At 56.7% G+C, this 114,796-nt stretch carries 109 protein-coding genes, 1 pseudogene and 1 riboswitch (2 of these 111 only partly in view); of the genes and pseudogenes, 61 read left to right on the top strand and 49 right to left on the bottom strand.

The genetic code is table 11. The features are described 5' to 3' along the window. Positions 1-942: the 5' portion of a hypothetical protein gene (locus tag A3K90_RS06555; RefSeq protein ID WP_303681758.1), read on the bottom strand. The gene continues 306 nt to the left of window position 1, outside the view; only the first 942 of its 1,248 coding nucleotides appear in the window; the start codon lies at positions 940-942; its stop codon lies off the left edge, out of view. Between the two features lie 62 nt (positions 943-1,004). After that, complete coding sequence (locus A3K90_RS06560) at positions 1,005-1,355, bottom strand: cytochrome c5 family protein (RefSeq protein ID WP_303681759.1); 351 nt, start codon at positions 1,353-1,355, stop codon at positions 1,005-1,007. A 516-nt stretch (positions 1,356-1,871) separates the two neighbouring features. On the opposite strand from A3K90_RS06560, the gene A3K90_RS06565 reads away from it, so the two are divergent. Continuing rightward, on the top strand, positions 1,872-2,222 hold the full coding sequence (locus tag A3K90_RS06565; RefSeq protein WP_303681760.1) for a DUF4282 domain-containing protein: 351 nt from the start codon (positions 1,872-1,874) through the stop codon (positions 2,220-2,222). 12 nt (positions 2,223-2,234) lie between these two features. Here the strand turns inward: A3K90_RS06565 and A3K90_RS06570 are convergent, their stop codons facing one another. Continuing rightward, entirely contained in the window at positions 2,235-3,878 is a 1,644-nt protein-coding gene (locus A3K90_RS06570; protein ID WP_303681761.1) for a carbon starvation protein A, read from the bottom strand. A gap of 157 nt (positions 3,879-4,035) precedes the next feature. On the opposite strand from A3K90_RS06570, the gene A3K90_RS06575 reads away from it, so the two are divergent. Then, positions 4,036-4,248 carry a hypothetical protein gene (locus A3K90_RS06575; RefSeq protein ID WP_303681762.1) on the top strand — a complete coding sequence of 71 codons (213 nt, stop codon included), beginning with the start codon at positions 4,036-4,038 and terminating at the stop codon, positions 4,246-4,248. A 19-nt stretch (positions 4,249-4,267) separates the two neighbouring features. Here the strand turns inward: A3K90_RS06575 and A3K90_RS06580 are convergent, their stop codons facing one another. The 3 genes from A3K90_RS06580 to A3K90_RS06590 form a co-directional block, all read right to left on the bottom strand. Then, on the bottom strand, positions 4,268-5,206 hold the full coding sequence (locus tag A3K90_RS06580) for a radical SAM protein (RefSeq protein ID WP_303681763.1): 939 nt from the start codon (positions 5,204-5,206) through the stop codon (positions 4,268-4,270). A 35-nt stretch (positions 5,207-5,241) separates the two neighbouring features. Beyond that, positions 5,242-6,591: a BCD family MFS transporter gene (locus tag A3K90_RS06585; RefSeq protein WP_303681764.1), complete on the bottom strand. Its 1,350-nt coding sequence runs from the start codon at positions 6,589-6,591 to the stop codon at positions 5,242-5,244. 81 nt (positions 6,592-6,672) lie between these two features. Continuing rightward, the gene (locus A3K90_RS06590) at positions 6,673-8,892 is read right to left on the bottom strand and encodes an ATP-dependent RecD-like DNA helicase (protein WP_303681765.1); all 2,220 of its coding nucleotides are present in this window, start codon (positions 8,890-8,892) and stop codon (positions 6,673-6,675) included. 128 nt (positions 8,893-9,020) lie between these two features. Next, positions 9,021-9,117: riboswitch (TPP riboswitch) on the top strand. Positions 9,118-9,190: 73 nt separating this feature from the next. Between A3K90_RS06590 and thiC the strand changes: the two genes are divergently transcribed. After that, on the top strand, positions 9,191-10,888 hold the full coding sequence (thiC, locus tag A3K90_RS06595; RefSeq protein WP_303681766.1) for a phosphomethylpyrimidine synthase ThiC: 1,698 nt from the start codon (positions 9,191-9,193) through the stop codon (positions 10,886-10,888). 97 nt (positions 10,889-10,985) lie between these two features. Here thiC and tpiA read toward each other — a convergent pair whose 3' ends face one another. The 5 genes from tpiA to trpE form a co-directional block, all read right to left on the bottom strand. After that, positions 10,986-11,738 carry a triose-phosphate isomerase gene (tpiA, locus tag A3K90_RS06600; protein ID WP_303681767.1) on the bottom strand — a complete coding sequence of 251 codons (753 nt, stop codon included), beginning with the start codon at positions 11,736-11,738 and terminating at the stop codon, positions 10,986-10,988. Positions 11,739-11,750: 12 nt separating this feature from the next. Next, on the bottom strand, positions 11,751-11,975 hold the full coding sequence (locus tag A3K90_RS06605) for a hypothetical protein (RefSeq protein WP_303681768.1): 225 nt from the start codon (positions 11,973-11,975) through the stop codon (positions 11,751-11,753). A gap of 88 nt (positions 11,976-12,063) precedes the next feature. Beyond that, on the bottom strand, positions 12,064-12,543 hold the full coding sequence (greA, locus tag A3K90_RS06610; RefSeq protein ID WP_303681769.1) for a transcription elongation factor GreA: 480 nt from the start codon (positions 12,541-12,543) through the stop codon (positions 12,064-12,066). Positions 12,544-12,683: 140 nt separating this feature from the next. Continuing rightward, the gene (locus A3K90_RS06615; protein WP_303681770.1) at positions 12,684-14,183 is read right to left on the bottom strand and encodes a DegQ family serine endoprotease; all 1,500 of its coding nucleotides are present in this window, start codon (positions 14,181-14,183) and stop codon (positions 12,684-12,686) included. A gap of 64 nt (positions 14,184-14,247) precedes the next feature. Next, entirely contained in the window at positions 14,248-15,738 is a 1,491-nt protein-coding gene (gene trpE, locus A3K90_RS06620; protein ID WP_303681771.1) for an anthranilate synthase component I, read from the bottom strand. A 165-nt stretch (positions 15,739-15,903) separates the two neighbouring features. Between trpE and A3K90_RS06625 the strand changes: the two genes are divergently transcribed. Continuing rightward, positions 15,904-16,341: a hypothetical protein gene (locus A3K90_RS06625; RefSeq protein WP_303681772.1), complete on the top strand. Its 438-nt coding sequence runs from the start codon at positions 15,904-15,906 to the stop codon at positions 16,339-16,341. Here the strand turns inward: A3K90_RS06625 and lepB are convergent. The 4 genes from lepB to def form a co-directional block, all read right to left on the bottom strand. After that, the gene (lepB, locus tag A3K90_RS06630; RefSeq protein ID WP_303681773.1) at positions 16,335-17,141 is read right to left on the bottom strand and encodes a signal peptidase I; all 807 of its coding nucleotides are present in this window, start codon (positions 17,139-17,141) and stop codon (positions 16,335-16,337) included. The genes A3K90_RS06625 and lepB overlap by 7 nt on opposite strands. A gap of 146 nt (positions 17,142-17,287) precedes the next feature. Continuing rightward, positions 17,288-19,105, bottom strand: coding sequence for a translation elongation factor 4 (gene lepA, locus A3K90_RS06635; RefSeq protein WP_303681774.1), 1,818 nt, complete (start codon positions 19,103-19,105; stop codon positions 17,288-17,290). An 82-nt stretch (positions 19,106-19,187) separates the two neighbouring features. Continuing rightward, positions 19,188-20,132, bottom strand: coding sequence for a methionyl-tRNA formyltransferase (gene fmt / locus A3K90_RS06640; RefSeq protein ID WP_303681775.1), 945 nt, complete (start codon positions 20,130-20,132; stop codon positions 19,188-19,190). Positions 20,133-20,192: 60 nt separating this feature from the next. Further along, entirely contained in the window at positions 20,193-20,765 is a 573-nt protein-coding gene (gene def, locus A3K90_RS06645; RefSeq protein ID WP_303681776.1) for a peptide deformylase, read from the bottom strand. Between the two features lie 231 nt (positions 20,766-20,996). Between def and A3K90_RS06650 the strand changes: the two genes are divergently transcribed. Beyond that, entirely contained in the window at positions 20,997-21,503 is a 507-nt protein-coding gene (locus A3K90_RS06650; RefSeq protein ID WP_303681777.1) for a Fur family transcriptional regulator, read from the top strand. Between the two features lie 24 nt (positions 21,504-21,527). Here A3K90_RS06650 and A3K90_RS06655 read toward each other — a convergent pair whose 3' ends face one another. Then, positions 21,528-23,687, bottom strand: a complete 2,160-nt coding sequence (locus tag A3K90_RS06655) for a cation:proton antiporter (RefSeq protein WP_369690415.1) — start codon at positions 23,685-23,687, stop codon at positions 21,528-21,530. A 235-nt stretch (positions 23,688-23,922) separates the two neighbouring features. On the opposite strand from A3K90_RS06655, the gene A3K90_RS06660 reads away from it, so the two are divergent. From A3K90_RS06660 to A3K90_RS06685, 6 genes are read left to right on the top strand one after another with little or no spacing between them, the layout of a single operon-like run. Then, entirely contained in the window at positions 23,923-24,249 is a 327-nt protein-coding gene (locus tag A3K90_RS06660) for a multidrug efflux SMR transporter (protein WP_303681778.1), read from the top strand. A 7-nt stretch (positions 24,250-24,256) separates the two neighbouring features. Then, positions 24,257-25,345 (top strand): glutamate 5-kinase, encoded by a 1,089-nt coding sequence (proB, locus tag A3K90_RS06665; protein ID WP_303681779.1) that lies wholly within the window; start codon positions 24,257-24,259, stop codon positions 25,343-25,345. A 37-nt stretch (positions 25,346-25,382) separates the two neighbouring features. Beyond that, entirely contained in the window at positions 25,383-25,721 is a 339-nt protein-coding gene (locus A3K90_RS06670; protein WP_303681780.1) for a zinc ribbon domain-containing protein YjdM, read from the top strand. 49 nt (positions 25,722-25,770) lie between these two features. Continuing rightward, entirely contained in the window at positions 25,771-27,060 is a 1,290-nt protein-coding gene (locus A3K90_RS06675; RefSeq protein ID WP_303681781.1) for a glutamate-5-semialdehyde dehydrogenase, read from the top strand. Then, the gene (locus A3K90_RS06680; RefSeq protein WP_303681782.1) at positions 27,057-27,761 is read left to right on the top strand and encodes an ABC transporter ATP-binding protein; all 705 of its coding nucleotides are present in this window, start codon (positions 27,057-27,059) and stop codon (positions 27,759-27,761) included. The genes A3K90_RS06675 and A3K90_RS06680 overlap by 4 nt, the downstream gene beginning before the upstream one ends. Positions 27,762-27,776: 15 nt before the next feature. Continuing rightward, on the top strand, positions 27,777-29,102 hold the full coding sequence (locus tag A3K90_RS06685) for an MFS transporter (protein WP_303681783.1): 1,326 nt from the start codon (positions 27,777-27,779) through the stop codon (positions 29,100-29,102). A gap of 25 nt (positions 29,103-29,127) precedes the next feature. Here the strand turns inward: A3K90_RS06685 and A3K90_RS06690 are convergent, their stop codons facing one another. Together A3K90_RS06690 and A3K90_RS06695 are read right to left on the bottom strand one after the other, a co-directional pair. After that, on the bottom strand, positions 29,128-30,240 hold the full coding sequence (locus tag A3K90_RS06690) for a DegT/DnrJ/EryC1/StrS aminotransferase family protein (protein WP_303681784.1): 1,113 nt from the start codon (positions 30,238-30,240) through the stop codon (positions 29,128-29,130). A 103-nt stretch (positions 30,241-30,343) separates the two neighbouring features. Then, complete coding sequence (locus A3K90_RS06695) at positions 30,344-30,742, bottom strand: pentapeptide repeat-containing protein (protein WP_303681785.1); 399 nt, start codon at positions 30,740-30,742, stop codon at positions 30,344-30,346. Between A3K90_RS06695 and A3K90_RS06700 the strand changes: the two genes are divergently transcribed. The 4 genes from A3K90_RS06700 to A3K90_RS06715 all read left to right on the top strand — a co-directional run bounded on the left by A3K90_RS06700 (position 30,741) and on the right by A3K90_RS06715 (position 34,676). Further along, positions 30,741-31,007 carry a hypothetical protein gene (locus A3K90_RS06700; protein ID WP_303681786.1) on the top strand — a complete coding sequence of 89 codons (267 nt, stop codon included), beginning with the start codon at positions 30,741-30,743 and terminating at the stop codon, positions 31,005-31,007. The genes A3K90_RS06695 and A3K90_RS06700 overlap by 2 nt on opposite strands. Before the next feature lie 281 nt (positions 31,008-31,288). Continuing rightward, the gene (gene murC, locus A3K90_RS06705; RefSeq protein ID WP_303681787.1) at positions 31,289-32,716 is read left to right on the top strand and encodes a UDP-N-acetylmuramate--L-alanine ligase; all 1,428 of its coding nucleotides are present in this window, start codon (positions 31,289-31,291) and stop codon (positions 32,714-32,716) included. 127 nt (positions 32,717-32,843) lie between these two features. Continuing rightward, positions 32,844-33,848 carry a type I glyceraldehyde-3-phosphate dehydrogenase gene (gap, locus tag A3K90_RS06710; RefSeq protein WP_303681788.1) on the top strand — a complete coding sequence of 335 codons (1,005 nt, stop codon included), beginning with the start codon at positions 32,844-32,846 and terminating at the stop codon, positions 33,846-33,848. 177 nt (positions 33,849-34,025) lie between these two features. Next, complete coding sequence (locus A3K90_RS06715) at positions 34,026-34,676, top strand: flavodoxin domain-containing protein (protein WP_303681789.1); 651 nt, start codon at positions 34,026-34,028, stop codon at positions 34,674-34,676. A 91-nt stretch (positions 34,677-34,767) separates the two neighbouring features. On the opposite strand, the gene dnaJ is transcribed toward A3K90_RS06715, so the two are convergent. From dnaJ to prmC, 4 genes are all read right to left on the bottom strand, one after another. Beyond that, positions 34,768-35,961 (bottom strand): molecular chaperone DnaJ, encoded by a 1,194-nt coding sequence (gene dnaJ / locus A3K90_RS06720; protein WP_303681790.1) that lies wholly within the window; start codon positions 35,959-35,961, stop codon positions 34,768-34,770. Between the two features lie 56 nt (positions 35,962-36,017). Beyond that, positions 36,018-36,614 carry a nucleotide exchange factor GrpE gene (locus A3K90_RS06725; RefSeq protein WP_303681791.1) on the bottom strand — a complete coding sequence of 199 codons (597 nt, stop codon included), beginning with the start codon at positions 36,612-36,614 and terminating at the stop codon, positions 36,018-36,020. Between the two features lie 17 nt (positions 36,615-36,631). Continuing rightward, the gene (gene hrcA, locus A3K90_RS06730; protein WP_303681792.1) at positions 36,632-37,705 is read right to left on the bottom strand and encodes a heat-inducible transcriptional repressor HrcA; all 1,074 of its coding nucleotides are present in this window, start codon (positions 37,703-37,705) and stop codon (positions 36,632-36,634) included. A 160-nt stretch (positions 37,706-37,865) separates the two neighbouring features. Continuing rightward, positions 37,866-38,756, bottom strand: coding sequence for a peptide chain release factor N(5)-glutamine methyltransferase (prmC, locus tag A3K90_RS06735; RefSeq protein WP_303681793.1), 891 nt, complete (start codon positions 38,754-38,756; stop codon positions 37,866-37,868). A 174-nt stretch (positions 38,757-38,930) separates the two neighbouring features. Between prmC and A3K90_RS06740 the strand changes: the two genes are divergently transcribed. Beyond that, a complete protein-coding gene (locus A3K90_RS06740; protein ID WP_303681795.1) occupies positions 38,931-39,671 on the top strand; it encodes a DUF4412 domain-containing protein in 741 nt (246 codons plus the stop codon). Positions 39,672-39,725: 54 nt separating this feature from the next. Continuing rightward, positions 39,726-41,171 (top strand): proline--tRNA ligase, encoded by a 1,446-nt coding sequence (proS, locus tag A3K90_RS06745; protein WP_303681797.1) that lies wholly within the window; start codon positions 39,726-39,728, stop codon positions 41,169-41,171. 119 nt (positions 41,172-41,290) lie between these two features. Here proS and A3K90_RS06750 read toward each other — a convergent pair whose 3' ends face one another. Then, positions 41,291-41,881, bottom strand: coding sequence for a peroxiredoxin (locus A3K90_RS06750; protein ID WP_303681799.1), 591 nt, complete (start codon positions 41,879-41,881; stop codon positions 41,291-41,293). Between the two features lie 169 nt (positions 41,882-42,050). On the opposite strand from A3K90_RS06750, the gene A3K90_RS06755 reads away from it, so the two are divergent. Together A3K90_RS06755 and A3K90_RS06760 are read left to right on the top strand one after the other, a co-directional pair. After that, positions 42,051-43,358 (top strand): NCS2 family permease, encoded by a 1,308-nt coding sequence (locus tag A3K90_RS06755; RefSeq protein ID WP_303681801.1) that lies wholly within the window; start codon positions 42,051-42,053, stop codon positions 43,356-43,358. A gap of 14 nt (positions 43,359-43,372) precedes the next feature. After that, positions 43,373-44,230 (top strand): nitrilase-related carbon-nitrogen hydrolase, encoded by an 858-nt coding sequence (locus A3K90_RS06760; RefSeq protein ID WP_303681804.1) that lies wholly within the window; start codon positions 43,373-43,375, stop codon positions 44,228-44,230. 25 nt (positions 44,231-44,255) lie between these two features. On the opposite strand, the gene ispE is transcribed toward A3K90_RS06760, so the two are convergent. After that, positions 44,256-45,119, bottom strand: a complete 864-nt coding sequence (gene ispE / locus A3K90_RS06765; protein ID WP_303681806.1) for a 4-(cytidine 5'-diphospho)-2-C-methyl-D-erythritol kinase — start codon at positions 45,117-45,119, stop codon at positions 44,256-44,258. A 136-nt stretch (positions 45,120-45,255) separates the two neighbouring features. Here ispE and A3K90_RS06770 point away from each other — a divergent pair, with 136 nt between their 5' ends. Both A3K90_RS06770 and A3K90_RS06775 read left to right on the top strand, forming a co-directional pair. Further along, positions 45,256-46,017 carry an SPOR domain-containing protein gene (locus A3K90_RS06770; RefSeq protein WP_303681808.1) on the top strand — a complete coding sequence of 254 codons (762 nt, stop codon included), beginning with the start codon at positions 45,256-45,258 and terminating at the stop codon, positions 46,015-46,017. A gap of 33 nt (positions 46,018-46,050) precedes the next feature. Beyond that, a complete protein-coding gene (locus tag A3K90_RS06775; protein ID WP_303681810.1) occupies positions 46,051-47,178 on the top strand; it encodes a sigma-54-dependent Fis family transcriptional regulator in 1,128 nt (375 codons plus the stop codon). Here the strand turns inward: A3K90_RS06775 and lnt are convergent. Continuing rightward, positions 47,159-48,787 (bottom strand): apolipoprotein N-acyltransferase, encoded by a 1,629-nt coding sequence (lnt, locus tag A3K90_RS06780; RefSeq protein WP_303681812.1) that lies wholly within the window; start codon positions 48,785-48,787, stop codon positions 47,159-47,161. The genes A3K90_RS06775 and lnt overlap by 20 nt on opposite strands. A gap of 230 nt (positions 48,788-49,017) precedes the next feature. On the opposite strand from lnt, the gene A3K90_RS06785 reads away from it, so the two are divergent. Further along, positions 49,018-50,118 carry a bacteriochlorophyll a protein gene (locus A3K90_RS06785; RefSeq protein WP_011358231.1) on the top strand — a complete coding sequence of 367 codons (1,101 nt, stop codon included), beginning with the start codon at positions 49,018-49,020 and terminating at the stop codon, positions 50,116-50,118. Between the two features lie 116 nt (positions 50,119-50,234). Here A3K90_RS06785 and A3K90_RS06790 read toward each other — a convergent pair whose 3' ends face one another. Next, positions 50,235-50,636 (bottom strand): MerR family transcriptional regulator, encoded by a 402-nt coding sequence (locus A3K90_RS06790; protein WP_303681816.1) that lies wholly within the window; start codon positions 50,634-50,636, stop codon positions 50,235-50,237. A 91-nt stretch (positions 50,637-50,727) separates the two neighbouring features. Here A3K90_RS06790 and A3K90_RS06795 point away from each other — a divergent pair, with 91 nt between their 5' ends. Further along, positions 50,728-52,491 carry an ABC transporter ATP-binding protein gene (locus tag A3K90_RS06795; protein ID WP_303681818.1) on the top strand — a complete coding sequence of 588 codons (1,764 nt, stop codon included), beginning with the start codon at positions 50,728-50,730 and terminating at the stop codon, positions 52,489-52,491. An 8-nt stretch (positions 52,492-52,499) separates the two neighbouring features. Here the strand turns inward: A3K90_RS06795 and A3K90_RS06800 are convergent, their stop codons facing one another. The 3 genes from A3K90_RS06800 to A3K90_RS06810 all read right to left on the bottom strand — a co-directional run bounded on the left by A3K90_RS06800 (position 52,500) and on the right by A3K90_RS06810 (position 57,754). Beyond that, positions 52,500-53,936, bottom strand: coding sequence for a radical SAM protein (locus A3K90_RS06800; protein ID WP_303681821.1), 1,437 nt, complete (start codon positions 53,934-53,936; stop codon positions 52,500-52,502). Then, positions 53,923-56,541, bottom strand: a complete 2,619-nt coding sequence (gene mutS / locus A3K90_RS06805; RefSeq protein WP_303681823.1) for a DNA mismatch repair protein MutS — start codon at positions 56,539-56,541, stop codon at positions 53,923-53,925. The genes A3K90_RS06800 and mutS overlap by 14 nt, the downstream gene beginning before the upstream one ends. A gap of 139 nt (positions 56,542-56,680) precedes the next feature. Next, on the bottom strand, positions 56,681-57,754 hold the full coding sequence (locus A3K90_RS06810; protein WP_303681825.1) for an HD domain-containing phosphohydrolase: 1,074 nt from the start codon (positions 57,752-57,754) through the stop codon (positions 56,681-56,683). Between the two features lie 396 nt (positions 57,755-58,150). Between A3K90_RS06810 and rplU the strand changes: the two genes are divergently transcribed. The 3 genes from rplU to mdh all read left to right on the top strand — a co-directional run bounded on the left by rplU (position 58,151) and on the right by mdh (position 60,005). Continuing rightward, positions 58,151-58,441 (top strand): 50S ribosomal protein L21, encoded by a 291-nt coding sequence (gene rplU, locus A3K90_RS06815; protein ID WP_303681826.1) that lies wholly within the window; start codon positions 58,151-58,153, stop codon positions 58,439-58,441. Between the two features lie 39 nt (positions 58,442-58,480). Continuing rightward, positions 58,481-58,735: a 50S ribosomal protein L27 gene (gene rpmA, locus A3K90_RS06820; protein WP_011358238.1), complete on the top strand. Its 255-nt coding sequence runs from the start codon at positions 58,481-58,483 to the stop codon at positions 58,733-58,735. Between the two features lie 334 nt (positions 58,736-59,069). Further along, positions 59,070-60,005, top strand: a complete 936-nt coding sequence (gene mdh, locus A3K90_RS06825; RefSeq protein WP_303681828.1) for a malate dehydrogenase — start codon at positions 59,070-59,072, stop codon at positions 60,003-60,005. Between the two features lie 592 nt (positions 60,006-60,597). Here the strand turns inward: mdh and A3K90_RS06830 are convergent. The 6 genes from A3K90_RS06830 to A3K90_RS06855 form a co-directional block, all read right to left on the bottom strand. Further along, the gene (locus A3K90_RS06830) at positions 60,598-61,650 is read right to left on the bottom strand and encodes an agmatine/peptidylarginine deiminase (RefSeq protein WP_303681830.1); all 1,053 of its coding nucleotides are present in this window, start codon (positions 61,648-61,650) and stop codon (positions 60,598-60,600) included. Positions 61,651-61,682: 32 nt separating this feature from the next. After that, a complete protein-coding gene (locus A3K90_RS06835) occupies positions 61,683-62,933 on the bottom strand; it encodes a M48 family metallopeptidase (RefSeq protein ID WP_303681968.1) in 1,251 nt (416 codons plus the stop codon). A gap of 91 nt (positions 62,934-63,024) precedes the next feature. Continuing rightward, positions 63,025-63,912, bottom strand: coding sequence for a carbon-nitrogen hydrolase (locus A3K90_RS06840; RefSeq protein ID WP_303681831.1), 888 nt, complete (start codon positions 63,910-63,912; stop codon positions 63,025-63,027). Between the two features lie 16 nt (positions 63,913-63,928). Beyond that, positions 63,929-64,798 (bottom strand): 1,4-dihydroxy-2-naphthoate polyprenyltransferase, encoded by an 870-nt coding sequence (locus A3K90_RS06845; RefSeq protein ID WP_303681832.1) that lies wholly within the window; start codon positions 64,796-64,798, stop codon positions 63,929-63,931. Next, a complete protein-coding gene (locus tag A3K90_RS06850; RefSeq protein ID WP_303681834.1) occupies positions 64,791-65,843 on the bottom strand; it encodes an NAD(P)/FAD-dependent oxidoreductase in 1,053 nt (350 codons plus the stop codon). Before A3K90_RS06850 ends, A3K90_RS06845 begins: the two co-directional genes overlap by 8 nt. Positions 65,844-65,859: 16 nt before the next feature. After that, positions 65,860-66,213, bottom strand: coding sequence for a hypothetical protein (locus A3K90_RS06855; RefSeq protein ID WP_303681835.1), 354 nt, complete (start codon positions 66,211-66,213; stop codon positions 65,860-65,862). 145 nt (positions 66,214-66,358) lie between these two features. Between A3K90_RS06855 and hisF the strand changes: the two genes are divergently transcribed. Next, positions 66,359-67,114: an imidazole glycerol phosphate synthase subunit HisF gene (gene hisF, locus A3K90_RS06860; protein WP_303681836.1), complete on the top strand. Its 756-nt coding sequence runs from the start codon at positions 66,359-66,361 to the stop codon at positions 67,112-67,114. On the opposite strand, the gene A3K90_RS06865 is transcribed toward hisF, so the two are convergent. Further along, on the bottom strand, positions 67,104-67,628 hold the full coding sequence (locus A3K90_RS06865) for a CIA30 family protein (RefSeq protein WP_303681837.1): 525 nt from the start codon (positions 67,626-67,628) through the stop codon (positions 67,104-67,106). The two genes, hisF and A3K90_RS06865, sit on opposite strands and share 11 nt — an antisense overlap. 151 nt (positions 67,629-67,779) lie before the next feature. Between A3K90_RS06865 and A3K90_RS06870 the strand changes: the two genes are divergently transcribed. Beyond that, complete coding sequence (locus A3K90_RS06870; protein ID WP_303681838.1) at positions 67,780-68,259, top strand: YqhA family protein; 480 nt, start codon at positions 67,780-67,782, stop codon at positions 68,257-68,259. Positions 68,260-68,275: 16 nt separating this feature from the next. Here A3K90_RS06870 and corA read toward each other — a convergent pair whose 3' ends face one another. From corA to A3K90_RS06885, 3 genes are read right to left on the bottom strand one after another with little or no spacing between them, the layout of a single operon-like run. Next, positions 68,276-69,343 (bottom strand): magnesium/cobalt transporter CorA, encoded by a 1,068-nt coding sequence (gene corA / locus A3K90_RS06875; protein WP_303681839.1) that lies wholly within the window; start codon positions 69,341-69,343, stop codon positions 68,276-68,278. A gap of 56 nt (positions 69,344-69,399) precedes the next feature. Then, complete coding sequence (locus tag A3K90_RS06880; RefSeq protein WP_303681840.1) at positions 69,400-71,829, bottom strand: phosphoketolase; 2,430 nt, start codon at positions 71,827-71,829, stop codon at positions 69,400-69,402. Positions 71,830-71,855: 26 nt separating this feature from the next. Beyond that, positions 71,856-73,046: an acetate/propionate family kinase gene (locus A3K90_RS06885; protein ID WP_303681842.1), complete on the bottom strand. Its 1,191-nt coding sequence runs from the start codon at positions 73,044-73,046 to the stop codon at positions 71,856-71,858. A gap of 186 nt (positions 73,047-73,232) precedes the next feature. Between A3K90_RS06885 and A3K90_RS06890 the strand changes: the two genes are divergently transcribed. The 17 genes and pseudogenes from A3K90_RS06890 to moaA all read left to right on the top strand — a co-directional run bounded on the left by A3K90_RS06890 (position 73,233) and on the right by moaA (position 92,570). After that, the gene (locus A3K90_RS06890; protein ID WP_303681843.1) at positions 73,233-74,258 is read left to right on the top strand and encodes an adenosine deaminase; all 1,026 of its coding nucleotides are present in this window, start codon (positions 73,233-73,235) and stop codon (positions 74,256-74,258) included. A gap of 11 nt (positions 74,259-74,269) precedes the next feature. Further along, a complete protein-coding gene (gene hpt, locus A3K90_RS06895) occupies positions 74,270-74,812 on the top strand; it encodes a hypoxanthine phosphoribosyltransferase (RefSeq protein WP_303681845.1) in 543 nt (180 codons plus the stop codon). A 210-nt stretch (positions 74,813-75,022) separates the two neighbouring features. After that, positions 75,023-76,180: a homocitrate synthase gene (locus A3K90_RS06900; protein ID WP_303681846.1), complete on the top strand. Its 1,158-nt coding sequence runs from the start codon at positions 75,023-75,025 to the stop codon at positions 76,178-76,180. An 18-nt stretch (positions 76,181-76,198) separates the two neighbouring features. Next, positions 76,199-77,808, top strand: a pseudogene (locus A3K90_RS06905) (sigma 54-interacting transcriptional regulator). Between the two features lie 517 nt (positions 77,809-78,325). Next, positions 78,326-79,150 carry a nitrogenase iron protein gene (gene nifH, locus A3K90_RS06910; protein ID WP_011358257.1) on the top strand — a complete coding sequence of 275 codons (825 nt, stop codon included), beginning with the start codon at positions 78,326-78,328 and terminating at the stop codon, positions 79,148-79,150. Positions 79,151-79,206: 56 nt separating this feature from the next. Next, complete coding sequence (locus tag A3K90_RS06915; RefSeq protein ID WP_303681847.1) at positions 79,207-79,563, top strand: P-II family nitrogen regulator; 357 nt, start codon at positions 79,207-79,209, stop codon at positions 79,561-79,563. Position 79,564: 1 nt separating this feature from the next. Continuing rightward, complete coding sequence (locus tag A3K90_RS06920; RefSeq protein WP_303681849.1) at positions 79,565-79,942, top strand: P-II family nitrogen regulator; 378 nt, start codon at positions 79,565-79,567, stop codon at positions 79,940-79,942. Positions 79,943-79,980: 38 nt separating this feature from the next. Then, complete coding sequence (nifD, locus tag A3K90_RS06925) at positions 79,981-81,621, top strand: nitrogenase molybdenum-iron protein alpha chain (protein ID WP_303681850.1); 1,641 nt, start codon at positions 79,981-79,983, stop codon at positions 81,619-81,621. Positions 81,622-81,666: 45 nt separating this feature from the next. Then, positions 81,667-83,046, top strand: coding sequence for a nitrogenase molybdenum-iron protein subunit beta (gene nifK, locus A3K90_RS06930; RefSeq protein ID WP_303681851.1), 1,380 nt, complete (start codon positions 81,667-81,669; stop codon positions 83,044-83,046). An 86-nt stretch (positions 83,047-83,132) separates the two neighbouring features. Beyond that, positions 83,133-84,494: a nitrogenase iron-molybdenum cofactor biosynthesis protein NifE gene (nifE, locus tag A3K90_RS06935; RefSeq protein WP_303681852.1), complete on the top strand. Its 1,362-nt coding sequence runs from the start codon at positions 83,133-83,135 to the stop codon at positions 84,492-84,494. Next, positions 84,491-85,843: a nitrogenase component 1 gene (locus A3K90_RS06940; protein WP_303681853.1), complete on the top strand. Its 1,353-nt coding sequence runs from the start codon at positions 84,491-84,493 to the stop codon at positions 85,841-85,843. Before nifE ends, A3K90_RS06940 begins: the two co-directional genes overlap by 4 nt. A 16-nt stretch (positions 85,844-85,859) precedes the next feature. Next, complete coding sequence (locus A3K90_RS06945) at positions 85,860-87,122, top strand: radical SAM protein (RefSeq protein ID WP_303681854.1); 1,263 nt, start codon at positions 85,860-85,862, stop codon at positions 87,120-87,122. An 83-nt stretch (positions 87,123-87,205) separates the two neighbouring features. Further along, positions 87,206-87,514 (top strand): ferredoxin, encoded by a 309-nt coding sequence (locus A3K90_RS06950; protein ID WP_303681855.1) that lies wholly within the window; start codon positions 87,206-87,208, stop codon positions 87,512-87,514. A 160-nt stretch (positions 87,515-87,674) separates the two neighbouring features. Then, positions 87,675-88,073 (top strand): c-type cytochrome, encoded by a 399-nt coding sequence (locus A3K90_RS06955; protein ID WP_303681856.1) that lies wholly within the window; start codon positions 87,675-87,677, stop codon positions 88,071-88,073. A gap of 70 nt (positions 88,074-88,143) precedes the next feature. Further along, positions 88,144-90,375 carry a TonB-dependent receptor gene (locus tag A3K90_RS06960; RefSeq protein WP_303681857.1) on the top strand — a complete coding sequence of 744 codons (2,232 nt, stop codon included), beginning with the start codon at positions 88,144-88,146 and terminating at the stop codon, positions 90,373-90,375. A gap of 225 nt (positions 90,376-90,600) precedes the next feature. Continuing rightward, a complete protein-coding gene (locus A3K90_RS06965; protein ID WP_303681858.1) occupies positions 90,601-91,413 on the top strand; it encodes a TOBE domain-containing protein in 813 nt (270 codons plus the stop codon). A 137-nt stretch (positions 91,414-91,550) separates the two neighbouring features. Continuing rightward, positions 91,551-92,570, top strand: coding sequence for a GTP 3',8-cyclase MoaA (gene moaA / locus A3K90_RS06970; protein WP_303681859.1), 1,020 nt, complete (start codon positions 91,551-91,553; stop codon positions 92,568-92,570). A gap of 7 nt (positions 92,571-92,577) precedes the next feature. Here the strand turns inward: moaA and A3K90_RS06975 are convergent, their stop codons facing one another. Beyond that, on the bottom strand, positions 92,578-93,021 hold the full coding sequence (locus A3K90_RS06975; RefSeq protein WP_303681860.1) for an MOSC domain-containing protein: 444 nt from the start codon (positions 93,019-93,021) through the stop codon (positions 92,578-92,580). A 144-nt stretch (positions 93,022-93,165) separates the two neighbouring features. Between A3K90_RS06975 and A3K90_RS06980 the strand changes: the two genes are divergently transcribed. The 9 genes from A3K90_RS06980 to A3K90_RS07020 all read left to right on the top strand — a co-directional run bounded on the left by A3K90_RS06980 (position 93,166) and on the right by A3K90_RS07020 (position 101,186). Next, positions 93,166-93,621 (top strand): DUF4395 family protein, encoded by a 456-nt coding sequence (locus tag A3K90_RS06980; protein ID WP_303681861.1) that lies wholly within the window; start codon positions 93,166-93,168, stop codon positions 93,619-93,621. A gap of 3 nt (positions 93,622-93,624) precedes the next feature. Next, positions 93,625-94,914, top strand: coding sequence for an O-acetylhomoserine aminocarboxypropyltransferase/cysteine synthase family protein (locus A3K90_RS06985; protein WP_303681862.1), 1,290 nt, complete (start codon positions 93,625-93,627; stop codon positions 94,912-94,914). Between the two features lie 72 nt (positions 94,915-94,986). Further along, positions 94,987-96,132 carry a PLP-dependent aspartate aminotransferase family protein gene (locus tag A3K90_RS06990; protein WP_303681863.1) on the top strand — a complete coding sequence of 382 codons (1,146 nt, stop codon included), beginning with the start codon at positions 94,987-94,989 and terminating at the stop codon, positions 96,130-96,132. 51 nt (positions 96,133-96,183) lie between these two features. Then, the gene (thiS, locus tag A3K90_RS06995; RefSeq protein ID WP_303681864.1) at positions 96,184-96,387 is read left to right on the top strand and encodes a sulfur carrier protein ThiS; all 204 of its coding nucleotides are present in this window, start codon (positions 96,184-96,186) and stop codon (positions 96,385-96,387) included. 44 nt (positions 96,388-96,431) lie between these two features. Continuing rightward, positions 96,432-97,211 (top strand): thiazole synthase, encoded by a 780-nt coding sequence (locus tag A3K90_RS07000; protein ID WP_303681969.1) that lies wholly within the window; start codon positions 96,432-96,434, stop codon positions 97,209-97,211. Then, a complete protein-coding gene (gene thiH / locus A3K90_RS07005) occupies positions 97,208-98,305 on the top strand; it encodes a 2-iminoacetate synthase ThiH (protein WP_303681865.1) in 1,098 nt (365 codons plus the stop codon). The genes A3K90_RS07000 and thiH overlap by 4 nt, the downstream gene beginning before the upstream one ends. Beyond that, complete coding sequence (locus A3K90_RS07010; RefSeq protein WP_303681866.1) at positions 98,296-99,060, top strand: HesA/MoeB/ThiF family protein; 765 nt, start codon at positions 98,296-98,298, stop codon at positions 99,058-99,060. The genes thiH and A3K90_RS07010 overlap by 10 nt, the downstream gene beginning before the upstream one ends. A gap of 93 nt (positions 99,061-99,153) precedes the next feature. Next, positions 99,154-100,392 carry a cytochrome c biogenesis protein ResB gene (locus A3K90_RS07015; RefSeq protein WP_303681867.1) on the top strand — a complete coding sequence of 413 codons (1,239 nt, stop codon included), beginning with the start codon at positions 99,154-99,156 and terminating at the stop codon, positions 100,390-100,392. Further along, a complete protein-coding gene (locus A3K90_RS07020; protein WP_303681868.1) occupies positions 100,389-101,186 on the top strand; it encodes a cytochrome c biogenesis protein in 798 nt (265 codons plus the stop codon). Before A3K90_RS07015 ends, A3K90_RS07020 begins: the two co-directional genes overlap by 4 nt. Positions 101,187-101,201: 15 nt before the next feature. On the opposite strand, the gene ablB is transcribed toward A3K90_RS07020, so the two are convergent. The 5 genes from ablB to hemN all read right to left on the bottom strand — a co-directional run bounded on the left by ablB (position 101,202) and on the right by hemN (position 106,813). Further along, complete coding sequence (gene ablB, locus A3K90_RS07025; RefSeq protein WP_303681869.1) at positions 101,202-102,035, bottom strand: putative beta-lysine N-acetyltransferase; 834 nt, start codon at positions 102,033-102,035, stop codon at positions 101,202-101,204. A gap of 236 nt (positions 102,036-102,271) precedes the next feature. Continuing rightward, complete coding sequence (gene ablA / locus A3K90_RS07030) at positions 102,272-103,588, bottom strand: lysine 2,3-aminomutase (protein ID WP_303681870.1); 1,317 nt, start codon at positions 103,586-103,588, stop codon at positions 102,272-102,274. After that, positions 103,539-104,051, bottom strand: coding sequence for a MarR family winged helix-turn-helix transcriptional regulator (locus A3K90_RS07035; RefSeq protein WP_303681871.1), 513 nt, complete (start codon positions 104,049-104,051; stop codon positions 103,539-103,541). The genes ablA and A3K90_RS07035 overlap by 50 nt, the downstream gene beginning before the upstream one ends. A gap of 144 nt (positions 104,052-104,195) precedes the next feature. After that, positions 104,196-105,329, bottom strand: a complete 1,134-nt coding sequence (locus A3K90_RS07040) for a Gfo/Idh/MocA family protein (protein ID WP_303681872.1) — start codon at positions 105,327-105,329, stop codon at positions 104,196-104,198. A gap of 59 nt (positions 105,330-105,388) precedes the next feature. Then, positions 105,389-106,813 carry an oxygen-independent coproporphyrinogen III oxidase gene (gene hemN / locus A3K90_RS07045; protein WP_303681873.1) on the bottom strand — a complete coding sequence of 475 codons (1,425 nt, stop codon included), beginning with the start codon at positions 106,811-106,813 and terminating at the stop codon, positions 105,389-105,391. 146 nt (positions 106,814-106,959) lie between these two features. Between hemN and purE the strand changes: the two genes are divergently transcribed. The 6 genes from purE (at position 106,960) to A3K90_RS07075 (ending at position 111,095) form a co-directional block, all read left to right on the top strand. Next, a complete protein-coding gene (purE, locus tag A3K90_RS07050; protein ID WP_303681874.1) occupies positions 106,960-107,487 on the top strand; it encodes a 5-(carboxyamino)imidazole ribonucleotide mutase in 528 nt (175 codons plus the stop codon). Beyond that, a complete protein-coding gene (locus tag A3K90_RS07055) occupies positions 107,474-107,968 on the top strand; it encodes a cupin domain-containing protein (protein ID WP_303681875.1) in 495 nt (164 codons plus the stop codon). The genes purE and A3K90_RS07055 overlap by 14 nt, the downstream gene beginning before the upstream one ends. A gap of 128 nt (positions 107,969-108,096) precedes the next feature. Next, positions 108,097-109,386: an NAD(P)/FAD-dependent oxidoreductase gene (locus A3K90_RS07060; RefSeq protein WP_303681877.1), complete on the top strand. Its 1,290-nt coding sequence runs from the start codon at positions 108,097-108,099 to the stop codon at positions 109,384-109,386. Then, positions 109,383-109,595 (top strand): hypothetical protein, encoded by a 213-nt coding sequence (locus A3K90_RS07065; RefSeq protein ID WP_303681878.1) that lies wholly within the window; start codon positions 109,383-109,385, stop codon positions 109,593-109,595. The genes A3K90_RS07060 and A3K90_RS07065 overlap by 4 nt, the downstream gene beginning before the upstream one ends. Positions 109,596-109,663: 68 nt before the next feature. Then, positions 109,664-110,869, top strand: coding sequence for an aspartate aminotransferase family protein (locus A3K90_RS07070; protein ID WP_303681879.1), 1,206 nt, complete (start codon positions 109,664-109,666; stop codon positions 110,867-110,869). Positions 110,870-110,906: 37 nt separating this feature from the next. Beyond that, positions 110,907-111,095 carry a hypothetical protein gene (locus A3K90_RS07075; protein ID WP_303681880.1) on the top strand — a complete coding sequence of 63 codons (189 nt, stop codon included), beginning with the start codon at positions 110,907-110,909 and terminating at the stop codon, positions 111,093-111,095. Between the two features lie 126 nt (positions 111,096-111,221). Here A3K90_RS07075 and A3K90_RS07080 read toward each other — a convergent pair whose 3' ends face one another. The 4 genes from A3K90_RS07080 to A3K90_RS07095 are packed head-to-tail and all read right to left on the bottom strand — an operon-like array spanning position 111,222 to position 113,857. After that, complete coding sequence (locus A3K90_RS07080) at positions 111,222-112,013, bottom strand: energy transducer TonB (protein ID WP_303681881.1); 792 nt, start codon at positions 112,011-112,013, stop codon at positions 111,222-111,224. A 31-nt stretch (positions 112,014-112,044) separates the two neighbouring features. Beyond that, positions 112,045-112,569, bottom strand: a complete 525-nt coding sequence (locus A3K90_RS07085; RefSeq protein WP_303681882.1) for a biopolymer transporter ExbD — start codon at positions 112,567-112,569, stop codon at positions 112,045-112,047. Between the two features lies 1 nt (position 112,570). After that, positions 112,571-113,104 carry a biopolymer transporter ExbD gene (locus A3K90_RS07090; protein WP_303681884.1) on the bottom strand — a complete coding sequence of 178 codons (534 nt, stop codon included), beginning with the start codon at positions 113,102-113,104 and terminating at the stop codon, positions 112,571-112,573. Between the two features lie 6 nt (positions 113,105-113,110). Then, on the bottom strand, positions 113,111-113,857 hold the full coding sequence (locus A3K90_RS07095) for a MotA/TolQ/ExbB proton channel family protein (RefSeq protein ID WP_303681885.1): 747 nt from the start codon (positions 113,855-113,857) through the stop codon (positions 113,111-113,113). Positions 113,858-114,017: 160 nt separating this feature from the next. Between A3K90_RS07095 and dnaG the strand changes: the two genes are divergently transcribed. Further along, positions 114,018-114,796, top strand: partial view of a DNA primase gene (gene dnaG / locus A3K90_RS07100; protein WP_303681886.1) — the start only. 1,120 nt of this gene lie beyond the right edge of the window; 779 of the gene's 1,899 nt are visible here — the first part of the coding sequence; it begins with the start codon at positions 114,018-114,020; its stop codon lies beyond the right edge, outside the window.

A 114,796-nucleotide genomic window follows, 5' to 3' on the forward strand; every position in this document is an offset into this window, starting at 1 on the left:
CAGATAGACGCCAAGCGGCAGTTCACCCACATTACCCTGAGCCTGCGCGTCGACTGCCCATGCATTGGCGCTTTGGCTCACATCAATATCAGGGGTGGCGGTTTCTGTATATCTGGCGTCACCGTTCCACACCTGGAAACCGGCAGCAAGATCCCAACCGCCGAGGGTCGGCGTGAGCGCACCACGGAGATAACTGAACATCTGTCCGGTTGAGACTTCAGGAGCAGCATTCGATGCGCGCATGACGTACGGAGTGTAGTTCAGGTAACCGTACTTATGGTATGCAACCAGCGCGGCACCGGTGGATGCGGTAGCCGTTCCGATATACTGCTGAGCTGAGGTTTCGTTCCGGTGCTCAAAGGAGCGGCTGAAACGGAGCGCGCCGGTATTGAGGAGCTCAAATCCGTAGGCCGGGCCCTGAGAATCCGTGGTGAAGGGAATGACGCTCGCAATGACATCCTTTCCTGCATCGAACACGAAAGGCATCTTGAAGCCTGCGAACACACCATCCTCTGCCACATTTTTCAGATTGAGTTCGGCCTGAAAACCAATATTCTCAGCCACCCTGCCCCCGATGGCCAGAAATCCTTCGTCGGGAATCTGGAACTCACCATCGTTGAGCATACCTGCAGTACCAGTCGTCTGGGTGCCGTTCTTCTTCTGGTAACGCAGCTTGGTCACCAGTCCGGCGTTGAGGCTAGAGGGAATGGACAGATCCTTGTCCTCGATGGTCTGCTGGGCCCCCTTCATGACATAACCCCTCGCCTTGAAATCACGACCGAATGCGTTGAGCATGGGATAGCGCTGGAAATGGCATGCGGTGCAGGACATGCCGGTCTGGCGTGCAAAAACCGGCGTGGCCTCAGCATCCTGAGGGAGTGCAAGCAGCAGGGCGGAAACCGCCCCGCCAGCAAGCACCCCAAGTGCATTTTTAAACTTCATACGGTACTCCTTGTTGTGGTTGGTTGGTTGGAAAAAACGGGACGAATCCCGTCAATGCAGCATCAGAGGCTTTTGGCCACCATGAAGGCAACGGCATCGGCAATCTGGGCGTCTGTCAGCGACAGCTGGCCTCCACGGGCAGGCATTCCTTTGAACCCCTTGATGGAATTCGCCACCACGGGAGCAAAACCACCCGCAACCCTGGCACTCCATGCCACCTTGTCGCCGGGTTTTGGTGCGCCCATGATGCCGGTGTTGTGGCAGACCGCACAGGTGGAATTATAAATCGAACCACCTCTGACGAGGTCATGCTGCGTCCTTAAGGCAGCAGGATCGGGAGGGGCTGCCTGAAGGGACTGCTGGCACAGAAAGAGGGAACAGGCGACTACAGCTGAATAGAGGCTTCTTCTCATGGGGGTGATCTCCGGATGGGTTAACAAATGCCTTGCGTACATAGGGTTACGAAAGGTGAAGGGCGTGCAGGTCAACGGGACCGGGCAAACAACTTCACATCAAAAAAAACATCGACCGTACTAGGATGTTCATTGAACGGCGGATGGCGAAGAGAAGGCTCATTATTAACGATTGTTAATAATGAGGGCAAAAAAAAGAGGGGAATCAATCCCATCGAACCACCTGCAACATAGCAAATATAACAATTGTTTACTTATATCAAAAAAACCCAACCTCCGGCTGTCATGCCCCTGGCAGTTGCAGGCAATAGTCACGTATCGATGGGAGTCATGGATATCTTGCCACCATCACCTAGCACTGTCCGGATGAGTAAACAACAGGAAAATGATCCGGAGCGTCCCGCTATGGGACATATCCCTTGCTCCATCCGTGCATCCAGAACAATCACCCCGAAAGTCACCCTTGATGGCACAGGACTTGCAGATAAGACTTACAAATAAGACTTGCAACTAATTATGATGTTCCAGACAATCAACCAAAACAACAAAGGAGCTGCCATGCAGAACGAATCGCTACTCGGCAAATTGTTCGACTTTTCATTCAAGGAATTCATCACCCTGCATATCGTCAAATACCTTTACATTCTGGGGATTGTCTTTGCGGCCATCACTGCCTTCAGTACAATTGGCGCAGGTATTGTAACGATGCAGTACAGCTTCTGGAGCGGTCTTGGCGGGATCCTGATGGCGCCGGTCGTTTTTTTTCTTCTCCTCTTTCTCGTCCGACTACTTCTTGAAGCGATAGTAGCAACGTTCCGCATCGCCGAAAACACAACAACCCTTGTCGAGCGGAACGCGAAGCTTTAAGACTGCCTGCATTCAAGCGGAGGCTTTCTGCCGAACCACCTTGATGCTCTGAAGAAGAATAAAGAGCGCCAGGGCAATGAGAATAATGGAAATGGTCGCAAGCAGGTACTTGCGGGGCTCTGCTGTCAGAAACTCCTCTGTTTTCACCACAAGGGCACTGAGGGTGGTGATAAGCATCAGGACTGCCGGCACGGCTGTCAGTTTCCAGTTGCCGCCCCTCCTGAAGAGCCACACGCTCGTGACGATGAACACGACGCTTGCAACCAACTGGTTTGCTGAGCCGAATATGGGCCAGATGGCCTGCCAGTTGCCGAGGGCAAGCATGGAGGCAAGAAAGCCGATCAAGAGCGTAATGCCATATTTGTTTTTCATGCCGGGGATGGCGAATGTTTCACCGAGCAGCTCCGATCCAACATAGCGCGTGATGCGGGTGGCCGAATCCAGCGTCGTCATTACGAAAGTCTTCAGCATGGTGATGCCGACAAGGGCGCCGAGGGTGCCGAGAACAGGCTTTGTCAGCTCACCGTAGCCAAGCCCGAAGGTTTTAATCCACCCCCCTTTCTGAAACACTTCCTGATATACGAACCCGTGCTGGCCGACGGGCAGCTCTTTCCAGTAGAGACCTGCCGTGACGGCAACGACTGCAAGCACGGCCAGGGCCGATTCGGTGACCATGGCCCCGTAACCGACAGCCCGGATATCCTTCATGGTTGGCAGCTGCTTGGAGGTGGTGCCACTGGCCACAAGGCTGTGGAAGCCTGATACCGCTCCGCACCCGATCGTAATGAAGAGCATCGGAAACATCCAGCCCTGATCGCTTGAAAAAGCAACCACCGGAGGGGCATGGAGTTCGGGACGGGAGAGCAGCAGGCCGAGAAAACCGAAAAACATCCCGGCAAAAAGGACCAGAGCGGCAAGATGGTCACGGGGCTGCAGGAGGAGGGTGACCGGCGTCACCGAGGCAGTCATACCATAGAAGATGAGAATCACGGTCCACCACTGCGCTGGATTAGGAACAGGAAGGTTCACAGGGTAAAGGTATCCGAGAACGATGAGCCCGAAAAGCATGCTGACACCAAGCAGCGAGGATAGCGGGATGGAAAACCCCCGGTGGTACATCATCCAGCCGATGAGCGAAGCCACGGGAATGAGTCCGATGGTCGGCAGGACAACTTCAGGTGTATTGGCAAGCGTTTGGCCGGCGATGGCGGCAAACACGGCAACGATAAGGATGAGGGTAAGAAACACAAAGAGGCTGAATACGATCTTGGCGTTCCGGTCGAGAATGTTCTCGGTAAGATCGGCAATCGAGCGACCTTCATTTTTTGCTGAAATCGCCAGCGATGCCAGGTCGTGAACAGCACCCATAAAGATGCTGCCGAAGACGATCCAGGCAAGGGCGGGAAGCCATCCCCAATAGAGACACGCTATGACCGGACCGATGATGGGAGCTGCACCGGCAATTGAAGCAAAATGATGACCGAAAAGAATCAGCCAATGCTTTGCCGGCACAAAATCGACGCCGTCATGCTGCTTGACGGCAGGGGTCTCTTCGGATTCGTCGATACCCAGCTGACGGGCGAGAACCGGGCTGTAATAGCGGTAACCAAGATAAAGCAGCAGCAGCGAAACCGCTGCAAGAACCATTGTGTTCATTGAAGGATGGGGGAGGAGTTACGTTGTATGAAACAGAAAAGTAAACAATTCCGCCGATATCTTCCATATACCACCGCAGGAAGCCACCCCGCCCGGACGTCAAACAAAGAAGCGCCGGACCCTCACCCACGTTCAACCATCAGAGACTGGAGAAGATATGACAAGAAGAGTGCTTGCAGTGTGCCTGCTGCTGCTTACGACCGGGTGCGCCGTCCACCTCCGCAACAACCACGACCGGACTGACGAGCGTGACCGGAGAGAAGATCGGCGGATGGAAGAGCGAAGGGATCGGAATGACAGGAACGAACGGGACGAGAGAAGGGATGTGCGCGATGAAGACACACCAAGAGATCGCGACATCTACCGCTGAACAGGGACTTAGCGGCGCATCATGCCTCTCTTTTCGTCCAGTAGGCCTCTCCTCCCTGCTCGATGAGGCTGAACCTCCCGGTGGCGAACATTGCACTGAGGGTTTCGGCTGCTTTGTCCGGCATGTCGGGAAAACAGGCTTCAAGGGCCGAGAGAAGTTCACGCTGCTGGACGGGATGGCGAAGGGTGATGGCCGTCACAGCTTCCAGAAGATCAGCGGATCGGGTGAGGTCCATCGAGCCTTTCACCGGATGGACCAGCGGTGCGACCTCAGCAAGTATGGCGGCTGCACGCTCTATACGCTCTTCGTCCGGCAGAAGAACGTCCTTCTCGGTCGATGGCCGGGTAGGAATGACGAGATGCACCATATCGGGATTGATGCTCCTGAGCGCAGAGGCGATATCCTGCAGGGCCTCATCGGAATCGTTCACCCCGCCGAGCAGCATGACCTCCACCCAGAGACGGCCGCTGTACTCCCTGCGGAACTGGCGAAGCCCTTCGAGATGAAGCGAAAAAGTAAACCCCGGAGCCGGCCGGCTGATTCTTTGGTGCAGTTCCTCCGACCCGGCATTGAGCGAGGGCAGGACAGCATCGGCATGCAGCAGTTCGCTGCGGACTTCGGGTAAAGAGAACAGCGAGCCGTTGGTGATCACCGCCACGGGAATATCCGTCATCTTTTTTACTTCGTCAATAAGGCGACCGATGCCCTGGTAGAGCATGGTCTCCCCTGAACCGACGAAGGTGATCCAATCGATCCGCGCTCCGAAGTGAAGCGCCTCCTGTATTTCAAGCAGGATGTCTTCAGGCGGGTAGAACTCCTTCCTCTCCAGCATGTACGCCCTTGTCCGACCGAGCTGGCAGTAGATACAGTTCCAGGTACAGCTCTTAGGAGGCAGAAGGTCGACGCCAAGCGACTGGCCGAGGCGCTTTGAGGATACCGGTCCGAACACATGCTTCATGGGCGCTGCGCTGCTGGTTGAAGGGTTGAGGATAGCTAGTCGATGCCGCTGTTTTTGAGCACCTCAGAAAACTTTACCCGGCTCTCCTCTTCGAACTCATCTTTCGATATCCTCGGCAACAGCAGGCTTGCCAGACCGAAAGCAAGGATTTCAAGACCGAAAATCGCACTGTAGGCCATCATGTAGCTTCCACTGAAGGCGTGCACCACATCACGGATGACGCCCGCGCCGAAATGACCGAGGAACATTGCAAGGCTCTGTGCCGTCCCCCAGAGACCGATGTAGACACCGCTGCGTCCCGCCGTCATGGTCATCATCATGGTGATGTTCGACACGCTTGACGCCCCGAGGCCGATACCGGTGACCACCAGGCCGATGCGGAGCAGTGACTCATCACGGGCAAAGCCGGAGAAGATGATGATGGAAAAACCCGCCATACAGAACAAGTTGCCGAGGAGGGCCCCGTTCTTATTGCCGATGCGGTTCAGGAGGAAGCCCGTGATGAGCATGAATACCAGCTGCATGCCGCCCATGGTGGGACGGAACAGTTTGGTTGTCACTCCGACCGGCATACCGAAAACATCGGCGCCAAAAGGCTCCATGACGATCTCGTTGGAAAAGAGAGCAAAGATGGAAAGGAAGATATAGAACGCGAAAAACATCGTTTTCGGCGACTGCGAGAGAAGGCGGATCGACTGCACAAAGCCGAGCGATTCCTCCGCATGGCCTTTCTTCCCGACGGCGTTTCGCTCCTCTACACCCACAAAGGCAATAAGCCCGAGGACCAGTGCGACAAGGCCGCCGGCAATGCCCACGTTGATAAGCCGTTCGGGCGTATAGACATCAAGATAGGTGCCGACGACACGGGCAGAAATGATCGTGGTGAGCACCATGAGGGTCCAGCTCGAAGAGGTGACCTTGCCGATGTGCTTTTCACCTACATAATCAGCGATGAGTGCATAATAGGCGGTGGTTGCAACCTGAAGGCCGAAACCGAAGAGAAGGAACACCACCATAAGCTGCCAGAGACCGATGTCAAACAGGACAGCCGGAAAGAGGGTGGCAAAATCCGTTCCGCGGACCTGCACGTGATATGCTGCAACGGGTGCATACATAAAGGCCACGACACAGCTCACAAGACCGATGAGAATGTATGGCGAACGACGGTATCCCAAGATCGATGAGCGGTCGAACAGACTTCCGGCCCATACCTTGACGCCAAACACGGCAAGCAGCTCCTTGAGGCTGATGAGCCCGAACACGATGGTGGAGGCGATGCCGAGCTCCTTGACCATCACACGGTTGAGGGTATCGTGCAGAAAGCCCAGCATGATGCCGAAACCCATCTGGAAAAGTGCGAGACGGACCAGATTGAAGATGCGCATTGCAGCAGAAAAAAAATGTTAGGGAAAAAGATGGACTGCGGGCCGGTGCACGGCGGGAAATATAACAAAAAGGCGTGTCAATCAGTGCACATGGTCCTTAAGGGCGTCGACAAGACCGGTGAGTCGCCCTTTCGAACTGCACTTCCCTACCGCAAGACGGAGGGCCTTTTCCTCACCGATGACCATGACCAGCTTCCGGCCTCTGGTAAGCGCCGTATAGACGAGGTTGCGCTCAAGCATCGGATAGTGCAGCATTGAGAGCGGGATGACCACTGCCGGGTATTCCGATCCCTGGCTTTTATGGATGGTAATGGCCCAGGCTGGCGCCATTTCATCAAGTTCTCCCGTCTGGTAACGCACTTCCCGGCCGTCGAACAGCACCTGAAGCTCACCCTCTTCGTGGTCGATGGCCGAAATAATGCCGATATCACCGTTGAATACCTCTTTTTCGTAATTGTTCACGGTCTGGATCACCTTGTCCCCCCTGCCGAAGGCGACCCCGAACCGTTCGATCCGTTTCCCCCCTCCGCCGTTCAGCCGCTCCTGCAGAAGGACGTTCAGTGACTCGGCACCAAGAGGCCCCTGGTTCATAGGGGTCAGCACCTGAATGTCCTGCAGCGGATCAAGCTGAAAGCGTTCAGGAATCCGCTCCGCGACAACCTGCACCAGTTTTCTTTTGACGTCGTCGGCGCTCGAGGCCTCCACGAAATAAAAATCAGCGAGACCCGGCCCCTCATGACAGAGCAGACCCTCCCCCCGATTGACGCGGTGGGCGTTCTGGATGATGAGCGACGTTGCCGCCTGGCGAAAGATCTCGGTGAGACGCACCACCCTTACCTCTCCGGAACTGATGAGATCACTGAGCACGGCACCCGGTCCGACAGGCGGAAGCTGGTCCACGTCTCCTAAAAGGATGAGGGCAGCGTTCTTCGGTATCGCCGGAAGCAGCCGGTTCATCAGTACCACGTCGATCATGGATGCTTCGTCGACAATCACAAGATCCGCCTCAAGCGGGTTGGTGGCAGAGCGCTTGAAGTCAAAAGTGGCAGGATCGAATTCCAGAAGACGGTGGATGGTGCGCCCCTCACGGCCGGTCGCCTCGGAAAGCCGCTTGGCAGCCCTGCCTGTAGGTGCTGTAAGCAGCACCTTCCGGCCGAACACCTCCGGGATGGAGAGCAGGGTACGGATGATGGTGGTCTTGCCGACACCGGGACCGCCGGTAATGATGAGCAGCTTGTTTGAAAGCGCCAGACGCACGGCTTCCCGCTGCGACACAGAGAGCTTTAGGCGTGAACGCTCTTCAGCCTCGCTGACCGAACGCTCAACGTCCAGCCGGCCCCAGGGAAGCTTCCCTCCGGCAATACGCCGGATGCCTGCTGCCACACCCTGTTCGGCCTTCCAGAGGTACTCCAGATAACAGTACCGATCCGCTCCATCCAGAACAGCAACAATGCGCCCTGCAGCACACTCTACCCTGAGAGCCTCTCCGAGGACGCCCTCCGGAATCTGCAGCAGCTGACGCGCAGCATCAAGAAGCATCGGCTCAGGAACCCTGCAATGACCCTTGGAAGAAAGTTCCTGCAGCACCCAACCCACGCCGGCTCGTGCACGCAACGGTGAATCCTCTGCAATGCCGATACTCCGGGCAATGGCATCAGCCGTCCTGAACCCGATGCCAGCGATATCGCGGCTGAGCCGGTAGGGATCACGGTTGATGGCGCCGATGGAGTCAGCGCCGTAGACCTTGTAGATTTTCAGCGCCCTCGTCGTGCCGACGCCGTGCGACTGAAGAAACATCATGATCTCGCGCACCGCCTGATGCTCTCGCCACGACTCTACGATGAGCGCCTGTTTTTTCGGCCCGATGCCCGGAATGTCGCGAAGCCGTTCCGGATCGGTTTCGATGATCTGGAATACGTCTGTCCCCCATGCGCTCATCATAAGGGAGGCCAAATGCGGACCTACCCCTTTCAGCATGCCGGAGGCGAGGTATCGCTCCATCCCCTCACGGCTTTCAGGAGCAATCACCGACAGGCTTTCAGCCTTGAACTGCCGACCCCAGTTCCTGTCGTCCTGCCACCGGCCAAGCGCTTCAACGTGCTGGCCCGGAGAAACGGACGCAATGCAGCCGACCACGGTTACCAACGAATCCTCTTCATCGTTGGAGATGCGAAGCACCGAGAAGCCTGATTCGGGGTTGAAGAACCGGACTGTTTCGACAACTCCGCTGAGCCGCTCCGATGCAGCGCCATCTTCGGGCTGTCGGTCTTCAGGCTGTCCGTTCATGGCCTGTCCGTTCATGGGCTGTCCTTGACATGTGCTCAGGCGGGGACGCTCTCTCTCTCTCTCTCTCTCTCTCTCTCTCTCTCTCTGCCCACACTCTGGCGGATTTGCAATTCAGGGTGAATTTAAGTATTGTGAGGCGAAGATACTCATCTTGGGGGTGCTGCTTTCAGGGCAGCTGAGATCAAACCCTTGTAACTTGATGCAGGTAATGCTGACGCAAGGAAAGATGAAGCAGGATTCCAGAGCCATTCCGCCTTCCGCCCGCTCCCGCTTCACCGCAATAGCGCACCACCTGCAGCCATAACGTTCAACCATGGCCCATTCCAATCAGGATCCGCACTGCCCCGAACACCGACTGTACGGGAAATCGTCCAGAAAAATACATGTCGACGGCACCCTCTGGCCTCTCCGGGTCGGAATGCGCGAAATCACCCTTTCAAGGCCATACCTTTCTGGTGGACATGAGTTCACCAGTTTCCCCGTCTATGACACCAGCGGTCCCTATTCTGATCCATCGATGAAGATTGATCCTGAAAAAGGAATCCCCCCGGTGAGGGACGGTTGGGGATTCATTTCGAGTGAAACCGACAGAGCAGCCACAACCGCTCCTGAAGGCTCCATGACGACCCGCATACCGAGAAAAGCCAAAGAGGGCTCGGGCGTCACACAGATGCACTTTGCAAAAAAAGGGGTCATCACGCCTGAAATGGAGTATGTGGCCATACGGGAAAACCAGCGGCTCGAAGAGTGGACACGATCCCACGGTCGTGGCTCCATCCACGCCAATCCCGTCACACCGGAATTCGTCCGGAGTGAAATAGCCCGGGGAAGGGCCATCATACCCGCAAACGTCAACCATCCCGAACTTGAGCCGATGATCATCGGCCGGAACTTCAGGGTGAAGATAAATGCCAACATCGGCAACTCCGCCCTCAGTTCATCCATTGCCGAAGAAGTCGAAAAGTCGGTATGGGCATGCCGCTGGGGTGCCGATACCGTGATGGACCTCAGCACCGGCAAAAACATCCACACCACAAGAGAGTGGATTCTTCGAAACTCCCCCGTCCCCATCGGCACCGTACCGATCTATCAGGCACTTGAAAAAGTAGGCGGAATCGCCGAAGCCCTCACCTGGGAGCTCTATCGCGACACCCTCATCGAGCAGGCGCTCCAGGGGGTTGATTACTTCACCATCCACGCGGGAATCCTCCGCGAACATCTCCCGTTTGCCGAAAAGCGCCTGACGGGCATTGTGTCCCGAGGCGGCTCCATCATGGCAAAGTGGTGCAAAGCCAACGGCAAAGAGAACTTCCTGTACGAACATTTCCAGGACATCTGCGAGATCCTGAAAACCTACGATATCGCCGTCTCACTCGGCGACGCCCTTCGTCCCGGCAGCATAGCTGATGCCAATGACGAAGCGCAGTTCGGAGAACTCAGAGTCCTCGGAGAGCTGACAACCGCCGCATGGCGGGACGATGTACAGGTGATGATCGAAGGACCCGGCCATGTGCCGTTCCATAAGATAGAGGAGAACATGCAGAAACAGCTCGAGTACTGCCATGAAGCTCCGTTCTATACCCTAGGCCCTCTTGTCACCGACATCGCTGCAGGCTATGACCATGTCAACTCATCGATAGGCGGCACCCTCATCGCCGTCTACGGCTGCTCCATGCTCTGTTACGTCACTCCTAAGGAACACCTCGGCCTTCCGGACCGCAATGATGTGCGAGAAGGCGTGGTAGTACACCGGATTGCCGCCCACGCAGCCGACCTGGCCAAAGGAAGCCCTGCGGCATGGCTGCATGATGAACTCATGAGTCAGGCACGGTACGCTTTTGCATGGGAAGACCAGTTCAATCTTTCACTTGATCCTGAAAAGGCTCGAAAGCTCCACACTGAAAGCTTGAAAGCAGCCGGCCATACTGGTGCGGACCCCGACTTCTGCACCATGTGCGGTCCCGACTTCTGCTCGATGAAAAAGTCGAAGGAAGCAAAAACCCTGCATTGAGCGGGAAAAGGAAGAAAAAAAAGCTTCTAAATCCCAATAAAAAAAGGCGCATCACATGCGCCTTTTTTATTGGTTTCAACTTATCCGTTACTGCTCTTCAGCAGCCAGCCTTGACGATGGCTGCGAAATCAGCAGCATTGAGGCTTGCACCTCCGATAAGTCCGCCGTCGATGTCCGGCATGGCGAAGAGTTCCTCGGCGTTTGAAGCCTTGACGCTTCCGCCGTACTGGATGCGCACGGCCTCCGACACTTCTGTGCCATACATTCCCTTCACCGTATCGCGAATGAGACGATGCACTTCCTGAGCCTGGTCGGAAGATGCGGTTTTGCCGGTTCCGATAGCCCATACCGGCTCATAGGCGATCACGAGATCAGTAATATCTGCAACGCCTTTCAGCCCCCCGGTCACCTGGCGTGAAACCACAGTGCCGGTTACCCCTTCTTCACGCTCAGCAAGCGTTTCGCCGACGCAGAGGATAACCTTCATGCCGGAAGCGAGCACTTTCTTGATGCGGAGATTGACGGTCTCGTCCGTCTCCCCGAAATACTGGCGTCGCTCGGAGTGGCCGATGATGACGTAGGTGCAGCCGACTGCCTTCAACATGCCGGTTGAGACCTCTCCGGTGTATGCCCCGTCGTCTTCATAGTGACAGTTCTGGGCAACAAGCGCGATGCCGCTGCCATCCAGAGCACGCCCGACGGCGTCAAGTGCGGGGTAGGTCGGGGCAATGCCGGCCTCGCAGCCAGAACACCCGTCACCAAGCGCAGCGATGACCGCCGTGGCAAGTTCAGTCGACTCTGCGACCGTTTTGTTCATTTTCCAGTTGCCGACAACGATTTTTCTGCGCATAGCTGTATGTGGTTAGTACTCTGTTTTGATATCGGAATAAATTTTCTCGATCTCGGTGATGCTGAACCGGTGGCGCCCCGAACGGGCATCCTTCAGTTCGACCTCCGAAGCGCCGACCACGGTCAGGATGCCGTGCCAGACCCTGGCTTCACGGGTGACCAGGTTGACCTCACGGTTCACCAGTTCCTGATTGTTGGCAATCCGGTCCGGACGATAGATGATTTGACGCTTGCCCATGTGAGAAGTGGTTGAAATTGATTGTTGCAGTTAACAAAAATCCGTAGCGAATTCCTATTGCTATCGTGTTACAAATGCCTGAGGGCAGTTACTTCACGAAGATTTTCAGGATTTCATAGTGCAGTTCTCCCTTCGGAACGACAATGGCAACCTTGTCGCCGACTGTTTTACCGATAAGCGCTCTGCCGACTGGAGAGCGGACGGATATCTTTCCAAGGTCGCTATCGGCCTCTTCCGAGGACACGAGAGTGTACTCGATGATTTCCTTCGGGTCGTCGAGATTGCGGAGCTCTACGGAAGTGAGTATGTAGACCTTATCGGTCTTGATCTGCTTCGGATCAAGGATGGTGGCTGATGCCAGCTTGTTTTCAAGGTCGGCGATGCGGGACTCGGTCTGGGACTGCTCCTCCCTTGCGGCATCATATTCTGCATTTTCGCTTAAATCCCCGTGTGAACGGGCCTCGGCGATCTTTTCGAGGACCTCTTTCCTGGTTTCCTGCACCAGCACCTGCAGCTCCTCTTTCAACCGGTTGTATCCGTCTCTGGTCAGGTACACTCTCTCACTCATCTCTAGGCAGTTTGTGGTTGGGAAGTAACCGATGGCCATGCAGTGGTGCATGGAAAACAAAAAAAAGTAAAGTCAGCTGCTCTGGGGCTGACTTTACTTAAGGAAATGTACAACACGGAAGCGCTTAAGGCAAAAAAAACTTACAGGTTGAAGGCAAAATATATCTTGTTTCCCTGGCGGTTGACGAGAAGAAACAGCAGTTCTCCCTCTTTGAGATTCCTGACCGCGGTGCCGAATGCGGCGAACGAATCCACAGGCTTGCGGTTGACTGCAAGAATCACGTCACCCTTGCGTAGACCTGCCCGGTAAGCGTTGCCGGACTGATCGACGGAGGTGATGACGACATGGCCCGAGCCGGGACCGAGGTTGCGGGCCTGGTCGGTGGTAAGCGGCGCAGCGGTGAACCAGAGGGCACGGTTGGCCTCCCCCTGAGCACCCGGAGCAATTGCTTCAGGCGCAGGCTGCTGTCCCAGCCGCACCCGGACGGTGCGCTTCATGCCCTCACGCAGAAAGGTGAGTAATACCTCGGTTCCCGGCGCCAGACCGGCGATGGTGTTCCGAAGCTCCACGCTTCCTTTGACCGGAGCCCCGTTGAAGGTGGTGATCACATCTCCGGTCGCAATCCCCGCCGCGGCCGCAGGGCTTCGGGCGACCACCGTTCCGACAAGCGCACCTTCCGCCCGCTCAAGCTGCATCGCTTTGGCGAGATTGTCGTCTATATCCTGTATGCTGACCCCGAGGTAGCCGCGGGTCACCTTGCCTTTAGTGATGAGGGCAGTCATGACCTTCCGGGCCATGTTTGAGGGGACAGCAAAGCCGATGCCCTCAAATCCGCCTGTCCGGCTGGCGATGGCGGTATTGATGCCGACCAGCTCCCCGTTTATATTGACGAGGGGCCCGCCAGAGTTGCCGGGGTTGATGGCTGCATCGGTCTGGATGAAGTCCTCATAGTCGGCCAGACCGACATTGGCCCGTCCCTTGGCGCTTACTATCCCCTGGGTGACCGTTCTGGCAAGGTTTTCGCCGAGCGGACTGCCGATGGCGATGACCCATTCACCGACCCGCAACCTGTCGCTGTCGCCGAGGACAATGGGCTTCAGGTTCCGGGCGGTCACCTTGATGACGGCAAGGTCGGTCTTGGGATCGGTGCCGATGACTCTGGCATCGAGCCGGCGGTTGTCGGAGGTCCGGATAAAGACCGCATCAGCACCGTCGATGACATGGTTGTTGGTGAGAATGTAGCCATCATCCGTAACGATGACGCCCGAACCAAGCCCTTGCTGGATCTGCTTCCGGCCCTCACGAGGCTCCATTCCGGGAAAGCCGAAAAAGTCATCGAACTGATGGCCGAAAAAGTCGAACGGCGACATCATTCGGCGGCTGACGGTCTTTTCCGTATAAACAGTCACCACTGAGGGTGTAGCAGACTCTGCAATCTGCACAAAGGCCTCGTTGAAGCTCCTGAGGGACTGCACGGGGTAGTCCTCAATGGTGTTTTTAGCCTCGGCGTAGCGGGGCCCTCCCGAAAGCGACAATTCTTTTCCGGAACCGGAACCAAAGCCCGAAAAGGAGAATTCAAGGTTGCTGAAGACCAATGCGCCGATGGCGATCCCCGCAAGAACCAGAAGCAGGGACTTCATTGTAGACGGTTTCCTGTTCATCATGGGTACTGTCTTATGGTTTATCTGTACGGTGTAGCAGTGGTTACATAGGTGACTCGAGGCGCTCGACGGCGGTGAGACCCGCCTTCATCTTGTTCATGGTTTCCTGATACTCGGACTCAGGCGTCGAGTCGGCAACGATGCCGCCAGCCGCCTGAAAATAGATGGTACCATCATGTACCACCATGGTGCGGATGGCTATGGCTGTCGTGAGGTTCCCCTTGAAGTCCAGGTACCCCACCGCCCCGCCGTACAGTCCGCGCTTCTCCTTCTCAAGTTCGTAGATGATCTCCATGGCACGAACTTTCGGCGCGCCGGTGAGGGTGCCGGCGGGGAAACACGACCAGAATGCGTCCATGGTCCCCAGTTCGTCCTTCAGCTCCCCGCGCACGTTGCTGACGATGTGCATCACGTGGGAGTACTTCTCGATGATCATCTTCTCATTGGTGTCCACGGTCCCGATCTTGGCAATCCGGCCGATATCGTTCCGGCTGAGGTCGATGAGCATGAGGTGCTCAGCGCACTCTTTCTCGTCGGCAAGCAGTTCTTCAGCAATTCGGGCGTCCTCCTCGAAAGTCGCTCCGCGGTGGCGGGTTCCGGCAATAGGCCGGGTGTCGACGATCCGGCGGCCGGAGGCATCACACTCCACCTTCACCAGCAGTTCCGGCGAGGAGCCGACAATCTGGAAATCATCCAGTTCGAAATAATAGAGGTAGGGAGAAGGGTTGACGGTGCGGAGCATGCGGTAGACGTCAAACGGCCGGGTATTGAGGCGGCGACGGAGCCGCTGGGACACCTGTACCTGAAAGATGTCGCCCGCCATGATGTGCTCCTTGGCCACCGCGACTTTCCGGAGGTAATCAGCTTTTTCGGTATTCGAAACCACCGGCTCCGGTTTTTCGGGCCTGAAAGCAATCTCGTCGCGCTCAAGCGGACGGAAGATCCGCTCGACAATCGCATCAATTTTCCCCTCCGCAGCCGACCGGTCCGTTTCATCGAGATGGTTGGAAACGATGAAGAGCCTGCGCATGATGTTGTCGAAAACGACAAGGGTATCGCAGAAAAGGAGACATACGTCAGGCATGCCGGCAGGATCTGGTTCCGCCGCTTTCGGGATCCTCTCGACAAGATGCATCGCATCATAGCCGAAATAGCCGAACACACCGGAAGTGATCATTTGAGCTGAGCCGTTTTTCCTCCCCGGAATACTTTCGGTATCGAACGCATCGAGACACCGGTCGATCATATGGCGGAGGCCGGCGTCAGGATCAGCGGCATCCAGAAGGCCGCTGAAACGGCGATCGAGCACCTCCACCCCGGCCGGCCCGTCGACAGAACCGCGAAGAATGGCGACAGGATCGAGTGCGATATAGGAAAACCGTGCAAGCCGCTCTTCACCCTCGACCGACTCAAGCAGGCAGGTGTTGGGGCCCTGAAGCTTCATGTAGACGGAAACCGGGGTCTCGGTGTCGGCATGGAGTTCCCGGACCAGCGGTTTGAGAAGATATGGGGCACGCCCTCGGGTATCTGGCATAAGTCAAAGAATGCTCGGTGGGCCTTAGAAAGAGCCCGATTGAGAAAATTTTCGTATCATTGAATCGAACTGGACAATAACTGTACTAATAACTGTACAATAACAGAGAACTCCTGCAGGCACCGTCCTGAAACATTACCGGGATCCAGAATACAGAGAGAGAACATGGCCTCCCGCCCTTTCAACCCGCACGCCCTCAGACACTGGTTCAAAGCACTGGCACTCTCACCGGGTGTCCTGTTCAGCGCAACCTACCTGTTGCTGCATCTCGGAACAGCAGTCTACCTCAACACGGCCTTCATTTCCGACCTCAGGGCACTGGTTCTGCACCAAACAGACCGGCAGATGGAACTCTCCGTAAGTTTTCTTACTGCGGGACCATCACTGGACTCCATCACCCTAAAGCATGTCGGTATACATCCCTCTACCGGCAGCAAACAGGCACAGCCGCAGACCCCCGTCAACATGGCGTTCCCCTGCCCGGATCTCAGTCTGCTGGTCTTCAGCAGCCCGATGCGTGAGGCAAGAGAGAGGGCGGTGTGCGACAGCATTCTCGCCAGCTGTGCTCCCTCTTTCCGACACTCCGGCGGTTTTCCTCAGTGAATAACGAGCCCGGCCCGTTGCCATCTGATTGAGGTCAGTTTTTCAACCGGATCGGTCAGAAGGGAAAGATTGGGATTCCAGGACCAGTAGACAAGCAACGCACGCCCGAGAATATCCTTTGATGGGACAAACCCCCAGAAGCGGCTGTCGAGACTGTTGTCACGGTTGTCGCCCATGGCAAAATAGTAGTCATCCCCGACAGTGTAGGACGAAGCCGGAACTCCGTCAATAAAAACTGCGCCGCTGTGGACACCGACCGTATGCCCCTCATCGGAGATCAGCCAGGCGTACATCGGAAGCGTCTGTTCGTTAAGGGTAATGATATCGCCCTTTCTGGGTATCCTGACCGGTCCGTAATTGTCCTTGTTGAAACCCGAAAAGCGCGGGAAAATCATTGAATCGTCTTCTCCCGGCTGCATCTCGGTGCCGATGAACTGCCCGTCTGGTGGCAATGCGACCTCACTGCCGTTGACATACAGGCTCCTTTTGCGGATTTCGAGGGTGTCGCCGCTCGTGGCGACGCAACGCTTGATATAGTTGAGTGAACGGTCATGGGGATACTTGAACACAAAGATATCGCCACGCGACACACCCTCCACACGGGGAAGCTGGAGATCGGTGAAGGGTACCCTGGCTCCGTATATGAACTTGTTCACAAAAATGAAGTCCCCGGCCATGAGGGTTTTTTCCATCGAACCGGTAGGGATCCGGTAGGACTCGACAACAAACACCCGAAGAAGGGAAGCAAATATCGCGGCAATGATGAGTGCTTCCATCCACTCCCTCGAATGCTTTTTCATGCGGCTGTTCTCTTGTGTATTCAAGTGGATTACGGGGTTACGATTGCTGAAATGCGGTGTGATGACACACCGGTATTTTGACGTTTTTTTCAGGCCGTCCCTGCGCAGTGCCGCCTGTTTTTCATCCCTCGATCTATCGTTCCGGCTTATTCGTCGATGTTGAGGATCGCAAGGAACGCCTCCTGGGGCACCTCGACACGCCCGACCTGCTTCATGCGCTTCTTGCCCTCTTTCTGCTTCTCGAGAAGCTTGCGTTTGCGGCTGATATCGCCACCGTAGCACTTTGCAAGAACGTTCTTGCGCATGGCTGAAATGGTTTCGCGCGAAATGATCCGGCTGCCGATAGCCGCCTGAATGGCAACCTCGTACATCTGCTTGGGAATGATACCCTTCAGCTTTCCGCAAAGCTTACGACCCCAGTCGTAGGCTTTCGAGCGGTGCACGATGATGGAGAGAGCATCGACAGGCTCGGCGTTGAGCAGCACGTCGAGCTTCACAAGGTCCGATTCGCGGTACCCGATGTACTCGTAATCCATCGATGCATAGCCTTTCGAAATCGACTTCAGCCTGTCATGGAAATCAAACACGATTTCGGCAAGGGGGAACTCGAAGTGCATGTTCACGCGCTGGGTATCGAGGTAGTCAGTGTTCCGGTACTCGCCCCTGCGCTCCATGCCGAGCTTCATGATGTTGCCAATATAGTCCGCGAGCGTGATAATCTGCATGCTGACGTAAGGCTCCTCCACATGGGCGATGCGGGTTGTATCGGGCATTTTCGACGGGTTGTCGACAACGACAGTCTCTCCATTGGTCATAATCACCCGGTACTCCACGTTCGGAACCGTGGTGATGATGTTCATATCGTATTCACGCTCGAGCCGCTCCTGGATGATCTCCATATGGAGCAGGCCGAGGAACCCGCAGCGGAATCCGAAGCCGAGCGCCACGGAGGTTTCCGGGGTATAGACGAGCGAAGCGTCGTTCAGGGAGAGCTTTTCGAGCGACTCCCTCAGATCCTCGAACTCATTGGAGTTCACCGGATAGAGGCCGCTGAAAACCATCGGCTTAACATCCTTGTACCCGGCAAGCCGTTTTTCGGCAGGCACTTCGGCGTGGGTGACAGTGTCGCCCACCTTGGCATCCTTCACGTCCTTGATGGAGCATATCAGGTAGCCCACATCCCCCGCCTCAAGCACCTCTTTGGGCTGACGCTTGAGGGCCATGGTGCCGATCTCGTCAGCAAGGAAAATCTTGTCGTTTGCGAAGAAGCGCACCTTCTCCCCGCGACGTAACACGCCGTCGACAATGCGGAGGTAGACCACCGCACCGCGGTAAGGATCGAACACGGAGTCGAAAATGAGAGCGCGCAGGGGCTGCTTCCGGTTGTCTGCCGGAGCAGGAACGCGGGCGATGATGGCCTCCATCAGCTCGGCCACGCCAAGCCCGGCCTTCGCCGACACCTGCAGAATCTCCTCACGATCGATGCCGATAAGATCGATGATCTGGCGGGCAACACCCTCGACATCGGACGAAGGAAGATCGATCTTGTTGATGACCGGTATGATTTCGAGCCCTGCCTCGATGGCAAGGTAAAGGTTCGCGATGGTCTGGGCTTCCACGCCCTGGGTAGCATCGACGACAAGCAAAGCACCTTCGCAGGCTGCAAGTGAACGTGAGACCTCGTAGCTGAAATCCACGTGGCCGGGCGTATCGATGAGGTTAAGGACATAATCGAGTCCATCCCCGGCCGTGTACTTCATCTGCACCGCATGACTCTTGATGGTGATGCCGCGTTCGCGCTCGAGGTCCATATCATCGAGCACCTGGGCCGAATCCATCTGCGTACGGTCAAGGGTATGGGTCATCTCCAGCAGGCGGTCGGCCAGGGTGGACTTGCCATGGTCAATGTGGGCTATGATGCAGAAGTTCCTGATGCGGCTGACTTCCGGACTGGACGGGGCCATATAAAAAACGGTTTATTCTCTGTTGTATTGCAAGGTGCAAAATATACTCAAAATAACAGTGATTGCGGCATCAGCCGGCCCTTCAAACGAGCTGCCGTTCGGCCTCCACAGAACGGAACCCACGAACGAACTCGCAGGCCTCCATCGGCCGCTTGCCCTCAAGTTGCAGGAGAAGCAGTTCGATCCATCCATCGATACCGCGGGCATAAAGCCTGCCGTCCTCAATGTGAAGGGATCCGGGAGAGAACGGAGAAGATGGTGAGATGCCGGGTGCCGGGGCGGAGCGGAAGATCTTCACGCTCCTGCCCCCGAGGGTGGTCCAGGCTGCCGGACGCATGGAAAGACCCCGGATGAAGTTATGGAGATCGGCGGCACGCCTGTTCCAGTCGATCCTGGTGTTCTCCCTCGTCAGCTTCGGAGCCTTCGACGCCATTGATTCATCCTGAAGGGTGAGCTCGACGCGTGCTTCCGCTATCAGGCGAAGGGTTTCCAGGACGGCCTCAGCACCGATCAGAGAGAGCCTCAGGGCAAGTTCAGTGGCATTCTCATCGCTACCGACCGGTGTTCTCCGCTTCAGGATGATGCTTCCGGTGTCGACCTGCTGCTGGAGGAAAAAAGTGGTGACACCACTCTCCCGATCCCCATGCATCAGTGCATGATTGATGGGGGCCGCTCCCCGATAAGCAGGAAGCAGCGAGGCATGGAGGTTAAACGAGCCGAGACGTGCTGCCTCGTAGACTGCTGGAGGGAGAATCCGGAACGCCGCAACAACGATTACATCGGGACGGAGGTCCCGGACTCTCTCGGCAAAAGCGGGGTCCTTCACATCCTCGACCTCAAGAACCGGAAGCCCGAGCTCCAGAGCCGCCTGCTTCACCGGGGTCGGTTCAGGCGCCGAATTCCTGCTGCGGCGCGGGCGGTCGGGACCGGTGACGACCATCACAATCTCAAGCTGCGGGCCGGCACCGGCAACCGCCCTCAGCGAAGGAACGGCGAATTCGGGCGTACCCATAAACAGTATCCGCATGGCAGAGAGCTTTCTAATTCAATGAGTTGCAGTGCATAGGCAATGACCGTCAGGTAGGCTTCACATGCAGGCCGGGCCCTCACCGCTCCGCGAACACTCCCGCGCTATGGGGTAGTCGGCAGGAACCAGCCCGGCAGCGATATCGTCCAGTTCCTGCTGGATCCGTCGACGGTCCCGCTTCTCCATCCTGTCAACGAAAAGCGTGCCGTTGAGGTGGTCTATCTCATGCTGCAGTACCCGGGCAAGCATGCCGGAAAACTCCTCAGTATGCTCCTGGAAGTTCCGGTCCCGGTATTTCAGGGTGATTTCGGACGGGCGCAGAACATCGCCCTGCACGCCGGGAACGCTGAGACAGCCCTCCTCCATCAGGTTCTTTCCTCGCACAGCCAGGACGTTGGGGTTGATGACCACCATCGGCTGCACGTCCTCATAAGACTTCATGCAGGAAATATCCAGCACGAGAAGCCTGATGGAGCAACCGACCTGCGGGGCGGCAAGGCCGATGCCCGAAGCATTTTCCATGGACTCGAACATAGAGTCGATAAGCGCCGAGATTTCTGCGTCAACGCCTTTCAGCGGTTTTGCCTTCTGGTGAAGGACTTCGTCGGAGTATGTATTGATCGGAAGAATCATGGGAGCAACATTCATTCTTTACTGAAACAGCGGCTAAAGACATCAACATGCCACTTCCGCTCTCATTGAAATCAACCTCGGGAACGCCCGTATAGTTGCCCCGGAAGAGGCGGTACGCTACTGTGTGAGGGGAAAATAACAATATCCTGCAATTTTCCCCGATCCCCTCCCCGCGCACCGCCGGAACGACCCTCAGCGATTCTTGTTTTTAGTTTGTATATTTAACCACATATGGCAGACACCAACGACAACACAGGGCAGCCGAAGGCGGCAACCCGTCAGGCAGAGACACTGTTCCGCGCATATATGAAAGCGGAGGGAATGCGCTGCACAACGGAACGCATAGCGGTTCTTCGGGAAGTGTACGGCTCAGGAACACATCTGGATGCCGATGAAATATACCGGCGCATGAAGGACCGGGGCATAGCAATATCACGTGCAACCGTCTACCATACCCTCGACCTCCTGTTCCGGGTCCACCTCGTAGCCAAAATTGACCTCGGACACAAGCATACCCACTACGAACAGTCGCACGGCGTGGCAAACCACCTGCATGTGGTCTGTGAACAGTGCGGACTCGTCGTTGAAATCGCAAGCGCCGAACTTGGTGCCCTGCTTGAGCGGCTCTGCTGCGAGCAGGGCTTCCAGCTGGGAAGCTTCAGCCTCCAGGTGTTCGGCAGATGCATAGATGGCGCTGCAGGCAAAACCTGCCGGCGCCGCAGGAAAGCGGAAAAATAGCTGACCGGGCCCAACCCCGATCCCTCACTGTTTTTTCTTCGTGGTCGCGCCTGGCATATGGATGCGGCGGTACGCACCGCCGAAGAGCCTGCCGAATCGCTCAAGGGTATCGAGACCTTTCTGTATGGCAGTTTCAGGAACCGGCACCTCTTCGGCCTCGCTCTGGACAGGCCAGAGCAGAATAAAGCTGTTTTTCTGGAAATACTTGCCGAGATGCGTCGGAATTTTAGCCATTCCCGGATGGTAGGAGCGTCCGTGCTTCCGACTCATCACGATGATGAGACTGTCGTCGATTTTCACCTCACCGGACAATGCGAGGAAGTCGTTCCAGTCCCTGAACTGCCGGTACTCGGCGTTCGATACAGCCGAACCCCACCCCTCTTTCAGTACGGAAATGGTCTGGCGCGTTGAATAGACCACAAGGCGGACTCCCGTGTTTTTGACGAGGCTCGCGATCTTGCCGATCCAGAGCCTGAAACCCGCCTCATACTCCGCCCCCGCCGGCACGATGAGAATGGTGCGTTTGATGGTGTCCAGCGACTGTACGGGGCGGTAGATGTAGGTCGTGACATTGCCTCGTCTGAGAAGAGTTTCGGAGGCGTCGCCGAGGAAACTGTCGCTGAGACCACCTCTCTTCTGGTGAAGGCCGAGAATGAGGTCGGTGATCTTGTGCTCGCGGATGACACCCGATATGCCGTTGGTGATGTCGCTGTCGAAACGCAGCAGCGGGTTCAGGGCGTTATCGGTTGAGGATGCGGCAACCGCGGCTTTCTCCAGAATCTTCCGCCCGCTCTTTTCTGCTGCCTCGTCACTGACGCTGTCGTCGGCGACATGGAGGGCGTAGAGGCTGCCGGGGCTTTTGGGCGACTTCAGGGTTACGCTGAGATTGATGAGCTCGTCGACCTGGTCGGGCCGGCTGAGGGGAATGAGGATCCGCTCTTCAGTTGCTGATGAAGACGACTCAACGGGTTTCTCCTCCACCTCGGCAGCAGCAGCCACCCTCACCGCTGCCTTCTCACCGACAATGGAAGCGATAGTGCATGTCACCAGGATGAAGACGATGGTGCCATCAAGGATGCTTTCGTCAAGCAGGCGCACCGGAGAACCGTCAACGGCATAGCCGGTAACGATGCCATAGCCGATGAGGACCGTAGCAAGGGCAACGGCGGCATGGGCTCCGATCAGGCCGTAGACGAGGTTGCGCTGATCGTTGCTAAGGCGGAAAAATTTCTGGGTGATGGTGGCCGAAAGGTATTTGGAAGAGGCAGAGGCGGCAATGATGACGATAGCTACCCATATGCTCCGGAAGTCATTGAAAAAGCCCCGGATGTTGATGAGCATACCGACCCCGATCAGGAAAAACGGGATGAAGATTGCGTTGCCGACGAACCGGATACGGTTCATGAGGGGTGAGGTATGGGGAATCAGGCGGTTTAGGGCAAGACCGGCGAAAAAGGCGCCGATGATGGGTTCAACGCCGGCCGCCTGGGCAAGGAAGCCCGCCATGAACACCAGGGCCAGAACGAAAAGGTACTGCAGGACGCTGTCGTCGAAACGCTTGAAAAACCAGCGGGTAATGACGGGAAAGACAAGCAGTACGATGAGAGAGAACACGATGAGGGAGAGCACCAGCCTGATCCAGAACGCGCTTGACAGAGAGCCGGACGACATGCCGGTCACGACGGCAAGCAGGAGAAGGGCAAGGGTGTCGGTGATGATGGTTCCGCCAACGGCGATGTTGACCGCGCGGTCCCGGGAAATGCCGATCCTGCTGACAGTCGGGTAGAGAATGAGGGTGTGGGAGGCCAGAATGCTGCCGATCAGGGTTGCGGAGAGCACCGAGAGACCAAGCAGCCATACGCCGGCCAGCATGCCGAAGCTGAGGGCAATGAAAAAGGTGTAAAGACCGAAAAGAATACTGTTTCGGGTATTTTTCCGGAAATCGACGACATCGATTTCAAGGCCCGCCATGAACATGATGTAGAGCAGGCCCACTGTACCGAACAGCACGATGCTGCTGTCGCGGAGCATAAGGTTGAAACCGTGCGGACCGACGACGGCGCCGGCGATGATCAGGCTGATGAGGCTCGGGATCTTCAGTCGGCTGAGGAGCAGCGGAGCGAAGAGGATGATGAGCAGTATCAGCGAGTACTGGAGCACGGGATTGCGCAGGGGCAGAGACATGTCAATGGTACCCGTCAGGAGCATCGTCCGTACATCGAAAGGTTCATACATCCATTCACAAGGCCACGCCTCTAAAAAGGACCCGGCCGTTTCCTGTGGGGAAATATGCACATCTTTTCCTTTGCCGGCAAACCCTCAAGGCACAGAGGAAAACACGCTCCGCCTCCACGTGAGAGTTTGTATATTGAGCCCGGAAACAACCCATAGGACCTGCAAACCTCCTCACCACTGAACCATGCACTGGATAGCGCTATTCATGGCCATTGCCACTGAAGTGGCAGGCACGACATGCCTCAAGTTTTCCGACGGCTTCACACGTCTGGTACCGTCTGTTTTTGTCTTTATTTTTTACACCTTGAGCTTTACCTTGCTTGGACAGGCCCTGAAAGTACTGCCGATTGGCATGTCCTATGCCATTTGGGCGGGGCTTGGAACGGCATTGGTCTCAATGATCGGCGTCATATGGTTTGCCGAAGCCATCAACCCCGTCAAACTCATCTCTCTCGGGCTTATCATCATCGGCGTGGCAGGCCTGCACCTCTCCCAGCAACATGCAGTATAACAGTGACATGAACCAGGCTCATCGGGTCTACAGAAAAATCGTCGTCAAGGTCGGCACCAACGTCATCACAGGCAAGGACGGGCGCCTTGATCCTGCAATAATCGCCGACCTCACCAGAGGAATTGCTGAACTGAGTGCCGCCGGAGTGAAGGTTATACTTGTTTCGTCTGGCGCCGTGGGGGCCGGCCGGAGCATCGTCAAGCCATCCGGCAGCATGACGACGGTGGAAGCCCGACAGGTTCTGGCCGCAACCGGCCAGATCCACCTTGTCAACGCTTACGCAGACCGTTTCGCTGAACACGGCATGCTTGCCGCACAGATCCTTGTCACCAGGGAGGACTTCCGCGACCGCCAGCACTACCTCAACATGCGAACCTGCCTCAACGCCCTGCTCCAGCAGAAGATCATCCCCATCGTCAACGAAAACGATGCCGTCGCCGTCACCGAGCTCATGTTCACCGACAATGACGAACTGTCGGGCCTGATTGCTTCAATGATGCAGGTGGATGCCCATATCATCCTGTCCAACGTCGACGGGCTTTTCGACATGTCAGGCGAAGAAAAAAAGCTCATCCGGGAAATAGACCCTGCATCGAAGAACTTCAGCCAGTTCATCCGGCCGACCAAATCGGAATTCGGACGCGGGGGCATGCTCACCAAATGCAACATCGCCCACAAGCTGTCGCGCCTCGGCATCACCGTGCACATCGCCAACGGCACCACCCCCGGCATTCTGCAGCAGATTGCCGGCGGCGAAGAGGTCGGCACCCGCTTCGCCGCCCAGAAGCCCAAGCACGGCCGCAAACAGTGGATCGCCCACAGCGAAGGGCTTGAAAAAGGGGCCGTCATCATCAACGAAGGAGCTCAAAGCGCACTCACCTCCGGGGAACGGGCCAGCAGCCTCCTTCCCGTGGGTGTCACCGGTGTGGAAGGCTCCTTCTCGAAAGGCGATGTCATCAGGATATGCTCTGAAAGCGGCAAGGTCATCGGTTACGGCATGGCATGCTGCAGCGACGAAAAAGCCCGCGCCGCCATGGGCAAAAAGGGCGAAAAACCTGTAATCCATTACGATTACCTGTACATCAAGCCCGAGTAACAACGACCATCGAATCACCATAACATACCCTATTACCATGAGCAACCTCCCTAACTGTCCGAAATGCAACTCCGAATACACCTATGAGGTCGGCACCCTTCTCGTCTGTCCTGAATGCGGTCATGAATGGACCCTCACGGGGGAAGGGGCTCCAGAAACGACCCGTGTATGGAAGGACGCGAACGGCACTATCCTGCAGGATGGAGACACCGTCACAGTGACAAAAGACCTTAAAGTCAAAGGGGCCTCGGCACCGATCAAGGGCGGCACGAAGGTGAAGAACATCCGCCTCGTCGAAGGCGACCATGACATCGACTGCAGAATCGACGGATTCGGGGCGATGCAGCTGAAATCGGAATTCGTGAAAAAAGCCTGAACGCCGGGGACCCGGACATCGTTAGCAAGAATTGATCCAGCCATGCAGTATGAACCCCAGTAAGGAAAACGGACACATGACCCTCTCCGACACCATCATGGAGCAGCTTGAGGCGGTTCGGCAGGCAAGCCGCGATATCGTCACCCTCAGCGACCAGAACATCAACAAGGTCCTGGAGGACCTTGCCGGCCGCATCACCTCGAGCGCGCCTGTCATCCTTGAGGCGAACCGACAGGATCTTGAAAAAATGGAGCGCTCGAACCCGATGTACGACCGCCTGCTCCTTGACGAAAAGCGCCTCGACGCCATCGCAGCCGACATGAGGAACGTCGCCTCGCTCCCCTCCCCGCTCGACATCACCCTTGAGGAACGCACGCTCCCGAGCGGTCTCAGCCTCCGCAAGGCATCGGTGCCGATCGGTGTCATCGGCATCATCTATGAAGCACGGCCCAACGTCACCTTTGATGTCTTCGCCCTCTGCCTGAAGTCCGGCAACGCCACGGTACTCAAAGGCGGCAGTGATGCAGAACAATCGAACCGGGCCATAGCGGAGCTCATCCATACTGTCCTTTGCGACCACGGCATCAGCCCCGACATCCTCTACCTTCTGCCCTCCGAACGGGAGGCAGCAACCATCATGATGAGAGCGGTCGGCAAAATCGACATGATCATCCCCCGCGGCAGCCAGCAGCTCATCGACCACGTCCGTAACACAGCCAAGGTTCCGGTCATAGAAACGGGAGCCGGCATCGTACACACCTATGTGGACCGCGATGCCGACATGGAGATGGCCAAGGCCATCATCCTGAACGCCAAGACAAGGCGCCCGAGCGTCTGCAATGCCCTCGATACCCTCATCATCCACAGCGAACGCCTCGGGGATCTCGCAGAACTATGCCGGCCGCTCAGCGAGCATCAGGTCATCATCTTTGCCGACGAACGATCCTACCTCAAGCTTCTTCCCTCCTACCCGGAAACACTGCTGAAGCATGCCGATCCGGAACATTTCGGCACGGAGTTCCTCTCGCTGAAGATGTCGGTAAAAACTGTCGATACCCTTGACGAGGCACTGAGACATATCGCGACCTACAGCTCGCGCCACAGCGAAGCCGTCGTCACAGGGGACAACGCGGTAAAAGCGGAGTTTTTCAAGCGGGTCGACGCAGCGGTGGTCTACCACAACGCCTCAACCGCATTCACCGACGGAGCCCAGTTCGGGCTCGGCGCCGAAATCGGCATCAGCACCCAGAAACTCCACGCCAGGGGACCGATGGCTCTCAGGGAGCTCACCACTTACAAGTGGATGATTGAGGGCGACGGACAGACGAGGCCCCTATGAGCATGCTCTTTGAAGCCAGAGGCATCACGAAATCCTACGCACTGCCGGGCCGGCCGCCCCTTCCGATCCTCCGCGAAGCCGATCTTTCTGCAGCGGAGGGCGAGATGGTCACCATCATCGGAGCCTCGGGAAGCGGCAAGACGACGCTCCTTAACATGCTCGGTACACTCGACACACCCGATGGCGGAAGCATCTTCTTTGAGGGCGAACCGCTCTTTCAGGACGGACGGTACCGCTTGAGGAAAAAGGAGCTGGCGCGGTTCCGCAATCAGAGGATCGGGTTCATATTCCAGTTCCACCACCTCCTCTCCGACTTCACCGCCCAGGAAAACGTGGCGATGGCTGAGTTCATCGCCACAGGCAGGCTGCAGCCGGCAAAAGAGCGCGCAGCCGAGCTCCTTAAGGAACTCGGGCTCTCCGGGCGCCTCAACCATCTTCCCTCGGAGCTTTCCGGAGGAGAACAGCAGCGGGTCGCCATCGCCCGAGCACTCATGAACCAGCCGAAACTGGTGCTGGCCGACGAGCCGAGCGGCAACCTCGACAGCGAAAACAGCCAGCGCCTGTACGAACTGATGGCATCCCTCTCGAAAGAACGCCGGACCTCGTTCATCATCGTCACCCATAATGAAACCTACGCCGGCATGTCAGACCGCTGCCTCCGAATGCAGGACGGCAGGCTTCAGCTCTGTACACCGCTGTAATAACCCCTGAACCCAGTGAACACCACCACTCCGAACGAAAAGAAAATCGGGCCGGTCATCCTTGCGCCCGAAGTCCTGCCGAAAAACGCCTGGACATTCCTCTACGCTGCTTTCGTCTCCATCGGGCTCGTCACCTTTGTCTCGATCGGCCAGGCCTATATCCTCAACGAGCACCTCCACATCCCCATCGACCAGCAGGGCACCATCAGCGGCAACCTGGTATTCTGGACAGAGGTCGTAGCCCTGCTCTTCTTCGTGCCGGCAGGGGTCGTCATGGACCGCATCGGCAGAAAACCGGTATACATCGCAGGCATGCTGCTGCTCGCCATCTCCTACTCCCTCTACCCTTACTCCACAACCATTGCAGCCCTGACACTCAGCCGCGTCATTTACGCGCTCGGCATCGTCGCCGTCACGGCAGGCCTTGCCACAATCATGGTCGACTACCCGGCAGAACGCTCCCGCGGCAAGCTCATAGCGGTGACCGGATTCCTCAACGGCCTTGGTATCGTCACCCTCAACCAGTTTTTCGGCGGCATGCCCGAAAAACTCATAGCCCGTGGATTCACAGGCATTGAGGCCGGTACGATAGCCCACCTTTCGATTGCGGCTCTCGCCCTTGTGACCGCGCTGGTTCTCGCACTGGGCCTGAAAGGGGGAACGCCTGTCCGCAAAGAGGAGCGGCCGCCCCTCAAAGCCCTTCTGAGGAGCGGTGTGGCGCACGCAAAGAACCCCCGCATCCTGCTCTCCTACGGTGCGGCGTTCGTCGCCCGCGGCGACCAGTCGATCATCGGCACCTTTCTTCCGCTCTGGGGAATCACGGCAGGCATTGCCATGGGCATGGAACCGGCCGAAGCGGTCAGGAAGGGAACCCTCATCTTCATCATATCCCAAGCCGCCGCTCTCCTCTGGGCGCCAGTCATCGGCCCCCTCATCGACCGATGGAACCGGGTCACCGCTCTTACGGTCTGCATGGGGCTCGCCACCCTCGGCTACCTTTCGCTCGTCTTCATCGAAAATCCGCACGATGGATTCTCGATAATATTCTTCGTCCTGCTCGGCATCGGGCAGATCAGCTCCTTCCTCGGCGCACAGTCGCTCATCGGTCAGGAGGCGCCGAGGGCGGAGCGGGGATCAGTGATCGGGATGTTCAACATCAGCGGGGCGGTGGGCATCCTTATCATCACCACCATCGGGGGAAGAATGTTTGACATGTTCAGCCCGAAGGCCCCGTTCCTCGTGGTCGGGGCCATCAACATGCTGGTGATGCTGGGGGGAATCTACGTCCGGCTGAAAGCCCCCGGTACAGCACCCGCCCCGGCAGAGGGGCGGACGACATAACAGGGAGGCCTGATAGAGGGGATGTTCAGGCCAGAAGAACGGAACAGACCCGCATTATCTCCTCTTCTTTCAGGTAGGGGTGCATCGGCAGTGAGAAAACCCGGGAAGCCATCTCCTCGGAAACCGGAAAGTCACCTGCCCGGTAGCCAAGGTCACTATAGGCCTCCTGCAGGTGCAGGGGGATCTTGTAATAGATGACCGAAGGAATGCCCTCTTTCTGGAGGGCTCCCATCAGCTGTTCCCGATCGGAGCTGTCCCGGGCGAGCACCGAGTACTGCGCCCAGGCGGAACGATACCCTTCCGGAACCACAGGAACCTTCAGTCTGCCACCGAGGCTGCTGCTGTAAGCCTTGGCTACACGGTCGCGGAGCATCAGCTCCTCGTCAAAAATCTCCAGCTTCTCAAGCAGTACAGCCGCCTGCATGGAATCAAGCCGTCCGTTCAGGCCGATGCGTACGTTGCTGTACTTGTCGACACCGCCTCCGTGCACCCGCACCGACACCATGAGCGCTGCGAGTTCATCATCGTCAGTGAAGATTGCACCGCCATCCCCCCAGCAGCCGAGAGGCTTGGCCGGGAAAAACGAGGTCGCACCGACAAGGCCGAAACTTCCGGCTTTTTTGCCGCCCTGCGCTCCGCCGAACCCCTGGCATGCGTCCTCAAGGATCCAGAGCCCGAGGCGCAGTGCTTCCGACTCAAGGCGCGGGTAGTCGGCCGCGAGGCCGAAAAGGTCTACCGGAATGAGGGCTTTCGGCTCCAGACCCTTAGCACGGGCTTCCAGCACCCCTTTCTCAAGCAGAGCAGGATCGATATTGAAGGTATCGGGGTCGATGTCAACGAACACCGGTGTAGCACCAGTGAGACTCACCACTTCGGCAGTCGCCACGAAAGTGAAGGGTGTCGTCAGCACCGCATCGCCGGGACCGACCCCTTTGGCCATGAGAGCAATGAGAAGCGCATCCGTACCCGAAGAGCATGAAAGGCAGTGCTTTGTTCCCGCATAGGCCGCCAGCTTTGACTCAAGCTCAGCCACTTCGGGACCCATGATGAACTGGGCTCGGTCTACGATGGACTCGAGTCGGGCCATCACAGCCCCGCGGATCCGGTCTTTCTGGGTAACAAGGTCGATGAATTGCATGGCAAAGTGGGGTTGAGCGGTTGAAAATTCCCTGAAAACTGTTGTTCAAAGTACGGATTCCCTGCATTCTTCACCACCGAAAAAACGACAGCCCGTGAGGCTGTCACTCTATGCGGATGCCGTAGCCCTCAAGGAGGCCGGTGAGTTCCGGAAGACAAAAGCGGGCGTTGCGAATCCGGTTGAGATCCGGACTGAAGGAGTAGTTGCGGGCAGTACGGAAATCGGCTTTTTCAAGGTTGGTGTGCATGAAGATAGCCCGCAATAGATCGCAGTCGGCGAACACCGCTCCCCGAAGATCCGATTCGCTGAAATCGGCCTCATAAAGCTCACACCCATTGAAACGCGTATCGCGGATATCAAGGCTGGCAAAGGAGGCAAGACGCAGCATGCAGCGGTCGAATGAAAACGAAAGAAGCAGTCTGCGACAGCGGGCGAACTGCACGCCCTCCAGCCGGCAGCCCTGGAACAGCGTATCCTGAAAACTCGTACCATCCACATCCATGAGGCTACAGTCGCAGTTCCTGAATACGCACGCCCTGAACGTCATTGAAGAGGTCACTGAAGAGGTCACTGAAGAGGCCACTGAAGAGGCCACTGAAGAGGCCACTGAAGAGGCCACTGAAGAGGTCCTGGGAGACGTCCTGGGAGACATCGCGGGGGAGGAAGTGGCGATGAGGTGTGTGCCACGGAACACGCACCCCACGAATGAACACCCGTCATACACCCCGGGAGAAAGGGGCGAGCGGCGGAAATCCATTCCCTCATAGATGTGATCTTCAATGATATCGTCCGGCATGACCTTACAGGTAATAAGGGTGGAGGGAGAACGTGCATGCTGCAGTGCCCCTCCGGAAAAGCCCTTGAGCAACATCATACGCATCCCGCCTTCGTGAAACAAGTCCCAGCACGTTCCACCGGGCTTCCGCTGTTTCTGAATCTTTTCCAGGCACGCCATTTTTTGATTTTTCGTATATATCACCAACAGGTCCCTTACGCCAACTTGAACAGATCTCCGGGGACTCTTCACCCTATACAGCACCAGCAGCATATGAGCTCCATCTACTTCATCGGCATCGGCGGAACGGCAATGGCATCGGTGGCGGTTGCACTCTCCCGCATTGGGCACGCAGTCACGGGATCCGACACGGGGCTCTACCCGCCCATGAGCACATACCTTGACGAACACAACATCCGCTATTTCAACGGCTTCAACCCTGAGAACCTGAAACAGGTGATGCCGGACATGGTGGTGGTCGGCAACGCGGTAAGCCGGGGCAACGAAGAACTCGAATATGCCCTTAACGAGAAAATGGAGTTGGTGTCGATGCCTGATCTTGTCCGCCGGGAGCTGATCGGCCACAACACCTCGATCGTTGTCGCCGGAACCCATGGAAAAACCACGACCACGTCCATCATCGCCTGGCTGCTGGAATACGGCGGACTGAAACCGGGGTTCCTCGTCGGCGGCATCCCGGAGAACTTCGGTATCGGATGCCGTCCGTCGGGACGGAGCGAAGCAGGGTTCTTTGTCAGTGAGGGAGATGAGTACGACACCGCCTTTTTCGACAAGCGAAGCAAGTTCCTTCTCTATCGCCCTGACATAGGCCTTATCAACAACGTCGAATTCGACCACGCCGACATCTTCAACTCACTCGAGGAGATCAAGCGGAGCTTCCGCCTGTTTGTCAACCTCATCCCCTCAAACGGAGCACTCATCGTCAACGGCGACGACCCTGCTGCAATGGAGGTTGCCGCGGGGGCACGCTGCAGGGTGGAAACCTTCGGGCTCACGGAAGGCTGCGACTGGATGGCCAGGAACATAGAAGTCGGGGAGAATGGCTCTGCATTCGACCTTTATTATAAAGGGAGCCTCGAGCGGCGATTCCACGCGCCGCTTTTTGGCAACTACAACATCACGAACACCGTGGCATCCATTGCCGTCGCGACCCTTGCCGGCATGACGCTCCAGCAGACCGCCGAAGCTCTTCCCGGCTTTCTCCGGCCTAAACGCAGAATGGAAACCATCGGTACGTTCGAAGGCAACATCACAGTCGTCGAGGATTTCGCCCACCACCCCACAGCAATCAAGGTCACGCTTGAAGCCATCAGGGAACGCTGGCCCCAGAGGCGCATCATCACCTGTTTCGAGCCACGCTCGAACACAACCACCCGCAACATTTTCCAACGTGAACTGGCCGAATGCTTCGGACCAGCCGAGGTTGTGGTGATGGGTAAGGTGCACCGGCCTGAGCGTTACGGCCCCGAAGGGAGCCTCGACACCGGGAAGCTCAAGGAAGCACTTGAAGCAGAGGGCAAAACCGTTTTCCTCGCCGGAGCGGACCCCGATGACTACCCCGGCGACATCATCCGCTTTCTCCATGAAAACCTGCATCCAAACGATGTCGTGCTCATGCTCACGAATGGAAGTTTCGCGGGACTGAAAACTGCATTCACAGAAAGTTTTCAAAAAAAATGATGATCGGCTGAATATTTAGATAATGAAAGTATATCTTCATTCATATTTTTTGCATTGAAAACAATTGCTCACTGCATCAGGTATTCACTCATACACCCATAACCCATCACCCCACAGGACAGACATCATGACAAAAGTGAAAGTCGGCATCAACGGATTCGGACGCATCGGTCGTCTGGTTTTCCGCCAGGCCATGGACAATCCGAAATTCGAGATTGTAGCCATCAACGACCTGTGCGACACCAAGACCCTCGCACACCTCCTGAAATACGATTCCACCCACAAGAAATTCAACGGTGAAGTAACCGTCGAGGGCAATAACCTCGTCGTCAACGGCAAAACCATCACCATCACCGCAGAGCGCGATCCTCTGAACCTCCCCTGGAAGGCTCTCGGCTGCGACCTCGTTGTCGAATCCACCGGCATTTTCACCTCACGTGAAGCCGCATACAAGCACATCACCGCTGGCGCGAAGAAGGTCATCATCTCCGCTCCCGCCAAGGACAAAATCGACGCAACCATCGTTCTCGGCGTCAATGACGACCTGATCACCGGCAGCGAAGAAATCGTTTCGAACGCAAGCTGCACCACCAACTGCCTCGCCCCGATGGTGAAGGTGCTTGAGGACAACTTCGGCATCGAGAAAGGCTACATGACCACCATCCATGCCTACACCAACGACCAGAACATCCTCGACCTTCCGCACAAGGACCTTCGCCGCGCCCGCTCTGCTGCCGTGTCGATGATCCCGACCAGCACCGGTGCCGCCAAGGCAATCGGCGAAGTCATCCCGGAACTCGCAGGCAAACTTGACGGTTTTGCCGTCAGGGTTCCCGTGCCGGACGGCTCCATGACCGACCTGACCGCCATCCTGAAAAAGCCCGCAACCAAAGAAGAGATCAACGCCGCGATGAAAGCCGCCGCTGATGGTCCGATGAAAGGCTACCTCGAGTACTGCACCGACCCGATCGTCTCCCAGGACATCGTCGGCAACCCGCACTCCTGCATCTTCGACTCGCTCCTCACCATGAGCGCAGGCACGATGGTCAAGGTTGTCGGCTGGTACGACAACGAGCTCGGCTACTCCACCAGGGTTACCGACCTCCTGGAGATCTACTCGAACTTCGTCTGAGGCAACACCTCCATACGAACATGCAAAAAAGGCGCCATCACCGGCGCCTTTTGCATTTATGATACCCCGCCCTGCCGTAGTCGGCGAACGGGTGTGATTAGTGATTTCGGGGGTAATGTATTATAATTCCAGTACAACAATACACTGCACATTCAGCTGAAACCATCTTTTTCTCTTATGATGCAACAGAATGCCGCGCCCATGAAAGCCATCATCCTCTACGACAGCAAAACCGCAGGAGGATCGACCGACCGGCTCATTGATTCCATCGGCCTGGAACTGGCCAAAACCGGTGCCTATGTCGAAAAGGCCAAGTGCAAGGCACAGGCAGACTACAGCTTCATACAGGAGTTCGACGTGGTCATCATGGGGGCTCCGATCTATTATCTTCTGGTCTCCTCTCAGCTGCTCGGCGCTCTCGTGCAGAGCAACCTGAAGAAAAACCTTAAGCGCAAAAAGATAGCACTCTTCCTCACCTGCGGAAGCCCCGAACCGATGGCTACGCTGCTCTATATGCCACAGCTGAAAATCCATCTGGTACCGAACAAAATCCTCACCGAAAAAATCTTCTCCCCGCAGCAGCTCTCGGATCCTGCTGTGATCGAAGAGTTTGTCGACGAACTGACCGAGGCCTACAGCAAAGCCACACGAAAGCGCCACTCGTCGATGCACTGGAGCGAAGAGGCCCGTGAAGAATTGAACGGACTGCCCTCGTTCCTTCGCGGACGGATCAAAACCGGGGTTGAAGAATATGCTGAAGACATGGGCTACAGCACCATCACGCCAGCAGTCCTCAATGAAGCGAAAGCTGACCTTGGCGGCATGTAAAAGAGCTATGCATGAGCACCACCACGCAGAAAAGGCCGGATGATCCGGCCTTTTCTGCATTCAGTGCTTAGTAATCAAGCAGAATAACCATTCATCCGAAGATGTCACGGGCTTTTTCAAAGAAGCTCTTCTCTCCCCCTGAACTGTGTGCCTCGGGTGAGATCGAGGGTGATTTACGCAGACCTCGGAGAAGATCCTTATCCTGCTGGGAAAGCTCTTTGGGCACGTATACATTGACCCTCACGTACTGGTCGCCCTTGCCCGACCCCCGGAGATGGCCGATGCCATGACCCGGAATACGGAGCATGGTTTCAGGCTGCGTGCCTGCAGGGATGGTCAGTTTCACTGCACCCTCTAAAGTCGGAACATCGACCTTGGTGCCGAGCACGAGATCGGGGAAGCTGACTGCAAGGCTGTAGATGACGTCATCGCCGTTGCGGACGAAAAGCTCATGCGGCTTCTCCTCGATCATGACAATCAAGTCGCCCGGTGCTCCACCCCGTGGTCCGGAGTTGCCTTGTCCGCGGAGGGTGAGGTAGTTGCCGTCCTGTACGCCTGCAGGCACAGTCACCTTCACGGTCACCTCGCCCTGCTTGATGCCCTCACCATAGCATGACGGGCAGCGGTCCTTGACGATCCGTCCCTCTCCGCCGCAGGTCGGGCAGGCAGCGATGTTGACGAACTGGCCGAACATGGTCTTTGATGCCTGGCGGACTTCTCCGGCACCGTGGCAGGTCGGGCAGGTCTCGGTGGCTCCGGTTTTTGAACCCGAGCCGTTACACTCCTTGCAGGGCACCTGCTTTTTGATCTTGATGGTCTTCTCGACGCCCTTGGCAATCTCTTCGAGCGTGAGTTTCAAACGGATCTTCAAATCCGTACCCGGAATCCCCGATGCGGCACGTTTTCGCTGTGAGCCGCCACCGCCGAACGCATCCTCGAACCCGAACGGAGACCCGCCCCTGCGGCCACCTCCTCCCCCGCCGAACATGTCGTTGAAGGCGCTGAAAATATCGCTGAAATCCGCTCCGCCGCCATACTGACCGCCACCCGATGCTGCCGAAGAACCGACGCCGGCATGGCCGAACTGGTCGTAACGACGACGCTTGTCGTCATTGCTCAGTACTTCATAGGCCTCGTTGACCTCTTTGAAATGATCCTCGGCGTCCTTGTTGTCGGGATTTTTGTCAGGGTGGTATTTAAGGGCCAGTTTACGATAGGCCTTTTTAATTTCATCCTTGTCTGCCGAGCGGCTGACACCAAGGACCTCATAGTAGTCTCTTTTCATCTCAATACCTGGAAAATTATGTCTCGGTTCACTGCTCTCTATCTACCAAAATCCCGTTACCGGGCCACGATAACCTTCGCATGCCGCAGTACCCTGTCACCAAGGAGATAACCCGTCTGGTACTGCTCTACAATGGTCTCTGGTTCGGCATCGGGATGCTCGATCTGGGAAATGGCCTCGTGGAAATCCACATCGAGCTTCATTCCGATCGCTTCAATCGGCTTCACCCCTTTTGACTCGAGCCAACGGTCCAGGTTTTTCTTCAGGAGCTCCACGCCGTCAATATAGGGCTTGGCTGCCGCCGGGATCTCTTCGGGTTCGGGAACATTGGCCAGCACCCGCTCGACATCATCAACAAGCGTAAGCAGGTCGCGCAGGACATTGTCCGTCGCCCGCTGGGAAGCCATGACGGCCTCACGCTCTTTCTGCTTCCGGAAGTTCTCGAACTCGGCTGCACGGCGCAGAAGTTCATCGCGGAATTTCCCGTTCTGCTCTTTTTCGGCCTGCACTTCTCGTTCAAGGGCGGAAATCCTTGATTCCTGCGATGCAACTTCTGCCGACTGGTCCGGCGCTGCGGTATTTTCCTGTCCTTCGGCGGGCTCCTGTATGGTTCCTTCCCTGTCCTGCAAAGGGTCTTCTGCTTTCTTCATCATTGAATCGAAAATTATATTTAGTTGACATCCGACAGCGTTGCTGTCAAGCAGCCCGCCATGTAGTTCAATACTCGGACAGCATGTTCATAATCCATTCGTTTCGGCCCCAGGATACCCAGCGTTCCAACCATGCTGCCGGCATAATATGGAGCGGAGACGATGGTCAAATCCTCAGCCTGCCGTGCGCTGTTCTCACGCCCGATGCTGATTGACACATCATGTCCTGCAGTGCGGCTTGGGTCCTGCTTCGGCGCGATATCCTCGACAAGGCGGGCAACACTGAACTTGTCCTCAATCATGGTGATCAGTTCCCGTACCCTTTCCGGCTGCTTGAATTCCGGCTGCTCCACGATGTACTCCGCACCCGAGATATAGAGACGTTCGAAAATGGGCGACTCGTCAAACAGGCTGTCTGCCGAGCGCACGATCAGCTCTTTCAGTCCGCTGTCGCAACTGCTGCCGGCAAGACGGCGGGTGATCGAGCGGCGGATTTCCGAAAGCGTCAGCCCCGAGAGCCGTTCATTGAGAAGGTCGACGACCTCGTCAACCTTCTGGCGCGTCAGTTCATGCTGCAGCTCCATGACAATGGTCTTAACGAACATCGACTGGATGGAAAGCACCACCATCATCCTGGTGGAGCTCAGAAGCACCATATCGAGCTTCTCGAAAACCGCATTCGACAGGGTCGGAGAAAGGACGACGCTGAGCTGACGCGAAATACTCCCGAGAACCTTCGCAGCAGAGACCAGGACCTCGGCCGAGGTCCCCCTTCCCTCCATGCTGATCGGACCGAAATCCGACTCCATCCGCCGCTTTTCCTCCTCATCGATGCGCTGCACCTTCATGATAAGGTCAACGTAGTACCGATACCCGAGATCGGTGGGAATCCGCCCGGCTGAAGTATGGGGCTGGCTTATATACCCTTCAGCCTCAAGATCAGCCATGACATTGCGTATCGTGGCGTCTGAAAGACCGAGGCTGTAATTCCTTGCTATGTACCTGGAGCCTACAGGAGCGGCAGTAACCACATAAAGCTGGATGATGATCCCCAGCACCTGCCGTTCCCGCAAGTTCAACTCACGAGAACCCATCTGAACTGTTACCTGTTTTGATACCTGACAGTACGCTGCCCGTAAAGAAAAGGGAATGTACGAAAAACACTCCGCCGCGACAACATCGCACCTCAACTGGAGTCACGGGGGAAACCAAGCGCTTACCATGGAGAAAAACAATGCGCGGTGGCAATTAATTTCATCGGGGCAACCGCCCGCCAACGATCCTGTCCTGGCCTGCGTAATCTTTCTTTACCACGATATCCTGCATGCCCGCTTCTTCGAAGAGCTTCACCACCCCCCTGGCACCGTCCGCATGGATTTCCACTGCGATCCACCCGCCGGGCCTGAGCAGACGGCCCGCCGTAGCGCTCAAAACCTGGTAACACTCCATACCGACCGGAACCGTAAGCGCCAGCTTCGGCTCATGATCCCGAACCTCGGGCTGCAGGCCGGCCCATTCGGATTCAGGGATGTAGGGCGGGTTGGAGACGAGCATGTCGAACGGGGCGCCTGGCGGCGAGAACAAGGGATCCGTCATGTCGCCGACGGCGAACGACACCCGATCCCCGGCTCCATGCCGCTCTGCATTGGTGCGGGCAACCTCAAGAGCATCCAGGGAGACATCGATCCCCACGGCCTGCAGCGTCGGCATACGCAGCGCCATGGTCAGGGCAATGCACCCGCTGCCGGTTCCGGCATCGAGGATGCGCACTCCACCGGAGGCACTGGCCCCATCTGCCTCAAGCAGCTCAAGGGCAAACTCGACAAGCAGCTCCGTTTCGGGACGGGGAATCAGCACCCGCCGGTCGACATGGAATGGCAGACCGTAAAACCACTGCTCACCGGTGATGTACTGCAACGGCCGGCCGCCGAGGCGCTGGCGGCAGAGCTCCCTGAAGCGCTCGAGTTCATCGGGATAGACCGGCCGCTCGTGCTGCAGATAGAGGTCCAGACGTGCCATCTTGAGCACATGCGCGAGCAGAAGCTCAGCACCGAGACGCGCTTCATCGACCCCTTTGGAGAGAAAAAACTCCGCCGTTGTTTTCAGCAGGCCTCGGACCTGCCATTCCTGTGCCGGTTTCGTCACGATAGCTTGGTGTGGAGAATTGCCGCCGATGATGCATTGATGCGTCCGGCGAAACATGAATGTACACCCTCCCCCGCATTATAAAAAACCGGCGGCACAAAGGATGTTCCGAGATTTGCGTAGCTTTATGTCCTAAGGGAACCATGCGAGCATATACCAACAAACCAGACACCGATGAACAGACTGCTGACACTTCTCCTCATCCTCCTCTCTTCCATCCTGACCGGCAGAGCAACTGCTGCAGCGACTTTCACAGGGGTCATGGAAATGCTCCTTACCATGCCCTCCGGCAAGGCAGAGGTTACCTACTATTTCGGAGACCGGGCCCAGAAAATGGAGATGTTCGTCCAGCTCCAGAGGGTACCAGATCCGCTGCGCACGGCCGTCATCACCAAGGCCGCAAAGCCGGATGAAGCCATCATCATCAATCACGACACAGGGTCCTGGTCCCCGGTGAACCTCCGTACCGCGGCTGAAAACGCAACGCTCCTCGACTTTGACAGCAACTACACCCTCGAACGGCTCCCGAACACCACCCTGAAAGGATACCCCTGCCGCCACATCAGGCTGAAAAGCAGTACTGAACGGCTCGAGCTCTGGGTAGCCGAAGGTCTCGGAGATTTTTCGACCTTCCGCATCCTGCAGTCGCAGAACCCCCGTCTCTCAAACACCTCGCTCTCCAGAACCCTGAAAAAAGCAGGCGTCGAGGGATTCCCTGTTCGCATCATCCAGTCCTCCGGCGGCACTACGAACCGGATGGAACTCGTGCAGGTATGGCCGAAAAAGCTCTCCGACTCAGAATTCAGGGTACCCGGGGGGTACCGGAAGGTCATCATGGACGAGGCTCCAATCAGCCAGGACCGCAAGGCCCACCTGAAAAACCTGATGGAAAAGATGAAAAAGTTCGAGCAGTAGTCGTATATTTTTGCTCCCCGAGAGCAGCAGCATCAACCCTAAGCACTTACATCCGTGGCAGATAAAATCACCGCAAGAAACGAAGACTATTCCCAGTGGTACATCGACCTGGTCCGCTCGGCAAAACTCGCAGACTATTCCGACGTGCGCGGCTGCATGGTCATCCGGCCGAACGGCTATGCAATCTGGGAAAAGATGCAGGCTGCCCTTGACCGGATGTTCAAGGAAACCGGCCACGTCAACGCCTACTTCCCCCTCTTCATCCCTGAAAGCTTCATCGCCAAGGAGGCGGAACATATCGAAGGGTTCGCGCCCGAATGCGCCGTCGTCACCCATGGAGGAGGAGAGGAACTTGCCGAAAAGCTCTACGTACGTCCGACTTCGGAAACCATCATCTGGTCCTCTTACAAGAAATGGATCCAATCATACCGGGATCTGCCGATCCTCATCAACCAGTGGGCCAATGTGGTACGCTGGGAGATGCGCACCCGCCTCTTCCTTCGCACTACCGAATTCCTCTGGCAGGAAGGCCATACCGCCCATGCAACGCCCGAGGAATCGCAGGAGGAGGTCATGCGGATGATCAACGTCTACCGCACCTTCGCTGAAGAATACATGGCCATGCCGGTCATCATGGGCCGGAAAACCGACAGCGAGAAATTCGCCGGCGCTGAGGAGACTTACTGCATTGAAGCGATGATGCAGGACGGCAAGGCCCTTCAGGCAGGCACCTCGCACAACCTCGGCCAGAACTTTGCAAAGGCCTTCGACTGCCAGTTCCAGACCAAAGACAGCCGTCTTGATTACGTATGGGCCACCAGCTGGGGTGTTTCGACCAGGCTCATCGGAGCGCTCATCATGGCCCACTCCGACGACCGGGGTCTTGTACTTCCCCCGAAACTTGCCTCGCGCCAGGTAGTCATCATCCCGATTCTTCGAGGCGACAAGGCTGCCGTACTGGAGCAGGCCGACGCCATGGCCGCATCCCTGAAAGCAGCTGGAATTCCCGCATTTGTCGACGGCAGTGAACAGAACTCGCCTGGTTGGAAGTTCGCAGAATATGAACTGCAGGGCATTCCTGTCCGCATTGAAGTCGGCCCACGCGATATTGAAAAAGGGATCTGCATCGCCGCACGTCGCGACACCCTCGAAAAGAGTGAACTGCAGCTCGGCGAGACGCTCCCGCGGGCGGTGCAGGAGATCCTCGATGCCATGCAGAAGGATATGTACCAGAAGGCCCTCCTGTTCCGTGAAGAGAATACGGTTGAAGCCTCCAGCTATGAAGAGTTCAAGGCCGCTGTCGAAAAAGGATTCGTCATTGCACACTGGGACGGCACTGCCGAAACTGAAGAAAAGATAAAGGAAGAGACAAAAGCCACCATCAGGGTCCTTCCTGAAGAGGACGGCTATATCGAACGCTACCGGATGAACGATCCCGGCACCTGCATCTACTCCGGCAACCCCGCAGCTCAGAAAGTGGTATTCGCAAAAGCATACTGAGCCGGACCGGAGACCGCTCATCTGAACGGTACTACGAAAAACAAAGAGCCGCCGGTATCAGGACGATATCGGCGGCTCTTTGTTCTCTTACGCTTGTAGATAAAAAACTTCTGCGGGTCTTACTCGTCCTTGAAAAAATCCTTCAAGCCTTCATCGGTAGGCTTCATCGCCTTGTCGCCTTTGTTCCAGTTGGCAGGGCACACCTCGCCGAACTGCTCGGTGAACTGCAGCGCATCAACCATGCGGAGAACCTCGTCCACGTTGCGGCCGAGCCCGAGATCGTTGACCACCTGATGACGCACAATCCCTTCTTTATCAATCAGGAACAGTCCGCGCAAAGACACGCCGGCTCCTTCAGCCAGCACATCGTAATCGGCTGAAACGGTCTTGTTGAGGTCGGACAGGAGCGTATAGGTCACGCCCTCGATGCCGCCCCGGTTGCGCGGGGTCTGCAGCCATGCAAAATGCGAGAACTTGGAGTCGACAGAACAGCCGATAACCTCAACGTTGCGCTTTTTGAACTCCTCCAGTTTTTCCTGAAACGCATGCAGTTCGGTAGGACAGACGAAGGTGAAATCAAGCGGATAGAAAAAAAGAACGACATACTTCCCCCTGAAATCCGAAAGTCTGCAGGAATCGACAAACTCCCTGCCGCCGGCAACGGCCTCTACATTGAATTCCGGCGCTTTGCGCCCGACTAGAACACCCATGGCTCCTCCTTAAGATGATTGAGTGGATTTAATGACTGAATTAATGACTGGGTTTTAAATAGGACTTATTTAATCCAATATAGGCGTTTCGACGGATTATCCAAAGAAATCGTTATCATTTACGACTGACAACAAAAAGAAAGGCGCAACCATTCAGGGGAAAATGCCAATGGGTATACGGTCATATTTCGGGTTTGAAGAGCATGGCACCGGTTACCGGCAGGAGTTCCTCGCCGGGCTCACAACATTCTTCACCCTCGCCTACATCATCGTCGTCAACCCGGCTATCCTCGAAGCAGCGGGCATGCCGAGGGGAGCGTCGACGACGGCAACCATCTTCACCGCCCTCACCGGCACCCTCCTCATGGGGCTCTACGCCAAACGCCCGTTTGCCGTAGCTCCTTACATGGGCGAAAACGCATTCATAGCATACACGGTCGTGCAGGTGCTCGGCTATTCTTGGCAGACAGCGCTTGCGGCCATCTTTCTCAGCGGCCTGGTCTTCACCATCCTGACCCTTGCAGGGCTGCGGCGATGGCTGGCAGAATCCATCCCGGCATCCCTGAAGCACAGCTTCCCCGTCGGCATCGGTCTGTTCCTCGCCTTTCTCGGTCTCGGCGACATGGGGGTCATCACCATCGGAGTTCCGGGTGCGCCGGTCCGGATGGGCGATATCACTGCTCTTCCCGTGCTGCTCGGTCTTGCAGCCCTGCTGCTTACCGCCGTGCTCATAGCCCGGAAACAAAGCGGAGCGATCCTCATCGGCATGGCAGCCGCCACCGGTTGCGGCGTCATGACAGGCCTTGTCGACATGCCCGCATCCCCGTTCAGCCTCCCGCCCGCCATCGGCCCCGTGCTGCTGCAGATCGACTTCCACGCAGCCTTCACCCTCGGATTCCTCGGAGTGATCACCAGCGTCCTCATCATGGACTTTGTCGACACCATGGGATCCCTTTACGGCCTCTCCTCCCGGGCAGGTCTGCTTGACACGGAGGGTAACCTCCCGGACATCGAAAAGCCCATGCTGGTCGATGCCCTCTCGACCCTCATCGCCGCACTCATCGGCACGACGACGGCCGGCATCTTCATTGAATCGGCGACCGGCATTGAGCAGGGCGGGCGGACAGGGTTCACGGCAGTGGTCATCGCGGGGTTCTTTGCCCTCGCCCTCTTCTTCTCCCCGCTCCTCACCGTCGTTCCATCCTTCGCCTACGGCCCCGCCATGGTGCTCGTCGGGATGTTCATGCTCGGCTCGGTGACGAAACTGGACTTCAGGGATCACGCCGAACTGATTCCGGCGTTCCTCACCATCATCCTCATGATCTTTACTTTCAACATCGGCGTGGGCATCACAGCGGGCTTCCTTGCCCACGTGCTGATGAAGCTCTTCACCGGCCGCCACAGGGAGCTCAGCCCGGGGATGTGGATGCTTGCCATGATATCCCTCGTCTTCTACCTCTTCTATCCATACCACTAAACCCTGAACCGACGATGCTGAAAGCGAAACTGCATATAGCCCAGACAGACTGCACCCTCGCGAATTTCGATGAAAACCTCGCCCGCCACTGCCTGCTTGCCGAAGAGGCCCTGAAGGGCGGCGCTGATGCCATAGCGTTTCCAGAACTCTCGCTGACAGGCTACAACGTTCAGGATGCGGCGCAGGACATCGCCATGCATATCGATGACCCCCGCCTCGAGCCGCTCAGGAAGCTGAGCCGCGATATCACCATCATCTGCGGAGGAATAGAGCTGAGCGAAGAGTATGGGGTGTACAATTCGGCGTTCATGTTCGAAGACGGAAAGGGACGAAGCATCCACCGCAAGATATACCTGCCCACATACGGCATGTTTGAGGAGCTCCGCTATTTTTCAGCGGGGCAGGAGATCACGGTTGTCGACTCGCGAAGACTCGGCCGCATAGGGGTCGCCATCTGCGAGGACTTCTGGCATGTGTCGGTACCCTATCTGCTTGCCCACCAGGGAGCCCAGCTCCTTATGGTGCTGATGTCGAGTCCGCTTCGTATGTCGCCGGGATCGGGGCTGCCGCCGATCGTCACCCAGTGGCAGACCATCGCCTCCACCTATGCCTTTCTCTTCAGCACCTTCGTATGCTGCGTAAACCGGGTGGGCAATGAAGACAGTTTCACCTACTGGGGAAACTCATCCCTGACAGGGCCGGACGGCACAGCCATCAAGAACGCCCCGCTATTCAAGGAGGAGGTGCTCGAAACCGTGCTTGACTTTTCTGCAGTCAAACGCACCCGGCTGCACTCGTCGCACTTTCTTGATGAAGACCTCCGCCTGATATCTGGAGAGCTCCAGTCAATCATCACGGGCCGCAAGGGCTGAAAAGAAGAAGGCTCCTGCAGCAGCGCTACTGCCGCATGGAAAAACCGGGGGGGGTAAGGTTGGTGGGATAAGCTGCCGGTTGGCGCTCAATGGCACGCCGGGCATCCAGAGGGCTTTCAAACAGACCGTAGACGGCCGAACCGCTGCCTGAGAGCGAGGCGAACACCGCTCCTTCCTCGAGCAGATCCCTATGGACCCTGCTGACCTTTGGAAACTGCTCGAAGACGGCAGACTGAAAATCATTTTCAAACAGCCCAAGCCGCCCGCTGTCCCCGATTCCGGACAGGTCGGAGGCTATCGTACGGATATCGGGACGGCTCTGCCCGAATCGAGCGTGGAAGTTCCCATAGGCCCACGCAGTGGAGATGTGCTCCGCCGGAAACACCGTCACAACGTACCAGGGAAGTGCGGCATGCAGATCAGTCAGTTCATCGCCGATGCCACCTGCATAGGCGAGCCCCTCCATTTCGAGAAAATAGGGTACGTCGGCACCCAGCTTCACCGCCAGCGGGTGCAGGTCCTCCAAAGGGGCATTGATGTTCCAGAACCCGTTCAACACCCGCAGCACGGTTGCAGCGTCACTGCTTCCGCCACCAAGGCCCGCACCGAAAGGCACCTGCTTGTCAAGCTCAATCGACACGCCATCCATGACGCCGGAGAACTCCTGCAGCGACCGGGCTGCCCTGATGCAGAGGTTGCTGCCGTCAGTCGGAAGATCGGCGTTCGTGCAGCGCATTGAAATGGCGTCAGCCGGGCTGAAACAAAGCGTGTCGTGCCAACTGACGGGGGCAAAAATGGTTTCAAGGTTGTGGTACCCGTCGTCCCGTTTTCCGGTGATGAAAAGTCCGAGGTTGATTTTGGCGAACGCGTGGACTGAAATGGAGGGCATTAGTCTCTCTGGTTGTATTCAGGAACGGCGTTGAGGGTTCCGTTTATATGAAAAATTTGTCATATTGACTGCGCGGAAACTATACCAATATGCACCGATCACCCGATGCCCCTGCAACATTTCAACCCGTAGCACCATGCCCAGAGGAAAGACCAACTCCATGCTTCGTTCGTTTGCGCTCTGTATCGCGGCGTCCGCCGCACTGGTGACTGCTTCCCCTGAAGCCAGCGGTGCGGGTGAGGTCTCCTACTCGGCGCTTATCCGGCAGTATGTAAAGCAAGATAAAACATATTTATTACAATCAATCCGCCAAAAAGCCGTGGCCGGATCTGAAAAAACCGTCATTGAAGCACTCCTGACGGAAGATGGGCCTAAGGCTGTGTCCCTGTTCCGGCGCCAGCTTGCTATGTACCCCGACCCGGCAATCGACCCGATCAGCCATGCGCGCATCGCAGATTATAACCGCTCGCTGACAGCAGCGGTTCCTGCGCCGCAGCTATCGAAACCCGTTCCTGCCCCTGCACCAACCCCGGCAGCGGCACCGGCACCGCAACCAAAAGCAGCACCGATTGCAGTCAAAGCGCCACCAAAGCCCCCTGCACCGGCACCCGTTGTAGCACCAGCGCCTGCGCCCGCCGTGGAAAGCGCAAAACCGGCCGCCTTCAGCACGACAGCATACGGTGGAGCTGATACCCATACGCTGCAGTTCGGAAGCTTCAGCAACAGGGCGAACGCAGAGGCATATGCCTCGAGGCTTTCAGCGGAGGGACCCGTCACCGTCGTTTTCGAGAACCAGATGTACAAAGTACGCCTTGCAAAAGGGTTCCCGAGCGCCGATGCGGCAAAATCGGCAGCACGGCGCCTTTCCTTCAGCTCCGTTGCCATACCCATCAGGTAAACGGATGATTGCTGCCGCCACAGGACCATCGAGATGAAAAAAGAAACCGGACTCATTGGAAAATGCGACCACATGGTGCGGCTCCGCCAGTTCGCACTTCAGGTTGCCGCAACCGACATCACGGTACTCATCACCGGCGAAACCGGTTCGGGCAAGGAGGTGCTGGCACGTTTCATCCATGACCACAGCCGGCGGGCCGGAGGCAGTTTCATCCCTGTCAATTGCGGTGCCATTCCCGCCGGGATTCTCGAATCAGAGCTCTTCGGGCACGAAAAAGGGGCGTTCACCGGAGCCGTACAGGCCAGAAAAGGCTACTTTGAATCTGCTGACCGCGGCACCATTTTCCTCGACGAAATCGGAGAAATGCCCACCGAAACGCAGGTAAAGTTTCTCCGGGTCATTGAAAACGGCGAGTTCCAGCGGGTCGGTGCATCCCAGTCCATATACTCCGACACCCGCATCATCGCGGCCACAAACAGGAACCTCATCCAATCGGTCAGCGATAAAAACTTCAGAGAGGACCTTTACTACAGGCTCCGCAGCGTAGAACTGCACATACCGCCACTGCGTGAGCGAGGCAGCGACATCCTGCTCCTGACAGAACAGTTCGTGCATGAGTTCCAGGCAAAGCACAGGATACCGTTTGAAGGGTTCAGCCCCGAAGCCACAGAAATGCTCCTCCGATACCCCTGGCCAGGCAATGTCCGCGAACTGCGCAACCTCGTCGAATCCATCCTCGTACTGGAAAAGGGCAGAGAAATCACGCCCGACATCCTCGACAAGCACCTGGTGCAGCGGAGCCGGTTCAAAAGCCTCGTCCACGACCCCACCCGTTCTGAAAAGAACGAAATGCAGCTCATCTACAGCAGCATCATCCAGCTCCGACAAGAAGTGGGCGAACTCCGCCAGATGATGCAGCAGCTCATGCACGGCACACAGCCGCCCACACAGCATCATCTCCTTCTGCCAGTCCCTGCGGCGCAAGCTGCCGACGGGCCTGCGGCACCCGAAAACGCAGAGCTCCGCCCGCTCGACGCCGCCGAAAAACAGGCCGTTGCCGAAGCGCTCAGCTCCGCCGGCGGAAGCAAAAGGATTGCAGCCGCACAACTCGGTATCACCGAACGGACACTCTACAGGAAAATCAAGGCTTACGGCCTCTGAGGAGACGCTTCCGAACGCCTCCCGACAGCAGCAATAGAATCGATACTGCCACGCTGGCCTTCGCCAGCAGGTCGGGGTAGCGGGTATAGAAGCTCAAGGCATGACCCAGAGGAACCTCGGCATTGAGGACCCGCTCCTCCCACCACGGAACCCTTGCTATGGTTCGACCGAAAGGATCGATGCACTCGGTGACGCCCGTATTGGCGCACCGGGCCATCGCACGCCGGTTCTCGATGCAGCGGAGGCGACCAATCGCCAGATGCTGCCAGGGGCCGTATGATGTTCCGTACCATCCGTCATTGGTCACCAGTGTCAGAAGTTCGGCGCCCTCCCGGACAAATTCCGACACATAGCCAGGAAAAATGGACTCGTAGCAGATAATGTTGGCGATGCTTACCCGCTCACGGCCTGCGGGATAAAGATCCATAAGGGAGGGCCCTGGCCCCCGGCCCCAACTCCCAACCCCTGCCAGGGAAAACGCCAGATGTTCAAGTGCCGGAAAATACTCGGTATAGGGGACCCGCTCAGCAAAGGGAACCAGACGCGCTTTACGGTATACCTGAAGGCTGTCCATCTCCGGAGACAGAAGCATGGATGCATTGTATGTCTCATAGAAGCGGCCGCTCTGCCGGTCGAACTTTCCCGTCCCTGCCGCAGGGGGCTCTTCTCCTGGAGCAGCATAGACGATGTCCGAGAAGCCGGTCAGGAGAGGGACGTGCCAGCGGCTGAGTGAACGCCGCAGCGAGGAGAGATACTCGTCATTACCATCATCAAGAATAAAGAACGGCAGGGCTGTTTCAGGCCATACAACCAGATCGGGACGGCTCTCCCTGACGGCGCGGTCGGTCAGCCGGTAATAGAGGTCCAGGGTTTCGCTGCCGGTGTATCGGTCCCACTTTTCATACGGATCTATGTCGGGCTGCACGAGGCTGACCCGAATCGTTCCCGCAGTATCCGCTCCGCCTTGGGAATGCAGGACCACGGCGCTGTAAGCGAGAGGAGCGAGCACCATCGCAAGCAGGGCGCCGGCATAGGGGACAAGCAGCCTCCTTCCGCCGAGAACGGCAAGCACGACAAGCACATTGAATGAGGTGAGCCAGAAACTGATGCCCCACACTCCCGTAATGTCGGCATACTGCACCATGGCATTGAGGTTCGCCTGGGAATTGCCGAGCGTCAGCCAGCCGAGCGACAGATCCTGCTGCATATAGAGCCACTCCCACCCCACCTGCATAAACGGGAAGGCGACAAGGGTCCGCAGCAGCCCCCAGAGACGGTTGCAGATGAAAAACAGCATGAACGGCACGGTCATGAAAAACGCCTGCGCAACGATGGTCATGATGCCGCCGGGCAGCGTGGCAATGCACACCCACCAGAGAGCACCGGCCGAATAGGCAAGCATGGCAGCGTAGGACTTGCGGAATACCGATCCGGCCGACTGATCCTCGGCAATGCTCAGCAGCAACGGTACCAAGGCAACCCAGGCGAGCAGTTCAAGATGGATGGATGGATAAGAAGGAAACGAAACGGCAAGAAGCACTCCGCTGAGGAGAGGGGATACATAGGAGGAACGGAAAAGCCGGTCGGCAGCCTTCGGGTAAGCAGTCATTGCTGAGAGAGGGTAAAATCAATGAAAGAAGTCAATGAACCCAGAAGAGGCAGAAAAATTATACAACATTTCGTGCTAAGAGATAAACACGACGGAGATATTTTGCTTTTTTATTGATTAATTATTCTTTAAATTTATTTCAAGCTGTTATTTAACAGGGGTAGGCTTTCAGTAAAACGGGCCCCTGCAAATATCCAATTTCAACGCCATCAGAAAAAGGAGAAATCATTATGGCTCTTTTCGGCACTAAAGACGCGACCACCGCACACTCCGATTACGAAATCGTTCTCGAAGGCGGTTCGAGCTCGTGGGGAAAGGTAAAAGCCAGGGCGAAAGTAAACGTCCCCCCGGCCCTCCCGCTGCTGCCCGCAGACTGCAATGTCAAGATCAACGTGAAGCCCCTGGATCCCGCTAAGGGCTTTGTACGGTTCTCGGCTGTCATCGAATCCATCGTCGACAGCACGAAGAACAAGCTGGTCATCGAAGCTGACATCGCCAATGAAACAAAAGAACGCAGGATCTGCGTCGGTGAGGGTTCCGTCACCGTCGGTGATTTCTCCCACTCGTTCTCATTCGAAGGCTCTGTCGTCAATCTGTTCTACTACCGCTCCGACGCAGTCCGCAGGAACGTGCCGAACCCGATCTACATGCAGGGTCGCCAGTTCCACGACATCATCATGAAGGTGCCGCTTGACAACAACGATGTCATCGATACCTGGGAAGGTACCCTGAAAGCTCTCCAGACCACCGGCGCATTCAATGACTGGATCCGTGAGTTCTGGTTCATCGGACCTGCCTTCACCGCACTCAACGAAGGTGGCCAGAGGATTTCCAAGATTGAAGTCAACAGCATCGGCACCCAGAGCGGCGACAAGGGTCCCGTCGGCGTCACCCGCTGGCGCTTCTCGCACGGCGGATCGGGCATCGTTGACTCCATCGCACGCTGGGCGGAGCTCTTCCCGGCCGACAAGCTCAACAGGCCGGCCTCCGTTGAAGCTGGATTCCGTTCCGATTCACAGGGCATCGAAGTCAAAGTTGACGGCGACTTCCCCGGCGTTTCCGTAGATGCCGGCGGCGGACTCCGCAGGATCCTGAACCACCCTCTCATCCCGCTGGTCCACCACGGCATGGTCGGCAAGTTCAACGACTTCACCGTCGATACCCAGCTCAAGATCGTTCTTCCGAAGGGATACAAGATCCGCTACGCAGCTCCTCAGTTCCGCTCGCAGAACCTCGAGGAATACCGCTGGAGCGGTGGCGCTTACGCCCGCTGGGTGGAGCATGTCTGCAAAGGCGGCACCGGCCAGTTCGAAGTGCTCTACGCTCAGTAAGCAGTCAATCGGACAACAACACAACACGAAAGCCGGCCTCAGCCGGCTTTCTGTTTTTATAACCGCATAACTCCGACCCCACTTCATTCCGCCCCGGAAGCCATCTCCCTGGAGCATCAACCGAGCAGCTGCAGGATCTCCTCGATCTCCGATTTAACCTCCTTCAGCACAGCCACCCTACGCTGGTCAACCACCCGGTTTTTCTTGTCCACATGGCCGATCTCCTTCTGCAGGCGAAGGATTTCGCCGGTTCGGGGATCCTCGTCCCTCGTCTTTCCCTCATTCTTCATCAGTTCGCTCGCCTTACCAAGCCGGTAGCCCTGCTCATAGACCAGATCTTTGATATTGAGCACGAGAGCCATATCGCGGTTCGTGTAGCGACGGTTGCCGCGGGTATCCCTACCGGGTCGAAGCTCCTTGAAAAAGGTCTCCCAGTAGCGCAGCAGATAGGCCGGAACACCGGCAATCCGGCTGACCTCACCTATCGAGTAGTAATTTTTGCTGGCGTCAAACGACATGAGCCTCCCCCGTATGGCATAGTTTTGATTTCGTCATTCTTATTATACATTTACTACCGCTACATCAAAAACATGACGGATGAAATGACGGATGAAAAATCTTCTCAGCCTCCTGCCTTATCTCAGCAGGTACCGCACGAAACTGTTTGCAGGGTTTGCATTCATCATCCTTACGAACCTGTTCGCCGTCATCGGGCCCCGCTATATCCGCCTGGCCGTCGACAGCATGAACGGCAGTTTCATCATTGAGGATGTCCTCCGAAACACCGGCCTTTATGTCCTCTTCGCTCTTTTAAGCGGTTTTTTTCTCTTCCTCGTCCGCCAAAGCATCATCGTCACATCCCGCCATATCGAATATGACCTGAAGAACGACTACTACCGCCACCTGCAGCACCTTCCAAGGTCCTTCTATGACAGCATGAGCACCGGTGAGCTCATATCGAGGGGCACCAATGACCTGAACGCTGTAAGAGAGTTCCTCGGCCCAGGCATCATGTACTCCCTGAACACTTTTTTCCGCCTTCTCTTCGCGCTGGCAGCGATGATTGCTCTTTCGCCTAAACTCACCTTCTTCGCTCTCCTGCCAGCCCCGGTCCTCAGCTGGTCGGTGTATCGGATTGGGCGATCGATGCAGAAGCGCTCGAAAAGCATACAGGAAAGCTATGCGGCCATCACAAACCTTGTTCAGGAAAACCTCTCCGGCATCCGCATCGTCAAAAGCTACACGAGAGAGGCGTTTGAGATTGACCGCTTCGAAAAGCTCAACAGGGAATATTACGGGAAAAACCTCTCTCTGGGAAAATTGCAGGCTCTTTTTTTTGCATTCCTGACCTCCCTCACCGCCTTCTCGCTGCTTCCGGTGATATGGATAGGCGGTACAAGCGTTACAGAGGGAACGATGACCATCGGCGGCATCGCGCAGTTCATCGTGTATGTCACAATGCTCAGCTGGCCGATCATCTCAATCGGCTGGGTGACGAGCATCATCCAGAAAGCATCCTCTGCCCAGGCAAGGCTTGATGAAATAATGGGCATGCAGCCCGAACCCGATACCGAGGGGACGGCGGAGCGTGGTGATGCTTCGCAGCAGGAAGGTTCCTCCGGAAGCCTGTCATTCAGGGACATCAGCTTCAGCTACCCCGGCAATGAGGACCGGCCGGTCCTTGATCACGTGACGCTTGAGATCAACGCCGGCACAAAGACCGCCATTGTCGGAGCGACAGGATCGGGAAAAACATCCCTCGTAAGCCTTATCCCGCGCCTCTACGAACCAACCGGGGGCTCCATCATCCTCGACGGACAGGACATCAGAAGCCTGCCCCTGAAACGGCTGCGCGAACAGATCGGGTTCGTGCCGCAGGTCAACTTCCTCTTTTCGGACACCATCGCGCACAACATCAGCTGGGGCAGCAGGCGAAGCAGTGCCGATGAGGTACTGGACGCCAGCCGTACGGCCATGCTTCATGACGACATCCAGGACTTTCCCGACGCGTTTGAAACCATGCTCGGAGAAAAGGGGATCAACCTTTCAGGGGGCCAGAAACAGCGGGCATGCATTGCCCGGGCGGTTGCATGGAAGCCACGCATCCTCATCCTCGACGATGCCCTCTCGGCCGTCGATACGGCAACAGAAGCGAGAATTTTCGATGCCCTGCTCCAAGAGCTGCCGGATACCACCGTCATCCTCATCAGCCACCGGATCTCCACAGTAAAGAACTGCGACCGCATCATCGTACTCAAAGACGGCCATATCGCCGAAAGCGGCTCCCACACGGAACTGCTTGAGCACCAGGGAATTTATTTCGAGCTCTACAACCAGCAGCTCCTCGAAGAGGAGATCCTCTCCCTCAGCTGAAAAATCCCCTACCCTTCCCCGGATCCAGCAAGGGTGGCCAGCTGGCGATAAAGATCACGGCGTGAAAGGCCGTACAGATGCACATAAAGCAGATTGAAGGAGAGAACGGAAGCCCGGAGGGTTGGTGCTGCGGCAGCACGCTTCAGGGCGTTTGCCACCGTAAACACCCTCTTCGTAAGCCCGGCGTATGAGGGGATGAAGGACTCGATCGGAACAGCCTTCGGCCGGTACAGCATCTCCTGACCCCATGAGAACCTGAAGGCGTCGTGATTCACCGGATCATGCAGCAGTCGCCGCTCACCGGCAAGTCGGGTGAATAGATCCGTTCCTGGGATCGGCCGCAGGAGGTTGATGCCCGGAACATCAACCCCCGTCTCTTCGATGAACTCCTCGATACGGCGCGGCATATCCAGTGTGTCACCGTCAAGGCCATAGATAAAACTGCCGTAGACACAGATCCCGGCTTCCCGTATCGCCTTGATTGAAGCCACCTGACGGGAAGCCGGATTATGGAACTTATGGTGGGCGTGGTTGCTGCCGTCGCCGATGCTTTCAATGCCGACGAGAAGCGCACCGCAACCGGAACGCGCAAACACTTCAAGCAGAGCGGGGTTCTCCCCGAGCGCGGTGGTAGACTGGCCGACCCACCGGATGCCAAGGGGAATCAGCCCCTTGAACAGTTCCCGGGCATAGCGCTCATCTGCGTTGATGGTGTCGTCGAGAAAAAAGAATATCCGCCGGTCTTCCTTCAAGAAACCCTCTACCTCCCTCTGAACATCCTTCACCGGACGGTGGCGCAGGCGGTGACCGTTCATCACATGCACGGTACAGAAGTCGCAACTGTATGGACAGCCACGGGTGGTCTGAACCACATTGGTCGTGAAATAGCTCTTAATGTCGAGTATGGATTTACTGACAGGACGGGAAAGCGAGAGGTCGGGCGGCGTTTCCTGGCGGTATTCAGCCCTTAATGCATCCTTCCGGAGGTCCAGGAGTACCTCACGCCAGAGGTCGTCTGCTTCGCCGCATACCAGAACGTCGGCATGCTCCCGGCACCGCTCCGCAAAGAGGGTGACGTAGGGGCCGCCGAGCACCACTTTCACTCCACGATGCCTCAAGGCGGCGGCAAGTTCAAAGGCAGGGCGCACCGCACCGGTCTGCACGCTGATGCCGACGAGATCCCAGTGCCGATCGGCTGGAAAGCGCTCAAAACGCAGATCACAGTACTCCTGACGGACGCCATCTACTTTCACGGAGCCGAGGATCATTAGTGAAAGTGGCGGAATGGCGAACTGCGCCCGACGGATGATGCCGCTGAAAAGAGTGTCTTTGAGCGATGAAAAAAGATCTGTCGAGTGGGAAGCCTCACCGAGGAGGGAGGCTCCATCAACTCCGCTATCGGCCTGGATAAAAACCAGGAGTACGGATTTATCAGCGTCTGGCATTGAGATAGCCCTGGAGCTTTTTGAGTTCAAGCAGGGCGTCGATGGGTGTAAGCCGATCGATGTCGATGGCTTCAATAGCCGCCTGCAGACGGGATTCAACAGCATCGAACAGGTTTATCTGCATGCTTTCGCGAACAGCGGGGGCGGCAGGAACAGCAACGTCGTGTTTTTCGAGGCCGGCCATGATCTGGCGTGCGCGGTCAATCACTTCCCGGGGCATACCGGCCATCCGGGCAACCTCGATTCCGTAGCTGTTGTCGGTGGAGCCTCTGACGATCTTGCGAAGAAAAATCACGCTGTCAGCGCTTTCAATGACGGTGGCATTGTAGTTCACCACTCCCGGAAGCCGCTCTTCAAGCTCGGCAAGTTCGTGATAATGTGTTGCAAAGAGCGTACGGGCACATATCGTTTCGGCGATATACTCGCTCATGGCCCAGGCAATCGACATACCATCGAACGTGCTGGTACCGCGACCAATCTCATCGAGCAGGATGAGGCTCGAAGCTGTGGCGTTGTTCAGAATGCTTGCCGCCTCATTCATCTCCACAAGGAAGGTGCTTTCTCCGGAGGCAAGATTGTCGGAAGCACCGACCCGGGTAAAAATCCGGTCGACAAGGCCGATTTCGGCCGATTCGGCCGGCACGAAACTCCCTGCCTGGGCAAGCAGGACGATGAGTCCAGCCTGTCGCAGGTACGAACTCTTTCCCGCCATGTTCGGACCCGTAATCATCAGCATCCGCTGACTGTCATCAAATACGCAGTCGTTCTTGACGAAGGGGTCATCGGGGCTCAGCAGCAGCTCAAGCACCGGATGGCGGCCGCCCAGTATCCTGAGATTGCGGCTTTCGTCAATCTCCGGCTTCGTGTATCCGTACTCTTCAGCTGCAACGGCATAGGAGCGGAGGCAGTCCAGCTCTGCAATCACCGCAGCGTTCTTTTGAACCACCGAAGCATGGCCGGCAATCATGGCACACAGCTCGTGGAACAGGTCGGCTTCAAGCCGGAGGCTTTTCTCCTCGGCATGAAGGATCTTCTCCTCATACTCTTTCAGAGCCGGAATGGTGTATCGCTCGGCGTTGACGAGGGTCTGTTTCTTTTCATAAAAAGCAGGAACCTTGTCGATGTTCGCACGGCTGATCTCGATATAGTAACCGAAAACCCGGTTGAACTGAACCTTGAGTGAGGAAATGCCGGTCCGCAGGCGCTCCTCCTGCTGAATTTCCATCAGCCGGTCTTTGGCCGTTGAAGAGATGCTGCGAAGTTCATCAAGTTCGTGGTTGTAGCCCGCTCTGAAGTACCCCCCGTCACGCATGGAAGCTCCACATTCGGGATCGATCGCCCGCTCGACAGCGTCGGTCAGCTCACCAACGTCCTCCAGTTCGGTGGCAAGGGTGCGGAGTCTTCCCGATGAGCACTCGCCGGCAAGAGCGCGCAGGCCCGGCACAGCCGAAAGCGAGCGGCCGAACTGGAGCACCTCACGGGGAGAAGTGCGGAAGGTGGCAATGCGCGCAAGTGAGCGCTCAAGGTCATTGATGCCCGAAAGCAGTTCGTCGAGCGAACCGCGCCGACGGCGCTCGCAGAGCAGTTCCTCGACGGCATCGTGGCGCATCCGTATACGCTCCGCGCTGAGGAGCGGTCGCTGCAGCCAGCGGCGTATGAGGCGGCCGCCCATCGGATTGGAGGTGCGGTCGATGACCTGGAGAAGACTGCCGTTCAGCGATCCGTCCTGCATCGAAGAGATGATTTCGAGGTTCCGCTTGGTCTGCAGATCCAGCATCATGAACTCCCCATCCTGCGTCTCTGCAATCCGGGTGATATACTGAAGCCTGCCCTGCCGGGTTTCCTCGAGGTACTGGAGAATGACGCCCGCCGCAACCCGTCCGGCACGATTGCCCTCGATGCCGAAGCCTTTGAGCGAATGGGTTCGGAACTGCCGCGAGAGCACCTCTCCTGCATGCTCCTCACCAAACATCCAGTCATCAAGGCCGGTGAGGAGAATCCCCGTGCTCCCTTTCAGCAGGGCTTCCATATTCCCTTTTTCCGACTGCGGCACCAGCAGTTCAGAGGGATGGAGAGAGCGGATGAAGTCACCGAGCGACTCCGAGAGGACGGTGGCAATCCTGAACTCCGCCGTCGTCACGTCGACATAAGCAACACCCGTAAGCTTACGACGGCCGTCCTTGAGGAAAGCGGCGGCACAGAGGTAATTGTTGCGGCAGTCATCAAGAATGCTGTCGCTGTAAGTAACGCCGGGGGTTACAATATCGGTGACTTCGCGTCGAACAATACCCTTGGCCATGGCGGGATCCTCGACCTGATCGCAGACCGCCACCTTGAAGCCCTTTCGGACAAGCTTGGCGATGTAGCCTTCGCTGGCATGATGGGGAAAACCCGCCATCGGAACGTCGGCGGCAGCACCGTTCGAACGGCGGGTCAGGACGATGTTGACCGCTGAGGAGATAGTGCAGGCATCATCGAAAAATGTCTCATAGAAGTCACCGACCCTGAAAAGGAGAAGATAGTCCGGATAGCGCTCCTTGACCTCAAGGTACTGTCGCATCATCGGGGAGTGCTCTGTGGCACCACCACCCTTTTTTCCGGCCATAGGGATCTCTGTCAGCAGTTGAGAGGAGGCTTGTGTTCCGGAACGGCATCCGGAACAGGGAAACTACAGCCGCGGTGCAAAATATACAAACGCTGCGCCAAGCGCGCCCCGGGTCTGGAGCATACCGGAAAGATGGCTTTCAGGCAGCCGGAGGGTCAGGGAAACAGTAGTTTTTTTCACGGAAGAGCCTTACGGCAGCATCAACGACAGCTGGATCGTAAAGCCGCTCTTTTTCCTCCTCGATGAAGGCAAGTGCTGCATCTATGCCAAGCGCTTCACGGTAAGGACGATCTGAAGCCATTGCTTCAAGCGTATCGGCAACGGCTATGATACGGGCCTCAAGGAAGATGTCGCCATCTTTCAGCCCCTTGGGATAGCCGCTCCCGTCAAGCCGCTCATGGTGCTGGCAAAGGATGTCTGCTACGGGCCAGGGAAACTGGAGTCCTTTGAGAAATTCGTATCCGGTATTGACATGGTTGTGCAGCATCTCAAGTTCTACAGAAGAGAGCGGCGCCGACTTGGTCAGAAGTGGTGGTGGGATCGAAATTTTTCCGATATCATGGACGAGCGACGAAATCCTGAGGCCATTGATTGCATTTTCATTCACGCCGAGTTCATAGGCTATGGCTACAGAGAGGTCTGAAACTCTGGCCTGATGCCCCACGGTATAGGCATCCCGGGATTCGATGATGCGCGTCAGCGTTTCAACAACCTCCTGCATGCTCATGAGAACAGTTGCAGTTGAAAGCCGAAGCCGCTCCTCGTGCTCCCTGCTGCTGCTGATATCGCTGAAATTGCACTGGATGAAACGCCTGCTGCCGACACTGAATACCCTGCTTGCGCATTCGACAGTAATGACAGCTCCTTTATAGGTATGCAGCGTCAGTGCGTCCTGATGGGAGGTCATCACCCGGGCGAAGCTTTTGATCACATTCTTCGACTGCTCATCCATGACCAGACCCGCCTCTGCAATGGTCTTCCCTTTCAGGCCATCCATATTGCCGCCGAGCAGATGCAAAAGAAACGGATTGGCATCCTCTATACACCCTTCAGGATGGCTGAGGATAAGAATGCCCGTCTGGGCCTCCTCGAATACCCTCCGGTAGAACGGATTCTGCTTCTCATCGAGCCACTCTTTTCGAACGCTGTCGTCCCGGCCTGCCGAACCCGGGGAGGAATCAATGCCCTGTAGGGTTTGCTTTTCTTTGCCCATACTGCCCCTGCCGGTTCAAAATAGAGAAGATGCGGACGGATAGGAATGTACGTATTTATGCCTCCACCTCGGCACGGTTTCTTCCGGGTGCACTGCCCGGCACGACGCACCCCAGATGCAACCCGGTCTCCGCATTATGGCGTCGACAGAGCAGGAACCACAGCTTTGAGGCATGATGACAATACCGACGGAAAGCGCCCTCATTCCGACAATATGATAGGTCCTTTGAAAGGAACAGGTGAGGGACACCCGGAAAAATGGATTCTGCAAGGTTCTGCATGCGCCCCCCGCCCCCTTATGGCCGGCATGGAATAATTTATCAGTTCAATGTTTGATTTTGAGCCAGGGAATACTATATTTGAGACCTTTATCATCAATACACTTAATACGAGCAAGATGCAGGCGCTGATCGAGATTTCTGACAAGCAGTATCTGGTAAAAAAGGGTGACACCCTTTTTGTTCCCAGACAACAGACCGCCATCGGCGACACCATGGAGATCAATTCCATGGCGACGATCGACGGAGCAAACACCGTCCTCAATCCTGCAGGAAGCGTCAAGGCGAAAGTCCTTGGCCATGTCAAGGACGACAAGGTCGTGGTGTTCAAGAAAAAACGCCGGAAACGCTACCAGTCACGCAACGGCCATCGCCAGCAGATGACCCAGATCGAGGTGGTTTCCATTTAAGAAAGGCAGCAAAGGTTTTCTAACGATAATTTTTTTCCCATGGCTCATAAAAAAGGCGGCGGATCAACGAAAAACGGCCGTGACAGCAACCCGAAATACCTTGGCGTAAAGGCCGCCGGCGGATCGACCGTCTCGGCAGGAACCATCATCCTCCGCCAGAGAGGCACCGTCATCAAGCCCGGAACCAATGCCGGCATCGGTCGAGACCACACCATCTTCTCTCTTGTTGACGGAGTCGTAACATTCCGCAACGGCCGAAACAACAAGAAACAGGTCGATATCCTTCCTTCCTGAGTTTGGCTTGCCATAAAATAAGGTTATATTTCTTTATAGCCGTCTTATCTTAAGACGGCTTTTTTTATGAAATCCCGGGTCCTCCCCGTCGACGACAGGGAGAGACACAGATTTTCAGGAGTGCCCGGGCACGGCAATCAGGGGACATTGAAAGACCACGGGGCAGCAGCCCCTCCAGCAGAACTGTAGCTGTAAACGGAGTGCACATATCGTGCACGAAGTACCCAAGTGAAGGTTCCGCCTCGGTAGCGAACGCCTCCGGATGGCTTATCAATATCCTCCGCCGGATGTCCGGTCGAGATCAATACATTACACCATTTAAACTGACCGCTTTATGAAAATAACCGTTATAGGAGCCGGCAATGTTGGCGCAACCGCAGCGCTTCGCATTGCAGAGAAACAGCTGGCAAGAGAGGTCGTGCTGATTGATATCGTAGAAGGCATTCCCCAGGGCAAGGCACTTGACATGTATGAATCCGGACCGGTGGCACTGTTCGACACCAGGGTATCGGGTTCCAACGATTACCGTGATTCCGCAGATTCCGACATTATACTCATCACTGCCGGCCTGGCCCGAAAGCCCGGCATGAGCCGCGAAGACCTGCTGCAGAAAAACGCGACGATCATCAAGGAGGTCACCAGCCAGGTGATGCAGTACTCGAAGAATCCGATCCTCATCATGGTATCGAATCCGCTCGACGTCATGACCTACGTAGCCCGTCAGGTCAGCGGACTTCCCGAGGAGCGGGTCATCGGCATGGCAGGCGTACTCGATACGGCCCGTTTCAGGAGCTTTATTGCCGAAGAGCTGCAGGTTTCCATGCAGGACATCAACGCATTCGTGCTCGGCGGCCATGGCGACTCAATGGTACCTGTTGTCAAGTACACCAATGTTGCCGGCATCCCGATCACCGAACTGATGTCGATGGACAAAATCAATGCGATTGTCGAACGCACCAAGAACGGCGGCATTGAAATCGTCAACCATCTGAAAACCGGCTCTGCATTCTACGCCCCCGCCGCATCAGCTGTTGAGATGATCGAGTCGATCGTAAAGGACCGCAAGCGCATCCTCCCTTGCACCACATGCCTTAAAGGCCAGTTCGGCATCCAGAACGTATTCTGCGGCGCCCCGGTCAAACTCGGCAGAAAAGGCGTGGAGCAGATTCTGGAAATCAACCTCTCTGAGGACGAACTCAAGGCGCTGCAGCAGTCGGCAGCCATTGTGGAGCAGAACTGCAGAAACCTTGATGCACTGCTTCTTGGCTGAGCATACCGCCCCTCCCATTGATTGAAAAAAAAAAGCGGCCTTTCGGCCGCTTTTTTTTGAACAGGTGTCCCCCATTACACCTGCTCCACCTCACGGGAGTGAGGAGTTTCGTGTATATACTTTTTATATGCAACTGCCGTGCCAACGCCCGAAAATCAACGGTTCTTTGCATAGTATCCTTACGTATCATTACCTGCCTGATTCATTATGAGACGACCCTGTTCCATACCCGGGATAGCTGCAGTCGCATCAAGGGGATAAAAAAAAAGCGGCCTTTCAGCCGCTTTTTTTCGAACAGGTGTCCCCCATTACACCTGTTCAACCCCACGGGCGTGAGGAGTTTCATGTGCATACCTCTTATATGCAACTGCCGTGCCAAAGAGTGGTCGCCCTTCAAAAATAATATGCCCAATGCCGGCATCCCCCTGCATACAGGGAGTTGCCGGGGAAAACGCAGCTTAATGATGAATAAGAGGATGTTTGGCGTCGGCAGGCAGGAGAGAGTCAAAACAGTACATCATGTTCTGTATTGACACAGCTGTAGCAGAACAATGATGGAGCTTAGCGGCCAGGCGCGCCGGCCGCAGGGAAATCAAGCTTCAGGATCAGCCGGTTCCTCGTGGCTAACGCAATGTATGGCCCCGAGCCCCCATATCAGGTCGCTGCAGTCGATGCCGACCACCTGCCGATCAGGAAAACAACCGCGGAGGATCCCAAGCGCCTCTGCGTCCTTTTCACACCGGTAAACGGGAACAAGAACCACGCTGTTGGCAATGTAGAAGTTGGCATAGCTGGCCGGAAGTCGTTCGCCCTCATAGTAGACGGGATCCGGCATAGGCAGCTTTACGACCCGTAGCGGCTCGCCCCCGAGATCGGTATACCCCTTGAGGAGCTCATAGTTCTTTTGAAGCGGCATGTAATTTTCATCTTCAGGATCATCCTCCACAGCAATGACCACCGTGTTATTGCTGACGAAGCGCGCCATATCGTCAACGTGGCCGTCTGTATCGTCGCCTGCGATCCCGTCACCGAGCCAGAGTACTTTCTTGATGCCGAGCCAGCGCCCGAGCTCCCGCTCGATATCCTCCCGGCTCATGGTGGGGTTGCGGTTGGCGTTGAGCAGGCACGCCTCGGTGGTCAGGAGCAGCCCCTCTCCGTTGACATCAATCGCCCCGCCCTCAAGCACCATACCGGTTGATTCCAGCGGTGTACGGCTGATGGCGGCTATCCGGGACGGAACGGCATTGTCGTCGTCGTACGGCTCATATTTCCCGCCCCACGCGTTGTACTCCCAGTCAAGGATGACCTTTTCCTTCTTATCCGCACTGGTACGATAAACGAAGTTCGGCCCATGATCCCGGCACCAGGCATCATTGGTCGGAATCCGGTGCAGAAATACCCGTTCCATGTTGAGACAGGGGTGAGCGGATGCCAGAAGCAGTGCACGCACCTCCTCCTCCATCTTCAGGTCAAGCACATTGATATGCACATCTTCAGATGAACTCAGCCAGGCGGCAAGTTCAACAAAAACGGCAGGGACCGGCTCAAACTTCCCGGGCCATGACTCAAGCTTGTGCGGCCAGGAGAGCCAGGTTGCCTCGTGCGGAGCCCATTCAGCGGGCATGACATACTGCGGTTCAGCCATGAGTAGAGAAAATGATGAGGGTTGAAGGATTTTTACCTGTCCGGGTGCAGAAGATACTCCCTGATTCTTCCGATCCGCTGCATGACAGGTGGGTGCGAATAGGTCATGAAGACGTGGAACGGATGGGGCGTGAGATTGGAAAGGTTGCTGCGCGACAGCTTCCGGAGCGCGTCAATGAGTGCCTCCCCGCGGGAGAACGTGGAGACGGCAAACCGGTCGGCCTGATACTCGTGCCGGCGCGAGAGCACCTGCAGGAATATCGAAAGAATGAACTCAACCGGGCTGTACAGCAGCATGAAAAAGACCAGACTGCCATAGACGGAGAGGTCCTGCATGTAGAATGCATCGAAGAGCTGAGGGTTGAGGAGGAACAGCGAGAGAAGGAAAAAGAGGACTCCGAGGTTCAGGATGCTGAGAGCCATGCTGATGAGAATGTGCTTTTTCCGGAAATGACCGATTTCATGAGCCAGAACTGCAACCAGCTCATCAACCGTATGGGCGTTGACGAGGGTATCGAAAAGGGCAATACGCTTCCGCTTGCCGAATCCTGTAAAAAAAGCATTTGAGCGGGCAGAGCGTTTCGAGCCGTCAATCACATAGATGCCCTCAAGAGGGAACTCTACACCTTTGGCATAGCTGGTGATTGCCTCCTTCAGTTCTCCGTCCTCAAGAGGCACGAAACGATTGAAGAGGGGCATGATCCAAGTTGGAGCCACATACTGCAGCAGCAGGCTGAATGCAGTCAGGGCGCCCCAGGCAGGAAGCCACGCCATCGGACCCGCCGCCTCGAAAAACCACAGAAGGGCGGCAATGACGGGACCGCCGATGAGGACCGAAAGCAGGAGGGTTTTAAGCATATCGGAAACAAATACCCTGGGTGTCGTCCTGTTGAAGCCATATCGCTCTTCAATGACAAACGTCTTATATATGCTGAACGGAAGGGAAAGGAGCGACTGAAGCAGCATGAGAGAGCCGATGTAGAGGACTCCGGTCGGGATGGCACCGAAGGCGAACCCCCGCAGGAACTGATCAAGGAGGTTGAACCCACCGGAAAACCAGAACGCAAGAAGCAGCAGCAGGTCAACGGCACCACTATAGAGCGAAAGGGTGGTTGATGCACGAAGGTAGGCCTGGGACTTCAGGTAAGCCTCCTCGTCGAAAATACCGTCGAATTCAGAAGGAAGACCCGCACGGGAGGCCTTGAGATTAAGCAGTTCTGATACCAGCCTGATGAGGAAGGTGGTAAAGAGCGTGAAAAGAACTACTGAGCCGAACACATTCATCGGGATAGGAAACATATGATTCACTTGATACTCACTCGTTATTGGCCAGTGCATTCAATCGTCATTCAATCGTCATTCAATCGTCATGCAATCATTCATTGCAGTCTTCGTCAATGAACCGTTTCTGGAGCTCCCCGTAGGTTTCAATGCGCCGGTCGCGCAGAAACGGCCAGTGCGACCGGTAATGGCCGATCCGGCTGCGGTCGCACGCTGCCAAAAGAACTGTTTCCGTTCCTGCCGGAGCTTCAGCCTCGATGGTGCCGAAGGGCCCGCTGACAAAGCTGTGCCCCCAGAACTCCAGGTCCCCTTCGCACCCGACCCTGTTGGCAGCGGCAACAAAAACGCCGTTGGCGACCGAGTGGGACTGCTGGATGGTTTTCCATGCCGCAAGCTGCGAGCTGCGCACTTCTTCTGAACCCTCGCCGGCCGCCCAGCCGATGGCCGTCGGATAGAAGATGATTTCAGCACCCTTCAGCGCCGTCAGGCGGGCTGCCTCAGGATACCACTGGTCCCAGCATATGAGAACACCGACATCTGCATACCGGGTCCGGAACACCTTGTATCCGAGGTCACCGGGGGTAAAATAGAACTTCTCATAAAATCCCGGGTCGTCGGGAATGTGCATCTTGCGATACCGACCAAGCAGGCTGCCGTCGGCATCGATTACCGCAGCAGTGTTGTGATAAAGCCCGCGGGCACGCTTTTCGAACAGCGAAGCGATGATCACCACCTTGAGTTCGCGTGCCAGGTCCTGAAGCATAGCGGTCGTCGGTCCCGGGACAGGCTCGGCTAGAAGAAAAGGATCATACTCCTCCGTCTGGCAGAAATAGAGCGAGGTGAAGAGTTCCTGAGTGCAGATTATCTGCGCTCCTCGAGCGGCAGCCTCGCGTATCCCTGCGGTTGCTTTCTGGATGTTTTCCTTTGAATCGGCTGTGCAGGAGGACTGCACGAGGGCGATGGTGACGATATCTGAGCTCATAGAAAGAGGGGCTCGGTTAATGGATGAGAATACCCGCGGAGAACAGTGCGCCGTAAATGGTCATAAGCTTCCCTGTACCGGCAAGAACTGCGTTCAATTCCCGCCCTTCGCTCCTATAGAGAGCCCGGACCATCGTGACGGCAAGAGGAATGGAGAAGAGCGCAAGTAGCGGCCACAAAGAATATCCAAACCCGATGAGGGCGAATGGAACAAGGTATGCAACCACAGTCAGGGTAAGGTAAAGACGTCTGGCCCAGCGGGCGCCGATCCTTGCCGGCAGTGTCATCTTCCCGACACCCCGGTCGGTATCGATGTCGCGGATGTTGTTGCAGAGCAGAATGTTGACCGAAAATGCACCGGGAGCTACCGCAGCAATAAGCACCGGCAGGGAAAGTGAGAATGCCTGCACATAATAGGTGCCGCCAACGGCGACAAGACCGAAAAAGATGAACACGAACAGGTCGCCGAGTCCGGAATAGGCAATCGGACGAGGGCCTCCTGTATAGGCCCAGGCAAACAGCATCGAGAGGAGGCCGACAAGCAGGATGGGCCATCCTGCAAGGACGACCAGATACAGTCCGAGCAGAAAAACTGCCGAGAGAAGCCCGATGGAGACCCTGATCATGGTTTTTTCAGCTATCAGGCCGGCAGCCACAGTCCTTGTCGGACCAAGCCGTTCGGCGGTATCTGCCCCCTTACGGAAATCATAGATTTCGTTGATGAAATTGGTGGCAATCTGGATACCAAGTGCGCAGATGAGGGCGATGAAGGCAGGAATGGGAGAGAAAACCCCATCGGCTGCCGCCATGGCTGTGCCGACAACCACCGGAACAGCCCCTGCAGGAAGGGTTTTAGGGCGGATGGCAAGGAGCCATGCTTCATGCATTCTGACCCTCACTCTTTTTTTCTTTGGCCATCTTGACGCTGCTGAAGGTGTGGCGGATCTTCTCGCCGGGTTTGATGTAGGTAAGGCTGTGGCGAACTGCCATGGCCGCATCGCTCAGACCGGTCTGGATAATCTTCAGTTTTCCGGGATAAGAGGCAATATCTCCGGCGGCATAGAGCCCGTCGACGGAGGTTTTCATGTGCCCGTCAACGAGAACCGCGTTGTCGACCAACTCGAGCCCCCACTCGGCCAAAGGGCCGAGATTGGATTTGAACCCGATGAGCAGGAGCAGCCGATCCGCCTCGACACGCGAGGTGCTGCCGTCTCTCCTCTTGAGATGCACAGCCTCAAGGGTCTCGCCATTGCGGTCTATTGCACTGACTTCAGTGCTCAGATGAACGTCTATCGCTCCCGAGTCTTTGGCTTCGTCGACTTCGCGGGCGGTCTTGCCGTGGCCCTGGAATTCATGCATGCGGTGTACAAGGGTCACCTTCCTGGCCACACCCATGAGCCCGACCGTCCAGTCGAGAGCCGAATCGCCGCCGCCGACGATAACCACGTTCTTGTCACGGAAATCCGCGACGTTTTTCACAGCGTAAAAAACCGAGCGGTCTTCAAGCGGCGAAATATCACCGAGCTGCGGGAGCTTCCGCGGTGAAAATGCGCCAAGCCCCGCGGCAAGCAAAAGAGCCCTGGAGACAAAGCTCCTGCCGGAGGCGGTCATGACCTCGAAATCGCCATTTTCGAGTTTTCTGTAGCTGGCCACCGTTTCCGAGAGAATCACCTCTGGCCCGTACCGTCCGGTCTGCTGCCAGAGGCTGTCGACAAGGCCGGCGGCGGGAACTTCAGGGAAACCGGCGACATCGTAGATGTGCTTTTCAGGGTACAGGGCCGAAAGCTGTCCGCCGAGCTGCGGCATGCTTTCGATGATTCTGCAGCTGATGTTGTTCATACCGCACTGGAATGCGGCGAAAATGCCCGTAGGTCCCCCACCGATGATGGTGAGGTCCAGTATGCCGTCGGGAGAAACGCTGTGTGGTGTCATTGGGATGAAGCCCGGGTTACTGATTTGCTGCACCGGCATCTCCCGAACCGCCGGTTCGGGATTTTTTCAGATAGATCATTCCTTCCGGATCAACCATCCCGTAGAGGATGGTGATCAGATGCTCCCCTTCATCCAGTTCGTGGATTTCGACATGTTCGGCATCCCGCTTCGGGACCTGGTTGCCGGCGTTGTCCCTGAAATAAAAAACTGCACGTACTCCGCCGTGAGGAGTTTCGCCCACAAACTCATAGTTGCCGTCATCAAGCTCCAGAAGTGCACAGCCGGGAGTACCCGCCGCAATAGGGCAGGAGGCGCACTGAGAGTAAAAACCCTCTACAGGTTCGGCAAAATCACAGACAGGAAATTTCATAACGGGGTTCTTTCATTTTTCTTCAGCTGGATTGGGTGCCAGCAAATATAATATTTACATTGCTTTTTTTACTGTCACAGGCCTCCATCACCGGGGTTTTCCTGCCGGCAGTCTTCATTCAACAGATTCTGGAGTTTTTCAAGGGATGCTGGCAAAACGTATCATCCCCTGCCTTGATGTGCGCGACGGCAGGGTTGTAAAGGGAATCAATTTCGAGGGACTGAGGGATGCGGGCTCAATTCTCGAGCAGGCGCGTTTCTACAATAACGAACTGGCCGACGAACTGGTCTTCCTTGACATTTCCGCTTCGCTGGAATCACGCAGAACAACGTTGGAGGAAGTGTTGAAAGTTTCCGGAGAAGTGTTCATCCCGCTCACCGTCGGTGGCGGAATCAACTCGGTGGAAAGGGCCCGGGAGGTCTTTCTCCACGGGGCAGACAAGGTATCGGTCAATACTGCTGCCGTCAAGGAACCGGAACTGATCTCGCGCATCGCAGAAAAATACGGGTCGCAGGCGGTTGTGGTGGCCATTGACATCAAGAAAGTAAACGGCCGCTACATTGTACACACCCATTCGGGCAAACAACCAACAGCGTATGAGGCACTTGAATGGGCGCTGAAAGTACAGGAACTCGGCGCCGGGGAAATCCTGCTGACGAGCATGGACCGTGACGGCACAAAGGAGGGTTACGACAACGACAGCCTCGCCCTCATCTCCACCGCAGTGCACATTCCCGTCATTGCCTCAGGCGGGGCCGGATCCCTTGAGCACCTCTATGACGGCTTCACAAAAGGTCACGCCGATGCAGCCCTTGCCGCATCTATTTTCCATTTCCGGCAGCACTCCATCCGCGAGGCCAAACAGTACCTTCGGGACCGGGGCATAACCGTCAGGCTTTGAGGGCATCTTCCATTCGGCTGTATGCCCGGATAGACTTCATCTCAAGACGGAACGCTCCGGTCTGCTCCTTCGAAATAAGCACTCCGATCTGCACTATCGAAGCAAGGTCGAGGGGTGCAGCATCCTCAATCACCCTCCCGCGGAATGATGCCGTAAACGCATTGAATGGCAGATCGACCTCCTGCCACACGCCCTCAACCGTCTGGAAATCGCTACGGTATACGATACCGTCATACCGGTCATCGTTACGGATCCGGAAACTGTAATCACGCCCGTCTCCTTTCACAAGGAGACGGATCCCCTCAAAACCGGAAAAGTCCCTCTTTTCAAGGAACGTACGGGCCGAAGCGAACCCTCCGCTGTTGCGGGTTGAGAGCACCCCCTCGAACACGCCCGCCCCATCATCGCCTCGATGGAAGCGGCTCTCTGAAACCCCACCCATCACTTCATCGTCCACGCTGTGCCATTTCAGGCATTTCGGATTTGTGAAATCGCAAATTAAGCTCTCCTGCATGCAATTGCTGATTTACGTTATTGAAACGGATACCGGGCTCAAGGCAGAAACCCCGGCATGCCCTGCGAGGAAACATCCATAGGAATAGTACCGTACACATTTGTATTTTCACAGGACTAACAACTGCGAACCGCCACCAAACGATCCCCAAATGCACCGTATACTATCCGCCTCCCGCTACCTTGTGCTCATAGCCGTCGCATCACTGTTTGCCGCCACCCTTACCCTTCTCGTCTATGGAACCATCTCGGTAGGAAGCATCATCATCGACACCCTCTCTTCGGGCACGATTTCACCGAAAGGAGGAAAAAACCTGGTACTCGGTTTTATCGAGAACGCTGATCTGTTTCTTGTCGCAACGGCCCTCTACATCATGGCGCTCGGCCTCTACGAGCTGTTCATCGACGACACCGTCCCCATGCCCGAATGGCTGCAGATCCATACCCTTGACGACCTCAAGACCAAGCTGGTCGGAGTGATTGTGGTCGTGATGGCGGTAGTATTCCTCGGCCATACGGTAACGTGGCATGAAGAAAGCGAGATTCTCTATCTGGGAGGCGCCATCGGAGCAGTAATCGCCAGCCTGAGCCTCTTCAACGGGCAGAAAAAAAAGAAGGACATAAAACCCTGAAGGACACACGCCTGCCCTAAAACCACTTCCTCGTCCTGAAAAAGACGATCATGCCGATGAAAATCGAGCCCATGAGCCCGAGGACCCCGAAGTAACCCCACTGCCATCCCAGCTCGGGCATGTAGCGGAAGTTCATGCCGTAGACGCCGGCAATGAAGGATAACGGCATGAAGACAGTGGCGATGATAGTAAGCACCTTCATGATCTCATTCATCCGGTTGTTGGCGATGGCAAGCCACGTGTCATACATCCCGATGACGATGTCTCGATACGTCTCCACAGTCTCGATGACCAGCACGATATTGTCGAGGATATCCCTGAAGAACGGCCGGGTCGCATCGTCGTCAATCACCCGGTACCGGTCGCGGCCGATACTGTTGATGATTTCACGAAGAGGCCAGACCGACTTGCGCAGGAGAATCAGCTCTTTTTTGAGGGAGTACATCGCAGGCAGCGATCCACTACCGACCGTATCGGTCAGTTCGTCATCCAACGTTTCAATCCGGTTCTCAAACTGCTCGAGAACCGTGAAGTAACTGTCAACTACCGAGTCAACGATGGCATAAGCCAGATAATCCGCACCCTTTTTCCGGACATTGGTGCCGGGGTTTTCCAGGCGTTCATAGAGCGCACTATACAGCCGGCCGGGCTGTTCGCGGAAACTCAGGACACACCCGTCTCCGATAACCAGCCCCAGCTGCTCTTCCACCACATCACGCTCCTCACCCTCAAACTCCAGCGTCTTGAGCACAAGAAAGAGATAGCGATCGAAATCCTCGATTTTCGGCCGCTGCAGGGTATGCAGGATATCTTCAAGTGTCAGGGGATGAAGACCAAAGAGCGTGCCGGCCTCCTCAACCAGCCCGACATCGTGCAGCCCATCGATGTTCACCCAGAATACCTCGCCCTCCCGACGGAGCGCCATGGCCTCCCGGATGGTCCCGGGGGTGGCACGCCGGACGGACTCCGAGTTGTAGCTGAACACGGTGATCACCGGATCCTGCATTTTCCTCCCGCCGGTATGGACCAGAGAGCCCGGAGCCGTACCGACGGTACCGGCAATACTGCCCATCACTTTTTTCATCGGCCTGCGGCCGGCAGTGGATCTGTCTGAATGACGCCTTTTTTTTTGAACATGTTTCATAAGCCGTCGGTTGAGGGTTTCAGGGGACGTGTCCACTGCCAGTTCCGGACTTCGGGCATGTCTTCACCGTGGGTTCGTATATACTCTTCATGGGCGATAAGCATGTCTCGCACATACTGCTTCACATAAGCCGCCTTCTGGCGAAGCCGCGGCACCCGTTCCACCACGTCGGCCACCAGATGGAACCGGTCGAGATCGTTGCGTACGACCATGTCAAACGGCGTGCTCGTGGTCCCCTCCTCCTTGTAGCCACGCACATGAAGGTTGTTATGGTTGGTTCGGCGGTAGGTCAACCGGTGGATGAGCCACGGGTAGCCGTGATAGGCGAAAATGATCGGTCGGTCAATGGTGAAAATGTCATCGAAATCCCGGTCCTTCAGGCCATGGGGATGCTCCTCCGGAGGTTGCAGGGTCATGAGGTTGACGATGTTGACGACCCTGATCTTGAGATCCGGGATTTTCTCCCTGAGGATGTCGACTGCCGCAAGGGTCTCAAGGGTTGGAACGTCACCAGCACAAGCCATCACCACGTCAGGGTCGCCGTCCCGGGTATCGCTGGACGCCCACTCCCAGATGCCGATGCCGCAGGTGCAGTGACGGACCGCCGCATCCATGTCGAGCCACTGCCAGGACGGCTGTTTGCCGGCGACAATGACGTTGACGTAATCACGCGAACGGAGGCAGTGGTCAATGACCGAAAGCAGGGTATTGGCATCAGGCGGCAGGTAGACGCGGATCACATCGGCCTTCTTGTTGACTACATGGTCGATGAATCCGGGGTCCTGATGGGAGAACCCATTATGATCCTGGCGCCATACGTGCGAGGTGAGCAGATAGTTGAGCGAAGCAATCGGCCGCCGCCAAGGGATTTCCTTCTTGCATACTTTCAGCCACTTGGCATGCTGGTTGAACATCGAATCAATAATGTGGATGAACGCCTCATAACAGGAAAAGAACCCGTGCCTGCCCGTCAGAAGGTATCCCTCCAGCCACCCCTGGCAGGTATGCTCCGAGAGAATCTCCATGACGCGCCCGTCCGGCGCCAGATGCTCGTCATACTCCATGACCTCATCCATCCAGATCCTGTCGGTAACCTCAAACAGTGAACCAAGACGGTTCGAGGCCGTCTCGTCAGGCCCGAAAACCCGGAAATTTGCTTCAGCCATATTCTCTTTCATGACATCGCGAAGGAACATGCCCGCAACCCTTGTAGCCTCTGCCTCTACCGCGCCGGGGGCGGGTACAGGCACGGCGAAGTCACGAAAATCAGGCATCAAAAGATCTCTCAAAAGCAGACCGCCATTGGCGTGCGGGTTGTCACCCATCCGCCGCTTTCCCTTCGGCGCCAGTGCCTTCAGTTCCGGCCGGAGAGCACCCGATGAAGTAAAAAGCTCTTCAGGCCTGTAGCTCCGCATCCACTCCTCAAGCAACTGCAGATGTTCCGGGTTCGTACGAACCTCAGCCAACGGGACCTGATGCGAACGCCAGAAATCCTCGACCTTTTTGCCATTGACTTCCTTCGGCCCACTCCACCCTTTTGGTGAACGGAGCACAATCATCGGCCAGAGCGGCCGCGTCGACACGCCTCCGCTACGGGCTGCTCGTTGAATATCCCCAATTTCATCAAGGCAGGCATCCATTGCCGCAGCCATTTTCTGGTGCATATCCAAAGGATCCGAGCCCTCGACGAAGCGTGGCCTGTAGCCGTATCCCATCATAAGACCCTCAAGCTCATCATGCGGGAGGCGGGCAAGCACCGACGGGCTGGCGATCTTGTAACCGTTCAGATGGAGAATCGGCAGTACCGCCCCGTCACGGCGGGGGTTGAGGAACTTGTTCGAGTGCCAGGACGTAGAGAGCGGACCTGTTTCAGCCTCACCATCGCCGATGACAGCGGCAACGATGAGATCCGGATTATCGAAGGCTGCACCGTAGGCATGCGAAAGCGAATAGCCCAGCTCTCCGCCTTCATGGATGGAACCCGGCGTCTCGGGTGCCACATGGCTCGGAACACCGCCCGGAAAGGAAAACTGACGGAACAGCATTTTCATGCCAGCCTCATTTTCCGAAACTGCCGGGTAATACTCACTGTATGTACCCTCCAGCCAAACGTTGGCCAGCACCGCAGGACCACCATGACCGGGACCGGAAATATAGATCATATTGAGGTCGCGGAGGCGTATCACCCGGTTCAGGTGCACATAGATGAAATTCTGCCCCGGTGTCGTCCCCCAGTGGCCAAGCAGTCGCGGCTTCACATGCTCCGGAGCGAGCGCTTCAAGGAGAAGCGGGTTTTCGAGCAGGTAGATCTGCCCCACGGAAAGATAGTTGGCCGCCCTCCAGTAGGCGTTGAGACCATCGACTTCTGGCGCCGTGAGCGCCTTCTTCGTCCCGTCCCTTTCAATCGCGGCATCCTTTGTATTCATCGGTTCATCTCCATCTTCTGTATCGGTTAGCGTAATATCGCAAGCCGCAATGCCTCGCGGGCAATCATCTGCTCCTCATCCGTCTGCATGACCCGTATCAACGCTCCGGCGGTGTCGGCGGATATCACCGCATCATTTTCCCGGTTCCTTCGCTCGTCCAGAACAATGCCCATGCACCCAAGTCCGCTGCAGATCCGGCTTCGGATGACTGGAGCATGCTCTCCGATCCCGCCCGTAAACACCAGAAGGTCAAGCCCGCCAAGCACAGCAACCAGCGAGCCCAGATGTTTTCTTGCCTGATAACAGAACAGGTCCACGGCCAGCCGGGCCTCTGGAACGGATGATTCAAGCTCGAGCAGGTCCCGCATGTCGTCGCTCGCCGCCGAAACCCCGAGCAGGCCGGAACGGCGGTTTACCAGATCCTTGACCTCACCTGGAGACATCCCCGCCTCTTCAAGAAGAAAGAGCATCACCCCCGGGTCCAGGTCCCCTGTCCGTGTGCTCATTACGAGCCCTCCGGCCGGAGAGAACCCCATGGTCGTCTCAACGCTCTTTGCGTCCTTCACGGCAGCCATGCTGGCCCCGTGGCCGAGATGGGCAAGGACGATCCGTCCCTGCTCTGCACTCCGCTCGCCCATCCGGCGAAGCTCGCCAAGCAGGTACTGGTAGGAAAGGCCGTGGAACCCGTAGCGCTGCACGCCCTGCCGCCTGACCGGTTCCGGAAGGGCGTACATCCGCGCCACTTCAGGCATAAAGCGGTGGAATGCGGTATCAAAACAGGCAACCTGCGGCACACCGGCCATCAGCTCGGCGGCAAGCGCCACCCCTTTGAGAGCAGGAGGAAGATGTTCGGGTGCATAGGGAACCAGCCGGTCAATATCGGCCAACAGCTCCGGGGTGACGAGGGCAGGATCCGCATAGAGCGGACCGCCGTGCACCAGGCGATGTCCGATGACGTCCGGCCTCGGAGCATCACTGGACAGGATCCAGGAAAAAATCCGGCGGAACGCCTCTTCATGGCTCGTTGCCCCGCCTGGTTCGCCCTCTGGAGAGGGAACCCCGATACGACGGACCTTGAAGGTGCCTCCGGAAGAGCCGATCCTCGTCAGTGCACCGGCATAGATCGACTGCAGTGGAGCTCCCGATGCATACAGCGCAAACTTGATGCTTGAGGAACCCGCATTGAAGACAAGAATGTTGACAGGAAAGTTTTTCATCGGCACAATGCATTGGTCTCACCCGAACGGCACAAGTGGAAAACTACGGAAAGAACGGCATAAATCGGATAGAGAGAGAACAGCGGCAGGTTACATGACCGAAAAAATGCAACCCGTTGGCAATCCCCCTCGAGTGGAGATTTGCGTATATTGCAATATGCTCTTTAATCCCGATACAGACTGGCCATGACGACACTTTCCTGCTTCATCGCCGGACTTCCCAAAGCGGAACTCCACCTGCACATCGAAGGAACGCTTGAACCAGCAATGATGCTCAGACTGGCCGAACGGAACCGGCAGCCACAGCCCTTCCCCGACGTCGAAACGGCTGAAAAAGCATACCGGTTCAACGACCTTCAGTCTTTTCTCGATATCTACTACCGCTCGACTGAGGTCCTCGTCACCGAAGAGGACTTTTACGATCTGACGCTTGCCTACCTTGAAAAAGCTGCATCCCAGAATGTCCGCCACGCGGAAATCTTTTTCGACCCCCAGGCCCACACGGCGAGGGGAATCGCATTTGCAACAGTGCTCCGGGGTATGGAACAAGCCTGCACCCAAGCCCATCGACAGCTCGGCATCTCCACCCGGCTGATCATGTGCATCCTCCGGCACCTCAGCGAACAGGAAGGCATGGCAATGCTGCACGAGGCCACCCGTTGGAAACGCTGGATAACGGGCATCGGCCTTGACTCATCGGAACGGGGCAATCCCCCCTCAAAGTTCCGCAACCTTTACCGGGAAGCCCGCCGGGAGGGGTTCCTTCTGACAGCTCACGCCGGGGAGGAGGGGACTGCGGCGTCAGTAAAGGAAACACTGGATCTTCTGCATGTCGACCGCATAGACCACGGGGTTCGCTGCATGGACGACCCTGCTCTTGTCGAGGAACTGGTACGCCGCGCCGTGCCGCTCACCGTCTGCCCCCTCTCGAATGTGAAACTGCGGGTTTTCGGGAACATGCAGGAACACAACCTCAAAGCAATGCTTGAAAAAGGGCTCCATGTAACCCTCAACTCCGACGACCCAGCGTATTTCGGTGGATATGTCAATGAAAACTTCACCGCGGCCGCCGAAGCCCTCGAGCTTTCGTTCAGCGACATCGTCCGGCTTGCCGAGAATTCCTTCAACGCTTCCATGCTCAGCATCGTGCAGAAAAAAATCCATCTTCTTGAACTGGCCGACTATGCCAGACGCCCTGCGCCCGGCAACTGAACCCGATACCGATGACAGCCAACACTCCAGCCCCCCGTCCCGCCGCCTTCATAACCGCTGAAGCAATCGCAAGGCGGGTAGCCGAACTGGGCTCCGCCATTTCGGAAGAGTACCCTGGAGCAACCACTGAAAACCCGCTTGCCGTCGTCGCGGTCATGAAGGGCGCGTTCATCTTCGCCGCAGACCTTGTGCGCGCCATCACCATCCCCTGCACCATCCAGTTCATATCGGCTTCAAGCTATGGGTCCGGCACCAAATCTTCGGGCAATGTCGCCCTCGACCACGATCTTGCTATAGGAGGAAAGAACGTCCTCATCATAGAGGACATCGTCGATACAGGGCTGACCATACTGAAAATCTCCGAAGCATTTAAAGCCCTGAAACCCGCCTCAATCCGCATCTGCACCCTTCTTGACAAACCCGCCGCCCGCATCCACCCGGCCAGGATCGACCATATCGGCTTCAAGGTGCCCGACCGGTTCCTCATCGGCTATGGCATAGACTGGAATGAACGCTTTCGCGAACTCCCCTACCTCGCGATACTTGAGGACTGATCTCCTGCCGGCACCCGCATAACGGACCAGGTCCCGCCACACCGAAGAAGCTCCGGAGACTGGCGCCTTACACCCGCCAATGCAACAAAAATCACATAAATGTCTGAATATTTATTTTATTTAATCAAAAATTCCTTACTTTTTTAGGGACACAATCATATAGATCTAAATAACTGGGATTCGGCAGCGGCCGCACAACGGGACAGGAAGATGATCACTCCGACAATCAAAAACCCCGGAAGCATTACGAGGCCATGGATCATCGACACCACGTTACGCGATGGAGAACAGGCCCCGGGCGTGGTGTTCAGTGATACCGAAAAAACAGAGATTGCCCTCATGCTGGCCGATGCAGGTGTCGATGAACTTGAAGTCGGATATCCGGCAATCAGCCGCGATGAAGAAGCTGTCATCAGAAGCATTGCCGGCATGCACCTCCCTCTCCGGCTTACCGGATGGGCCAGGGCGAAATGGGATGACATCGAAGCCGTATGCCGCAGCGGAGTCGAGGCCGTTCATATCAGCTTCCCGCTCTCACCTCTCTACCTCCAGCTCATGGGGCGCGACTACCCGTGGGTGCAGGACCAGCTCGGAGAACTGGCATCGAGGGCGAAACGGTACTTCCGCTTCGTCAGCGTCGGCGCCCAGGATGCGACACGCACCCCTCCCGAGATGCTGCGAGAGTTTATCGCCGATGCCGGAAAGGTGGGCGCCGAGCGGGTCAGGATAGCCGACACAGTCGGCGTAGCCACCCCCCTCTCCATCTGCAGCCTCCTTGACAGGATCCAGATTACGGAAAGCCCGATACTCGAGTTCCATGCGCACAACGACCTCGGCATGGCGACAGCCAACGCATACACAGCCATAGAAGCCGGTTGTGGTGCCGTCAGCGTTTCCGTGTCCGGCCTCGGTGAGCGGGCAGGCAACGCCGCACTCGAGGAACTGGCCATCGCCCTCAAACTCTCAGGAACGCGCCCCACCGGCATTGATACCACAAAACTCACCGCACTCTGCGACACCGTCGCCAGAGCCTCAGGCCGCGCCATCGAGCCCCAGAAGCCAGTCGTAGGAAAGGCTGCGTTCCAGCATGAATCCGGCATACACTGTGCAGCCCTTCTCAAGGACCCGCTCTCGTATCAGCCGTTCATGCCGGCCATAGCCGGCATGCCGGAGCATGAACTCATCATCGGCAAACACTCCGGCAGCGCCTCACTGAAAGACTTTTTCCAGAAGAAGGGCATCATCCTCTCGGCAGCAGAAGCCGCCAGCCTGCTTGGCGAAGTGCGCAAGAGCTCAACGAAAAACAAGCGCTCGCTTCTTCCCTCCGAACTTGAAACCATTTACCACCAGCTCACCCCGGAGAACTGAAGAGCCACAGGAGAGATCATGCTGATACCACAGGAACAGGAAAACAGAAGCATCAGTCTGCTTGCGGAGGTCGGAAGGACCGTCACCAGCGAAAACGACATCAGCAAAGTACTGACGCTCGTACTCTTCATCATGTCGGAGCACATGAACATGCTCCGCGGGATGATCACCATCCTCAACCGCGACACCGCCGAAATCATCATCAGTCAGTCCTTCGGACTCACCGAACAGGAAAAGGAGCGCGGGCACTACCAGGTCGGGGAGGGCATCATAGGCAATGTCGTCAAGACAGGGCGCAGCGTCATCGTCCCCGACATCAGCGACGAGCCACTGTTCCTTGACAGGACCCGTTCCAGGGAAAAGGAGCGCAAAGAAGGCCTCTGCTTCATCTGCATCCCCATCCGCTCCGGCAACGAAATCATCGGGACCCTCAGCGCCGACCGAAGGCTCTCGCACCCCGACGAAGAGAGCGGGAAAAAAACAAAAAAAGGACAAACGAGGCAGCCGACCTCCTGCAGCACCACGTCGACCAGCTCTCCATCATTGCAGCCATGATCTCCCAGGCCGTGCGACTCCGCCAGCTTGCCAGCGAGAGCGACCGGCGCGAGCAGTTCCACCCGCCATCCATTCCCGCGGAGGAACCCCGGGACGAAGAGGGCATCCCGGAGGAATTGCGACCGAAAAACATCCTTGGCAACACCAAGCCGATGCTCAGCCTGTTCCGCATGATCGACAAGATCGCCGCCACCAGCGCCACCACGCTCATCCTCGGTGAAAGCGGCGTCGGAAAAGAGCTCGTCGCCAGCGCCATCCACTTCAAAAGCCGCCGCTCCACGAAACCCTTCATCAAGTTCAACTGTGCCGCACTTCCCGAAAGCATCGTAGAGAGCGAACTGTTCGGGCACGAAAAAGGAGCCTTTACCGGAGCCTCATCGACACGTCAGGGCCGCTTCGAACTGGCCTCCGCCGGCACAATCTTCCTTGATGAAATCGGGGAACTCAGCCTTCCCATCCAGGCCAAGCTCCTCAGAATCCTGCAGGAAAAGGAGTTCGAACGGGTCGGTGGATCGAAAACCATCAAGGCCGATGTCAGGGTCATTGCAGCAACGAACCGCAACCTCGAAGCCCTCATCATAGACGGACTCTTCCGCGAGGACCTCTACTACCGCCTCAACATCTTCCCGATTACCGTCCCGCCCCTGCGGGAGAGGAAAACGGACATTCTGCTGCTGGCCGACTATTTCGTCGAAAAATACAACACCATGAACCAGAAGGGGGTACGGCGGATATCGACGACCTCCATCGACATGCTGATGCGCTACCACTGGCCCGGCAACGTGCGCGAGCTGGAGAACTGCATCGAACGCGCCGTCATCCTCAGCGAAGACAACGTCATCCACGGCTACCACCTCCCGCCAAGCCTGCAGACCGCCGAATCAAGCGGTACGCCCTGCACCGGCTCGCTACAGCAGAAACTTGAGGCCATCGAAAAAGAGATGATCATCGAAGCACTGAAAAGCACCAAGGGAAACATGTCCCGGGCGGCCGCCGAACTCGGCCTGTCGGAGCGCATCATCGGCCTCCGGGTCAGGAAATTCAGAATCGATTACCGGAAATTCCGCCCCTGACATTTTCCTACATTACTGTAGGAAAAATCCATTGACGCATCTTTCATAGCCCACACTTCCTGCTCACACCTCCATCCCGGCCCGTCAAGGACACCGGCAGATTCCCGACCTGCAAACCACGCCTTCACTCCCTCCCCTCAAACCCTGAAGGCGGCATCGCCTGGAGCAGCTGGAGAGAGTGCATCAGCAGAACCGTCCCGAAGCAGGCCTCCAATTTCCGACCCTTATGTAGGAAAACCACCTTTCCTACATAAGGGTAGCCTGAAATCACCTCTGCGGCACCCATCCCCCCTGGAGAAGTGCGATGCATAAAAAATAACGCCTTTTTCCTCCGCCTCTTGAGCCCGCATCCCATGCGGGATTCCAGCATCCCACTGCCGAAGAGAGCCAATCACAACAGACATTTCCGAACTTTGGCATGCATATTGCTATAATAACCATAAATATTCAGGCAATAGAAAGCTAAAGCCTCAATATTTAACCGGAAAGGCAACAAAAACACTAAACACCAGTCAACATGAGAAAAGTAGCGATTTACGGAAAGGGCGGCATCGGCAAGTCGACCACCACGCAGAACACGGTTGCAGGCCTTGCGGAAATGGGCAAGAAGGTCATGGTTGTCGGCTGCGATCCCAAGGCTGACTCGACCCGCCTCCTGCTCGGCGGACTCCAGCAGAAAACCGTACTTGACACACTCCGCGAGGAGGGAGAGGAAGTCGAACTCGAAGACATCATCAAAGAAGGGTACCGCAACACCCGCTGCACCGAATCTGGCGGACCGGAGCCCGGCGTAGGCTGCGCAGGCCGCGGCATCATCACCTCAGTCAACCTGCTCGAGCAGCTGGGAGCATACGACGAAGAGTGGGACCTCGACTATGTGTTCTACGACGTGCTCGGCGACGTTGTCTGCGGTGGATTCGCCATGCCTATCCGTGACGGTAAAGCTGAAGAGATCTACATCGTCTGCTCCGGTGAAATGATGGCAATGTATGCTGCAAACAACATCTGCAAGGGCATCCTGAAGTATGCCGATGCCGGTGGGGTGCGCCTCGGTGGCCTCATCTGCAACAGCCGCAAGGTGGACAACGAGCGTGAGATGATCGAAGAGCTTGCCCGCAAGATCGGTACCCAGATGATCCACTTCGTCCCCCGCGACAACTTTGTCCAGCGCGCAGAAATCAACCGCAAGACAGTCATCGACTACGATCCGACCCACGGCCAGGCCGACGAGTACCGCGCCCTTGCCCGCAAGATTGACGAAAACGAGATGTTCGTCATTCCGAAGCCGCTGGAGATCGAAGAGCTCGAGTCGCTTCTCATCGAATTCGGCATCGCCAACTGACAACAACGAAATCCGGCGCCTGAGGGCGCCCAAAACAAAAAGGGAGTATAACGCCAATGTTAATGATCAGGACAATCGTTCGGCCCGAAAAGGCGCATGAAGTCATGCAGGCACTGCTTGATGCAGGCTACCCGGCCATCACCAAAATCTCTGTCGTCGGACGCGGCAAACAGCGCGGCCTCAGGGTAGGCGACGTGGTCTATGACGAACTGCCGAAGGAGATGCTGTTCACCGTTGTGCCGGACGCCGACAAGGACTATGTGGTTCGGGCGATCCTCGACCACGCCAAGAGCGACGGAGAGGGCAAGTTCGGTGACGGCAAGATCTTCATCTCAGCAGTTGAAGAGGTCTACACCATAAGCTCGGGACTGCAGGAAAGTGAACCGACGCTCGCTGCAGCAAAGGAGGCCTAGGATGAAAGAGATCATTTCAGTCATACGGATCAATATGGTCAACGCAACAAAAAAAGCGCTCGTCGATGCCGGCATCCCGGGATTCACCGCAACAGGCAGGGTCATGGGTCGCGGAAAGGGCCAGGTACACTTCGACATCCTTAAGGGTGCCGAAGAGGGCCACCCCGAAGCAATCGCACTGCTCGGCGATGCGCCGCGTCTGGTTGCCAAAAGGATTCTGACGGTAGTCGTGCCTGACGAGCTCTGCAAAACGGCAATCGACACCATTATTAAGACCAACCAGACCGGCAAACCGGGCGACGGAAAGATCTTCGTCACTCCCATCACCGAGACGATCAGGGTGAGGACCGGCGAAGAGGGCGATACGGCACTCAACTGACGAGAAACAAAACAACAGGTGTAAACGGAGAAATCTACATGGAGGCGAACAAGACATATCCGGATCCTTCAGCCATCAGGGAGGAACTGGTACAGAAATACCCGGCGAAGGTCGCCAAGAAACGGACGAAGTCGATCATCATCAATGATCCCGAAGCCGTTCCAGAGGTCCAGGCCAACGTCAGGACCGTGCCCGGCATCATCACCCAGCGAGGCTGTTCCTATGCCGGCTGCAAGGGTGTGGTGCTCGGACCGACCCGCGACATCGTCAACATCACGCACGGTCCCATCGGCTGCAGTTTCTACAGCTGGCTGACCAGGCGGAACCAGACAAAACCCGAAACCGACGCAGATGCGAACTTCATCACCTACTGCTTCTCGACCGACATGCAGGAGGAAAACATTGTGTTCGGCGGCGAAAAGAAGCTGAAGGTGGCAATCCAGGAGGCCTATGACCTCTTCCACCCCAAATCCATCGCAATCTTCTCGACCTGCCCGGTCGGACTCATCGGCGATGACGTCCATGCCGCGGCACGCGAAATGAAGGAAAAACTCGGCGACTGCAACGTCTTCGGGTTCAGCTGCGAAGGCTACCGGGGCGTCAGCCAGTCGGCCGGCCACCATATCGCAAACAACGGCGTGTTCAAGCACATGGTCGGACGCAACAATGAAAAGAAGGAGGGCAAGTTCCGCCTGAACCTGCTGGGTGAATACAACATCGGAGGCGATGCCTTTGAAATCGAGCGCATTTTCAAGAAATGCGGCATCACTCTGGTATCCTCGTTCAGCGGCAACTCCACCGTCGGCCAGCTCGAGAACGCTCATATGGCGGATCTCAACGTGATCATGTGCCACCGCTCCATCAACTACATGGGCGAGATGATGGAAACCAAATACGGGATTCCGTGGATGAAGATCAACTTCGTCGGCGCCGAGTCTTCCGCCAAGTCGCTCCGGAGAATTGCCCAGTACTTCGGCGACGAGGAACTGAAGGCAAGGGTCGAAGAGGTCATCGCTGAAGAACTGCCGAAAGTGAAGGCTGTGATCGATGAAATCCGGCCCCGCACCGAAGGTAAAACCGCAATGCTCTTCGTCGGCGGCTCAAGGGCCCACCATTACCAGGATCTCTTCACCGAACTCGGTATGACGACGGTGGCTGCTGGCTACGAGTTTGCGCACCGCGATGACTACGAAGGCCGCGAAGTACTGCCCGGCATCAAGATCGATGCTGACAGCAAGAACATCGAGGAACTGAAGGTTGAGGCCGATCCGGAGCTCTACAAGCCCCGCAAGAGCGAAGCGGAACTTGAAGCACTGAAAGCAGAGGGACTGGAGATCAACGGTTATGAAGGCATGATGAAGCAGATGATGAAGAAGTCGATGGTCGTCGACGATATCAGCCACTACGAGTCGGAAAAACTCATCGAGATCTACAAGCCAGACATCTTCTGCGCCGGCATCAAGGAGAAGTATGTGGTCCAGAAAATGGGTGTCCCCCTCAAACAGCTGCACAGCTATGACTACGGCGGCCCCTATACCGGGTTCGAGGGTGCGGTGAACTTCTACCGGGACATCGACCGCATGGTCAACAACCCGGTCTGGAAACTCATCAAGGCCCCCTGGGAAACGGCAGCAGCAGAAATGGACGGAGCGCTGGAAGCCACCTATACAGAGGCATGAACAACCCGCAATCACCCGGCAAAATGAAAAAGGAGATTCTTTAACATGTTATTAAGACACACCACCAGCGAGGTCAAAGAGCGCGAAGGGCTGACGATCAATCCGGCAAAGACCTGCCAGCCGATCGGAGCCATGTACGCCGCGCTCGGCATCCATGGATGCCTGCCTCACAGCCATGGATCGCAGGGCTGCTGCGCCTACCACCGCAGCACCCTCACCCGGCACTACAAGGAGCCGGTCATGGCGGCGACCAGCTCGTTCACCGAAGGCGCATCGGTTTTCGGCGGACAGGCCAACCTGCTTGCCGCGATCGACACCATCTTTTCGGTCTACGATCCGGACATCATCGCCGTGCACTCGACCTGCCTTTCTGAAACCATCGGCGACGATTTGCAGCAGATCACCAGAAAAGCGCTCGATGACGGAAAGATCCCCGAGGGCAAGTATGTGATCTACGCCTCGACTCCGAGTTTCATCGGATCGCACGTCACCGGCTATGCCAACATGGTCGCGGGCATGGCGGCGCAGTTTGCCGTCTCAACCGGCGAGAAAAAGGACCAGGTCAATCTGGTCGCCGGATGGATGGAACCCTCCGATATGCGTGAACTCAAGCGCATCTCGAAGGAAATGGGAGCGAAGGTCGTCCTCTTCCCTGACACATCCGACGTGCTCGATGCGCCGCAGACCGGCAAGCACGTGTTCTACCCGAAAGGCGGCGTTACCGTTCCGGAACTCAAGAGCACCGGCGACAGCAAGTTCACCCTTGCCCTTGGCTGCATCAGCGCCGAACCGGCAGCCATAGCGCTCGACAAGAAATGCTCCGTTCCCTTCGAAACGGTGGACATGCCCATCGGACTTTCGGCTACCGACCGCTTCATCATGGCGCTCTCTAAGGCCGCCGGCGTAAAGGTTCCGGACTCCATCACGGCTGAGCGCGGCAGGCTCGTTGACGTCATGACCGATATGGAGCAATACTTCCACGGCAAAAAGGTTGCGCTCTTCGGCGACCCCGACCAGCTCATCCCGCTTACGGAGTTCCTGCTCGACCTCGGCATGAAACCCCGCCACATCGTCAGCGGAACCCCCGGCGGACGCTTCGACAAGCGTATGAAGGAAATTCTGGAGCGTGCCCCTGGAGCGAACTTCAAGAACGGCCTCAATGCCGATATGTTCCTGCTCCACCAGTGGATCAAGAACGAACCGGTCGACCTCCTCATCGGCAACACCTACGGCAAGTACATCGCCCGTGACGAGGACATCCCGTTCGTACGCTTCGGCTTCCCGATCCTCGACCGCATCGGCCACAGCTACTTCCCCAGCGTGGGATACAGCGGCGGGCTGCGCATTGTCGAAAAGATCCTCGGCGTCCTTATGGACCGCCAGGACATGACGGCAAAAGAGGAGAAGTTCGAACTCGTGATGTAACACCCCCCCGGAAAGTGCCGCCGCAATACGGCGGCACAGGAAGGGAGCAGGCAACCATTCAACACCGCTTACTAAAGGAAACAGCCATGGAGCAGATAGGCATCCTCGAGGGAAGGGAAAAACAGATCTTCGAAAAGAAGGATGGCGGTCAGGCGTTCGATATTTCGTGCGAAACCACCAGCCTTTCAGGATCCGTCAGCCAGCGAGCCTGCGTCTTCTGCGGCTCGAGGGTGGTGCTTTATCCGGTGGCCGACGCGCTTCACCTCGTCCACGGTCCCATCGGATGCGCTGCCTACACCTGGGACATCAGGGGAGCCGTTTCATCGGGCCCCGAACTCCACCGCCTCAGTTTCTCCACAGACCTCCGCGAGATGGACGTCATCTACGGCGGCGAGAAAAAACTTTACGCATCGCTGATAGAGCTGATTGAAAAGTTCAGCCCGAAAGCGGCATTCATCTATTCAACCTGCATCATCGGACTGATCGGCGACGACATAGACGCCGTCTGCCGCAAAGTCGCAAAAGAGACGGGCATCCCCGTCCTGCCGGTCCATTCGGAAGGATTCAAGGGCACGAAAAAAGACGGCTACAAAGCCGCCTGCACCGCCCTCATGAAACTGGTCGGAACCGGCCCCATAGAGGACATCAGTCCATACAGCATCAATATCCTCGGCGAGTTCAACCTCGCCGGAGAAGCCTGGATCATCAGAAAATATTACGAAGAGATGGGCATAGAGGTCGTCTCCACCATGACCGGCGACGGCAGGGTCGGAGCGGTCAGACGCGCTCACGGCGCAACCCTCAACGTAGTACAGTGCTCCGGCTCCATGACGAGCCTTGCAAAGGACATGGAGGTCAAATACGGCATTCCCTACATCAGGGTCTCCTACTTCGGCATTGAAGACATGTCCGCAGCCCTGTACGACGTGGCGAAACATTTCCCGGACCGGCCGGAGATCATGGAAAAAGCCAAGGAGATCGTCAGCCGGGAAGTAAGGGAACTCTATCCCCAGCTCCAGAAGTTCAAGGCGGCGCTCACCGGCAAGAAAGCAGCCATCTACGTCGGCGGTGCATTCAAGACCTTTTCGCTCATCAAGGCGCTGCGTTCGGTCGGCATGTCGGTGGTACTCGCCGGTTCGCAGACCGGCAACAAGGAAGACTACCTCGCCCTTAAAGAAATGTGCGACGAGGGAACGGTCATCGTCGACGACTCGAACCCCGTCGAACTCTCGAAGTTCATTCTCGAAAAAGAGGCCGACCTGCTTATCGGCGGCGTCAAAGAGCGCCCGATCGCCTTCAAGCTCGGCGTCGGGTTCTGCGACCACAACCACGAACGCAAGATTCCGCTCGCAGGCTTCGAAGGTATGTACAATTTCATCCTGGAGGTCTACCAGTCGGTCATGAGCCCGGTATGGCAGTTCGCTCCGCGCAAAGGAGGTTCACTGTGAAACACGCTAAAACAGCAACCCAGAACGCCTGCAAGCTCTGCAACCCCCTCGGCGCGTGCCTCGCGTTCAGGGGCATTGAAAAATGCGTCCCCTTCCTGCACGGATCCCAGGGATGCGCAACCTATATCCGGCGGTACCTCATCAGCCATTACAAGGAGCCGATCGACATCGCCTCGTCGAACTTCAACGAAGAGACGGCCGTGTTCGGCGGCAGCCACAATCTGAAGCTCGGGCTGAAGAACGTGACCCAACAGTACATGCCGGAAGTCATCGGCATCGCCACAACCTGCCTCTCGGAAACCATCGGCGACGATGTGAAGGGAATCCTGCGCGAGTATATGAAAGAGTCCATATCGAGAACCGGAGAACCGATCCTTATCCACGCATCAACGCCGAGCTATCAGGGCAGCCATATCGACGGCTTCCATGCCGCCGTGCGGGCCGCAGTGGAAACACTCGCTGAAAAGGGCGCACCGCACAACCTCGTAAACCTTTTCCCGAACATGGTATCGCCGGCCGACCTCCGCTATCTGCAGGAGATCCTCGACGACTTCAACCTCCCATCGATGATCCTGCCGGACTACTCGAAAACGCTGGACGGAGGCCCGTGGGCAGAATACCACAGGATACCGCCGGGAGGCACTCCTGCTGCCGCAATCGCCACATCGGGCAGCGCTATCGGCAGCATCGAGTTCGGATCTACCCTCGAAGCCGCGAAGTCGGCGGCAGGATGGCTCGAATCGAAATTCGGGGTTCCGCGTTACCACCTCCCCCTTCCGATCGGCATCAGGGAGAGCGACCGGTTCTTCGGGCTTCTTGAAGCCATCAGCCAGAAACCCCGACCGGAAAAATACGACGACGAACGCCGCCGCCTGGTGGATGCCTACTCCGATGGGCACAAATACGTGTTCGACAAAACGGCGATTGTTTACGGCGAAGAGGACCTTGTCATCTCAATGACCGCATTCCTTCAGGAAATCGGCATCCGTCCGGTGCTCTGTGCATCCGGAGGCAAGAGCGGCCTCATGCGTAAAAAGCTTGAAGCTCTCGTTCCGGACCTGGATGGAGAAGGCATCAAGGTGCGCGACGGGGTCGACTTCGCCGACATCGAAGATGAGGCGGCCCTGCTCCGACCAGACTTCCTCATCGGAAACAGCAAAGGGTACACCATGTCGCGCAAAAGCGGTATTCCGCTTATTCGCATCGGCTTCCCCATCCACGACCGGTTCGGTGGACAGCGCCATCACCATCTTGGATACCGCGGTACCCTGGAACTCTTCGACCGGATTGTCAACACCGTGATCGAGACACGACAGGATGATTCTGAAATCGGATACACTTACATGTAAAAGGGAGGAACACCACATGCAGCTCAAACTTGAAAACCACCCATGCTTCAACGACTCCGCCCGACATAAGTTCGGCCGGATACACCTCCCTGTCGCGCCGAAATGCAACATCCAGTGCAATTACTGCAACAGGAAGTTCGACTGCATGAACGAAAACAGGCCGGGCGTCTCGAGCAGGCTGCTCTCTCCCGGACAGGCCCTGCACTACCTGAAGCAGGCCGTTCTGCTCTCACCGAACATTTCGGTGGTCGGCATAGCAGGTCCCGGCGATCCCTTCGCCAACTCCGAGGAAACCATGGAGACGCTCCGTCTGGTCCGTAAAGAGTTCCCTGAGATGCTGCTCTGCGTCGCGACCAACGGACTCAACCTCATGCCATTCATCCCCGAGCTCAAGGAGCTTGAGGTGAGTCACGTCACCATCACCATCAACGCCATAGACCCGGCCATCGGCGCTGAAATCTATGCCTGGGTCCGCCATGAAAAAAAGATGCATCGCGACCTTGAGGCCGCAGAACTCCTTATCGGCAACCAGCTTGCCGCCCTCAGTGCACTGAAAGCCGCCGGCATCACCGCCAAGGTCAACACCATCATCGTCCCCGGCGTCAATGACAAGCATGTGCTCGCCGTAGCTGAAAAGGTCTCGGAACTCGGGGCAGACATCCTCAACTGCCTTCCCTACTACAACACGAAGGAGACCGTCTTCGAAAATATTGAGGAACCTCCGGCCGAAATGGTGGCCGAAATCCAGAAAGCCACGAGTGCGTTCCTCCCGCAGATGAAGCACTGCGCCCGCTGCCGTGCAGACGCGGTCGGCATCATCGGAGAAATGAACAGTGAAGCCATGACCGAAAAGCTCCACGAGGCCGCCAGACTGCCGAAAAACCCTTCAGAGACCCGGCCCTACCTTGCCGTTACAAGCCTCGAAGGAGTCCTCGTCAACCAGCATCTCGGAGACGCCGACCGCTTCCTTGTCTACGGCATGGACCCCGCCACAGGCATCTGCTCGCTCATCGACTCCCGCCCTGCGCCCAAACCGGGCGGAGGACAACACCGTTGGGAAGCCGTGGCCGACCTTATCGGTGACTGTCGAGCCCTGCTCTGCAGCAGTGCAGGGGACTCGCCGACAAAGGTGCTGAACACCAAGGGAATAGAAGTCATGGTGCTCGAAGGAGTGATTGAAGACGCCGTCACAGGCCTCTTCAAGGGCGAAGACATCCGGCACATGACCCGTAACAGCAGAAAGCACGCCTGCAGCGGAACGGGAGGAGGCTGCGGCTGAGAGCCGCCTCGCCCGGATGTATGGCTTCGGCACAAAGGAAAAGCAGAGAAACGTCAACCCCAAACACCAAACAGGACACCGCAATGGACAAACCCAAACACCACATTTTCGTCTGCGCAAGCTTCCGCGCCCAGGGAGCTCCACAGGGCATCTGCCACAAAAAAGAGTCACTCAGCCTGATTCCCTATTTCGAGAGCGAGCTGGCCGACCGCGGCATGACGGACGTGGCCGTGTCCGCCACCGCATGCCTCAACCTCTGCGAGAAGGGCCCGATTGTCGTCATCTACCCTGAAAACTTCTGGTATGGAGAAGTCGACAGTGAAGATAAGGTCGATGAAATTCTCGATGCGCTTGAAGAGGGCGAAGCGTGCGAAGCGCACATCATCCACTGATTATTATTGCCTGCGCTGTCTTTTCATGATGGAAAGACAGCATTTTTCCCAACATTCGTTATATTCCGTAAAACATAACGCTCGAAGACGGATAAGAAAGAGAAGAGCGCCGACGGCCGGTGCCATCCGTTATAACCAGAAACACACAACGAACGCCCCGATGAAACCACTCACGATACTCCTCGTCGGAAGCGCGCTGCTTGCGCCCGCACATGAGTCCGCACAGGCCGCCGATAGCGGTTCGACAGGCAGGGAGCTGTACCGGCGCCACTGCAGCAGCTGCCATTCCATGACGCCTCCCCCCGAAACCGCGCCGCCGATTGTCGGACTCGCGCACTTCTACCACAAGGCGTTCGACTCCAGGGAGGCCGGCGTCAGCCATATCATGGACTTCATCACCCACCCCGAACCAGCGAAGTCGAAGCTCCGCGCCCCGGCTATCCCGAGGTTCGGGCTGATGCCGCAGGTCGAGCTCACGAAGGAGGAGCTCAGGACCGTCTCGGAATGGCTATGGGACAGCTACGATCAGGCCTTCGTCCCGCCGGACTGCCCTGAATGAGCGGCGGGGCCTTTTTTTTCGGCCACCGTTATCACCTGAACAACACAACGAAACCAACCGCACAACACCTATGAAAAAGACCACCACCCCCATAGCCCTCACATGCATGGCGTTTCTGCTCGCAGCAACGGCCCAAGCCGCTGAAACACCGCCAGACAGCACACTTCTCCGCTTTACCTCCGAGGAAATCACCGTTTCAGGCCAGAAGGGAGACATCCTGCAGCAGGTCACCGGTAGCGAATCGGCCGTACTGAACCCCTCGCAGATGTCCGTCTACAAGGTCATCAACATGATGCCATCCCTCAGCCAGCAGAGCGTCGACCCATACGGGCTTGCCGACATATCCAACTACCATGAATCATTCAAGTTCCGTGGAGTTGAGGCAACGGCAGGCGGCGTTCCATCCACAACCGCCAATGTGGAAGGGCTTCCCCTCACCGGCAGGCCTGGGGGCGGAGCAACCATCTACGATCTTGAGAACATGCAGAACATCACCATCTACAGCGGAGTCATGCCGGCCAGCAAGGGGCTTGGCCTTGCCAATGTAGGAGGCAAAATCGACATGGAAATCAAGCGTCCGGCTGACGAGTTCGGCGTTGATGTAAAGCAGAGCGTAGGCAGCAACAATTTCGGGCGCACCTATCTGAGAATCGATACGGGTGAGCTCGGCGGCGGATTCAAGGCTTTTGGATCAGCTTCAACGAGTTACGCTGAAAAATGGAAAGGGGATGGGGCAAGCAACCGCAACAACATGATGCTGGGCTTCAGCGAAACCTTCAGCGACCGGGTGAAGCTTGAAGCGTTCCTTACCTACAGCAAAGGATTGATCCATCCCTACCGCTCACTCAGCTATGCCGAAATCTCGGACCTCGACACTGCCTACAGCAAAGACTTCAGCACCAATCCTGCAGACCCTTTTTATTACGACTACAACAAGAACGAGTTCGAGGACTGGATGGTGATGGCGAATCTGGAAATCAAAACCGGAGACAGCTCGAAACTGAACATCAAACCCTACTACTGGAGCGACAAGGGGTACTACATGGAAACCATAACCCCAACACCGGGAACAAACCTCGTCCGAGAGTGGGACATCGAGCATGACCTTAAAGGGGTACTCGCTGAATATTCAACAAAACTCGGTGATGTTGATCTTGATTTTGGATACCTATACCACACTCAAGAACGGCCGGGACCTCCCTCCTCATGGAAGAACTACACCGTATCCACCGCAGGGGACCTTGTATTCAAAAACTGGTCTATCCTCTCGAACACCTCCACCCACGAACTGCACGAACCCTTCATTGAGGCAAAGTACAGCACAGGGAACTATCGTATTGAGGGCGGGCTGAAGTATGTCAACTACACCCTCCCCTCAATCATAACCTACACAACAACCGACATCTTAGATGTCAGCTACGATGAGGCTCTCGCCTCGAACCCGTCAATAGACGCGTCAAGAAGCGCAACAGCAACAAAAACCTTCAGCCGCGTCTTTCCAAACCTAACGCTGACGAGGCTCATCAATGATGATACATCGATTCACCTCGCCTACGGAGAGAACTATGTCACCCATGTCGACATCTATCCCTACTTCATCTCCAACGCCACAAGTTTCATAGACAACGGCATCACCTTCCAGGAGCTCTGGGACGCCCGCGAAATGGAAACAGCGCAGAACTTCGAGCTTGGCATGAGAATGAAGGGCACCAACTGGAGCCTCGCCCCGACCATCTATTATGCCATCCACAACCACAAGCAGGCGGTGCTCTACGACCCGGCGCTTGATGCAACATACCCGATGAATAACGCCGACGCCAAGGGATACGGCGTCGAACTTGAAGCAGACTACAAGCCCTCCCGCGACCTGAAATGTTACGGTTCATTCTCATGGAACCGCTTCTACTTCGACCAGGCCATCGCGTCTGATGCCAGCGGCAACCCGACGATTGACGTAAAGGGTGACCAGGTTCCTGATGCACCGGAATTCATGGCCAAGGGAATGCTCAGCTACAGGATTGGAGACTTCACCATTTCTCCAATCGTCCGATACAGCTCAACCCGTTACGGGGATGTGCTGCACAACGAAAAAATTGATGGCGCTACGGTCTGCGACCTGGACCTCACCTGGTCGCGACCGATGCTCGGGTTCAAAAATGTCGACTGTTCGCTTTCCCTCATCAACGTGTTCGACAAACAGTACGTCAGCATGATCAGCACGTCCGACTATAAAACGATGAAGACATCCTACCAACCCGGAGCGCCTTTCACCCTCATGGCGACACTTGCCCTCCACTACTAAAGTTTCTCCGCAGTGCATGTTCTTTCTTCTTTACACCTTCCCGGCGTTTCTCCGGCGCCGGGTTAATATTGCTGAACTCAAACGGAACAAAGCCATGAGCTCAAACTGATACCGTCAAAAAAAGGCGAACGGTACAATGCTAGTGAATGCGGGTCTCTTTGGCCTATATTGAGGTGATGTATAAAGAAGCAATAACCTCTCGATGGAACAGAACCCCGCAATCCTATGGCAAAATGCATGCGTGACGAAATCGGAATTGAAGGCGACATCTGGTTCCAGAAAGACCAGAACCGGTTCCTCGGCGGCGACAGGATCGCCCTTCTGGATAAAATCCAGGAACTCGGATCCATCAACAGCGCAGCCAAAGCGGTCGGCATCAGCTACAAAACCGCATGGCACCTCGTCAATATGATGAACAACCTTTCCGAAAAGCCTTTGGTGGAGAGAACCGCCGGGGGCAAGGGCGGAGGCGGCACCATTCTCACCCGTGAGGGGAAAAAAGTGCTCGAACAGTTCCGGGTGGTGCAGGAAGAACACCGCAAATACCTCCACAATCTGGAACAGCGACTCGGCAACACGACACAGCTCCATCAATTCCTAAAAATGATCTCAATGAAAATCAGTGCACGCAATGTCTTTTCCGGCACCGTCGAACAGATCGTACTCGGTGCCGTCAACGCCGAAGTGGTCATTCTGCTCTCCGGCGGAGCCCGCATCACGTCAATCATCACCAACGGTGCAGTGAAGAATCTCGCGCTCAAGGAGGGCATGAGCGCATACGCCATCATCAAAGCCAGCTCCATCATCATCGGCCAGGACCTTCACCAGGCACACCTAAGCACCCGAAACCTGATGTGCGGAACCATCTCAAAACTGATTGAGGGCCCGGTCAGCACCGAAGTCGATGTGGAAATAGGAGGCGGCAACGTCATCTCGGCCATCATCACCCACGGAAGTTCAGAAAAACTCGGACTCAGAGAGGGTGGTCACGCCTGTGCGGCCTTCAAGGCATCAAGCGTCATCCTCGGCGTCAACTGAGGCCGGATCTGCCTTTTTTACCCTGTACTGAAGCCTCCCTCATCCGGGGGCTTCAGCGGTTTCTGTTGGCTTCCACCGAAAGAAGGAATATCTTGTCTCCTCATCACCAACACTGAGGAAAGAGGAAACACGACCGATTGAGCCTTACCGAGCAGAACATCTCCCAGCTTGAAGACCGTTTTCAACGCCGGATCACCTACGCACGCATAGCCCTCACGCGCCTATGCAACCTCCGCTGTTCATACTGCATGCGGGAGGAGCATGAGAGCGGAACTGCTGCAGCAATGATGAGCTTCAGTGAAGTGAAGGCCATCATCCGGGCCCTCGCGGCAGTGGGGGTAAAGAAAGTGCGCCTTACCGGAGGCGAGCCGCTGCTTCGCCACGATATTGCCGACATCGTCCTCATGGCGAAGCAGACTCCCGGAATTGAAAAGGTAACACTCACCACAAACGGCCTCCTGCTCGACCGCCACCTCGACCGGCTGCTTGAGGCGGGCATCGACGCCATCAACATCAGCATCGACTCCCTGCAGCCTGAGCGATATCAGGCAATCACCCGCCGGGATGAATTTGCAAGGGTAAAATCCAACCTCGACCGGCTGATCGGCATAGGATCTGTACCCGTTAAAGTCAATGTAGTAATGCTTCGCGGCATCAATGACGACGAGCTGCCGGCCTTCATCGAGCTGACCCGGCTCAATCCAGTCACAGTCCGCTTCATGGAGCTTCAGCCGTTCGACGACCACCAGATCTGGCGTACGGGGAAGTTTCTCGGCATGGATAAAATCCGCCAGCAGCTCTTCAGCCTCTATCCGGAAATGGAAGAGCTTCAGGGATCGGGAACCCAGTATTTCAGTTTCCGGCTACCGAACCACAAAGGATCCACCGCAATCATCCCTGCCTATACACGGAACTTCTGCAACCGCTGCAACCGCATACGCATTACTGCCGGAGGCACGGCCATGAGCTGTCTGTACGAAAAGGAGGGGGTGGACCTCCTGCAGGCCCTGAGAAATGAAGCAGGAACGGATGAATCCCGAAATGAAGCACTCATGCATTGCTTGAGAGAGTGCATTCTCCACAAGCCCGAAGACGGCAGGAAGGTCAAGGATGCCGGCAGTTCAGCCGGCACGAGCATGTCGGAAATCGGAGGGTAGGGGGGGGTTACACTCCCGAAGAGGAACTGATGCTCATGCCGGGAGCAACCCTACCACCTTCCAGAACCCTCGAGAAAATCCCCTCTTTCGGCATGATGCACTCCCCTGTCGCCACCTGTATGGGGCAGCCGCCGTTGTGGCATTCCTTACCGATCTGAGTGATTTCCAGCACCACCCCGCCCTCCACCATGAGCCGGTCGCCGACAGCGAGAGCACAGAGATCGATTCCGCGTGTCACGATGTTCTCGGCAAACATTCCGTGGCTGAGTTCCGGCATTTTCTTACGCATCCTGTCCACACTCTCACCGGCAAGCAGTGAAACCTGACGATGCCAGTCACCGGCATGTGCATCATCCTCTATTCCCCAGTCTTTCCTGAACTCGGCCCCCTCGACTGGTGACTTCAACTCGCCCTTTTCCCTGCTGACGCAGACCGCCTCGATATGTCCCATATTCACGTGTACCCGTTACAGTTTTTTTGCTCTGAGGCACCCTTCCCGTCAGCGGCCCCACATGCAGTAGAACTGAAAATACACACAAAGTTTTTTGGAAAACATGAAAAATTATATTAACAATTGTTAAACCTAAACAGAAAAATGGCCCAGACCGAACAACAACAGGGCATCCCGATGCCCATCGTCACCCTGAACCGCGCCATCCTGCTGTCTGGCGTCATTCTTGCCGGCGCATTACAGCAGCCGCTCATTACCACAGCACTCTTCTTCATCATCCTGCCGGCGGTGCTGCTGGGCAAAAAGGCCAGCCCGGTCTTTATCCTCGGCACCATGCTCTTCGGCAATGGACGGGAGGGGAAACATACCGAGAGCCCGAAACTCATGCGCTTCAACAATGCCATTGCCGCCCTGCTTCTCGGCATGGCGCAGCTCGCATTCCTCTTTGGCCAGCCAGTAGCTGGCTGGGCGCTCTCTGCCATTGTCGCAGGAGCCGCAGCCATGGCCCTCGGCGGGTTCTGCTTCGGATGCGTCATTTTTTACCGTTTCAATCTTGAACGACACCGCCTGCTCTCCAGAATCCCAACAATTAAGAGGTAACCGATGCATTCAGCCACCAGCCATTTTGAAACTCTCGCCCTGCACGCCGGCCAGTCAGTTGACAAAACCCTTTCAAGAGGCGTTCCCGTTTACAGAACGAACGCCTACCTTTTCAGGAACACAGAGCATGCAGCGAACCTGTTCGCACTCAAGGAACTGGGCAACATCTACACCCGCCTGATGAACCCGACCACCGACGCCCTTGAAACGCGGATCACACAACTTGAAGGCGGTGCTGCCTCCGTTGCGCTGTCATCGGGAACGGCGGCCATTTTCAACACCATCATCACCCTTGCCGAAGCAGGCGACAACATCGTCGCATCGCGTAACCTGTACGGGGGCACCTATACGCAGTTCGATGCAATCCTGCCGAAACTCGGCATCGACGTCATCTTTGTCGACCCCTCAAACCCTGAAGAGATACAGAGCGCCATCAACCCGAAAACGAGAGCCGTCTATATAGAAACCATCAGCAACCCGACCCTCGACTACACCGACATCCGGGCCGCAGCAGCGGTCGCCCATGAAAACGGCTTGCCGCTGGTGGTCGACGCCACATTCACCACCCCGTTCCTCCTCCGCTCGATTGAGCTGGGTGCCGACATCGTCATCAACTCCCTCTCAAAGTGGATTGGAGGACACGGAACGGCAATCGGCGGCAGCGTCACCGATGCCGGCCGCTTCGACTGGGCACAGGGAAAGCATCCCCTCTTCACCGAGCCCGACAGCAATTACCACGGAATCCATTGGGCCCGGGACCTTCCTGAAGAACTTGCCCCAATAGCCTTCGCCCTCCGGCTCCGCACCGTCCCCCTCCGCAACCTCGGAGCCTGCATTTCGCCCGACAACTCCTGGATTTTCCTCCAGGGGCTTGAAACACTGCACGTACGCATGGAGCGCCACTCAGAAAATGCCATGCACATCGCAGAGCATCTCCTACGCCACCCGAAGGTTTCCTGGATCCGCTATCCGGGGCTGCAACAGGACCCTTCCCATAAGACCGCATCAAGGGATCTGAAGAAGGGGTTCGGGGGTATGGTGGTCTTCGGCCCGAAGGGCGGCTTCGAGGCGGCAGTCAGGATCATCGACACCATCAGGATCTTTTCACATGTGGCCAATGTTGGTGACGCAAAAAGCCTTATCCTCCATCCCGCAAGCACCTCGCATAGCCAGCTCTCCGAGGTACAGCTGCGGCGCGGCGGGATTTCGCAGGACCTCATCCGGCTCTCCATCGGGCTCGAACACCGGGATGACCTCACCCGGGCGCTGGATGAAGTGCTGGAAAAATGCTGAAGAGGACCGCATCGTGAAGGAGGCGGTCGGATTATTGCAGAATCTCACTACCTTGTAAAAAAAGATCACACGATGCACTTCGAAACCCTCGCCATACATGACGCTCAGGCACCCGACCCCCATACCGGCTCGGTCACGGTACCCGTCTACCAGACATCAACCTTCGCCCGCAGCGGACTGGAATACGATGGAGGATTTGTCTATTCCAGAATTGGCAACCCCACCCGCCAGGCGCTTGAGGCAACCCTCGCCCTCCTCGATAACGGCCGGTATGGACTGGCGTTTGCCTCGGGAGCGGCAGCAACCATGGCGGCGCTCCATGTCCTGAAGCCAGGGGACCACGTCGTCTCGGGTATCGATATCTACGGCGGCACCTACCGCATCTTCAAGGAGCTCCTCGCCCCGATGGGCATAACCACGTCCTATGCCGGAGGCAGTACTACAGAGAGCTACGTCGAGGCTGTCCGACCCGAAACAAAGCTGATCTGGGTGGAGAGCCCGAGCAACCCTCTCATGCGCATTGCCGACATCAGGGCACTTGCTGCGTTCTCAAAAGAGCGAGGCATCATCCTGGCCGTCGACAGCACCTTTGCAAGTCCCTACTTCCTGCGCCCCCTGGACCTCGGGGCGGACATGGTCATCCATAGCACCACGAAATACCTCGGAGGGCACAGCGACATCATCGGCGGAGCCGTCATCATGAACGACGACGCACTCCACCAGAGCGTCAAAACATATCAGGCAGCAGCCGGAGCAGTTCCCGCACCCTGGGACTGCTGGCTTGTCATGCGCGGCCTGAAAACCCTCAAGGTCCGCATGAAAGAACACGAGGCTAATGCCATGCACCTCGCCCGGTTCCTTGAAAGCCATCCCGCAGTGGCAAAGGTGCTCTACCCCGGTCTTCCGTCCCATCCCCAGCATGAACTCGCAAAAAGCCAGATGCAGGGCTTTGGGGGCATGCTGACCATAGAACTCAAAGGGGGCATGGAGGCAGTCGGGAAACTTATTTCCGGTCTTAAACTGTTCATACTTGCAGACAGTCTCGGTGGCGTCGAGTCTCTCATCGCATCACCGGCAAAAATGACCCTCTGGGCACTATCAGTAGAAGAACGCAGGGCACGGGAGTGCACGGAAGGTCTGGTCCGGCTCTCCATAGGCCTTGAAAACAAAGAGGACCTCGAAAAGGACCTCAAGGCTGCCCTCAAGGGATGCATCTGAGCCGGCAGGCATGAATATCAAGACGAAAGAAATCGTGAAGAAACCACCTAAATGCTTACTATTGAACTGAACGGAAAACCCGAGCCCGTAGTCGAAGGATCAACGGTGGCTGACATGCTCGCCATCCTTGGAACCGACGGCCGAACCGTGGCGACGGTAGTCAACGAGCACATTGTCCGCCCTCCCGAACGAACGACCGCTGTCCTCCAGGATGGAGACAGGGTGGAAATTCTGGTATTTGCCGGAGGCGGATGAACATAAGCAAGAATGAAACAGCAGTAATGGACGTATTAAATGTAATGGACGCACTCCACATAGGCCCCCACACCTTCAACTCCCGCCTGATCCTCGGAACAGGAAAATTCAGCAGCACCGATGTCATGCTCCGGGCCGTCCGGGCCTCAAAGGCGGAGCTGGTCACCGTCGCGCTCCGCCGGTTCAACCGCGAACAGCTTGAAGACGATCTCTTCGGCCCGCTCAGTCAGCTGGAAGGCATCACCCTCATGCCGAATACCTCAGGAGCCTCGACAGCGGCCGAAGCCGTTAAAGCGGCGCACATAAGCCGTGAGCTCTCCGGAAGCCCATTCATCAAGGTTGAGATCCACCCCAACCCGCAGCATCTGATGCCGGATCCGATAGAAACCTTCGAAGCCGCAAAGATCCTGGCGTCAGAAGGGTTCCTGGTCATGCCCTACATTTCGGCAGACCCGGTGCTGGCAAAGCGCCTTGAAGAGGTAGGATGCGCTTCCGTCATGCCGCTCGGAGCTGCCATCGGCAGCGGCCGTGGACTCTCGACTGCAGGGATGCTCGAGATCATCATCCGTGAAAGCACAATCCCCGTCATCGTCGACGCGGGTCTGCGCGCACCATCTGAAGCGGCACGCGCTATGGAAATGGGATGCAGCGCCGTCCTCGTCAACAGCGCCATCGCCGCTGCAGACAACCCAGAGGAAATGGCCACGGCGTTCCGCGATGGCACATCTGCCGGCCGCAGGGCCTACATGGCCGGCCTCATGGCTGAAAGCGGAGAGGCCGTTCCGACAAGCCCCCTCACATCATTCCTCGGGGAAAGCCGATGAAAGACGTCCCCGCATGGCTCGTGGATGAAGGAAGCACTACGGAAATGCGCCGGATGCTCTCCCCCGATTCCCCAGTCGACATTGAAACCCTCGCAGCCCGCGCCCGCGCCATCACCCTGCGCCGGTTCGGACGCACCATGTCGCTCTACGCCCCGCTCTACCTGTCGAACCACTGCCCGAGCGGTTGCGCTTACTGCGGGTTCGCATCCGACAGGACCACCCTGAGACGGCGCCTTGAAGAGGATGAGATCAGAAGGGAAATCACCGCCATGAAAAAGCTTGGCATCCGGGACATCCTCCTCCTCACCGGCGAGCGGACTGTGGCGGCCGGGTTCGATTACCTGCGCCGGGCAGTTGAAATCGCCGCAGAGGAAATGCCGCGCGTATCGGTGGAAACATTCCCGATGAGCGTAGAGGAATACCGGGAACTCGCCAGTTGCGGCTGCACCGGCGTAACCATCTATCAGGAAACCTACGACCGGAAACGGTACGAAGAACTCCACCGATGGGGGCCGAAAAAGGACTTCCTCCACCGCCTAGATACCCCTGAACGGGCGCTGGAAGCGGGCATAAAAACGGTCGGCATCGGCGCGCTGCTCGGGCTCTCTGAACCCGTCGAAGAAGCACTGCATCTTTACCGTCATGCTCGCCACCTCGCCAAAACCTGGTGGCGGGCAGGTATTTCGATCTCATTCCCCCGCATGCGCCCTGAACAGGGTGGTTGGCAGCCGCCCTTCACGGTAAGCGACCAGCAGCTCGCCCGCATGATTCTGGCATTCCGGATCGGTCTTCCGGACATGGATCTTGCGCTCTCGACCCGCGAACGGGCATCGTTCCGCGACGGCATGGCAGGACTCGCCGTCACACGCATGAGCATCGCCAGCAAAACGACCGTTGGTGGATACGATGAGGGGGAAACCGGCGAGCGCGGACAGTTCGACATTTCCGACGAAAGGAGCGCCCCGGAGTTCTGTCAGGCACTAAGAGATCGGGGAATTGAACCGGTTTTCAAGAACTGGGACGGTGCATACAACGGACCGGCGACCCAAATCCTCCCGACCGGAGGACTGAAGGAAACCGTCCTATGCCCCTAAGCGCACAGGAACAGGAGCGTTACAGCCGTCATATCGCGTTGCCGGAAATCGGCATAAAGGGACAGGAACGGCTGAAAGCATCGCGAGTGCTCATCATCGGCGCAGGCGGGCTTGGTTCCCCCGCCGCATGCTACCTTGCCGCGGCAGGCATCGGCACGCTGGGCATGGTTGATGACGACCGGGTTGAAGAGAGCAACCTGCAACGGCAGATTATCCATACTGCAGCTTCGGTCGGCACTGCCAAGGTCGACTCTGCAGGAGAGAGGCTTCTGGCCCTCAACCCATCTCTCCATATGGAAACCCATCCGTTCCGGCTGACCGGCAAGAACGCCTCGGAGCTCATCCGGGCATATGATTTCGTGGTGGACGCAACCGACTCGTTCAACGCTAAATTCCTCATCGCCAGAGCCTGCCACGAAACATCAATCCCCTATGCCCACGGCGGCATCAAAGGGTTCAGGGGGCAGGCAATGACCGTCATACCAGGGAAGAGCGCCTGCTGCCGCTGCCTTTTTGACGAAGAGGATCCATTTTCCGGAACACCCCCGGAAGGCCCGGTCGGCGCACTTGCTGGCATCATCGGCTCCATACAGGCAATGGAAGCCGTTAAAGTACTTCTCTCGATCGGCGAGCCGCTCTTCGACCGGCTGCTCATCCTTGACACACTCTTAATGGAGTTCCGCAGGATCCCCGTCCAAAAGGACCCCCGCTGTCCAGTCTGCGGCGTCCCGGATCCGCAGCAGACAACACGCTAAGGGATGTTTGGACATCCACACCCCGCGGCCTAAATTATGTATTCACCGTTCCGGAAACTACGGATCCGGACCCCAACGACAGCGATTGCAACTATGGCCCCTCACCACCGGAAATGGTTTCAGGCCCCCTGGGAATTCAGGGAGGCTGCGCTTATGGCAATCATGACCGCCGCGTTCGGTTTTGCCATTCAATACGCACTCGGGGGCCAGGGCATCACCCTGCCGGCGTGGCCTCTGAACGGAGTCATCCTCACCCTTCTGGCGCTTGCAACCACCGCTCTCGGCCTGTCGTTCCGGAACCGCCCCCCGGTGCAGTGGCTCGGCGGCATCCCCCTCGGGCTCTCCCTCATCTTATCGCTCGCTGTCCTCTCATTCATCGGTGGCATGGTGCCGCAGGGAGCTGAGGGCAATCCGGCTGCCGTGCGGCTCGGCCTCTACAGCATTTTTTCCAGCTGGCCCTTTGCCCTGACCGTAGCCCTCTTCCTCGTGAACCTCGGTCTCTCGCTCGTATGGAAAACCGTACCGTTCAGCCCTAAAAACCTGCAGTTCATTTTGTTCCATGCAGGCTTCTGGATTGCGCTCGCCTGCGGCATTTTTGGGAGTTCGGATCTCCAGCGCCTGATCGTGCCGGTCTATGAAGGCCGGAGCACCAGTCGCGGACTCGTATCGGGGGGAGGCCGGGAAGTCCGCGACCTGCCGTTCTCTGTCAAGCTCCATGACTTTTCCATCGAGGAGTACCCCCCCCAGCTCATGTTCTATGATCCGGAGTCGGACCGCTTCATCATGGCCGGAACCCAGGCCGTGACCGAAGTCCGGAAAGGAACCACGATATCCTGGAAAGGTACCCGGGTGGAGGTAACGGAGTTCATGGATTCTGCCATGCCGGGCCCCGACGGCATTCCTATAACCGCTCCGCCATCAGCAGGCATCCCCTATGCGAAAGTCCGGATCACCGGCAGCGGAGAGCAGCCCGATACCTGGCTCAGCACGGGTGGTCCCGGCATGAGACCCTATGTCGCCGGCATTGAATCCCAGATTCTCATCATGGTTCCGGGATCACCGAAGTCATACCGTTCGGCGGTTACGATACAGGCCGAGGGAGGTCGAAGCCTAGAAGCTGCGCTCGAGGTGAACAAGCCGGTGAATTTCGAAGGGTGGAAAATCTATCAGATGGGGTACGATGAAGAGTCCGGGCGATTCTCAACGCTCAGCCTCATCGAGGCAATCCGCGACCCTTGGCTTCCCGGGGTTTATCTCGGTTTTTTCATGATACTGGCCGGCAATACTCTCTTTTTCTGGAACGGCATCAAACGATCGGGGGTCGAAGCATGATCATAGATTTCACGGCTGCGGCCTATCTTTCCATCGCATTCTGGGCATCGGGAAGCCTACTCGGGATCGCCGCAAGGGGCAACTCCATCATGAAAAATGCTGCAACAGGGCTCAACCTCGGGGGCTCCATCATCATGATCGCCTTCATCGCCATGTACTGGTCGGCGCTCGAACGGCCACCCCTCAGGACTCTCGGCGAAACCCGACTCTGGTACGCCGCCCTGATTCCCCTGGTGGGACTGCTTGTCGAACAGCGCTGGAACATCTCCTGGCTCAAATACTACTGCATGGCGCTCGCGGGATTCTTTCTCTCCATCAACCTCATGCACCCGGAGGTCTTCGACAAGGCCCTGATGCCTGCGCTGCAAAGTCCCTGGTTCATCCCGCACGTAGTCGTCTACCTCGTCGGCTATGTGCTGCTTGCCGCCTCATCGGTGGCGGGATGGCACAACATCCTTCTCACCTGGAGAAAAAAGAACACCCTGCAGAATGACGCAATCGGCCACTACCTGGCACTGCTCGGGTTCGTATTCCTCACCTTCGGCCTGGTGTTCGGGGCGCTCTGGGCCAAAGACGCCTGGGGAAACTACTGGTCATGGGACCCCAAAGAAACCTGGGCATTCATCGCCTGGCTCATCTACCTCGGCTACCTGCATGCCTCGAGCTGGAAAGTCAGGCGACTGAACCTCCAGTGGTACCTTGCGCTGGCGTTTCTGGTGCTGCTTGTCAGCTGGTTCGGCGTCAACTACCTGCCGACGGCGGCCAACAGCGTACACACATACCAGCAGAGCTAGCAAAAGGGAAGGGGCTCAGTGGAGGCTTTTGTGCCACACATTCATGCTCTCGATTCCTCCGGAGATATTGGTGTTGTTGACCAGAGTACCGCCAAACAGGTAGCCGGCACGGGCAAAGGTGATATTCATCCCAACCGATGCCGCACGGGCGATGGTAAAGGCCGTGAGCATCCCCCGACTTCGCATCCCCTCCTCCATCACCCGCAGCAGATGCAGTGCAAGACCGTGTCCGCGCCATTCCGGAAGGGTTGCGAAGTCGGTCATCTCCACACTCTTTCCAACAAGATCCATTTCAGATGAAGCAAGCGCCACAAGGCGCCCTCCATGCTCTACCCCATAGTAGTCTACATGGGTGCGCATGGTCTCAAGCAGCCACTCAGGATCATCGATCGGAAACGGATAGGAGGGGAAAACCTCCCGGTAGATGGCGCTCATGGCGGGAATGTCGTCGGGTGTGCATTGCCGGATCTGAAATTCTTCAGCAACAGCCTCCACCGGCGAGTGAGGAAGCGCGTGGGCCATGACTGCGATCTTCCCGATGTCGTCTCCATCCTTTGCGACAGCCCGGTTTGAATCAAGAAACAGCGCAAGAAACAGCATCATGTCCCTGCCTCCATAAAAACCCGGAATTCGAGCCTCCTCCCGGTAACCACACTCCAGAAACGGATCGGAGAAGCCGAGCGGCACTTTCGCAATAATCTTGCTGTACCCGTTCCGGCAGGCAAGCCCGACGAGTTCATCGGGTAACGTGAAAGGATCTGCATCAGCCAGGTCCATCAGATAGATCCGCCGGCTGAAGGAACCGTGGTGGATGAGTGCGCCCTTATATTGTTCAATGGTATCTGTCATGAAGCCTTTTCGGTATCGGGAACAATGAATGAAAACGGGAGTAACGAGCCTTGCGGGGAGGAACGCCAGAGGCCGGCAAAACCGGTTAAGATCCACCTGCATACTGATGGCTCCGCCATGCATCCCCTTCAGTACATGCTGCGCTTCCCGTTACAGAAATCCTCAGCATCGCCGTTCCGCCAGAAATGGTGTCCACCGACACCAAGCGCCAGATCGTCGAACCAGCCCATCAGCCATTACTCATCCTCTCCTCTTCGTCGTGAAAGGCGCTCGTTCGAGGACGGGATGAGCGAAATGGTGGCATCATGGTCCGAGAGCAGCTGCTGGATGCCGATGGCCTCCATGGCGTCGGCATCATCAAGATTGAGCTGCAGGTCGCAGCGATCGCAATTTCGGTCGCAGAAGGTAGGCAGATAGGAATCCGGCTCTTTATACGTGGTGATCACTCCTTCGTAGTTGCGCAGCACAACCTTGTTCGTCGACCATGAAATCAGGTAGTTCGGCATGACAGGGATCTTTCCTCCGCCCCCCGGTGCATCGATCACATAGGTCGGAACGGAAAAGCCGCTCGTATGGCCGATCAGGCTCTCAAGAATCTCGATCCCCTTGCCAACCGGCGTGCGGAAATGCGAAAGCCCTTCAGAGAGGTCGCACTGGTAGAGATAGTAGGGGCGTACGCGGTTGCGTACGAGTTTGTGAACCAGAGCCTTCATGATACGTGGGCAATCGTTGATGCCGGAGAGCAGCACGGTCTGGTTGCCGAGCGGCAGTCCGCCATCGGCAAGGAGAGCCAGAGCGTTTCTTGACGACTGGGTGATCTCGCGCGGGTGGTTGAAATGCGTGTTCACCCAGACCGGCTGATGCTTTTTCAGAACGGCAACCAGCGCCGGCGTGATGCGCTGCGGCAGCACAACTGGAGTCCGGGTGCCGATACGGATGACCTCGACGTGCTCTATGGCCTGAAGCTCCCCGAGTATCCAGTCGAGATAGTCGTCTGAGAGCAGGAACGGGTCGCCGCCACTCAGCAGCACATCTCGAACCTGCGGAGTCCGGCGGATGTAGTCGATGCCCTCACTGATTGCCGAACGGCCGGGAATGGTATCCCGGTCTCCCACCTTCCTCTTGCGGGTGCAGTGACGGCAGTACATCGGACAGGTGTTGCTCACCAGAAGCAAAACCCTGTCGGGGTAACGATGGGTCACACAGGGAGCCGGGCTGTCTGCATCCTCGTGCAACGGGTCAGCCATGTCGCCCGTCATGATCTCGAGTTCACGCGGGGAGGGAACGCTCTGCAGGAAAACAGGATCGTTCGCCATGTCCCGGGTGTTGATGAGCGAGAGGTAGTAGGGGGTGATGGACATCGGGAACTTCGCGACCGTTTCGCCGAAGGCAGTGCGCTGTTCATCCGAAAGGGTGATGCCGAGAAGGGATTCAAAAGCTGAAAGGGTGCGGACGCTGTGGCGCATCTGCCATTTCCAGTCTTGCCAGTCCGAAAGAGTGGCGTTATGGTCGATCCTCTGGATAATCTGTTGCTGGGCCAGTGATAAGGTCATGGTATGCAGGTGTGATTTCCGGGTCAAAATGCCTGGCAAGCTTTACAAGCAGCTCCGAAAGGAGCATCTGCTCATCTGCAGGCATTCGACTGAACGCACGCAGATAGGAATCGCGCATCAGTTCGGGCACCGAGTCGATAAGAGCCTGCCCGGCAGGAGTGATGCCGAGCAATACCTTCCGCTGATCCTCCAGCGAGCGGGAACGCGACACAAGCCCGCGAGCCTCAAGACGATCAAGAATGCCGTTGACCGTGCTGACGCTCAGATGCAGCTCGGAGGCAAGCAGCGAAAGGGTGTGCACACTCTCCTTTTGCAGGGTATGCAGGCAGAGCAGCTGTGGAGAGGTGATCTTCCACTCCCGGTGAAGCTTTCTGGAATGCACATCAAGAGCCCGTGTAATACGGCGCAGGGCATGGTACCCCCTTCCGTCGGACCCTTCCTCCGGCAACACGGCATGCTGCATCGTTCGGGGAAATCTGGTTATAAAAAAACTTTCGCACACGATATTTTCGTACACGAAACAATCGGGCACAACCTACACAATTCTGACAAATAAAACAATCCGGTCCAGAACAATCCGGACCGGTTCATATGGCTGAAAGGGCTCTCAGGGCTTGACCCACTGGCGGAGCCGGTGGGAAGTTGCGGCGGCCGTCAGGACCTTCTGGACGACGAGGCCGTCGGCAAACCCGGCCGCATCGGGGATACGCACGTCCCCATTGCGGATGGCCTTCACGGCCCGGTGAGCAAGGAAAGCGAATCCGACGGCAAAGATGCCGTGGACGGCCAGAGACGAGTGGCGGATTTTCTCCTGCAGCACGAGTTCGTCCCATGGCAGGATGGGCTCGACCTGTTTCCAGCGGGGGGCATCGATGAGACTGCGCCCGCTCTTTGCTCCCCCGGTCTCTATCTCCCAGAGACGGCCCGCACCATCAAGGCGGATGGACTTCCGGCTGCCGGAAACTTCAAACGAGAACCAGGTATAGGAACCGACCGTCGTAACCTGCATGAGGGAGGGGCAGTTGAGGGCAATGGAGGATGGGCCGAAACGCATCATCATTGAGAAACTGTCATCTGAGGTAACCTGGCGCATTTTCCCATCGCGATCCGGCCGCTGGGGGATGCTGGTCGTGAGGTTGCAGGAAACTTCAGAAAGCTCCCCGATCAGAAAGCGGTTAAGGTCGACAAGATGCGAACCGATGGCACCGAGGGCTCCCCCGCCCCGTTCACGGTCGCTCCACCACGTCCAGGGCTGGTCGGGCCGGTTGCGGCTTGAAAGGTTGACAATGGCGCGCACGTCGAACACCTTTCCGATCTCTCCGCTCTCGATCATCTGTTTCATGGTTCGGACCGCGGGGTGGAACCGGAGCTGGTGGTCAAGGAGAGCAAGGCCCGGTGCCGAAAGCGAAGCGTTGAACATCGATTCCGCCTCTGCGACATTGAGGGCGAAGGGCTTTTCACAGATGACACTCGATCCGGCTTCCAGAAGCTCCGTCACCATATCGCGATGAAGGAACGGAGGGGTAGTCACGCAGACCAGGTCGAGATGCCGGTCGAGCATCCCGCGCCAGTCATCGAATCCTTCCGTGATGCCGAACGACTCCATGAACTTCATACGGTGCTTTTCGGTAGGACTGGCCACAGCGGCAAGCACAACGTCGTCCATCAGGGAAAACGCCGGAGCCTGGGCGATGCGCGCCCATCCACTTCCAAGAAAACCGATCCGTATCTCTTTTTTCATCACATGGGCATAAAAAAAGGGTGACCTCGATCACCCTTCAGATATTGAGGCAGCCGCCCTCAGACGGCCTTCTGCTTCTGTTCCTTTGCAAGCCGGGCTTTTTCAATATAGCCCTTCTGGATGTCGCGCGACACATTATAAGCCTTCGAAAGGCTGTCGGAACGCCAGAGCAGGGCATCAAAGGCCATGCAGATGTTGCGGAGGTATGGGATACCGGCATCCGTAACCTTTACGCTGTTCTCTCCGAGGACGACCATGCCGTCATTCTCCATATCCTCGAGACGGTAGCGGGCGACGTCGAGCTCCTCGGTGTAGAGTGCCGGATCAGCCCATGATGTCTCCTGCTTGCACATGAGGTTGAGAATGTGGCGACGGAGCACCAGATCCTCCGGAGTGAGCATATGACCGCGGTGCAGCGGGAATCGGCCTTCGTTGACTGCCTTGATGTAGGCGCCGTCGGTCCGTTCATTCTGTGCGAATGCGTACCAGGTGTCGCTGATGGAAGATGAGCCGAGCGCCAGCATCATCTGGGTGGTGTTTTCCGTGTAGCCCATGAAGTTCCGGTGCAGAGTGCCGCTCTTTGCCGCCTTATAGAGAGCATCGCCCTCGATGGCGAAATGATCCATGCCGATTTCGTGATAGCCGATCGACTCAAGCATGGCACTTCCCTTGTCGTAGAGTTCCTGCTTGGCGTCTCCGACAGGAAGATCCTCCTCCTTGAAGTTGCGCTGCCCTTCATACATGTGCGGGTTATGGCCGTAGGCATAAAACGCAAGGCGGTCGGGACGGAGCTCCATCACTTTCTGTATGGTGTCGGTGATGGTGCCGAGGTTCTGCTTGGGAAGGCCGTATACCAGATCGAAATTGACGGAAGTGAAGCCGATCTGGCGGGCAAGGTCGACCTTCTCCTTCACCAGTTCAAACGACTGGGGACGGTTGATCTCCTTCTGCACGATCGGGTCGAAATCCTGGATGCCGAAGCTCAGGCGGCGGAAACCGACGTTGTAGAGCGCAAGAAGATGTTCTTTCGTTGTTGAACGGGGGTTGGTCTCGAAGCTGAAGATGTAACCGTCCATGCGGTTCACATGCTTGTAGAGACCATCGATGAGCTTGGTAAGGTTTTCGGGGCTGAAGAAGGTCGGAGTGCCGCCGCCGATATGCATTTCCTTGACATTGAGGGTGCCGGGGAACACGTCGAGGTACATCTGCCACTCTTTCAGGAGGGCATCAAGATATGGCCCCTCGAAAGAGTGGTCCTGGGTACGGTGGGCGTTGCATCCGCAGAAATAGCAATAGTTCTCGCAGTACGGAATATGAATGTACATGCTGATGCCGGTGGTTTCATTGCTGTCGTTGAAACCCTTGACCATAGCCTCTTTCCACTGCTCCTGGGAAATACCGTCGGTGCTCCAGGACGGAATGGTCGGATAGCTGGTATAGCGTGGGCCGGGATTGCTGTACTTCTCTGCAAGATTGGTTGCCATTGCTGTCTTCCTCAACAAGTATTATTTTTATAAATTCAACATTCGCCAAAATACATAAAACTCGGCAATTTCATAAATCCATCAGGCTCCAGGCTACCCTCAGCCGGACTACCCCAGGCAGTCCAGCCTGTCATACTTATTCCCTTATGAACATACAGGACAGCACCGGAAGAGCACCGCAGGTCGGCATCATTATGGGCTCCGACTCGGATTTCGACATCATGAAAGAGGCTTCGACGGTGCTTGACGAGTTCGGGGTGCCTTCTGAAATTTCCGTCATTTCAGCCCACCGCACACCTCACGATCTTGAAGTGTATGCTTCGGGAGCAAGAGCACGCGGACTCAAGGTCATCATTGCCGCCGCCGGCGGTGCTGCCCATCTGCCGGGAGTTACCGCCGCCATGACCGTACTACCCGTCATCGGCGTTCCCATCTTCAGCAAGAAACTCAACGGCCAGGATGCCCTCTACTCCATCGTACAGATGCCGGCCGGCATTCCGGTGGCAACCGTCGGCATCGACAACGCCCGCAACGCGGCGCTTTTGGCAGTGCAGATCCTTGCGCTTGCCGATGCCGAACTGATGCAGGCCCTCACAGCCTTCCGCCTGAAACTGGCAGATGCCTCGCGCCAGAAAACCGAAAAAATCCGCCAGCGGCTGCATGAAAACAGCTGAATTCTGGATTGCGCATCTCGGACTGCTCTGTCATCCCGAAGGGGGATGGTACCGGGAGAGCTGGCGAACGGCAGATTCCTATCCATTCACTGCAGAGAGCCCGTTCGGCGGAGAGCGCTCGATGGCAACAGCCATCCACTACCTGCTCCGGGGCGAGGAGCGCTCGAAGCTCCACAGGATCCATTCCGATGAACTATGGCTGTGGCATGCCGGCACTGCCCTCAGGGTGGATGCATTCGGCTCCGGGCACAGAGCGTTCATCCTGGGGCCCGACCCCGAGAAAGGTGACTGCATGCAGGGTGTTGTGCCTGCCGGGTGCTGGTTCGGGGCTTCACTTGAAGAACCCGCTCCGGAAAGCTATGCTCTCGTGAGCTGTGTGGTGGCGCCGGGGTTCGACTTCAGGGACTTTACATTCGCACGGAAAGAGGAGCTCATCGGGCAGTACCCGAGGCATCGCGCGATCATTGAAAAGCTCACCTGAATATTCTTATATTCACTCGGGATTTTCCATCTTTTTTTTACCTTACGCCATGTTACGGCATTTTTGCCACCAAGGCGCCCACCAAAGGGCGCTGGAGAGACGGTTTCCATGAAAAGACAAACAGGACAATGAAAAAGAGAGTTGTTATCGTTGGCGGAGGATTCACGGGCATGAATGCCGCGCGAGTCCTCGGCAACAGAGATGATGTTGAAGTTACCTTGATTGACAGGCGGAACTACCACCTTTTCCAGCCGCTCCTCTATCAGGTCGCCATGTCGGCCCTCGACGAGGGGGACATCGCCGCCCCGCTGCGCAACATGCTCTCCATATACAATAACATCACTGTATACAAGGGCATCGTAGAACGCGTCGATACGGAAAACCACACCATCCATACTGACTTCGGACCGGTGGAGTATGACTATCTGATTCTTGCCTGCGGAGTACGCCACCACTATTTCGGCAACAACCAGTGGGAGGAGAACGCCCCCGGCCTGAAAACACTCTCGCAGGCTAAGGAAATCCGCCGCCGCGTGCTGGAGGCCTATGAGGCCGCCGAGCGCAGCAACGACCCTGTCGAACGCAAGAAGCTCCTCACCTTCGTCATCGTCGGAGGCGGCCCCACCGGTGTCGAACTTGCAGGCTCGATCGGGGAAATGAGCCGCTACACCCTCTCGAAGCTCTACCACCAGATTGATCCGAAACTCACCCGCATCTTCATCGTGGAAGCCGCGCCGAGGATCCTCGGATCGTTCTCCCCGGAACTGGCCAGCAAGGCCACCCGTTCGCTTGAACAGCTCGGAGTGCAGGTCTGGACCAGCAGCATGGTGAACGATGTCGATGAAAACGGTGTACAGATCGGCAACGAGCGGATCGAAGCCGCGACCGTACTCTGGGCGGCCGGCGTCACAGCCATCCGCATCGGTGACAATTTCGGAGCAGAAACCGACCGGATCGGAAGAATCGTGGTAGAAGGTGACCTCTCAGTCCCCGGCCACCCGGAAATTTTCGTCGGCGGCGACCAGGCCTGCCTCTTCAACAGCGACGGCAAGCCCCTTCCCGGCATGGCTCCGGTCGCCCTGCAAGAAGGCCACTTCATCGGCAAGACCATCATACGCGACCTCAAAGGCAAGGCAAGAAAGCCGTTCCAGTACAAGGACAAAGGACAGATGGCCACCATCGGCAGAAACAGGGCCATTGTCGAGATCGGCAATATCAAGTTCGACGGCGCCCCGGCATGGTTCACATGGCTTTTGGTGCACATCTACTACCTCACCAGCTTCAAGCACCGGGTATTCGTCCTGATGCAGTGGGGATGGTCCTACTTCACCTTCGGGTTCGGTGCCCGCCTCATCGTAAACCGCGAATGGCGGTTCTACCCTGAAGCCGGCCCGTGCAGGAAAGAACCCGCGCCATGAAACCCAAACACTCCCTGACGGCCATTGCAGGGGTTATGACAGGTACGGCATTTCTCGGCCTCGCCATATGGCTAAGTTTCGCCATGGCGGGAGTTGCCGGCGTCCATGAGAGCGATCTTTACCTCTACTCCCTCCTCACGGGATCATACGGGGTATGGCGGATCTTTCGTTCATGGAGGTTGTGGAACGGGGCCCAAGAAAATGCTTGAAAGCATCACGATTCATCAGTATACTTCCAGCCGAACGTTCACCATCCCATTGTAGCCAACGAACAAGCATGAACACACTCTCAGTCAACCGCGAAACTGAAGAACAGCTCTTTTTTCACAACTACTCCAGACTCCCCATTGCCCTCACGCACGGTGAAGGGGCCTGGCTGGTGGGAGATGACGGAACCCGCTACCTCGACATGATCGCAGGTATCGGCGTCAACGCGCTCGGATACGGCGACCAACGCCTGGAGCAGGCCATCGCCCTGCAGGCCTCGAAGCTGATCCACGCATCGAACCTTTTCATGATGCGCCCCCAGTTCGAACTGGCAGCCAAACTCCTTAAGCTTTCAGGCCTCTCAAAGGTTTTTTTCGCAAACAGCGGCACGGAGGCTGTTGAGGCTGCGATCAAAATGGCACGCAAATGGGCTGCTGACAACGGAAATGGAGAGAAGAACGAAGTGCTCTCCTTGAGCAACTGCTTCCATGGCAGGACCTATGGAGCAATGTCACTGACGGCCAAGCCCCAGTATGTCGAAGGGTTCCACCCTCTGCTTCCGGCACTTGGCATGATCGAGTTCAACGACATGGAAGACCTCGAGCGGAGGGTGTCGGGGAAAACGGCAGCTGTCTTCATTGAAGCCGTGCAGGGAGAAGGTGGCATCCACAGAGTGTCGAAAGCCTTCAGCGACCGCCTGATGGCACTGCGCGAACAGTACGGATTCCTCATCGTTGCCGATGAAATCCAGGCCGGTTGCGGACGGACCGGGACATTCTTCAGCTATGAGCAGCTGGGCCTCGAGCCTGACCTCGTCTGCCTCGCAAAACCACTCGGCGGCGGGCTTCCACTTTCAGCAGTCATCGGCAGCGAGAAGGTTGCCGGCGTTCTGACCTACGGAAGCCACGGAACCACATTCGGCGGTAACCCGGTAGCCTGCGCGGCAGGGCTTGCCATGATCGAGGCCATCGAAAAAGACAAACTGATGGAGCGCGCCACCCAAACCGGGGCGTTCTTCAATGAGGAACTCTCGAAACTTGCTCGTCGCCATTCCGCCATCACCGACATCCGCCAGTATGGCCTGATGATCGGTATCACCGTCGAGCGGGAGGCGAAGTACTATGTCGAACGCGCCCTCCAGCGGCGGGTCATCATGAACGCAACCAGCCGCAATGTCATCCGCCTGCTCCCGCCACTCATCATCGGAAGGGAGGAAGCCCAATACTGCATCAATGTACTCGATGAAATCCTCACCGAAGAAAAAGCAGGCGCCTGAACCAAGAGTGCATCAGGCCCCGAAGGGGGCGTCGGCGATGCCTCTTGGCAGAACGAACTACCTGACGATAGGAGCGGGTGCGGCAGTAATTGCCGCAAGCTTCTGGGGCATGGCGATTGAACGCCAGGTTGACGGATTCTTCGCCCTCAACATTGCACCCTTCCTCCTCATCGGCGCATACGCCGCTGTAGCTGTCGGCATCCTCATCCGCCCCCGGAAACACTGACCTCGTTTCCATCTCCCCTTCTCTCACTCAGTGAACATTCAAAACAGCAGCCCCGTTGAACCCTGAAAAGCGCCCTCAACGGGGCGCTTACACTGGATTACAAAGAGAGGAAAAGACTTTGGGCCGTCAGTTGATCTGGAACCGGATCGGTACGGTGAACCATACCTTGATGGCGCGTCCGTTCTGTATACCGGGAAAGTATTTCGACTCCATCACGGATTTGAGGGCGACATCGTCGAAAACGCTGCAGTCAGCGGGAATGCGCTTCATCACAACAGCACGCATCGGCCTGCCGTCTTCTCCGATGAGGACGCTGACGAACACCTTCCCCTCGATACCTGCGATACGGGCCATCTCGGGATAGTGCGGTTTGCGCTGGTCGAGAAACCCGGGCATTTTCTCGCAGGGGATGAATACCGGCCCACCCTCTCCGCTGCCCTCAACGCGCTCAGTCTGGATGGCCTCGCGAAGCTCTTTCTGGGTGGCGATGGTCTGTTCGGCCGGAACCTCGCTCTCCTTGACCTTTTTGATCTTTCCGACATTCGGCGCAACCGCGGCAGGGACGGAGGGAACGGCAGTCGAAGGCGGCGGAGCAGCAAGGGGCGGAGGCGGCGGAAGCTGAGTCACGCTGGTGACCACTTCATAGCACTGGAGCATCTTGCCTGAATCGGCAGAACCGCCGAAAAGCGACATCAGTCTACCCCAGTTGGCCGCGGCTACCCAAAAGAGGAAAAGAAGCAGGACTGCTGCAATCACTCCGTGACTGAGGAAGATATGCGCCTGACGCCGGAGTGAAAGGTTGCCGTACCAGATTCCGCGAAGACGGTCGGTATCGAGAAACTCTTCACTGAATGACCAGCGTGATGCCTTCATGTCGGCATCAATTTCACTATGAATTTTCTTGAGGTTTGACTGCACGGGACAAGCGTTCGGTTCAGTAATGCTCCGCCTATACGGATTTCTTTATCTCCAGATCGTCCTGGGGGGTGTAATCGTCGAGACTGAACCGGTCGATTTTCATCAGGTTCAGTTCATCGATTATGTCGACAAGCTGCTTGTATTTGGCTTTCTGGCCGATTTTGACAACGATTACCAGCTTGCTGTTTGAGAGTGACTGCTGGCGGAGAAGACTCCGCATATCGCCGCTGAGAGCCTTTCTTCCGTCATCTCCGGGCTCATAAAGCGGAATGCGCCGAGGGGCCAGCTCACCGAGGGAACAGTAGGCCATGCCATCTCCGGGTATGCGGAGCGTCAGTATGTTGGATTCTGCAACCTTGACCTCGCCCTGTTCAGGCGGGATGTTGATCTCCATGGTGTTGGATTTCGAAAATGTCGTCGTCAGCATAAAGAAGGTCAGGAGCAGAAAAGCCACATCCACCATCGGGGTCATGTCGAGACGGAACCCGATACGCTTCCGCTGATGCCCTTTCTCCTTCATTCCGCGACGTTCGCCCGGAGTGTCTACCATTCCCATCCTAGCGGCCCTCCTTCTCAAGAACAGTGACAAGGTTGAAGGTAAGAAGGTTCGCCTTCTTGTAAACCTTGATTACATGGTCGACCGCCTCGAACCCTGCGTCGCTGTCAGCCCGTACGACAGGCCGGAGCCGCTGGTCGGCAAAACGAGCCATCACGACGAACCGGTCGAGCTCTGCCCTCTCAACCCGAAAAGTATCAGCAAGCCGGAAGCTCTTCAAAGAATCCGCGACAGCCGACGTCGACATGCCCGTGGCCTCGAGCTTCGGACGGATGACAGCATTAAAAAGACGTTCACGTGTCGACTGGGAGGAAACTCCCATGAAAAAGTCATCGTCTCCGCTGACTGTGACCGTCAGAACTTCCGACTCCGGCAGTTTCTTCTCGGAGTGCGATGATGGCAGATCTATCGCCACCGGCTCCGGCGGACGGAACTTGGTGGTGAGCATGAAAAAAGTCAACAGCAGGAACGCGACATCCACCATGGGGGTCATGTCAAGCCTGAAGCCTACCCGTTTTGCCTTTATTCTCGACATCTGGCGCTACCGGCTGGATCCGGTTCCAAGGGTCTGGATGATGTAGAAAGCAGCTTCGTCGATCATGTAGCTGAAACGGTCGACCCTGGTGGTGAAGATGTTGTATGCCACGATGCCGAGGATACCGCCAACGATGCCGAGGGCCGTATTGAAGAGCGCCTCGGAAATGCCGAGCGAAAGCTGAACGGCATCGGGCGCACCGCTCGTCGCCATGGCCTGGAAAGCCCGGATCATGCCCATGGTGGTGCCGAGCAGGCCGACCATGGTGGAAATGGACGCGATGGTCGAAATGGCGACAAGGTTCTTCTCAAGAAGCGGCATCTCCATCGTGGAGGCTTCTTCGACGGCCTTCTCCATCTCGCTGATCTTTTTATCCCGATCAGTCACATTGAAGGCAGCCAGCTGGGTATAACGATCAAGAACCGAACGCAGTACTGCACCGAGCGAACTCTGATGGTCGTCACACCGGGCGATGGCGCCCTGGATATCACCGCTGTTTATATCCTGCTTGATTCCCTGGACGAACTCCGGGATGTTGCCCTTGCCGGCCGCCTTGTTGAGCGCAATGATGCGTTCAACCGTATAGGCGATGACCATGAGGATAAGGGCCATCAGGACCGATACCACCGGGCCGCCCTTCCAGACAGCGTGGAACATGGAATCAGGAGGGGTCGTTCCCATCCAAAGATAAAAAAGAAGCGAAACGATGTAGGCTGCCGCAATGAGCAGACCGGTGAAGAGTCCCTGTTTCATGGGTAGTTGCTTTCCGTTAATTTGCTATACTGAAGGGGGAGCATCATGCGGCCGATCGGGAAAAACGCTCCATTATGATTTGTAAGAATTTAGTAAATATGTTGCGGATATTTCAATAGATACCGCTAATACATAATGCAATCAGGACAAAAAAAGACGGATGATCCCCCATGAGACCATCGATGAAGTCCGCCAGGCGGCTGACATTGTCGACATCATCTCCGACTACCTCACCCTGCGACAAACCGGACGCAGCTTCAAGGCACTGTCTCCGTTCACGCAGGAAAAAACACCCTCGTTCGTCGTTTCGCCTGAGAAACAGATTTACAAATGTTTCTCTACCGGCAAGGGAGGCAATGTTTTCTCCTTTGTGATGGAGATGGAAAAAGTCTCCTTCCCCGAAGCTGTCGAACTGGTAGCAAAACGGTCGGGCATGGACATCAGCCGGTTCACATCGAAGAACGACGCAGAGGACGCGAAAAAGGACACCCGTACCGACACCCTCCGCTGGGCGGCCCGCCATTTCCACTCCGCGCTTGAGGCAGACCACGGAAGCAGCGGATACGCCTATCTTGCGGCCGAACGGGGGCTATCTGCGGCAACCATCAAAAGCTTCGGGCTAGGCTACGCCCCCCCCGGCTGGGACCACCTGCTCCATGCAGCGAAAAAAGCAGGCATCGAGCACAAGCACCTTGAAAGCCTCGGGCTCATCACTGAAAACCGCCAGAAAAAGTCCTGGTACGACACATTCCGAAACCGTGTCATCTTTCCCATCTTCTCCATCGGAGGCCAGGTTGTAGGCTTTGGCGGCAGAACCCTCGAAAAAAGCTCCGACACGCCGAAGTACCTGAATTCGCAGGAAAGCTCCATCTTTGAAAAGTCGAAACTCCTCTACGGGCTCAACACGGCAAAAAATGAAATCCGTACAAGCGGCGAGGC

It is taken from the genome of Pelodictyon luteolum (genome assembly GCF_001622165.1).
Classification (GTDB): Bacteria; Bacteroidota; Chlorobiia; order Chlorobiales; family Chlorobiaceae; genus Chlorobium; species Chlorobium luteolum_B.

Excerpts from the sequence above, each read along its gene's own strand:
- A3K90_RS06560 (WP_303681759.1), bottom strand. The coding sequence starts at position 1,355 with ATGAGAAGAAGCCTCTATTCAGCTGTAGTCGCCTGTTCCCTCTTTCTG.
- A3K90_RS06565 (WP_303681760.1), top strand. The coding sequence starts at position 1,872 with ATGATGTTCCAGACAATCAACCAAAACAACAAAGGAGCTGCCATGCAG.
- A3K90_RS06570 (WP_303681761.1), bottom strand. The coding sequence starts at position 3,878 with ATGAACACAATGGTTCTTGCAGCGGTTTCGCTGCTGCTGCTTTATCTT.
- A3K90_RS06575 (WP_303681762.1), top strand. The coding sequence starts at position 4,036 with ATGACAAGAAGAGTGCTTGCAGTGTGCCTGCTGCTGCTTACGACCGGG.
- A3K90_RS06580 (WP_303681763.1), bottom strand. The coding sequence starts at position 5,206 with ATGAAGCATGTGTTCGGACCGGTATCCTCAAAGCGCCTCGGCCAGTCG.
- A3K90_RS06585 (WP_303681764.1), bottom strand. The coding sequence starts at position 6,591 with ATGCGCATCTTCAATCTGGTCCGTCTCGCACTTTTCCAGATGGGTTTC.
- A3K90_RS06590 (WP_303681765.1), bottom strand. The coding sequence starts at position 8,892 with ATGAACGGACAGGCCATGAACGGACAGCCTGAAGACCGACAGCCCGAA.
- thiC (WP_303681766.1), top strand. The coding sequence starts at position 9,191 with ATGGCCCATTCCAATCAGGATCCGCACTGCCCCGAACACCGACTGTAC.
- tpiA (WP_303681767.1), bottom strand. The coding sequence starts at position 11,738 with ATGCGCAGAAAAATCGTTGTCGGCAACTGGAAAATGAACAAAACGGTC.
- A3K90_RS06605 (WP_303681768.1), bottom strand. The coding sequence starts at position 11,975 with ATGGGCAAGCGTCAAATCATCTATCGTCCGGACCGGATTGCCAACAAT.
- greA (WP_303681769.1), bottom strand. The coding sequence starts at position 12,543 with ATGAGTGAGAGAGTGTACCTGACCAGAGACGGATACAACCGGTTGAAA.
- A3K90_RS06615 (WP_303681770.1), bottom strand. The coding sequence starts at position 14,183 with ATGAAGTCCCTGCTTCTGGTTCTTGCGGGGATCGCCATCGGCGCATTG.
- trpE (WP_303681771.1), bottom strand. The coding sequence starts at position 15,738 with ATGCCAGATACCCGAGGGCGTGCCCCATATCTTCTCAAACCGCTGGTC.
- A3K90_RS06625 (WP_303681772.1), top strand. The coding sequence starts at position 15,904 with ATGGCCTCCCGCCCTTTCAACCCGCACGCCCTCAGACACTGGTTCAAA.
- lepB (WP_303681773.1), bottom strand. The coding sequence starts at position 17,141 with ATGAAAAAGCATTCGAGGGAGTGGATGGAAGCACTCATCATTGCCGCG.
- lepA (WP_303681774.1), bottom strand. The coding sequence starts at position 19,105 with ATGGCCCCGTCCAGTCCGGAAGTCAGCCGCATCAGGAACTTCTGCATC.
- fmt (WP_303681775.1), bottom strand. The coding sequence starts at position 20,132 with ATGCGGATACTGTTTATGGGTACGCCCGAATTCGCCGTTCCTTCGCTG.
- def (WP_303681776.1), bottom strand. The coding sequence starts at position 20,765 with ATGATTCTTCCGATCAATACATACTCCGACGAAGTCCTTCACCAGAAG.
- A3K90_RS06650 (WP_303681777.1), top strand. The coding sequence starts at position 20,997 with ATGGCAGACACCAACGACAACACAGGGCAGCCGAAGGCGGCAACCCGT.
- A3K90_RS06655 (WP_369690415.1), bottom strand. The coding sequence starts at position 23,687 with ATGTCTCTGCCCCTGCGCAATCCCGTGCTCCAGTACTCGCTGATACTG.
- A3K90_RS06660 (WP_303681778.1), top strand. The coding sequence starts at position 23,923 with ATGCACTGGATAGCGCTATTCATGGCCATTGCCACTGAAGTGGCAGGC.
- proB (WP_303681779.1), top strand. The coding sequence starts at position 24,257 with ATGAACCAGGCTCATCGGGTCTACAGAAAAATCGTCGTCAAGGTCGGC.
- A3K90_RS06670 (WP_303681780.1), top strand. The coding sequence starts at position 25,383 with ATGAGCAACCTCCCTAACTGTCCGAAATGCAACTCCGAATACACCTAT.
- A3K90_RS06675 (WP_303681781.1), top strand. The coding sequence starts at position 25,771 with ATGAACCCCAGTAAGGAAAACGGACACATGACCCTCTCCGACACCATC.
- A3K90_RS06680 (WP_303681782.1), top strand. The coding sequence starts at position 27,057 with ATGAGCATGCTCTTTGAAGCCAGAGGCATCACGAAATCCTACGCACTG.
- A3K90_RS06690 (WP_303681784.1), bottom strand. The coding sequence starts at position 30,240 with ATGCAATTCATCGACCTTGTTACCCAGAAAGACCGGATCCGCGGGGCT.
- A3K90_RS06700 (WP_303681786.1), top strand. The coding sequence starts at position 30,741 with ATGAGGCTACAGTCGCAGTTCCTGAATACGCACGCCCTGAACGTCATT.
- A3K90_RS06695 (WP_303681785.1), bottom strand. The coding sequence starts at position 30,742 with ATGGATGTGGATGGTACGAGTTTTCAGGATACGCTGTTCCAGGGCTGC.
- murC (WP_303681787.1), top strand. The coding sequence starts at position 31,289 with ATGAGCTCCATCTACTTCATCGGCATCGGCGGAACGGCAATGGCATCG.
- gap (WP_303681788.1), top strand. The coding sequence starts at position 32,844 with ATGACAAAAGTGAAAGTCGGCATCAACGGATTCGGACGCATCGGTCGT.
- A3K90_RS06715 (WP_303681789.1), top strand. The coding sequence starts at position 34,026 with ATGATGCAACAGAATGCCGCGCCCATGAAAGCCATCATCCTCTACGAC.
- dnaJ (WP_303681790.1), bottom strand. The coding sequence starts at position 35,961 with ATGAAAAGAGACTACTATGAGGTCCTTGGTGTCAGCCGCTCGGCAGAC.
- A3K90_RS06725 (WP_303681791.1), bottom strand. The coding sequence starts at position 36,614 with ATGATGAAGAAAGCAGAAGACCCTTTGCAGGACAGGGAAGGAACCATA.
- hrcA (WP_303681792.1), bottom strand. The coding sequence starts at position 37,705 with ATGGGTTCTCGTGAGTTGAACTTGCGGGAACGGCAGGTGCTGGGGATC.
- A3K90_RS06740 (WP_303681795.1), top strand. The coding sequence starts at position 38,931 with ATGAACAGACTGCTGACACTTCTCCTCATCCTCCTCTCTTCCATCCTG.
- A3K90_RS06750 (WP_303681799.1), bottom strand. The coding sequence starts at position 41,881 with ATGGGTGTTCTAGTCGGGCGCAAAGCGCCGGAATTCAATGTAGAGGCC.
- A3K90_RS06755 (WP_303681801.1), top strand. The coding sequence starts at position 42,051 with ATGGGTATACGGTCATATTTCGGGTTTGAAGAGCATGGCACCGGTTAC.
- A3K90_RS06760 (WP_303681804.1), top strand. The coding sequence starts at position 43,373 with ATGCTGAAAGCGAAACTGCATATAGCCCAGACAGACTGCACCCTCGCG.
- ispE (WP_303681806.1), bottom strand. The coding sequence starts at position 45,119 with ATGCCCTCCATTTCAGTCCACGCGTTCGCCAAAATCAACCTCGGACTT.
- A3K90_RS06770 (WP_303681808.1), top strand. The coding sequence starts at position 45,256 with ATGCCCAGAGGAAAGACCAACTCCATGCTTCGTTCGTTTGCGCTCTGT.
- A3K90_RS06775 (WP_303681810.1), top strand. The coding sequence starts at position 46,051 with ATGAAAAAAGAAACCGGACTCATTGGAAAATGCGACCACATGGTGCGG.
- lnt (WP_303681812.1), bottom strand. The coding sequence starts at position 48,787 with ATGACTGCTTACCCGAAGGCTGCCGACCGGCTTTTCCGTTCCTCCTAT.
- A3K90_RS06785 (WP_011358231.1), top strand. The coding sequence starts at position 49,018 with ATGGCTCTTTTCGGCACTAAAGACGCGACCACCGCACACTCCGATTAC.
- A3K90_RS06790 (WP_303681816.1), bottom strand. The coding sequence starts at position 50,636 with ATGTCGTTTGACGCCAGCAAAAATTACTACTCGATAGGTGAGGTCAGC.
- A3K90_RS06795 (WP_303681818.1), top strand. The coding sequence starts at position 50,728 with ATGAAAAATCTTCTCAGCCTCCTGCCTTATCTCAGCAGGTACCGCACG.
- A3K90_RS06800 (WP_303681821.1), bottom strand. The coding sequence starts at position 53,936 with ATGCCAGACGCTGATAAATCCGTACTCCTGGTTTTTATCCAGGCCGAT.
- mutS (WP_303681823.1), bottom strand. The coding sequence starts at position 56,541 with ATGGCCGGAAAAAAGGGTGGTGGTGCCACAGAGCACTCCCCGATGATG.
- A3K90_RS06810 (WP_303681825.1), bottom strand. The coding sequence starts at position 57,754 with ATGGGCAAAGAAAAGCAAACCCTACAGGGCATTGATTCCTCCCCGGGT.
- rplU (WP_303681826.1), top strand. The coding sequence starts at position 58,151 with ATGCAGGCGCTGATCGAGATTTCTGACAAGCAGTATCTGGTAAAAAAG.
- rpmA (WP_011358238.1), top strand. The coding sequence starts at position 58,481 with ATGGCTCATAAAAAAGGCGGCGGATCAACGAAAAACGGCCGTGACAGC.
- mdh (WP_303681828.1), top strand. The coding sequence starts at position 59,070 with ATGAAAATAACCGTTATAGGAGCCGGCAATGTTGGCGCAACCGCAGCG.
- A3K90_RS06830 (WP_303681830.1), bottom strand. The coding sequence starts at position 61,650 with ATGGCTGAACCGCAGTATGTCATGCCCGCTGAATGGGCTCCGCACGAG.
- A3K90_RS06835 (WP_303681968.1), bottom strand. The coding sequence starts at position 62,933 with ATGAATGTGTTCGGCTCAGTAGTTCTTTTCACGCTCTTTACCACCTTC.
- A3K90_RS06840 (WP_303681831.1), bottom strand. The coding sequence starts at position 63,912 with ATGAGCTCAGATATCGTCACCATCGCCCTCGTGCAGTCCTCCTGCACA.
- A3K90_RS06845 (WP_303681832.1), bottom strand. The coding sequence starts at position 64,798 with ATGCATGAAGCATGGCTCCTTGCCATCCGCCCTAAAACCCTTCCTGCA.
- A3K90_RS06850 (WP_303681834.1), bottom strand. The coding sequence starts at position 65,843 with ATGACACCACACAGCGTTTCTCCCGACGGCATACTGGACCTCACCATC.
- A3K90_RS06855 (WP_303681835.1), bottom strand. The coding sequence starts at position 66,213 with ATGAAATTTCCTGTCTGTGATTTTGCCGAACCTGTAGAGGGTTTTTAC.
- hisF (WP_303681836.1), top strand. The coding sequence starts at position 66,359 with ATGCTGGCAAAACGTATCATCCCCTGCCTTGATGTGCGCGACGGCAGG.
- A3K90_RS06865 (WP_303681837.1), bottom strand. The coding sequence starts at position 67,628 with ATGCAGGAGAGCTTAATTTGCGATTTCACAAATCCGAAATGCCTGAAA.
- A3K90_RS06870 (WP_303681838.1), top strand. The coding sequence starts at position 67,780 with ATGCACCGTATACTATCCGCCTCCCGCTACCTTGTGCTCATAGCCGTC.
- corA (WP_303681839.1), bottom strand. The coding sequence starts at position 69,343 with ATGAAAAAAGTGATGGGCAGTATTGCCGGTACCGTCGGTACGGCTCCG.
- A3K90_RS06880 (WP_303681840.1), bottom strand. The coding sequence starts at position 71,829 with ATGAATACAAAGGATGCCGCGATTGAAAGGGACGGGACGAAGAAGGCG.
- A3K90_RS06885 (WP_303681842.1), bottom strand. The coding sequence starts at position 73,046 with ATGAAAAACTTTCCTGTCAACATTCTTGTCTTCAATGCGGGTTCCTCA.
- A3K90_RS06890 (WP_303681843.1), top strand. The coding sequence starts at position 73,233 with ATGACGACACTTTCCTGCTTCATCGCCGGACTTCCCAAAGCGGAACTC.
- hpt (WP_303681845.1), top strand. The coding sequence starts at position 74,270 with ATGACAGCCAACACTCCAGCCCCCCGTCCCGCCGCCTTCATAACCGCT.
- A3K90_RS06900 (WP_303681846.1), top strand. The coding sequence starts at position 75,023 with ATGATCACTCCGACAATCAAAAACCCCGGAAGCATTACGAGGCCATGG.
- nifH (WP_011358257.1), top strand. The coding sequence starts at position 78,326 with ATGAGAAAAGTAGCGATTTACGGAAAGGGCGGCATCGGCAAGTCGACC.
- A3K90_RS06915 (WP_303681847.1), top strand. The coding sequence starts at position 79,207 with ATGTTAATGATCAGGACAATCGTTCGGCCCGAAAAGGCGCATGAAGTC.
- A3K90_RS06920 (WP_303681849.1), top strand. The coding sequence starts at position 79,565 with ATGAAAGAGATCATTTCAGTCATACGGATCAATATGGTCAACGCAACA.
- nifD (WP_303681850.1), top strand. The coding sequence starts at position 79,981 with ATGGAGGCGAACAAGACATATCCGGATCCTTCAGCCATCAGGGAGGAA.
- nifK (WP_303681851.1), top strand. The coding sequence starts at position 81,667 with ATGTTATTAAGACACACCACCAGCGAGGTCAAAGAGCGCGAAGGGCTG.
- nifE (WP_303681852.1), top strand. The coding sequence starts at position 83,133 with ATGGAGCAGATAGGCATCCTCGAGGGAAGGGAAAAACAGATCTTCGAA.
- A3K90_RS06945 (WP_303681854.1), top strand. The coding sequence starts at position 85,860 with ATGCAGCTCAAACTTGAAAACCACCCATGCTTCAACGACTCCGCCCGA.
- A3K90_RS06950 (WP_303681855.1), top strand. The coding sequence starts at position 87,206 with ATGGACAAACCCAAACACCACATTTTCGTCTGCGCAAGCTTCCGCGCC.
- A3K90_RS06955 (WP_303681856.1), top strand. The coding sequence starts at position 87,675 with ATGAAACCACTCACGATACTCCTCGTCGGAAGCGCGCTGCTTGCGCCC.
- A3K90_RS06960 (WP_303681857.1), top strand. The coding sequence starts at position 88,144 with ATGAAAAAGACCACCACCCCCATAGCCCTCACATGCATGGCGTTTCTG.
- A3K90_RS06965 (WP_303681858.1), top strand. The coding sequence starts at position 90,601 with ATGGCAAAATGCATGCGTGACGAAATCGGAATTGAAGGCGACATCTGG.
- A3K90_RS06975 (WP_303681860.1), bottom strand. The coding sequence starts at position 93,021 with ATGGGACATATCGAGGCGGTCTGCGTCAGCAGGGAAAAGGGCGAGTTG.
- A3K90_RS06980 (WP_303681861.1), top strand. The coding sequence starts at position 93,166 with ATGGCCCAGACCGAACAACAACAGGGCATCCCGATGCCCATCGTCACC.
- A3K90_RS06985 (WP_303681862.1), top strand. The coding sequence starts at position 93,625 with ATGCATTCAGCCACCAGCCATTTTGAAACTCTCGCCCTGCACGCCGGC.
- A3K90_RS06990 (WP_303681863.1), top strand. The coding sequence starts at position 94,987 with ATGCACTTCGAAACCCTCGCCATACATGACGCTCAGGCACCCGACCCC.
- thiS (WP_303681864.1), top strand. The coding sequence starts at position 96,184 with ATGCTTACTATTGAACTGAACGGAAAACCCGAGCCCGTAGTCGAAGGA.
- A3K90_RS07000 (WP_303681969.1), top strand. The coding sequence starts at position 96,432 with ATGGACGCACTCCACATAGGCCCCCACACCTTCAACTCCCGCCTGATC.
- thiH (WP_303681865.1), top strand. The coding sequence starts at position 97,208 with ATGAAAGACGTCCCCGCATGGCTCGTGGATGAAGGAAGCACTACGGAA.
- A3K90_RS07010 (WP_303681866.1), top strand. The coding sequence starts at position 98,296 with ATGCCCCTAAGCGCACAGGAACAGGAGCGTTACAGCCGTCATATCGCG.
- A3K90_RS07015 (WP_303681867.1), top strand. The coding sequence starts at position 99,154 with ATGGCCCCTCACCACCGGAAATGGTTTCAGGCCCCCTGGGAATTCAGG.
- A3K90_RS07020 (WP_303681868.1), top strand. The coding sequence starts at position 100,389 with ATGATCATAGATTTCACGGCTGCGGCCTATCTTTCCATCGCATTCTGG.
- ablB (WP_303681869.1), bottom strand. The coding sequence starts at position 102,035 with ATGACAGATACCATTGAACAATATAAGGGCGCACTCATCCACCACGGT.
- ablA (WP_303681870.1), bottom strand. The coding sequence starts at position 103,588 with ATGACCTTATCACTGGCCCAGCAACAGATTATCCAGAGGATCGACCAT.
- A3K90_RS07035 (WP_303681871.1), bottom strand. The coding sequence starts at position 104,051 with ATGCAGCATGCCGTGTTGCCGGAGGAAGGGTCCGACGGAAGGGGGTAC.
- A3K90_RS07040 (WP_303681872.1), bottom strand. The coding sequence starts at position 105,329 with ATGAAAAAAGAGATACGGATCGGTTTTCTTGGAAGTGGATGGGCGCGC.
- hemN (WP_303681873.1), bottom strand. The coding sequence starts at position 106,813 with ATGGCAACCAATCTTGCAGAGAAGTACAGCAATCCCGGCCCACGCTAT.
- purE (WP_303681874.1), top strand. The coding sequence starts at position 106,960 with ATGAACATACAGGACAGCACCGGAAGAGCACCGCAGGTCGGCATCATT.
- A3K90_RS07055 (WP_303681875.1), top strand. The coding sequence starts at position 107,474 with ATGAAAACAGCTGAATTCTGGATTGCGCATCTCGGACTGCTCTGTCAT.
- A3K90_RS07060 (WP_303681877.1), top strand. The coding sequence starts at position 108,097 with ATGAAAAAGAGAGTTGTTATCGTTGGCGGAGGATTCACGGGCATGAAT.
- A3K90_RS07065 (WP_303681878.1), top strand. The coding sequence starts at position 109,383 with ATGAAACCCAAACACTCCCTGACGGCCATTGCAGGGGTTATGACAGGT.
- A3K90_RS07070 (WP_303681879.1), top strand. The coding sequence starts at position 109,664 with ATGAACACACTCTCAGTCAACCGCGAAACTGAAGAACAGCTCTTTTTT.
- A3K90_RS07075 (WP_303681880.1), top strand. The coding sequence starts at position 110,907 with ATGCCTCTTGGCAGAACGAACTACCTGACGATAGGAGCGGGTGCGGCA.
- A3K90_RS07085 (WP_303681882.1), bottom strand. The coding sequence starts at position 112,569 with ATGGGAATGGTAGACACTCCGGGCGAACGTCGCGGAATGAAGGAGAAA.
- A3K90_RS07090 (WP_303681884.1), bottom strand. The coding sequence starts at position 113,104 with ATGTCGAGAATAAAGGCAAAACGGGTAGGCTTCAGGCTTGACATGACC.
- A3K90_RS07095 (WP_303681885.1), bottom strand. The coding sequence starts at position 113,857 with ATGAAACAGGGACTCTTCACCGGTCTGCTCATTGCGGCAGCCTACATC.